The sequence below is a fragment of the Segatella baroniae DSM 16972 = JCM 13447 genome (assembly GCF_000426585.1).
GTDB classification, from domain to species: Bacteria; Bacteroidota; Bacteroidia; order Bacteroidales; family Bacteroidaceae; genus Prevotella; species Prevotella baroniae.
In genome coordinates this window covers 1-91,840 of record NZ_AUFQ01000013.1, presented here as the reverse complement: position 1 = coordinate 91,840, position 91,840 = coordinate 1, and the positions used below count along the sequence as shown (strand labels likewise).

The window sequence follows — 91,840 nt, the reverse complement described above, 5'->3', positions numbered from 1 at the left end:
TTTCTTCCATTTTGTAGGTCTTAATCGTTAACTTTGCCGGGAGGATTGACCGAAAAGCTGTATGTGCTAATGCTCTAAGTAGGCTTGAAGCCTGAAAATCTATCTGGCATTTGCAGCTTTGAGGGAGGGGGCTGTTGCCCTGCCAGGGTATCAAGGTACCATCAGGGATGTTAGTCTTCATCCTCCCTCGGTTAATCCTTACCTTCACACAACAAAGGTAACAAAAAATAACCTCGTTACAATACCCTGCAAAGTTAGAGCGGGGTAGCTCGCTTCGCTCGCACCCCTGCTCTAAAAAGGCCAACCGCCAAGGCGGCAGTGCACAGTGCGCCATGGCTATGCTCCTATGAACCGACCTGACACAGTTTACTTTACACTCTCGTCTTTTGACGCCATCAAAGCTGCCTTTTTGCAAGCCAATTGCTGCCCTTTCAGAAGCCAATCGCAGCCCTTTCAGAAGCCAATTGTGGCCCTTTGGCGAGCCGAAAGCATGGCTGTTGCAAACGGATTGCTTCCCCCTTGCTTGAATTAGAAGTTGGGATTGAAACTCTTCCGCCCCCCCTTGCGTCGGCGGGGGCTGTTCCCCTGTGGCCGCTCACGCTTGGATTCGGGCGCGACGGCAGTGCGCTTCCCACGTTTCTGCATGCCGAAGCCCTCCGTTCCCTGGTTGTACTTGCCGCTGGAATGGGTGCCGGAGAATGTCTTTCGCCGGGGAATGCCGCGGTAGAGGCGGTCGACCAGGTCGGCGCGGCCAATGCGACGGAGTTCCTTCTCTATGGAGTCGCGCTCTTCTGGCTTGTACCAGAAGAAGAACTGGCGCTGCTTCAACTTCTCGTTCGGCGTCTTGGCGGAGAAGATGGGTTCCAGCGTGTAAGGGTCGTAGCCCGTGTACCACATCTCCGTAGATATGGTTAGGGGAGTCGGGGTGAAGTCCTGGATTTGCTCCAGATGGAAGTTCAGGTCCTTGGTCTGGACAGCCAGGTCGGCCATGTCTTCCTCATGACAGCCGGGGTGGCTGCTGATGAAGTAGGGGATGAGCTGTTCTTTCAGGTTATACTGCACGTTGATTTTGTCAAACACACGCTTGAACTCGTGAAACAGACTGAAAGAGGGCTTGCGCATCAGCCTCAGCACATTGTCGCTGGTATGCTCGGGAGCCACCTTCAGTCGACCGCTGACATGATTGCAAATCAACTCTTTCGTGTATTCCCTGGCTGCCGCGTTCACATGCTCGTCCTTGCTCTTGTGCAGCAGGAGGTCGTAGCGGACGCCGCTGCCGATGAAACTCTTCTTGATTCCGGGCAGAGCGTCGACAGCCCGATAGATGTCGAGCAGCTTGCTGTGGTCGGTGTTCAGATTGGGACACACCCGCGGATTGACGCAGGAAGGCCGTTTGCACTTCTCGCAGATGGCGCGATTCCTGCCCCCCATGCCGTACATGTTGGCCGACGGGCCGCCCAAGTCGGAGAGATAGCCTTTGAAGTCGGGCATGTCGATGACCTGTCTGACTTCTTTCATGATACTCTCCTTGCTGCGGCACACCACAAATTTGCCCTGATGGGCCGATATGGTGCAGAAGGCACAGCCGCCAAAGCAGCCGCGATGGATGTTGACGGAGAACTTGATCATGTCGAATGCGGGGATGCGCTTGCCCTTGTACTTGGGATGGGGCTGTCGGGTGTAGGGCAAGTCGAAAGAGGCGTCAAGCTCTTCGACGGTCATCGTGGGGTATGGGGGATTGACAACGGCCCACTTGTTGCCTACCGCCTGCAGCAGTCTTTGTGCGTGAACCTTGTTCGACTCCTCCTCTATATGCCTGACGTTCTCTGCCTGTGACCTCTTGTCGGCGACGCATTCCTCGTGGCTGTGCAGCACGATGTCGTCGTCGGAAAAGCCGTTGGGGATTTCTTCTTCCTTGCACAAGAAGACGGTTTGGGGGACATCCCTGACCGTGCGGATGGATTCGCCGGTCGAAAGCCGCTCCGCCAACTCGACAATGCCCTTCTCTCCCATGCCGTAGATGATGAGGTCGGCCCCAGACTCGCACAAGATGCACTTCTTCAGTTTGTCCTGCCAATAGTCGTAGTGCGTCAGCCGCCGCATGGAAGCCTCAATCCCGCCGAGCACCACGGGCACGTCGGGAAACAACTGCTTTAAAATCTGCGTGTAGACAATCGATGGATAGTCGGGGCGAAGCCCATGGCGGGCGTCCGGGCTGTAGGCGTCGTCACTTCGTCTGCGGCGATTGGCCGTGTAATGATTCACCATGGAGTCCATGGCGCCGGGTGAAACGCCGAAGAAAAGGCGGGGACGCCCCAGCTTCTTGAAGTCGCGGTAGTCGCCATGCCAGTCGGGTTGCGGCACGATGGCCACCTTGTAGCCGTGGGCTTCGAGCACCCTGCCTATGACCGCGGCCCCGAAGGCGGGGTGGTCGATGTAGGCATCGCCTGAGAAGAGGATGACATCGAGTTGGTCCCAGCCCCGAAGGTCACATTCCTTTCGTGTTGTCGGCAGAAAGTCTGTGAGCATCATTCCGCCGCCTTGTCATCTCCTGTCTTCGTGCCTTTCCATTCGACAAAGAGACGAACCAGGTTGGTCAACCCGAAGGCTTTCATGTTTGAATTGTAAATGACGTCGAGACATAAGTCCAACAAGTCTCTCTGACTGGTTTCATCAGACTCAAGCAGCGACCTCACATTGAGCTTCAACTTGTCGAGAATGTTCTCGTCGACAATGCCATTGCTGTCGACTAAGTTGCGCAGCAACTGGTACTTTTCCAATGTTTCGAGATGTTCTTCCGACACTTCGATAAACCTTGTTCCTGTCTTGTTCGCTTGGATTTTATACATAATCTTGCTTTTTAAAACGATTTATATTATTGTTGGGTTGCATGATCGTCGCTTCGGGATGGCCTCAAGGCATAGTTGAGCAGCCCTTGCATGACCATCTTTCTCGCATGCCGTGAAGCTATCGTCTCAAAAGGAAAGCCCATGATGATGGCGGTATAGTCGCTTCCACGATATCCCACGGCGGCACTGGTGGAATCGTTGTACATCATGATGGCCTGTGGACGCGTTTCGCCGGCAGCCTGCAGCGTGTCCGGTGCGAGAACATCCACCGAAGTTGCTGCGTAATGGTCTTTGTTGAGCTGGCGATAGATGTCGAAATCCATGTTCAAGCCATGGATGATGGGGGCTTGTGTCATTTTGTTTCTACCCTCGTAGCGGACTTTCAAAAAGTTCTTGAGAAAGACTGTGTCGTCTCCTCCCTGCATGTCGGTCCCGATATAGGCCCCGCTGACGAGCAGCGCTTTTGACGGCTTGGCGAATGACTGCAAAGCCGCCTGCAAGAACTTGGGCAGAGCTTTGACTCGCTTCAGTGCGTAAGGCATGTCCCTTTGCAGACCCAGGATGAGGTCGAGAAGCGCATAGTGGTTGAAAGCAACCAGATGGTTCTCGACGGCTTCGAGGGTCGTGCTCTCTATATCGTAGTCTGTCAGTGCCGACATCGCTTCGGCATGCGTAGCGACATTGTCGAATTCATTGCCCATGATGAATTGGCCGTTGTTCCATTGGGCTGTCATTCCAAAGCTGACGCCCGGGTCTTCGTCCATGTCGAAGCGGTTGTCGCCGTTGCTTCTGACGACGGCTGGAGCCGAAAGCCGTGTGAAACCATCGACAATCAGAATCTTGCCTTTCGCTCCGGGATGGTGGATGGCCGACAGAACAGGAGTGGCAAAGCTTTCACCGCCGCGGTTGGCTGCCGTTATTTTGAAACTATACAAAACTCCCGGTTCGAGTTTGACGGTCAGTGATGGTTCTTCTACGTTGCGCCCATTGTCAAAGCCAAGTGCGCCCATTGATGTATAGACGTTGTAGGAGGTTGGTATGGCCGTAGGTTCCAGCTTGTCTATGTCGGGAGTCCACGAAAGACGGGCCTCGTCGCCGATGATTTCAACCCTGAAGTTCTTGGGTGCCAGTGGCTGGACGACACTCGGCCGGCCGTGGCTGTCGTTGATGAACCTTAAAATAGACTTGTAGATGGAACGCGCCATGGCAAAGCGGAAGTGCGGATCTTCGCCGAGAAGCATGTCGGCGAAGTTCTGGTGCGACATGGTCTCCAAGATGGCGGAAGGAACTTCCGGTGTCCGCGTCTCGGCATAGTTGCGATCCCACAGGTAGCGACGATTCCATTTGCCACAGATGGGAGGGAGGTCTCTGTCGAGCCCGTCCAACAGCCGTTTGGCAAAATGATAGGAAAGCTCGCGCGAAGTGCCGGGAGCCAAGACGCCGTCGTTGAACTCCGTCGTACAGATGGCGAGCGAACCAATGAGTCCGTTTGGCGTTTTGGCTATCCCAGCGTCGCTATGGATGGCCAAGGCAAGCTCTATGGGAACCTTAAGTCCTTCTGACGTAGGGTTGAAGCAGGAACCGCCAGCGAGCCAGTTTGTCATCAGCGGACGAGCGTTGATGTCATCCCCATAGTCGTCGAGCCCGTTCTTGCTGCTGTATATTTTATACGGCGCACCTGCCCACTGGGCGTAATATCTGGCTCCTTCGATGGCTCTGGGAAGACCGCTGATGGCTCCGCTTCGCTGAATGTTGCCCATGCCGCCGCCAAATCTGACTGCATCGGCCGTGACAAAGCCCTTCTGTCTGGACGAATTTGTAAGCATAACGCTGTTGGCGGGTGAACATCCTGCCTTGAATCTGAATGTGCCCAAGTAGACCCAAGTGCCGCCGCCCATCTTCTGGTTGACCTTGAAAGTGGTCTTCCGGCCTTCGTGAGTGACGATGTATTCTGCGTCCGAGACGCTTTTGGGAAGGCTTTGGTAGCTCACATAGACCGCATAATTGCCATCTGTTTGGAATTGTGGCTGATAGGTGATGGTGGATGGATATTTGCTTCTGGATGTTTTCAGAAGCCTTGCCGTGCCTTGTGTAAAAGGGTTCTCGCCATCAATATAGACTCCGGGATGAAAAGCAAATCCCTTTTTGTCGGTCGTATGCCAAGTTCCGGATGACGCGTTTTCCGTATATACGCCCCGGGTGAGTGACGAAGTCATGCTTGGCGTGTTGTCGTTGTCGACGATGTATTCATCTTCCTGCCAGTCTCTTTCTCTTGGCGAGAATACTACACAGCCGCTGTTCTCAAGCATCGGGATGAGATAGGGGACGACGATGGTTTGCGTAAAAAGGTCTTCCGTCGTACCAAACAGGAAAGGACGTTGAAACTTCCAGAACCCTTTTGTCTGGTCGAAGTAGCGTCCATGGCTTGCCCACAAACTGACGTGCCTGTTCTGAAGCCCGTTCGTTATCCTGAAAGGGCAGTCCTGTCGCTGCACCCAAGGAGTGCCGTCAAATTCCACTTCGTTGAAAATCGTAGAGGAATCGGCCGGAAGTACATAACCGTCAACCAGATATTCGATGGGAACACCTGCGCAAGAGATTCTTATTTGATATTTGGGATGTGTGGAATGGAAGTATTTATGCCAATATTTGGAAAGCTTTCTAATATCCTTGTAGGTTATGTCGTTGTTGGCATAGCGGCCTTCTATGTCGACATTGATTATTTTCTGTTTGTCATGAATCGAATATTTTGCTTTTGGAACTTGGGCCGTCAGTGCAGAAAAGCTGGTGAATGCCCCCAACAAGCAGAGTCTGAACCTCCATGGAAGGATATTACTCATAAACAAAATTCTCGGGAATCTTTCCTTTAAAGTCCTTGAAATATTCTTTGATTTCTTTCATTTGTGAATCTACGTCACCATTGGGAATAATGACCTTGGTCGCCTTTATCTTCTTTGCCTGATAGTCGACGCCGAAGAGCAATATCGGTAAATTGGCTTTCAAAGCAATGAAATAAAAGCCCTTTTTCCAATCTACGGTAGGCTTTCGGGTTCCCTCCGGGGTGATGCAAAGGCCAAAACGTTCACTGCTGGTCGCGATTTCGGCCATTCTGTCCGTAAGACTTGTGTGTCTGGAACGCTCCACCGGAATGCCTCCGAGCCGTCTGAACAGAAGGCCGAATGGATAAACGAACCATTCTTTTTTCATGAGGAAATTACTACGAATGCCTTCGGCTTTGGAAAAAAGTTGGCCGATGATGAAATCCCAGTTGCTGGTATGGGGGGCTAAACATATAATATACTTGGAAGGGTACGTTATGCTGACCTCTTTAGTCCAGCCCATCCACCGATATAAGACGATTGAACAAAACTTCCTAATCATTCCAATGCGGCGATTTGATCAATGATTTCGTCAACCTGACCATTGAATCCTAAAATCAACTCTTTATAAAATGTTTTAGCCGGCATACCCGGCTCGGGATGGGAAACGCGCTTGATGAAATCATTGTTGATAACCATGATGGATGTTAGAATGGCATCCGCATTGTCATCGCTTTTCTTCTGATTGTACAGGGACGCCGCCACGCATTCTGCGAACAGCTCACTGCAGATGTAATTGATCTGATGTTTTAAAGTCCTTTTGCTTGCCATAATTTGCAGATTATTTAATAAGAATGGAATATTAACATGCCAAAGATATAGAAAAAAAAGGAATGTGCAAGGGTTCGCATCAAAAAACTGTTTGGCTTTTAGCAATTCTTGAGCGTTTCTTTTCATTATATCAATTAATTCATTTAATTTTGCACTGGTAAAAAGAGCATTGTCAGAAGAATTTTGTTACAACTAAATACAATTGATAAATGAAGGAAATTAGTGCATTGCAGAAAGAAAGAGCTGCTTACCAACCCAAGTTGCCGAAGGCGCTTATGGGTGCTGTCAAGGTGAAGGAAGGTGAACCCACCCAGAGTGTTGCCAACCAGCAGGAAATCAAAGAATTGTTCCCGAATACATACGGCATGCCTTTGGTGGAGTTTGTTTCCGGCGACAAGGCGAACGAAGCTGAGATGAATGTGGGCGTCATCCTGTCCGGTGGTCAGGCTCCCGGCGGTCACAATGTCATCAGTGGACTCTTCGATGCAGTGAAGAAGCTCAATCCGAACAACCGACTCTTTGGATTCCTGATGGGCCCCGGCGGTCTCGTTGACCATAACTATGTAGAGATCACCTCTGACTTCATCGACCAGTATCGCAACACCGGCGGGTTCGACATGATTGGTTCGGGCCGTACAAAGCTGGAGAAGGAAGAGCAGTTCGAAAAAGGACTCGTCATTCTGCGCGAACTGAACATCAAGGCTGTGGTCATCATTGGTGGAGACGACTCGAATACGAATGCCTGCGTCTTGGCTGAATATTATGCCGCCAAGAATTATGGAGTTCAGGTTATCGGTTGTCCCAAGACCATTGACGGCGACTTGAAGAACGACCAGATCGAGACTTCTTTCGGCTTTGACACCGCTTGCAAGACCTATGCAGAGTTGATTGGCAATATCGAGCGTGACTGCAACTCCGCCCGCAAGTATTGGCATTTCATCAAGTTGATGGGGCGTTCGGCTTCTCATATCGCATTGGAATGCGCCCTTCAGACACAGCCCAATGTTTGTTTGATTTCCGAAGAAATCGAGAAGAACGACATGACTTTGAATCAAGTGGTTGAAGACATAGCCAAAGTTGTGGCTTGTCGTGCGGCCCAAGGTGACAACTTCGGTGTGGTGCTGATACCCGAAGGTCTCATCGAGTTCATCCCTGCCATTGGCCGTTTGATCCAAGAGTTGAATGACTTGCTCGCTTCACATGGCGCAGATTACAAGGATCTCGACAAAGATGCACAGCGGCAATACATCCTCTCACACCTTTCCAAAGAAAACGCCGCAACGTTTGAAACACTTCCCGAGGGTGTCGCCCGCCAGTTGAGCCTTGACCGCGACCCACACGGAAACGTTCAGGTTTCATTGATTGAGACCGAAAAGCTGTTGAGCGACATGGTGGACGCCCTGCTTGCAAAGTGGGCAAAGGAGGGAAAATATAACGGCGCATTTGCCGCACAGCACCATTTCTTCGGCTATGAGGGACGCTGTGCCGCCCCCTCGAACTTCGACGCAGACTATTGCTACGCATTGGGAACCAGCGCCGCCCAGCTGATTGCCGCCGGCAAAACCGGCTATATGGCCATCGTCAAGAACACGACAGCCGGTACTGACGAGTGGAAAGCAGGCGGTGTGCCCATCACGATGATGATGAACATGGAGAAGCGCAACGGAGAGATGAAGCCGGTGATCCGCAAGGCCCTCGTAGAACTTGACGGCAAACCGTACAAAACGTTTGTTTCGCATCGCGATGAATGGGCAAAGAATACATGCTACGTATACCCCGGCCCCATTCAATACTGGGGACCGTCTGACGTTTGCGACCAAACGACCAAGACGCTCCAGCTGGAACAGACCAAGTAAACACCGCTATAATTCAAAGAATGCAGACCCGCTGCCCGGCTGGGTCTGTATTCTTTCTTTGTTTTATGACAACAGCCAACCCCAAGACCCACAGAAAACGCTCGGTTCGCAAGAAGAGAAAACGCTCTTTTCTGAAGTCTACGCATCACAAACTGGCGTGGTTTCTTGGAGGATTCGGTGTGGTGGTCTTGTATGTCTGGGTGTTCTATCACTTTTTTGTCAGCCCGACCGGCTTTCGTTGGCGCGCCTTGTATGGAGACCCGAAGTATCCGGATGGATTTGAAATCCATGGAATAGACATATCCCATTACCAGGGTGACATCGAATGGGACAAGCTTCAGCATGCCATGATAGAAGGTTGTCCGTTGCGCTTCATCATCATCAAGTCCACCGAAGGGGCCTCGCGGATCGACGAAAACTTCTATGACAATTTCGAAAATGCCCGCAATTACGGCTATATCCGAGGCGCATACCACTTTTGGAGCATTCATTCCTCCGCCCGAGACCAGGCCTATTTCTTCCTTAAAAAAGTACATTTGAAGGAGGGCGATTTGCCGCCGGTACTGGACATTGAGCATAAACCGGCCGATGTGTCGGTCGAAGATTTCCAAACGGATGTCCTCACGTGGCTTCACATCGTAGAGGACAGATATCATGTGAAGCCCATCATCTATACCTATTACAAGTTCAAGCAGCAATATCTGTCCAAGCCTGTCTTCGACGACTATCCTTATTGGATAGCCCACTACTATGTTGACAAAGTGGAATACAAGGGGCCATGGAAGTTTTGGCAGCATACCGACGCAGGACAATTGCCGGGCATAAAGGGATATATAGACTTCAACATCTACAACGGCTCGTTCTATGATTTAAAAAAGCTGACAATTGGAAAATGATCAGTCATCTCTTATCTTGAAAAAGCAACCCTTTCATAAACTGAAAGCAGCCCTTTCATAAGCCGAAAGCAGCTCTTTCATGAGCTGAAAGCAGCCCTTTGAGCAGCTGTAAGTTATGCTTTCGCGCAGTCCAAGCACAACGGTGGCGTCTACAGGCTCCTTTCCAGTGAATTTGCCAGCCAAAGAATGCCGTGCGCAAATGGCAGATTGCATTTGGCCCTCGCACGAGAAAGGACGCAGCTTGTTGGGTAAATCAATTTTGCAGGTCGGCGACAATCAATTCATCTCCAACAAATTGTCATGCAATGGAAATTTTATAATTTTGCAAACAAGAGGCAAAAATGTCCGAATCCATCGGCGCTCCTCTCGTAAAACAAGCAAAACACGAAACAATGAAAACTCGTCTTGCCCTGTTTTTCTTTCTTCTATGGACCCCGGCACTTGTCGGTGGCGCATGGGCGCAGCCCTTTTCGTTACAACTCCGCCCACAGCATTCCTTCCATCGGAGTGTCCCCCATGGCAACTACAGTGGAATCACCTATCTGGGGCGTGATTCATACGCCGTCGTCGACGACAAGTCACCCACCGACGGCTTTTACATGTTCACCATCACACTCGACTCTCTGACGGGCGAGATACGACAAGTGAGGCGCAACGGGTTTCGTTCCTCTTCCTTGCCCAACCGCGACGGCGAGGGAATAGCCTATCATGCGCCGACAGGACGGATTCTGATGTGCGGCGAAGCAGACAACGAAATACTGGTCTATGACACACTCGGACATTTCTGCGGCGAGCGTTTGCCACAGGCAGACGTCCATGGGCGCCTGTCCGCCAACGAGGGATTGGAGTCTCTTTCATGCTCGCCGGACGGCCATACGATTTTTACAGCCAACGAGTGCGCCCCATGTTTCATCACGACCTACAGCGCAGATTTTTCTTTAAAGGATGTCTACAAGTTCGACATGGATAAGCCATTGGCAAACAGCCGATTGATTGGTGTGAGTGAAATTTGTGGTTTAAGTGATTCCACCTGCTTGCTTTTGCAACGTGAAATCGTGATTCCCCACCTTAAGATTGGGTCGTCCGCACATTGCAAAATCTATCATGTTACGCTTTTAAAAGAAGGAGAACGCACCGGAACCACATCCAAAAGACTTCTTGCTTCCTGGACGACGCGTCTCAATCTGACCAATCGGTCGTTTGCCAATTATGAAGGTATGTGCCTGGGCCCAAGGCTGACGGGAAACAAGCAGATTGTGATTCTCGTTTCAGACTCACAGGCTGGCTACAAAGGAATGTTGAAAGATTATTTCAAATCTATTGTCTTTGAAGAATGAGGCAGGCCCAGTTTTCTTGATTGAAGCGTCGAATTTCGCGCAATCCAAGCGTTTGCGCCTTTTCCAGAAGCATGGGGATGTCCTCCTGATAGAACCCACTGGCGACGAGATGGGCCTTGCCGCCCATTGCGTCGACATAGCAAGGCATGTCAGCCAACAGGATGTTTCGATTGATGTTGGCGACGACAACCCCGAAAAGACCGCTGATATGGCTGATTACGCTGGCGTCGCCATGCAGCACGCTCATATTGTCGACACCATTGAGCTGCGCGTTGTGCCGGGCATTGTTGACGCTCCATTCGTCGATGTCGAAGCCCACGACCCGCTCCGCGCCCAACTTCGAGGCTGCCAAGCCCAAGATACCGGTGCCACAGCCGCAGTCCAATACGCTTTGATGATTCAGATCGATGGCTGACAAGGCCCTGACCATCATTTGTGTTGTATGATGCGTGCCGGTGCCAAAAGCCTGGACGGCGTCGATACCGATGACGATGCAGCCCGCCGGTTGGTCTATTATGCCATGCTTGGCGTCAAAGACAATGATTTTGTCGTCGATGTTGATAGGTTCGAAGCCCTGCCGCTCCCACTCCTGGTTCCAGTTTTGGTCTTCCACAGCTTCTTTTTGATAAGCTATCTTGACATCGGCTATCGGGAAGTCGGTCAGCAGTTGGTTCAATGCTTCTTCATCGACCAAAGGCTGTTGGGCGAACCCTACAAAACCGTTTTCTGAGTCTTCAAAGGATTCGAAGCCACATTCGGCGGACATGTCTGCCAGCAAATCTTTGGCAGGTTGAAGCTTTTCGGCACTGCAATCGAATAAAAAACGGAAGCTGAAATATTTCATTTGGTGTCTTGTTAATTAAGTTTGCAAATTTATAAAAAATAGGGATAATCCTATACAAGATTAGGGAAAATCCCTATATTTGCAATGACTTTGGATTTATTTTTGCATCAAAGACCAGCAATTAAGTAAAGGAGATGGAATTATGAGAAAAGTGTTTTTATTCTTTATCCTGCTTGGAGTCGTGCCATTGAATTTAGCGGCACAGGATGACGATGTCTACTTCATCCCTAAAAAAAATGCTGCAACGGCAAACTCCAGCAGCCACGATACGAGAAACCGGCCGACTTATTATGCCGGCAGCAACCGAGATGTTGACGAATACAACAGGCGTGGGAACCACTGGAGCCATTACCAGAAAATCGGTACAGACCGGCAGGGCAACGACATCATCGAGTTCAAGAAGGGGAGCGGCATTTATCCCGACTCCATGTATATAGATACGACCTTCGTGGGTAGGTATACGGATACGATTCTGGATGGAGACGACGACTTCAGCTATGCCGACCGCATGAGGATGTGGGACGGATTCTACGACCCCTGGTATTACTCCTATCGCCTGCGCAGCCCTTATTATTGGAACAGGTTCTATGGATATGGCTGGAACGCCTGGTATGGTTGGCCTTACGCCTACCGCTGGCCGGGCTATTACGGCTGGTATGACCCATGGTATTATCCCGGCTGGTACGGTTGGGGCTATCCCTATTACGGAGGTTACTGGGCCGGCTATTGGGGTGGCGGCTATTGGCCATACCACCACATTGCGGTATCCCGCCATGACGGCCCTGCCGGATGGCGCAGCTACAGCTTTGGCAATCGTGCAGACGACCGGCAGCGTGGAGGCAGGCGCTCGTTCTCGCCCCGTTCGGATAACAGCATGTTCCGGTCACGCGACTATACAAGGGACAGTGGCGTGAACTCAAACGTCTTCAGAGGCAGAAACGGTTCGTTCACAGGCAGAAACGAAAGCCCGACAAGAAGCTACACGCCGACGCCCTCGTTCCCGTCGGGAGGTGGTTTCGGGTCGAGTGGCGGCAGTTTCGGCGGCGGAAATGCCGGTGGAGCACGCAGCGGAGGCAGCTTCGGGGGTGGCGGCGGACGCTTTGGCCACCGCTAAGCGGCTTGTCAATCATCAATCATATTATAGAAGGGAAACGAATTTATGAGAAAACTATTGATATTCTTGGGAGCTTGCGGCTTTGCTGCAACTCCCGCTTGGGCCCAGGAAACGTATCAGGACACCAAGATGGTCGACAACGACCTGAACGGCACCGCCCGCTATGTGGGCATGGGTGGCGCCATGGAGGCCTTGGGGGCCGACATTTCCACAATGGGAACCAACCCGGCGGGCATCGGCCTGTTTCGAAAATCACAGTTGTCATTGTCCGGAGGCTTGATGACGCAGCAGGACGCAAGCAACAAACGGTCTGCCTACGGGTCTGACATCAGTATTGACGGCAACAAGACGAATGCCAGTTTTGACCAGATTGGCTTGGTGTGGGCACGTAGGACGGGGATGAACTCCTGGCTCAACTTGGGTTTCAATTACCACAAGAGCCGCAATTTCGACCAGCTGCTCACGGCGGCAAACCAATTGTCATACGCTTCTCAGAACAAACAGACTGTCAGAAAATACCAGTATGGCACGAGTCTGAACAACAAGGACATGGCCAGCTATATGTGGAATGCCGTGGATGCAGGCTATAGCAAGCTGCTGCAATATCGCAATGTCGATGAGGAAGGGAAGCCTGTTGACCAGTATGCCTACATGAATGCGACCGACTACCTCTTTGCGCAATACCAGAAGGGGTATATCGGAGAGTATGACTTCAATATCAGCGGCAACATTCAGAACAGAATCTACTTGGGACTGACGCTGGGCATTCACGATGTGCACTATCATTCGAACAGCATTTATGGTGAGAACTTGGCCAACAAGGGCATTGCCGGCTCCGGAGAGCAGCTTTCCATAAAAGGTACAGGCTATGACATCAAACTTGGAGCCATCTTCCGCCCCTTCGAACTTTCGCCTTTCCGCATTGGCGTCTATGTCAACACACCTACATGGTATGACCTGACCCTGAAGGGATGGGCGATGGCGAGTTTGAATGGTCTGAAGGATACGGACGAAAAGAACGGCCCCAACAATGGATCGGTTGAGAATTACGCATCGTTGGACTACAAGCTCTACACGCCTTGGAAGTTCGGCGTAAGTCTGGGTCATACGGTGGGAAACTATCTGGCCCTCGGCGCCACCTATGAATACGCCGATTACAGCACGATGGACAATCGTGTCATTGACGGAGGCTATTACGACTACAATCCATATACCGGATATGACTATTATGAGTCAAGTTCCTCGGACAAAGCCATGAACGCCCATACCAAGGAAACCTTGAAGGGAGTCTCCACCCTGAAGCTCGGCGGCGAGTTCAAGGCAACTCCCGAGATTGCGGTAAGACTGGGGTACAACTTCGTGTCACCGATGTTTGACAAGAATGGTTACAGAGACGGCTCGATACTCTCACAAGGTTCGGCCAACGCAACGTCAACCGATTACACCAATTGGAAAGCCACGCACAGGATTACGGCGGGCTTGGGATTCACTTTCAGCAAGTTCTTTGCGGACGTGGCCTATCAGTATAGCGCAACGAACGGCGACTTCTATCCGTTCATGCCCTACTATGACAATCCAAGCAGTTCCCAACCATCTGTAGAGGACAATCTTCCGACGATGTCGAAAGTCAGTTACAAGCGCCATCAACTTCTTCTTACATTGGGCTATAAGTTCTGACTTAGGTTGCCTCTTGGCAATGGACATGTGTGCTCCAATGGTTGCGACAACGCTTCCATTGGAGCTTCTTTTTTGATGATAAAGAACACGGAGATTGTCTGCGGCTTTTCACCATGTTCAAAATGAAGTTTGAAAGGGGAGACTGCATTTAATATGATTTTATTTTGCGCAGTATTGATAAAATATTAATTTTGCAAGGAATTACGTAAACATAAGAACCGCAATGAATCTAAAAGTGCGTTTAGCCATCATGAATTTCTTGGAGTTTGCAGCCTGGGGCGCTTACTTGACATCGATGGGAACTTATTTGGTGAATATTGGAATGGCTTCACAAATAGGTTGGTTTTATGCCGTTCAAGGAGTAGTTTCTATTTTCATGCCTGCTTTGGCTGGTATTGTGGCCGACCGCTGGATTCCGGCGCAGCGCATGTTGGGCATTTGCCATCTTTTGGCCGGTCTCTTCATGTTCTCCGCAGCCTATGCGGGCTATACGGATAATGCGAATTACATTTTCCCGTTGTATTCCCTGAGTGTAGCGTTCTATATGCCGACGCTGGCTCTGACAAATTCTGTGGCCTACTACGGACTGACAAAGGCCGGCATGGACACGGTGAAGGATTTTCCGCCCATCCGTGTTTTTGGCACCATCGGTTTCATCTGCATGATGTGGTTTGTCGATTTGATGGGATTCCAACCCAATCAGAATCAATTTGTCGTTTCGGGAGCGGTCAGCATGCTGCTGTTTTTATATACATTCTCGCTTCCGCATTGTCCAATCAGCAAGAGCAACGGAAAGAAAAGTCTGGTCGATGCCTTTGGTCTTAGGGCCTTCGCGCTGTTTAAGCAGAAAAAGATGGCCATCTTCTTCATCTTCTCGATGCTATTGGGGGTGAGCCTGCAAATCACGAATGGATTTGCCAATCCGTTCATCACGTCATTCAAGAGCATACCGGAGTATGCCGACACGTTCGGTGTGCAGCATGCCAACATCTTGATTTCATTGTCTCAGATCAGTGAGACCTGCTGCATCTTGTTGATACCGTTCTTCATGAAACGATTTGGTATCAAGAATGTCATGCTGATAGCCATGTTCGCGTGGGTGTTGCGTTTCGGACTTTTCGGCGCAGGAAATCCCGGACCGGGCGTATGGATGTTTGTCTTGTCCATGCTGGTCTATGGCGTGGCCTTCGACTTTTTCAATATCTCCGGGTCACTCTTTGTCGACCAATCTACCGACTCTTCGTTGCGGTCCAGCGCGCAGGGATTGTTCATGTTGATGACCAATGGCATTGGCGCAACCGTAGGAACGCTGTCGGCCCAGGCCATCGTCAACGACCGCACCATCAATGGAGTGACGGATTGGCAGGCTTGTTGGTTTATCTTCGCAGGTTACGCCCTAATCGTTTGCTTGAGCTTTGGCGTCATGTTCCGTCCTAAGAAAAACATGAATGAAAATAAAGTTGCATTATAAATCCATCTCCGAAGTTGTCGGCGTCGATGATGTCGGACTGATAACGTTGCTCGACGAGTACGAGCATCGTCAATTGAATATCGTCTGCGACAAGTTTGTCGTCGATCAGATTCAGTTGCGCGACATGGGACAAGACCTTGACAGCCACATGCTGCTGCCCGAGGCCCTGCTGGCGTTGTTGCATCCGACGGAGGAAGGCAAGGCATTTGAGATTTTCATTTCATCGGTCCACAAGGGAGAATATGTAGCAGAGTTGCGCATGGAGAATGACGGCCATGCCGTTAAATTGCGTGCGCCGGACGCCGTGCTCCTCTCCATCATCACACATCAACCCATTCTGATAGACGAACGCTTGATGAATTTTCAAAGCGTCCCTTATCAGCAGCACTCCAAGTCAATGGCTTTACCCATCAACACGCTGAGCTCCAAGATGATTAGGAAGTCGCTGGAAAAGGCCATCGAAGAAGAGAATTATGAGTTGGCGTCGCAGTTGCGTGACGAACTTAATTCGCGAAAGGATGAAAGAAGTTAGGTATTTTTATGTGCCTGACGCTGCTGCGGGCATGGAACTGCCTGCCGACGAGGCTATGCACGCCGCGAAAGTTTTGCGTCTGCATGCCGGCGACACAATATTTCTGATTGACGGCAAAGGATGTTTCTACCGAGCCGAGTTGGATATGGTATCCAACAAGCATTGTTTTTATCATCTTGTAGAAACACTTCCACAGCGCAAAAGCTGGCAGGGGCACATCCATCTGGGCATTGCGCCAACCAAGAACATTGACAGAATAGAATGGATGTCCGAGAAGGCGACAGAGATAGGATTCGACAACTTGTCATTCGTGCGTTGCGCCTATTCGGAACGCACGGTCATTCGGCGTGACCGTATAGAAAAGGTGGTGGTGGCAGCAGTGAAGCAGAGCCGCAAACCCTATGTGCCAGAGGTCGGCGAGCTTGTTTCTTTCGATGATTTTATCCATCATCCCCTATCGGGACACAAGTTCATCGCCCACTGCTACGACGAACTACCCAAGACGGAATTATACAAGGAGCTGGACGCATTGTCACCGGATGATGACGTGACAGTCCTTGTGGGGCCGGAAGGCGATTTCTCCATCGACGAGGTAAAGGCGGCCATGGCCTGTGGTTTCAGACCTATATCTTTGGGACAAAGTCGATTGCGGACAGAGACGGCAGGTTTGGCGGCGGTCATGATGTGTAATCTTAAAAAGCAATTCGTATGAGAAGAAGCAATCTCTGCCTGTTCATGAAAGGCTGTTTGACGGCAATGGCAGCCATGCTGGTTTTGGTCTCCTGCCATGATTCCGATTATTTGAATGCAATTCCATCTGAAAGTACTGCTTTGATGTCGATTGACATTTCAAAACTTGACACGAAACAGGCTGCGGCTTTCATGCAGCTTCTTCCCGAACAGGATGTTGCAAAGAGCGGGGTGGACTTTTCAAGGAAACTTTATCTGTTTGAATCGCCCGACGGAAACCTTGGGCTCTGCTGTAAGGTGAAGAACTCAGGCGAAATCGCCGCGTTCCTCGGAAGTATGAAATCGACAGTCGTGTCGCCAATGGAGGAGTACCGAGGCGCACACTTTGCCGTCATTAAAGACACATGGGTCGTTGGTTTCAACGACCGAAGTTTCCTTTTGATGGGCCCCGTTTCGGTCGAGGGGCAGAAAGTGTTGCGACAGCAGATGGCCAAGTATCTCGATCAGGATGAAGAACAAAGCATCGCCGGCAGTCGCATCTTGGCCAAGTTGGACAGTATCGACAGTCCGGTGGCGCTTGTCGCCCAAGCCCAGGCTTTGCCCGACAAGTTGACAGCTCCATTCACTTTGGGGGCTCCGAAGTCTGCCGACGCTTCGCAGGTCATCATTGCTGCAAAAATGAATGCCGTCGACAAGGTGCTGATGATAGAAGGGGAGACGTTTTCGTTTAACAAGTACATCAACAACGCATTGCAAAAAGCTTACAATGAGTACCTTCCAATCACAGATAAGTTTATTGCCAATGCTTCAGCTCCTCATTTCTTCTCTATATTCATGAATGTGGATGGAAGCAAGTTCATCAATCATCTACATGACAGCAACATGCTGATGGGACTACTTGCGGGTATCAACACGGCCATCGACATGGACAATATCATCAGGAGTTTTAAAGGCGATATGGTGATGGCGATACCGAGCTACACCGACAATCAATTGCAATTGGCCATGGCCGCCCAACTGGGCAGTCATCAATGGCTTCAGGATGTGGCCTATTGGAAAAAGTCGTGTCCGCCCGGTGGCAAGATTCTGGATTGGCAGAAGAATGCCTATTATTATAAAGGTGGTGACACTTCCTACTATTTTGGTGTCACTCCCTCCAATCTATTCTATAGCGGCAGCAGCGCCACTTTGGCCCAATCGACGTTGAACAAGGCGGAGACGCCCTTGTCACCGACGGTTGCGGAGCAGGTCAAAGGAAAAAAAGTGGCTATGGTTGTCAACTTGAACGCCATCGAGAACGACAAGGCTCAACTGGCAAGAGACTTTCTGAAACCTGTTTTCGGAGACTTGTCCACGATTGTATATACATTAAAGTAATGGATCGAATCACATTCAACACCGTCGTTCCACAAGTATTTTCTGCACAGACAGCACCTTTGGAGTCTGACGTATGGAATAAGGAGGCGGTGTTTCAAAAAGGTAAACTTTATTTGTTGGAGGCAGACAGCGGAAAAGGAAAGAGTTCCTTCTGCAGCTATATCCTCGGCTATCGACATGACTATATCGGACAGATACTGTTCGACGCACAGCCCATAAATGAGTTGAAGATTCGTGATTGGACAGACATTCGCAAACAACATCTAAGCCTGTTGTTTCAAGAACTCAGGCTCTTTCCCGAGTTGACGGCATTTGAGAATGTCCAGATAAAAAACCGATTGACGGGATTCAAGCCGCGGATGGCTATTGTCGCGTGGTTTGAGCAGTTGGGGATAGCAGACAAATTGGATGTTCCTATCAGATTCATGTCCTTCGGGCAGCAGCAACGTGTGGCAATGATGAGGGCGCTCGTCCAACCTTTCGACTTCATTGTAGTGGACGAGCCCATCAGTCACCTGGATGACAACAACGCACGCGTCATGGGTGACATTCTCATGAAAGAAGCACACGAGCAGGGTGCGGGTGTCATCGCCACCAGCATAGGAAAGCACATGGATTTGCCGTATGACAAGATTTTAAAGCTATAATCGACGCGAGATGAGTATTGTTTGGAAACTATTGCGACAGCATATCAGCATGCCCCAGCTTGGCGGATTCATCTTTGCCAATCTGTTCGGCATGCTCATCGTTCTTTTGGGCTATCAGTTTTATTTGGATGTTGTACCCGTTTTCACGGCCGAAGACAGTTTCATGAGACAGGGCTACCTGATCGTCAGCAAAAAAGTAGGCACAGCCGGTACGATTTCGGGTAGGGCAAATACATTCAACCATACAGAAATAGACGAACTGCAAAACCAGAAGTTTGTCGCCAAGTTGGGCGTGTTCACAAGTACAGGCTACAAGGTGCAGGCTGCCATGAGCGTCAACGGCGTGAACATCGCCAACACGGAGCTTTTCTTTGAAAGTGTTCCCGACGACTTCGTCGAGGTGGACAAAAGCCGGTGGCACTACAAAGCGGGCGACAAAGTCGTCCCCATCATCTTGCCCAGGACTTATCTGACGATGTATAATTTCGGCTTTGCACAAAGCCACAGCCTGCCCAAGCTCAGTGAGGGACTGGTTGGAATGATAGATTTTCGCCTGTTCATTCAAGGGAACCATCATGAGGCGAACTTCCAAGGCAAGGTCATCGGCTTCTCAAGCAGATTGTCCTCCATCCTCGTGCCACAGTCATTCATGGATTGGAGCAACGACTATTTCTCTCCCGGGCAGAATCAGGAACCAACACGCCTAATTGTCGAGGTGGGCAACCCTTCCGACATGGGCGTCTCAAAATACTTCGACAAGAAAGGCTATGAGTTGGAAGACGACAAGCTGAACTCGGAGAAGTCCATCTATTTTCTCAAACTAATCGTGTCGATGGTGATGGCGGTGGGGCTGACCATCTCTGTCTTGAGTTTCTACATTCTCATGTTGAGCATCTATCTCTTGGTGCAAAAAAACTCCGAAAAGCTTGAGAACCTCCTGCTTATCGGCTACAGTCCTGGTGCCGTGGCCCGGCCCTATCAACTGCTGACGCTGGCGCTCAACACCGTGGTACTGACAGTTGCATTGGCGGTCTTAGCCCTTGCACGGAGTTATTATATGGATATCATCCAAACGCTCCAGCCCGATGTAAACGACACATCCATGTTGCCGAGCTTTGCGATGGGGCTTGCCTTGCTGCTGCTTGTCACAACCTTGAATGTCATCGTTGTTCGGCGGAAAATACTTAAAATATGGTTTAGAAAAGACTAATTTTCACTGCTTTGTAGTTCTCTTTTGTGAAATTTTACTTAATTTTGCATCTGTATCATATTAACTGGGTTTATCCCCTCAATTTATTCATTAAATTTCAGTTAAAGTTTATGCAAAACAAATTGCATTTTTTAATGGCAATCATGCTCTTCTTTGCTACCAGCATGATGGCCCAAGTCACAACTTCAGGCATCAATGGCAAGGTGCTTGCCGGCGGTGAAGATGTCATTGGGGCAACAGTTACTGCCGTCCATGTGCCTTCCGGTACGACTTACAACAGTGTTACCAACACGAGTGGACGTTTCAACATCCAAGGTATGCGCGTAGGTGGCCCCTACACCGTAACGATTTCCTACATCGGCTATAAGAATGATGTCCGTTCAAACATCTCCTTGAACTTGGGTGAGAATACGGTTATCAATGCCGACCTCAAAGAAGACGCTCAGGTTTTGGGCGAAGTTGTCGTGTCGGGTGTTGCCGGCAAAAGTGGAATGGGCGCTGCTTCCAGCTTCAATCAGAAACAGATAGACAACACGCCTACCATCAACCGCAGTGTCTATGATGTGGCAAAGCTCTCTCCACTGGTCAACGCCTCCAAGATTGGAGGACTTTCCATCGCTGGGTCGAACAACCGTTACAACTCTTTCCAGATTGACGGTATGGTTTCCAACGATGTATTCGGTCTGTCCAGCGGCGGCACAAACGGTGCCCAGACCGGCGCGAATCCCATCTCCATGGATGCCATCGAGCAGATTCAGGTCGTAGCTTCTCCGTTTGACGTTCGTCAAGGTGGCTTCACCGGTGGTGGTATCAACGCCATTACCAAATCGGGTACCAACACGTTCCGTGCATCTGCCTACACCTATTATACAGATGAGAACATGTATGGCACCTGGAGCCAGATGCTTGACAAGAAGCAGAAGCTCGACGACCAGTCTACCAAGACGCATGGTGCTTCTTTGGGTGGTGCCTTTGTAAAAGACAAGGTTTTCTTCTTTACGAATTTCGAATATAAGAAAAGCACTTACCCTTCGTCATATTTCCCCGGCTACAAGTCGGATTACATCACTGACAGCCAGGCACAGGAGGTGATGGACATCTACAAAAAGTACACCGGCGTACAGGAAAGCAAGGCTCGCCGCTCGCTCGACACCCGCTCCATTTCCGCTTTGGCCCGCTTGGACTGGAACATCGACGACAACAACAAGTTCACCTTCCGCTATCAGCTGAACGACTCTTACAAGGATATCTACGCCGCAGGTGCGACTAAGTATTATTTCGCCAACAGCGGCTATCGCATGAACAACCGCACCAACTCTTTCGTTGCCGAATTGAACTCTCGCTTGAATGACGCGCTCTACAACGAAGTCCGTGTCGGCGCCACCTACGTGCGCGACAATCGTGGTGTAGCCTATGGTGCTCCAACCATTGAAATCAAAGGCTTTGGTGAAAAGAATGGACAAAGTGCTTATATTGGTACAGAATTTTATTCTGGTGCCAACACGTTGGACCAGGATATCTATACCATTGAGGACAATTTGACCTGGTCAACGGGCAATCACAGCATTACTTTCGGTACGCACAACGAGTTCTATCGCATGCAAAACTTGTTCATTCAGGGAAATAATGGTGCTTACTATTATGAGTCTTTGGATGATTTCAAGAACGACAAGGCCTCGAAGTTTGTTTACAATTATTCCGACGTGGCTTTGACAGGCTCGACCAAGTGGGCCGGTATTGTGGAAGCAGCCCAGCTTGGTTTCTACGTGCAGGACAAATGGGACGTCAATACAAACTTGAACCTTACTTACGGCTTGCGTCTGGATATGCCGATGACCATGAGTCATCCGACAGCCAACCCAGAGTTCAATGCCAGCGAATACGCAAAGAATTTTGGCGTAAAAGTTGGTGAACTCCCTTCCACCAAGCTCATGTTTTCTCCCCGTTTCGGCTTCCGCTGGTACATGGATGACAGCCACAAGAACTTGATTCGTGGTGGTGTCGGTCTCTTCACAGGCCGCGTTCCCTTCGTCTGGTTGTCCAATGCTTGGAACAGGACAGGCATGGAAATGAAGGGCACGACGATTGAAAAGAAGAATGTACCTTCTTTGAGCAAGTATGGTGTAGACGCTTATGCCGCAGCGATGTCTGCCGCGGGGAAAGCCTCCAAGCCCGAAATCAACACCATTGGCAAGAACTTCAAGTATCCGCAGGTGTTCCGTGCCAACCTGGCTTGGGAAACCACATTGCCCGGCGACGTAAAGATGACATTGGAAGGTTTGTATTCCAAGACTTTGAACAATGTATGGTTTGAGAACCTCGCCATTAAGGACAACGGCAAGCGCGTATATGCAGTGAGTGAAGACGTACCTGCATCCGAAACAACCTATTTCGACACGAAGGCCGGTGACTATTATGCGATAGTGAACTTGAAGAATACGAACAAGGGGTACAGCTATAGCGTCAGTGGCAAGTTGGAGAAGAGCTTTGCCTGGGGACTTGACTTGATGGCAAGCTACACGTTCGGACATTCATACGGTGTGGTTGACGGCACATCTTCTATCGCTTATTCCAACTGGAAGTACAACTATTGTGTAAACCCGAACAACAAGAACGAACTCTCCAAGACGATGTTCGACGTTCCTCATCGCGTCCTCGCGGTGGCTTCCTATTCATCTCCCAAGTATGCGAACGGCCGCTTCTCAACCAACGTTTCCGTAACTTACAATGGTTCGTCCGGCCAACGCTACAGCTTCACGATGAATGAAAAGGTAGATTTGAATGGTGACACACAGAAGGGAAACACGCTGTTGTATATCCCTACAGAGGCGGAACTCCAGAAGATGAACTTTGTCGATACAAAGGTTAATGGCAAGGTTACCATCACGGCGGAAGAGCATAGGCAAGCCTTTGGCAACTGGATTGCCAACAACAGGTACACCAAGAACAATCGTGGCAAATATTCAAAGCGCAATCAGGCTGCAGCTCCTTGGGAGAACCGCTTCGACGTACACTTCGCACAGAGCTTCTATTACCTGAAGGAGCGTGGCAGCAAAGTGGAATTGACAGTGGACATCCTGAACTTTGCGAACATGCTGAACCATGATTGGGGTACGAACTATGCACTTGCCTATAATGAAACCATCTTGAAAGTGGAAAAGCTCACAAACAACAACGGCAAGTACACTCCTTCTTATACATTCCTCGGCTACTCGCCAAACAAGAGCGACATCTACAGTCGTTGGCAAATGCAAGTTGGTCTGCGGGTGACGTTCTAAACTCCACATTCCATTTGACATGAATCGAGTAGGAGGGAAATGACCTGGGGTCGTTTTCCTCCTACTTTCATTTTCCGACCTCTCACACCATCGCACTTGCGATTCCGCATACAGCGGTCCCCTTGCACTTAACGTAAAAAGGCCAAGGCCTTCGGCCTAGCTCTCCACCACCCAAGCTTGGGCAGGGCAGCTCGCTGCGCTCGCACCCCTGCTCTAAAAAGACCAACCGCCAAGGCGGTAGTGCGCAGTGCACCATGGCTATGCTCCTATGAACCGCCTGACACTGTTTACTTTACACTCTCCAAAGATGAAGAAAAACCTTGTGTATCAGTGTCTGACTGATGAAATGTATATGGCTCCAGATGGATTGATGAAATACCGAATACAGGAAGTGGAATTTACAAAGGAAGTCGGTCAAATTGGCCGATTGGGAATAAAAGAACTGGCAAGACACGAAACAAGGGCTTGGATTGAACGCAATCCAAGCCCTTGTCGTTGTTTGACCGGCATGTGACTCCTATGATTGTCTTGTGCCCAAAATGGCAGGCTGGGCGTCAATCCAACAATGTAGAGGAACGAACGCGCGAGAGCGTCTCCGGGGTCATCTGCAAATAACTTGCGATGTAGACCAAGGGTGCCCTGAGCACGACTTGAGGCATGAGCTTGCACATCTTCCTATATCGGTCTTGCGCGGTTTCAAATCGAACCAAGTCGGCATGCACCTGTGAAAGGATCAGGCTCTCTTCAAGAATCTTTCTATATAGAATCTGTATGTTGACATTGTGGAGCGCCACGCTTTCCAGACGCTTCTTGGGGAGTGCGTAGACAATCGAAGGTTCGATGGCCTCAACCTGAAGTTTCGTAGGCTCCTCTTTGAAAAGGCTTTCGATACACATGAAGATTGTATGGTTTTCGCCCAAATGCTCGGTCACCTCTTTGCCATTCTTGAAATAGAATTGGCGAATCAACCCCTTGTCAACATAATAGATACTGTCACAGATTTCACCTTCTTTGAGTATCGGCTGGTTCTTGTTGAACTTTATCGGAACGAGAATACTCTCCAACAAGTCAAGTTCCTCGTGTGTCATCGTGCTATACTTCCTGGCCAGTTCCCGGGCAATATCTCTTGTTGTATTTGCTGGTTCTTTCATCACTCCTTTTCTTTTGGATTTTTATAATCGCGTTATAAACAAATAGGCTTCTATGGCGGTTGTCTGTCAATCTAATTTCAGCACAGCCAGGAATGCTTTCTGCGGAACCTGCACGTTGCCGACTTGCTTCATCCGCTTTTTCCCTTGCTTCTGTTTCTCCAAGAGCTTCCTCTTTCTGCTCACGTCGCCGCCATAGCATTTGGCCGTCACATCCTTTCGAACCTGCTTCACGGTTTCCCTTGCAACGATCTTGGCGCCTATCGCCGCCTGAATGGCAATGTCAAACTGTTGACGTGGAATCAGTTCTTTGAGCTTCTCGCACATCCGCCTGCCGAATGCGACGGCATTGCTCTCATGCGTCAGGGTGGATAGTGCGTCCACAGGTTCGCCGTTCAGCAGGATGTCGAGCTTGGCAAGCTTGGATGGGCGGAATGAGTCGATGTGGTAATCGAAGGACGCATAGCCCTTGGAAATGCTCTTCAACTTGTCGTAGAAGTCGATGACGATTTCGCCGAGGGGTATCATGAAATGCAGTTCTATCCTGTTGCCGCTGACATACTCCTGGTTGATGAGCTCGCCACGCTTGTCCAGGCAAAGCTTCATGATGGGGCCGATGAAGGCGCTTGACGTGATGATGGACGCTCTGATATAAGGTTCCTCGATATGGTCGATCATCGTTTGTTCGGGCAATCCGGAAGGGTTGTGCACCTCCTTCGCGTTGCCTTGCTTGTCATATACCATGTATGAGACATTGGGAACAGTCGTGATCACATCCATGTTGAACTCACGGTCAAGGCGTTCTTGGATGATTTCCATGTGCAGAAGACCCAGGAAACCGCATCGGAATCCGAAGCCCAGAGCCACAGAACTTTCCGGACTGAAAGTGAGGGAGGCGTCATTCAGTTGCAGTTTCTCAAGTGAAGCCCTCAGACTTTCATAGTCGTTGGGGTCGATGGGGTAGACGCCGGCAAAGACCATCGGCTTCACTTCCATAAATCCTTCTATCGCCTTGCTGCATGGATTCGCCACCGATGTGACCGTGTCGCCGACTTTTACTTCGGTTGCCGTCTTGATTCCGCTGATGATGTAACCGACTTCGCCCGCTTGCAACTCGTTTTTAGGAACCATGTCCATCTTCAACACGCCGACTTCATCGGCTACATAGTCCATGCCCGTGTTGAAGAACTTGACCTTTTCGCCCTTCTTGATGACACCATTCACAACCTTGCAAAGTACGATGATGCCTCTGAAACTATTGAAGATGGAGTCGAAGATGAGAGCCTGGGCCGGCTTTTCAACGGTGCCGGTGGGATGGGGGATGCGTGCAACGACAGCTTCCAAAATCTCTTCGACCCCCTCGCCGGTTTTTCCGGAAGCACGGATGATGTCTTGTCGGTCGCAGCCAATCAAATCGACGATTTCATCTTCCACCTCGTCGGGCATGGCGTTGGGCATGTCGATTTTGTTGATGACCGGTATGATTTCCAAATCATGGTCAATGGCCATGTAGAGGTTGGAAATCGTCTGGGCTTGAACGCCCTGGGTGGCGTCGACAACCAAGAGCGCGCCTTCACAAGCCGCGATACTGCGTGAGACTTCATACGAAAAGTCTACGTGTCCCGGAGTGTCGATGAGGTTCAGAATATATGTCTCCCCATTGCGGGCCTTATATTCCATTTGGATGGCGTGGCTCTTTATGGTTATTCCTCGCTCACGTTCAAGTTCCATATTGTCCAGCATCTGCCCCTCGGTTATTTGAATCGTTTTGGTGTATTCCAACAACCTGTCGGCCAGCGTAGACTTCCCATGGTCGATATGGGCAATGATACAGAAGTTTCTTATATGATTCATCAATTGTATGCTTTGAATTGCAAAGTTACTGAATTTAATTGATTTGTTCTCTGCTGCAAATGATAAAATTCTTTTAAACCTTGCCAGTTTCTTAAATAAATAATAACTTTGCTTTCAAATGATTATGAAAATGAACAAATACTTTAATTTGGCAATTTCGTGCTTGCTGTTCATCGCTTGTGGGCATGAGAGTTTGGAAGACAGGGCAAGTCGTGAGGCGGCAGAGTTCACAAAGAAATACTGTCCAACGCCCGTCTCCAACTATACACGGACTGACAGTGTGGCATTTAACAAGGCGACTCGAACTTATACTTACTATTGTTCCTTCTCCGACAAGTTTGACGACCAACGCATCATCAATCAGAACTACACAAAAATCAAGGATGGGCTCGCGAAAGGAATCGGCGACAATACAAATCTAAAGGTATATAAAGACGCGGGGTTCAATTTCCAATATATCTGTCATTCGACAAAGAACCCCAAAATGGTGTTGTTCAAAATGATTTATACGCAAAAGGACTATAAATGACAGGCAGGGGCGATTCGTCGAAACGAATCGCCCCTGCCTGTCATAGCATGAAGATTTCTAAAAAAACAACATGCTTATTTCGTATACAAGAATCGCTTAATGCTCTTCTTGGGTGTCTTTTCAAACTCTTCTTCGTGTATTCTTATGGCACTCAACTTGCAATATGCCGGCAACACCGCATTGAGGTCTTGCTTGTTTTGCTCCATCACTTTATCCAAATCATCCTGGTTCAAGCCCATGACCTTGGCTTCATCAAAGTCGGGGAAGACGAGTCCGACGAGTTTGTCGCCTTCTTGTATGACGACACTTTCAACGACCATCGGCATGGAATTCAGCTGATCCTCGATTTCTTCAGGATAAATATTCTGTCCATTGGCACCCAAGAGCATGTTCTTGGAGCGGCCTTTGATGAATACATTGCCGTCCTCATCCATCATACCCAGGTCTCCTGTGTGGTACCAGCCCTCGCTGTCAATTGTTTCACGAGTCGCTTCTTCGTTCTTGTAGTAGCCTAACATCACGTTGATTCCCCTTGCCAGAATTTCGCCGGGTACATTCTTCGGGTCAGGACTGTCGATTTTCACTTCCATGTGTATGACAGCCTTGCCGCAGCTTCCTGGGACAAAGTCTTTGTAATCCGCATAACAGATGATAGGGGCGCATTCCGTGGCCCCATAGCCAACCGTATATTTGAATTTCATGCTGTGCAGGAATTTCTCCACTTCCTGGTTGAACGCGGCCCCGCCGATGATGACTTCATAGAACTCATCGCCAAACGCATGCGTGACTTGCTCGCAAATCTTCTCGCGCACCTTCTTATTGACAACAGGCATGTTGAGCAAAATCTTCATCTTGTTGTTCTGTATCTTCGGGAAGACCTTTTTCTTGATGATCTTTTCTATCACCAACGGCACGGCGATGATTACCTTTGGCTTGACTTCCGCAAACGCCTGAGCTATGATGGCAGGGCTGGGGATACGCGTCAAATAGAAGATGTGGCAACCTTTCAGAAACTCGAAAATGAACTCGAAGGCCATGCCGTACATGTGGGCCATGGGCAGAATGCTGATTACACGGTCACCTCTCTGAATCTGTTTGCCCAATACATGTTGCGCAAAGTCGGCATTGCCCCATACCGCCCGATAGGGTATCATCACACCTTTGGAGAATCCGGTCGTACCACTCGTATAATTGATGAGTGCCAAATCCTCCGGCGATTGCTCTATATAGTAGTTTACATGCTCTTTGCGGAAATACTTGGGATATTTCTGCCCGAAGATTGCATTCAGATGTTCGCGGGCATAAGTGAGTTTGTCCGTTCTGGAAACCACCAACGAATAGTCCGGTATATAAATGATACCTTCAAGCCCAAGCATTTTCGTGGGGTCAATCTGCGTAGCCACGACATCCCCTACAAACAGCAATTTGGCCCCACTATGATTGACTATGTTGTGAATCTGGTCTGCGGTAAACTCATGCAGAATGGGCACGGCGACAGCACCATACGTCAATGTGGCCAGGAAAGCAACGGCCCAGCTGGCACTATTCCTACCGCAAAGCGCGATTTTATCACCTTTGACAACCCCACTGTTCTCAAACATGATGTGGAGTTTCTCGATTTTGCGTGCTACGTCATGGTATTGAAGAGTTGCACCCTTGAAGTCTGTTAATGCGTCAAGTTCCCAATTGTCGATGATGGTCTTTTGTATTAACTCATTAAAACTAGGCACATTTTCCATAATTAATGAATTTAAATGATGATGTTGTTTTATGTATGTCTTTGATGATGACTAATTAGTTCTTCACTTGATAAAGATACCGCTTAATGCTTTTCTTCGGCGTCCTTTCAAATTCTGTCTCATGGATTCTGATTGCCGACAGCCTGGCAAAATGGGGGAGCATGGCGTTGAGGTCGTTGCGGTTATGCTCCATGATTCCCATGACATCCGCTTCGTCAAACTCCAGCGATTTGATTTCCTCATAATCCGGATAAACCAAACCTATGAGCTTGTCGCCATCTTGAATGATCAGGCTCTCGCTTACCAGCGTCATGGAGTTCAACTTGTCCTCAATTTCTTCAGGATATATATTCTGCCCATTGGCTCCAAGGAGCATATTCTTGATTCTGCCGCGTATGAACACATGTCCGTCAGCACTCATTTTGCCCAAGTCGCCCGTATGGAACCATCCGTTATCGTCCAAAACAGCCTTTGTTGCCTCGTCGTTTTTATAATAGCCGATCATGACATTGGTGCCACGGGTGACGATTTCGCCCGCCTTACTCTGTGGGTCGTCACTCAAGATCTTCACTTCCATATTGGCCACGGGAGTACCACAACTGCCCGGCACGAAATCAGTCCAATCCGTAAACGTAATCAATGGAGCGGTCTCCGTTGTGCCATACCCCACCGTGATGGGAAATCCGATACTCGACAAGAAGGCTTCCACCTCCCTGTTAAGGCCGGCTCCTCCCACGATAATCTCATAGATTTTTCCGCCAAACTCGGCTTTCACTATCTCGACAAGGCGTTCTTTTATCTTCTTGTTGAGCACGGGAATATTCAGCAGGAACTTGACCTTGTTCGTTTCCAACAGTGGGAAAATCTTTTTTCTGATGATCTTCTCGACAATCAAGGGAACGGACACCAACAGGGCGGGCTTTACTTCGGCACAAGCCTCGGCTATAAACGAAGGACTCGGGAGCCGTGTCAAGAAATAAATGTGGTTGCCAAAACAAAACTCGAAGAGAAATTCGACAAGAAGTCCATACATGTGTGCCATGGGGAGGATGGAAAGGGCATTCCGATTGTTCTTGTCCAGCTTTGTGCCGATGGCTTCCATTACATAATCGACATTGCTGACAAGCGTCCTGTAAGGAAGCATCACGCCTTTGGAGAACCCGGTCGTTCCACTGGTATAGTTGATCATTGCCAGATCCTCGCTGCCATCCCTATAATATGCAACATGCTTTGGTCTGAAATACTTGGGATATTTCTGACCGAAAATAGCGTTCAGATGTTCCCTTGCATATGTCAGCCTGTCACTTCTTGACTCTATTAGTGAAAAGTCGGGAATATAGACAATGCCTTCAAGTCCGGGCATTTCTTCCGCTTTAATCGCCGGAGCTGCAAAATCACCGACAAACAGCAATTTCGATTCTGAGTGATTTACGATGTGATAAACCTGTTCGGGAGTGAACTCGTGCTGGATGGGAACGACCACGGCACCATAAGTAACGGTTGCCAGAAAAGCTACCGCCCAATGAGAACTGTTGCGTCCGTACAACGCGATTCTATCACCTTTCTCTATTCCTCCATGTTCAAACAGAATATGCAGCTTTTCAATCTTGCGGGCTACGTCATGATATTGTAGCGTGATACCTTGATAGTCGGTAAGGGCGTCTTTGTCCCAATTACTTAAAATGCTTTGTTCAATATATGAGTTGAAACTGGCTATTGATTTCATTGCACAATCTTTCGTTTTCTGTGCAAAGGTAACATGTTCCTTGCGCAAAGCCAAAAGTTTTGTGCAGAAAATGGCAATTAACTCAGAATAAACTTAATCTATATTGCAAAATTATCCGCTTTGTAACGGCTATTGTCCTATTTTGCCGTACTATTCATACCGCATGCTCTTGGAAGGGTGAATATGAGATATGAGAAAACTTGGAGCAATCAGTACAAAGACACTGATTAACAGGGTGGCAAGATTCAGCAATATCAATAGTGGAACGTTGATTTCTATAGGCACTACGTTCACGTAATAAATGGAAGGGTCGAGCTTTATCAGACCAAAGACTTTCTGCACGAGAACCAGCCCCAGACCGACGACGTTGCCGATGAGCAGTCCCCGACTTATGATAAAGAAAGCAAACCACAAAAACGTATGTCTGATGATTCCGTTGCGGGCACCCAGTGCCTTCAAGACGCCTATCATCGCGACGCGCTCTAATATAATAATGAGAAGACCTGATATCATCGTCACGCCGGCTACGGCAAGCATGAGGGCCAGAATAATCCATACATTCAAGTCGAGAAGGTCAAGCCAAGAGAATATCTGCGGATTGATTTCTTGGATGGTTTTCGAGCTATAGGTCTCTCCATATCCATCTAAAGTCCGGTTTATGTTTTTGATGATGTAGTCTTCCGACAGGTCTATCTGGTTGAAATCCTTTACCGTCAGTTCCGCTCCGCTGGCCTGGTCGTCTTCCCACCCGTTGAGTTTCACTACCGAATGTAAGTCAGTGAAGCAAATGGCTTGGTCATATTGTGCCAGATTCGTTTCATAGATGCCGGCTATCGTGAAGCGTCTCGTCTTTACACCGGCATTCATGTCGATGAAATAGGCAAATATCCTGTCACCAACTTTCAGCTTCAACTTGTCGGCCATAATCTTTGAAACCAGCAGTTGGTTGCTGCTTTTGTTCCCGGAGAATTTCGGTATATAGCCCGATTTCAGGTTTTGATGGATGAAAGTGGTGTCGTATTCCTCGGCAATACCTTTGAACATGACGCCGAGAAAATCTAAATTTGTTTTTAAAATCCCCTGCTTCATGGCAAATCGTTGGACATGTCTTACGCCGGGAACTTTCCGCAAGACACTCAACATCGAGTCGCCCATTTGTATGGGGTATGACTCCGACGTCTGCAAAGTCATGAAGTCAGCTACTTGTATCTGGCTTCCAAATCCAATCACCTTGTTGCGGACGGAATGCTTGAATCCCAATACGACGCAAACCGACACCATCATTACCGCCAGTCCTATGGCAACGCCGGCTGTGGCGATGCGGATGGCAGGGCGGGAAACCTTCTTCTTGTCGTCGCTCTGTTCCTTGAATAGTCTCTTGGCTAAAAACAGCGGGAAATTCATAAACCTTTCTTCAATCTTCGTCTACTCTGCCGGGATAAGTCTCAAGTGCTTTTTTCAAAACAACCAAAGCACGTTCCAGGTCTTCTTTCTTCAGTACGTAGGCTATACGCACCTGGTTGCGGCCTGCCCCGGGAGTCGTGTAGAAGCCGGAAGCCGGTGCCATCATTACGGTCTCGCCTTCGTAATTAAAGTCTTTCAGACACCATCTGCAAAATTTCTCTGCATCATCCACCGGCAGTTTTGCCACCGTATAGAATGCGCCCATGGGAATGGGAGAATAGACACCATGTATTCTGTTCAGGCCATCAATCAGGCACTTGCGCCGTTCCACATATTCGTCATAAACGTCGCGATAATACTCTTCTGGCGCGTCGAGCGAAGCTTCAGCCACAATCTGTCCGATAAGCGGTGGGGAAAGGCGGGCCTGACAGAATTTCATGACGGCCTTTCTGATTTGCTCATTCTTCGTGATGAGTGCTCCGATTCGTATTCCACATTCGGAATAACGCTTCGAAACCGAGTCGATCAGCACGACATTCTGTTCGATTCCTTCCAGATGGCAAGCCGAGATATAAGGGCTTCCCGTATAGATATACTCTCTGTATACTTCGTCAGAGAACAGATAAAGGTCATACTTCTTTACCAAGTCCTTAATCTGGTTCATCTCTCGGCGGGTATACAGATAACCTGTGGGGTTGTTCGGGTTGCATATCATGATGGCTCGTGTATGGTCATTGATCAGTTCTTCAAACTTTTCAACCTTTGGAAGCGAAAAACCTTCGTCAATTGTTGTGGCGATGGTCTTGATTTTGGCACCTGCGCTGATTGCAAAGGCCATGTAGTTGGCATAAGCCGGTTCGGGAACGATGATCTCATCGCCCGGGTTCAGGCAGCTCATGAAGGCGAAGAGCACAGCCTCACTGCCCCCTGACGTGATGATAATATCGTCGGCTGTGACATGAATATCATATTTCTTGTAATAGTCAACAAGTTTTTCCCGATAGCTCAGATATCCCTGGCTCGGTGAATATTCCAACACGGTACGGTCGATATGCTTCAAAGCGTCAAGCCCACATTGTGGAGTAGGGAGGTCGGGTTGACCGATATTCAAATGATATACTTTCATTCCCCGCTTCTTGGCGTCGGCTGCCAATGGGGCCAACTTCCTGATAGGAGACTCAGGCATCTCTATACCGCGTACTGAAATTTCAGGCATTTTAAATGTAATCTTGATTTTTCCGTGCAAAATTAATAAAAAACATAGGATTAAGAGCAGAAAAGCATAAGTTTAACGCAGCCTTTGCATATAAGACGCCATTCTTCAGCATACTCATTCTTAAACACGTCCCGAAAACAACCTGTATAAACGCAAAAGAGGAATTCATACTATGAAATCCTCTCCTCTTAGGGATGACAATTCTGCTGAATCCCAATGTGATTCAGCAGGGATTCGAACCCTGGACCCACAGCTTAGAAGGCTGTTGCTCTAATCCAACTGAGCTACTGAACCAATATATTTTATAAACGTTCTTATTTTGCGACTGCAAAAGTAGTCGTTTTTTTGATAACCACCAAATATTGCCAGTCTTTTCTTATGCTTTTGATATCCTCTAATGTCTCGTAGAGTCAACCAGCAAGTGCAAAAATTAGCTCATCTTCTCGTAAAAGCATTGTTTAGGTGTATCAAAATTCAATTTTTGTCTCGGTCTTGCATTAATTTTCTTCTGTATCTTCATAATTCTTTTATCAGTATAATCATCAAAATTAGCATTTTTAGAAATATACTGTCTGATAAGTTTATTGGCATTTTCTATAGCCCCCTTTTGCCATGAAGAATATGGATCTGCAAAATATACTCTAACCCCTAATGCCTTTGTTATCTCTTGATGTGCAGCAAACTCTGGCCCATTATCCGTGGTAATGGTATGCACATGTTTCTTATATGGCAACAATATTCTACAAACTTGTTTTGCAACAAATTTTGCTTTCTTCCCATGTGGCAGTTTAGCCATAAAGAGCCTATTGGTAGAACGTTCCGTAATCGTAAGGATTGCATGATGATATGAGTCGATGATAAGATCCATTTCGAAGTCTCCAAAACGGCTTCCATCGGCTTGCTTCGGTCTAAGATGTATACCGGTTCTGTTGGCTATAGGCATATACCTTCTTTTTTCAATACACCTGAAATTTGTCTTGGAGACCATTGCTGCTGAACGATAAGTTCTTTAATGCGCCAAACCAAGATATCTGATATTGCACCATTGCGTTTAGTGCGCTCACGCCGCTGCATTGCCTTCTCATGTGCAGCGTGCCAACGGTACTTACCGGATTAATCTTAGGGAGACAGCGGTCTCCTTTTTTCTTTTTGTATTGCTGATTGTGCTCTTTGGAGGCTTCACGCCTCCAGCCGCAAGGCAAACCTCTGTGGTGTTTTTATGGTATTATACCTTTTAACACACCATAGATTTTTGCACTTCGGTTTTGAATCTTCAATGTTTCAGTTGCAGCCTATTGCATGGTTCTGGTGAAAAAAGACATGCCCCATGGAATTTCATTCCGCATGGGGCATGTCCTGTTTGACAAGGTGTAAATCAGTCCACAGCCTTATAGCCCTTGGTGCTGTTGTGTTGCAGCAAATCTTTCAGGCTTTGCTCGTGTCCTCCATTCTGCATGAAGTGTTCTTCCATTTCTTTTTCACCTTCAGCCTCGGCTTCGGAGTGTTCAAAATGAATGGTTTTGTTTTTTAGTTCCGCAATGGCCCAACCAACGATGGCCATTGCAACAAAAAGGATGAATCCTATCAATGCTGTGTTCATAAATCTATTGTGATGTTGTTTTGGTGCCAATGGGAAACAGGAGTCTCCCTTTGGCTTGCAAAATTACGAATTTCCGATGAATAAATCTTGTAAGAAGGAAAAAATATAGGTTATTTTTTTGTAATATCGAAATTAGTCCTATCTTTGTAAAAGTAGGGTTGTTGTCCGCCTAAAGTATTACGTTGAGGCTTTAGCGAGGATTCCCTTCCGAGTTGCAGGGGCATATTCAACCCTTTCAGCTGTAAAATGATTTCCAACCTATTATAAAAGGAGAATCACCATGAAGGAAAAGTGTCATAAGATAACGGATGAGAATTTCGATGAACTGTATGAAGACAGCATTGAAATTGAGCAAATAGATAAGTTTGTATGTGACGAGATAAGCCGACAAATCCATCGGTATATCAAAGGAATGTCAGGTTCAAAAGCCATCATGCTGAAGTTTGAGGAGCAACTTTCCAAACTTTCGTTGCCAGAACGCGAGCATGCACTGGCCCGCTACATCGACTTGAACCGCAAGGCCTTGAGCGGGATGGACTGGAAAATCATCATGACTCGGGCCTCGGCCAACTATTGTGACACCTATTCCTATTGGTTGAAACTCATCAACAATCGACGGAAAATCATCAAATACCTCCACCGTATGAAACAGAAATACATCCGGTTTCACACGGTTTATGAAGAGAATGGAAAGTTCGGCATTAAAGACCACGAGGGCAACGTCCTGGTTCATGCGCTCTATGACTTCCTGCGCACCCCCTATGTGTATGTGGACGACCTTTGCACCATGCCGATCATGGCGGAAAAGAATGGGAGGATGGGATTGATCTTGCCCGACGGAAAGGATACCATCATCGCCGATTTTATCTATGATGACATCCAGTTGCGTGACCAGCCGCCTTATTTTGAAGCGTTTCTCAATGGCAAAGCAACGCTCATCGACCGTTATGGCGGAAAGAAACAAGGCGTCTAAGTTGCTTTTAAGATAAACTTTTCCACGACATGGGCGACTCCATCCTCCTCGTTTGAACAGGTGATGTAGTCGCTCTTTTCTTGTATGTCGCGGGGTGCGTTGGCCGTGGCCACTCCCAAGCCCGCAAATTCCATCATGCTTTGGTCGTTGTAGCCGTCGCCGCAGGACAAAGGCTCGGGCGCGAGTGTCCGTTCAAAAACATGACACGCCCGTCGGTACAGTCGGGACTGTGTGCCATCCAAGATATGCTTTCGCATCATCGCGTTTTATTCATGGCTTTTAGGTATTGCCTGCTTTCAAGGGAAGGGCTACCTTTGCAACCACAGATAATTACTCTGGAATTTTAATTTATCAATATCAAGAAAGTATGACGAATAGAATAACATGGATCAAACGTGGCGGTATGCTATTGCTGCTGTTGTGCATTTTTACAGTTGTCCGGGCGGAATCGCCAAGCAAAAGAACCGGAGCCAGCGTCTCCGGAGTAATCAAGGAAAAAAATACGGGTGAGCCTTTGGCGCATGTCAGCGTAAAGATTCTGGGCACCATGCTGGTCAACGTGACCGACGTGGAAGGCCGCTATCATTTGGAGAATCTCCCCGAAGGCAAGCAGACGATAGAGGTGAGACTGGCCGGATTCCGTGCGGCGCGCCAGTCGATAGACGTGGTGCCCAACGTTGGGAGCAATCTTGACTTCCTACTGACGGAAGACGAAATCTCGCTGGACGAGGTTGTCGTGTCGTCCAATCGAAGCCTTTCGTTGCGCCGCAACGCCCCCACGCTCGTCAATGTTCTCGACACCCGCATGTTTGACATCACACAATCGATGTGCCTGGCCCAAGGGCTCAATTTCCAACCCGGCGTGAGGACGGAGGACAATTGTGCCAACTGCGGGTTCTCACAGGTACGCATCAACGGGCTCGACGGGCATTATTCACAGATACTCATCGACTCGCGACCAGTGTTCACGGCTCTGCAAGGCGTCTATGGGCTGGAGCAGATTCCGGCCAACATGGTGGAGCGCGTGGAGGTGGCACGCGGTGGCGGCTCGGCCCTGTTCGGCTCGTCAGCCATCGGCGGCACCATCAACATCATCACCAAAGAGCCCACCGGCAATTGGGCCGAACTGTCACACACGCTGATGGGCATGGAAGGCGGAAAGTCTTTTGACAACATCACGACGCTCAACGCGTCCATCGTGTCGAAAAACAATCGGGCGGGCTTCTCCGTCTATGCCGGCAGCCGCCACCGCGACGGCTACGACCGCGACCGCGACGGTTTTACGGATTTGCCCAAGTTGGCCAACAAGACCGTCGGCCTCAACTCGTTCCTGCGCCTGGACAACTATTCCAAGCTGACGTTGCAATACCATGCGCTGAACGAGTTCAGACGAGGCGGCAACCATCTTGACCTGCCCGCACACGAGGCGAACATCGCCGAACAGCTCCAGCACGAAATCCATGGCGGAAACCTGGGCTACGACCTCTTTACGCCCGACGGACAGAACCACCTGTCGGCGTATGCCTCTTTCCAGAGCGTGTCGCGCAACAGCTATTACGGCGGCACCGGTGACGGTTCGGCGGAGAGCAAGGCCGAGGCGCTGAAGGCTTACAGCAAGACGCGCGACCTGAATGTCTTGGGCGGCATGCAGCTTGTGCACTCCTTTGAACGTCTGGCCTTCATGCCGGCCGACTTCACGCTGGGGGCGGAGTATAGCTACGATGGATTGAAAGACCACGCGCTCGGCTACGATGTCGTCACACGGCAGCACGTGCGCGTGGGCAGCCTTTTCTTCCAGAATGAATGGAAGGACAAGCGGTGGAGCCTGCTGCTGGGTGGCCGCGTGGACAAGCACAACCTGATCGGCCACTTCATTTTCAGCCCGCGCGCCAACCTGCGTTTCAACCCAGTGGAAGAGGTCAACCTCCGCCTGACATACGCCGGTGGCTTCCGTGCGCCGCAGGCGTTCGACGAAGACCTGCACACCACGCTGGCGGGCGGGGAGCGCCTGAAGACACGCCTGGCCTCGGGGCTGAAAGAAGAGCGGTCGAACAGCATCAGCCTGTCGGCCGACATGTATCATGCGTTCGGCAAGGTTCAGGCCAATCTGCTCGTCGAGGGCTTCTTCACCCACCTCGACCATGTGTTCGCACAGCGTAAATTGGAAGAGAAAGACGCATTCGGCATTGGCATTCTCGAGCGTTACAACGCCAACGCGGCAACGGTCTTGGGCCTGAACGTGGAGGGAAAGGCGGCTTTTTCGCGCCAATTCCAATTGCAGGGCGGCATAACCTGGCAGCAAAGTCGCTACAAGGAGGCGGTGGAATGGGACGAGGAGGCCCCGAAAGAGCGGAAAATGATGCGCACCCCCAACCTTTATGGCTACTTCACGGCAAGCGTGGAACCTCTGAAAAGATTCACGGTAGGCCTGACCGGCAACTACACGGGCAGCATGCTCGTGGGCCATGCCGCCGGTTCGGGCGTGGCGAAGCCCGTGGCCGTCGACACACCCGCGTTCATGACGTTGAACCTGAAACTCTCCTACGACTTCAAGGCTGTCGACGGAGTGAAGGCGCAGTTGAATGGTGGCGTGCAGAACCTCACGAACGCCTATCAAAAGGATATAGACAAAGGATGGGACAGAGACGCGTCCTACATCTACGGCCCGTCGCAGCCACGCACTTATTACGTGGGGTTGAAGGTCAGCTATTGAGGCTTTTCAGGCGAATATGGCCCATCCGCACCGATTCGTTCTCTTCAGCCGCGACGAATTGCCTTTCGTGTGATTGAATGGTCAAAGACTGTCTTCGTTTTTCCGTCCCGCCATTTGTTTTGGCGTTTCCCCGGCTGCGGAAAGTCCGCCGCCGTTTGTTTTGGCGTTTCCCGAACCTCGGAATTTAACACACGTTATGTTTTGACGATTTCCGAACCTCGGGACTTAACTTTCGTTATGTTTTGACGATTTCCGAATCTCGGGACTTAACTTTCGTTATGTTTTGACGTTTTCCGCGCTGCGGTTTTTCAATTTTGCGAATGGCGTGAGCCGTAGGGGCGTGAAGAATCATGCTGCGCCTTGGCGTTGGGCTTCTGCCTTGGCGCGGGATTTCTCCACCGTCGTTTTCTTGAATGGGAATCATCGATTTTATAAGCCATACGCACAAAAGAAGGAACGCCCGGGCCGACTTTGCCCGGGCGTTCCCCTTTCTTGATTTGCCAAATGCCCGATGCGGCTGCACGCAGGCTATTCCGTGTAGAAGCGGATGACGCGTTCGAGCTGCCGGCGGCATACGGGGCAGAACTCCGGATTCTCATTGGTGCGCATGCGGCAGTCCTGGAACGCACGGTAAACGCCCTTCAGGCTGTAGCCCGCGCCTTCGTAGACGCCGGCCTTCTCCATGTGTTTGGGATTCAACGGCGTGGGAATCTTCGTGCGCTTGTCGAGCATGTCCTTCCATTTGCTGTCGAAATCCTTCAGCGTCGTGATGTTGGCTTCCCACGGTTCGATGTCCTTGGGATACATGGGGATGGCCTCCGCTTCGTAGGCATACTCGTCGGCAAGGCCCGCAAAGCTGTGCCCGAACTCGTGAACGACCACGGGTTTGGTCTTCGGGTGATGGGCTGCCGTGAGGTTGTAGGAGTTCAGAATGCCGCCACCGCCGTAGGTTGCCGTGTTCACCAGTACGATGATGTGCTCGTAGGGAACGCCGGCCAGCCATTCATGAAGGTCTTTCAGGTGGAGCGTCGTGAGGTAGCGGTCGCTGTAGAACGTGTCGAAATGGGAGTGGAGGGCCGTGTTTTTCCAAATGCCCGCACGCGGCTCGCTCGTTCCGCTGTCGATGGAAGGGGCTTTGACGGCCACGATCTGGAACCGGTCGCGCAAGCTCTTGAAAGGCTCGTGGGCGAACATGGCCTCCATGGCTTCCTTCGCATCTTTCATGAAGAGCGGCATTTCGGAGGGCTGATAGCCTTCGGCGATGTAGGCGATGCGGATGCAGCGGGCGGTGTCGGCCGGCATTTGCAGCGTCTCGTAGGGCGTCACGTTCTTGTAGCCGGTGTGGCGGATGAGGATGTCGGCGGGGTCGACGGCATGTGTCAGTCGGGCGGTGACTTTCCGACGGTTGTCATACAGTTCCACGGTTACGTCAGCCTTCTGGCGCGGCATGGGTGCCAGGAAAACGTTTTCGAACGACTTTCGGGTGGTCTGCGCTTCAGGATAGGAGAGCCATTCCTGGAAGAGTGTCGAGAAAGAGTTGCGATAGATGACGGTTCCCGTGGCATGGTCTTTCATGATGATTTGGCCGTAGCCCTCCATGGGAACCTCGGCCAGCCGGCTGCGCTTGCCCCACCAGCGGGGCTCCACGCAGAGTTCGTCGACCGAAATCTCCTGTCGGCGGGCGTCACCGGCAAAGATGTAGTCGATGCGGAGGGTCTTGTCGACAAAGTACTTGTCGAAGTCTTGGGCCACGCTGTCCGTCGCGAAGAGCGCAAGGAACAGCAAAAGATGGAAAAAACGATTCTTCATATGATATCAATGATGTTGTTGGGTTTGTCATTCAGTGCTTTGAGCAGTTGCGCTTGGAACGGGAACAGCCAGTTGCGCTCGTGCCGCCGCTGCCCGTCAAAGGCCATCAGGTCGAGGTCGATGACCACTTTCCCGTCCCGCTTGTCGGCCGGCGTGCGGCCCAAACGGCTTTCCATATCTTTCAAGAGACGACTGACTTCAGCCTCGTCCAGCGTCGTCGAGGCCCGAAGCAAGCCGTTGAGGAAGGGATCGGAACGAAGGCCGACAGGCTCGGTTGTGACAAACGGGCTCCATTCGCAGTCATGGAAAAGGCGGGTGAGCAGCGCTCCGGCCCGACGGACGTTCTCGGTCGGCTGGAAGTTGCTCCCTATTCCTATGATGATCCCATGTGTCATTCGTTTGATTCTAATTTTCTGTAAAATTACTTTAGATTCCATATTCATGTCGTATTCATGCCGTTTATTTGTTATAATTTAACGCCTTTGGCCCTTCCAAGCAGCCTTTCCGCCGGTCTTCCCACCTTTTGGCCAGTCCCCGCTTTGAGTTTAATATAATTTAAAAAAGCGGCATGTCGCATTTTGTTTATTGATATTTTCGTTATATTTGTGTTTGTAAAATCGTAATATTCACTTTTGAAAAGCCAAAGGTTGACAAAACATAAGTTCATTGATGACAAGTTGTGAATGGTATTTGCGGGGCAACGAGTTCCGCAAGCAGCAAAATTGGCAGGCAGCCCTCAATTGTTATATGGAGGCGATTGCACTCGACCCGGAAAGTCCGGCTGTGGAGGCGAAGCAAATGCTCGACAACATTCTTGCGTTTTATTGCAAGGACATGTATAACCCTTGATGTTTGCAACAGATAAATTCATGAAATCATACTAAATACAAAGACTATGGGTAAAATAAAAGGTGCCATCGTGGTGAACACGGACCGATGCAAAGGCTGCGGTCTGTGCGCTGTCGCATGTCCGCAAGACGTCATTGTGATGGCAGATAAGAAAGTCAATGTGCATGGGTATCCCTATGTGGAGCCTGGAAGCAATGTCGACCGCTGTGTCGGTTGCAGCGCGTGCGCGATCGTCTGCCCCGACGGTTGCATTACGGTGTATCGTAAACGAATGGAAGATCAAGTCTAAGAATATGGAAAAGCAAGAAGTTACATTGATGAAGGGCAACGAGGCCATTGCCCATGCGGCGGTTCGCTGCGGCGTGGATGGCTTTTTTGGTTACCCGATCACTCCCCAGACGGAAATCATAGAGACCCTGTCGCTGCTGAAACCCTGGGAGACGACCGGCATGGTGGTCGTCCAGGCGGAGAGCGAAGTGGCCTCCATCAATATGGTTTATGGCGCAGCCGGAGCCGGCAAGCGCGTCTTTACAACCTCGTCAAGCCCCGGTGTGGCCCTGATGCAGGAGGGAATATCTTATATGGCCGGTGCGGAAGTGCCCGGAGTCATCGTGAATGTGCAGCGTGGCGGCCCCGGACTGGGCACCATCCAGCCTTCGCAGAGCGATTATTTCCAGGCCACGCGCGGCGGAGGCAATGGCGACTACAACGTCATCGTGCTGGCTCCGTCGTCCGTACAGGAAATGGCCGATTTCATGGACTTGGCCTTTACGCTGGCCTTCAGGTATCGCAACCCGGCCATGATTCTGTCGGATGGCGTCATCGGACAGATGATGGAGAAGGTGGTGTTGCCACCGATGAAGCCTCGCCGCACGGAAGAAGAAATCAAAAAGGAATGCCCCTGGGCCACGATGGGCCGCTTCGGGGGCAGGCAGCCCAATGTCATCACGTCGCTTGAATTGAAGTCTGAGGTGATGGAACTGCGCAATATTGCCTTGCAGGACAAATACCGGCAGATTGAAGAGGCTGAGGTGCGGTTTGAAACACAGCAGTTGGACGACGCCGAATATATGATTGTGGCTTTCGGCAGTGCGGCCCGTATTGCCGAAAAAGGCATGAAGTCGGCTCGCAAGCGGGGCATGAAAGTGGGACTTTTCCGCCCGATTACGCTGTGGCCGTTCCCCAAAAAGCAAATTGCGGAGCTGGCTAAAGGCAAGAAGGGCATTCTGGTTGTCGAGATCAATGCCGGCCAGATGGTGCAGGACGTGCGTCTGGCCATCAACGGGAAGTTGCCGGTAGAGCATTTTGGACGGTTGGGTGGCATCGTGCCGGACCCGGAAGAAATCGTAACGGCATTGGAAACTAAACTTGTAAAGGAATAAGGCTATGGATCAGAACAATATTATCTCACCGGAGAACCTCGTGTATGCGAAGCCGGAATTGATGAATGACACGCCGATGCACTATTGCGCGGGCTGTTCCCATGGCGTGGTGCACAAACTCGTGGCCGAGGTCGTGAGCGACATGGGGCTGGAGGAGAAAACCGTCGGCGTATGTCCGGTAGGCTGTGCGGTGTTCGCCTACCGCTATCTGGACATCGACTGGCAGGAAGCCGCCCATGGGCGTGCGCCCGCAGTGGCTACGGCCATCAAGCGCGTGTGGCCCGACCGCCTCGTCTTCACCTATCAGGGTGACGGCGACTTGGCATGTATCGGAACGGCAGAGACCATCCACGCGTTGAACAGAGGTGAGAACATGACCATCATTTTCATCAACAACGCCATCTACGGAATGACCGGTGGACAGATGGCGCCTACCACTTTGTTGGGCCAGAAGACAAGCACTTGTCCTTACGGACGCGATCCGGAACTGCACGGATACCCACTCAAGATGACGGAAATAGCCGCCCAGCTGGATGGAACATGCTATGTGACGCGGCAAAGCGTCGACACGGTGGCGTCTGTCCGTGCGGCGAAGAAGGCCATCCGAAAGGCTTTCGAGTCTTCGATGGCAGGCAAAGGCTCCAGCCTCGTCGAGATAGTCAGCACCTGTTCGAGCGGTTGGAAGCTCACACCGGTCAAGGCCAACGAGTGGTTGAGGGAGCACATGCTGGCATACTATCCGAAAGGTGATTTGAAAGATACTACCAATCTATAAAAACAAGAGTATGAAACAGGAAATCATTATAGCCGGCTTTGGCGGGCAAGGCGTACTTTCCATGGGTAAGATTCTGGCCTATTCCGGACTGATGGAAGACAAGGAAGTGACGTGGATGCCAGCTTACGGCCCCGAACAGCGTGGCGGAACGGCCAACGTGACGGTCATCGTGAGCGACGAACGCATATCTTCACCCATCTTGAGCAAGTACGACATCGCCATCGTTTTGAACCAACCGTCGCTTGACAAGTTTGAACCCAAGCTCAAACCGGGCGGCATTCTCATCTATGACGGCTATGGAATCATGAACCCACCGACCCGCAATGACATTACGGTTTATCGGATAGACGCCATGGACAAGGCTGCGGAAATGAAAAACGCCAAGGTCTTCAACATGATTGTATTGGGCGGATTGCTCCAGGTTTGCCCCCTCGTCACGCCGCAGGCGTTGGAGAAGGCGCTCTACAAAACGTTGCCGGAGCGTCATCATCAGTTGATTCCTCTGAACATGGAAGCTGTCGATGAGGGTAGAAAGATAATTCAAAAACAATGAATGTAGAGAACTTAAAGGAAACCATCAAGTCACAAGATGGACTGTCAAACACGCTCGGGATGGAGTTCATCTCCACGCCCGAGCCTGACACTTTGCAGGCGACGATGAAGGTGGACAACCGCAACAAGCAGGTCTTCGGCTTCCTGAGCGGTGGCGCTTCCCTGGCGTTGGCCGAGAATCTGGCAGGCGTGGGCTCGATGGCGTTGTGTCCGGGCAAGATCAGCGTGGGCATAAATGTCAACGGCACGCACGTGAAAGCCGTCAGTTACGGCTCCACCGTCACGGCGTATGGCCGGCTGTTGCACAAGGGAAGGACGCTCCACACTTGGCATATAGATATCAAGGACGAGACCGGTGATTTGATTTCGACTGTGCAAGTCACGAATTACGTGCTTTCTCCCAGGGCAAAATAGGGGAGAAAGTTTTGAAAAACAATAGCATAAACAGTAAAAATAAGAAGCAAAAGATAAATGATGGATAACTATGCGGTCTATCGTTTACCCCATCAAAAGCATTATACGCTGCTGTCGCAGACCGACGGCGACCTGCAACGGGTTGATTCCGTTGCCGATTTAAATGGTTGCCGCGGCTTTGTGATGGCCCCTTTCATGCAGACGGAAGAATGTCCGATTGTCGTCATCCGCCCCGATGTCATGGAAGAAGTGGCACTGCCTGCCGCTGCAAGCCCACATTGCCACGCGGAACCCGTCGGTTCGGACAATCTGAACAGCTATCGGAATGACTTCCTGTTGTTCCACGAAGCGTTGGCTGCGGGCAGGTTCAAGAAGCTCGTTTTGGCCCGACGCTGCGATTTCCGCCATGCCGAAACCGACCCCATGGCGCTTTTCGTGCAAGCTTGCAGCCTTTATCCACGCCTGTTCATCGCCCTTGTCTCGACGCCGCTTACCGGCACTTGGCTCTTTGCTACGCCCGAAATCCTTTTGGAAGGCGAAGGAAATGTGTGGCGCACGATGGCTTTGGCAGGCACCATGAAGTTGGAAGTGCAGGATTTGAAGGGCGAGGGTGAATCGAGCCGATGGTCTCCCAAGAACATTCAAGAGCAGCGATATGTCGCCAATTACATTACAGGCTGCCTGCAAAAGTTTGCTTCCGACTTTACGGAAGAGGGACCTTCCACCGTCAGGGCTGCCGACCTGGTGCATCTCCGCAGTGACTTTACGTTTCAACTGAAGGATGAAAACCATCTGGGAGCTATGCTGGAAGCCCTTCATCCCACACCGGCCGTGTGTGGACTGCCCAAGAAAGAAGCGCGCGATTTCATACTGCTTCACGAGCATTCGCCCCGCAAATACTACAGCGGCTTCATGGGGCCGCTGTTTCCCGGTGGGCAAACGCATCTCTATGTGAGCCTCCGTTGCATGCAGCTGACAGACCAAATGTTTCATTTGTATGCCGGTGGAGGGATTCTGAAAGACAGTGATGTGGACAGCGAATGGATGGAAACGGAAGCTAAACTCCAAACGATGAGAAATGTATTCAAATAGTTTTACATCGCAAAAGCGTTTTTCCAACAAGGAGAATGTCAACATTCTCACGTCTTTGCTCATGGCTCATGGCGTGAAGCATGCCGTGGTCTGTCCCGGCAGCAGGAACGCGCCTGTCGTGCACAACCTCAAGGAATGCGGCGACATCGCCTGCCATCCCGTGACCGACGAGCGGTCGGCGGGCTTTTACGCGCTGGGCATGAGCCTGGCCACGGGTGAGCCGGTGGCCGTTTGTGTCACGTCGGGCACGGCCTTGCTCAATGTCGCTCCGGCCGTTGCCGAGGCCTTTTATCAGCATGTGCCGCTCGTCGTCATCTCCGCCGACCGTCCGCCGGCATGGATAGAGCAGCTCGACGGGCAGACGCTTCCGCAGCCCGACGCGTTCGGGCGTTTCGTTCACAAATGCGTATCCTTGCCCGAGCCCGTGGACAAAGAGCAGCGGTGGCATTGCAATCGGCTGGTGAACGAGGCGCTCTTGGCCTGCAAGTGGTACGGCGGCGGCCCCGTTCATATCAATGTTCCCATAGCAGAGCCGTTGTACGCGTTCAACCAGCGGTTTCTAAAAGCTGAACGATTGATAGACCAAATGGGGCCAATTGGCTGGCAATCAGGGGCTTTTTGCAAGCTGAAAGAGCTGCTGTTGCAGGCTGAAAGGCCCTTGATTGTTTTGGGACAGACGAAGCGTTGCGAAGTGGAACCTGGCTTTTCCAATCGCCTTGCCGCCGCGAACATCCCCGTTTGGGTGGAAATGATGGGCGACGAGGGTGCCAATCCCCACGTTGACGAACTGGTTTGTCTCGCCGAAAGGGAAATCTCCGCCCATCCGGAACGCCTGTCCGACTATCTGCCCGACTTCATCCTGTATGCCGGCGGCAACCTGGTCAGCAAACGGTTGAAGCACTTCCTGCGTCAGGCAGAGCAGGCCGACGTGTGGGAAGTGACTGCCGATGGCGGCGTGCATGACACCTTCATGAACGTCAAGCATGTCATCCAGAGTACGACACAGGAGCTTTGCGCCAATCTTTACGTAGAAGCCAGTCCCATACACGAAGCTTATTTCAGGCGTTGGGAGCTGTTGTCGCAGCGCGTTTCACGCCATTTGCAATCGTTCGTGCCTCGTTATTCTGAGTTGTTGGCGGTCAAATTGTTCAACGAACGGATGCAAAGCGATGGGACATGGCCTTGCGCAGTCCATTATGCCAACAGCATGTCGGTGCGCATGGGCATGGTTTACAGTCGGCATTATTTCCATTGCAACCGTGGCGTGAACGGCATAGAAGGTTCCTTGTCCACTGCGGCAGGCCACTCGCTGGTCACCGACGAGCGCGTCCATGTCGTCATTGGCGACCTCAGTTTCTTCTATGACCAGAACGCGTTGTGGAACGATTCGCTTCGAAGAAACCTGCGAATCCTGTTGCTCAACAATGGTTGTGGCGGCATATTCGGCAAGTTTGAGGGACTGAAAGACAGTCCGGCACGCGCGGAACTCGTCATGGCTGCCCACCGGACGACGGCGGAAGGCCTTTGCCGAGCTTATGGAATAGATTATCATAGGGCGGCCGATGCGGCTTCGCTGGCCGACTTGATGGGCGTGCTTACGGACCCGTCGGCCCGCCGTCCTGTGCTACTCGAAGTCTTCACCGACCCCGATGAAGACATGAACACGTATCAAGAATATTTTAATACATTATCATAATGACAACAAGAACATGGAAACCGATCGAAGGTTTCGACTTTAAAGAGATTCTGTTTGAGGAATATAACCACATTGCAAAGATAACCATCAATCGTCCCCGCTACCGCAATGCCTTCACGCCGCTCACCACTTGGGAGATGAGCCAGGCCTTCAGCTATTGCCGCGAAAGCCAAAATGTGCGCGTGGTGATACTCACCGGGGCCGGCGACAAGGCCTTCTGTTCCGGTGGCGACATGCACGTGAAGGGACGTGGGGGCTATGTGGGCACGGATGGAGTGCCCCGGCTGAACGTGCTCGACGTGCAAATGCAGATTCGCCGCCTGCCCAAACCGGTGATAGCCATGGTCAATGGCTATGCCATCGGGGGCGGCCATGTGCTCCATGTGATGTGCGACCTGACCATCGCGTCCGACAATGCCATCTTCGGGCAGACCGGTCCGAAGGTCGGAAGCTTCGACGCGGGTTTCGGCGCCAGCTATCTGGCACGGATGGTAGGGCAGAAGAAGGCGCGCGAAATATGGTTTCTGTGCAGGCAATACACAGCCGTGGAGGCCGAACGCATGGGAATGGTCAACAAGGTGGTGTCTTTCGACCAGCTTGAAGACACCTGTGTGGAGTGGGCCGAGACCATGGTGGAGCGTAGTCCGCTGGCTTTGCGCATGATCAAGGCGGGCCTGAATGCCGAACTCGACGGGCAGGCGGGCATACAGGAACTGGCCGGCGACGCGACCATGCTCTACTATACCATGGATGAAGCGCAGGAAGGAGGAAAGGCTTTCCTGGAAAAACGCAAGCCCGATTTCGACAAATACCCTCAATTCCCCTAACTTTCCCAAGGCTGTTTTGAAGAAAACGATGCGCTGTTCGATTCAGATTTCCGACCGTTTGCTGCATTTCAAGCAACCGGCAGGTACGTCCCGAGGTGTCTATACCACCCGTCACAGCTACTTTCTGACGCTGACTTCCGCCGACAGTCCCGGCATAGCGGGTGTCGGCGAGTGCGCGCCATTGCCCGATTTGAGTTGCGATGCCATTCCCGAATACGGTCGAATCCTTGAACAGGTGTGTCGGTTGGTGGAGCAGATGGGGCAAATCCCTTACGACATGCTGCGTCCTTATCCCAGCATACTCTTCGGCTTGGAGACCGCCTTCGCGCAGCTTCGGGCCGGCGGCTCCCCCGCGTTCTTCGATACGCCGTTCAGTCGCGGCGAAGAAGGCATACCCATCAACGGGCTTGTGTGGATGGGAAGCTATAAAGAGATGTGCGAACGGCTTGAAACCAAGCTGCAAGCCGGTTTCCATTGTGTCAAGTTGAAAATCGGAGCCATCGACTTTGAGCGCGAACTCGACCTGATTCGTCACATCCGCGATAACTTTACAAGAGAACAGGTAGAGCTTCGTGTCGACGCGAACGGGGGCTTTACGCCCGACAACGCCCTGCAACGTCTGGAGGCCTTGGCCCGCTATGACATCCATTCCATCGAACAACCCATTCGCCAACATCAGTGGGCGGACATGGCCCGGCTGTGCAAGGACAGCCCGTTGCCCATCGCCTTGGACGAAGAACTGATTGGCGTGAACGTGAAAAGCATGAAGGAGGCGTTGCTCGAAACGATTCAACCGCAATACATTGTGCTGAAACCGAGTCTGCATGGGGGAATGTTCGGCTCGTCGGAATGGATTGAATTGGCTCGCCGGCATGGCATTGGCAGCTGGATAACGTCTGCTTTGGAGAGCAACGTGGGGCTGAATGCCATCGCCCAATATTGCGCGAAGACGTATGGCCCTTGCATAACCATGCCGCAAGGACTGGGCACTGGCCAACTCTTTGTGGACAACGAACCCGTTGTCCGCTTTCCGGCGGCGACGCCGTTTGACTGTCTGCACATTCGGAAAGACGAACTTTGGTTTCAATAAAATGGGCAAATGAGTCGGTTGGAAGAGTTTTTAAACGAGTGGAACGCCGCGTCGCCGTTTGTCTCGGTGCATACTTCGGGCTCTACGGGAAAGCCGAAGCCCATGCTCGTTGCAAAGCAGTCCATGCTTCATTCGGCCCGCGTCACCTGCGATTTTCTGGGATTGCGGCCTCATGACACGGCTTTGCTGTGCATGAATTTGAAGTATATCGGTGCCAAGATGATGGTCGTCAGAAGCATTGAAAGGCAATTGCAACTTTTTTCCGTAGCACCAACGGGACACCCTTTGTCCGATTCGGCGCTTGCCAAAGTCTTTTCCGTGACTTTCAAAGCAGCCCCCTTCGGCTCGCCTGTGCCCGTTCCTGTATGCCCTGAAACCTTTCCCGCGTCTTTTTCATTGGTCGCCATGGTGCCGTTGCAGGTCTACAATACGTTGCAAGTGCCCGAGGAAGCGGCGCGTTTGCGGCAGACGAAGCACCTGATTATCGGCGGTGGCGCAGTCGACGACCAGTTGGCACAGGCCCTGAAATACTTCCCCAATGCAGTTTGGAGCACCTACGGCATGACCGAGACCTTGAGCCATATCGCCTTGCGAAGGCTCAACGGGCCGGCCGCAAGCGACTGGTATGAGCCTTTCGATGGTGTTCGGATCGCTTGCAATGGGGACGGTTGTTTGGTCATCGACGCTCCGCTGGTTCACGACGGCATGTTGGAAACAAACGACCGGGTGGAAATCAAGACCGTGAAAACGGCCGACGGTCGTCGCAAGAGACTGTTTCGGGTGTTGGGAAGGAAAGATAACGTCATCGTCTCGGGCGGCGTGAAGATTCAGATAGAAGAGGTGGAGCAGTTCCTCCGGCCCTTCCTTTCCCGCCCGTTCGCCATCGGTAAGAAGCCGGACGAGAAGTTTGGCGAAGCCATGGTGCTCGTTACCGAAGCGACAGACTTGGCCGAAGTGGCGGAAATCTGCACGAACGCGTTGCCCAAGTATTGGGTGCCGCGTCGTTACTTGCACATCAACGAAATTCCCCTCACGCAAACCGGTAAAGTCGCAAGAGGGGAAGTTGCTCGTTTTATCATGCAACAGAATCCATAATCAATGGGCTTTGATTCTGTTGGAAGTCTTCTTTATTTGATTCCTCGTTCGTTCAATGCTTTCGCATACTTGGCCGCATTGTCCAAATGTTCCGCATAAGTGCGGGCGAAATTGTGCGTCCCGCTGAAATTCTCCTTGGCACACATGTAGAGATAGCTGTGGTGTACGTGATTGAGCACGGCGTCTATGCCCGCAACCGACGGAATGCGAATCGGGCCGGGAGGCAGTCCCGCGTTCTTATAAGTGTTGTAAGGGCTGTCGATGAAAAGCAGATTGTGGTAGATGCGCTTCAGTTCAAACCGCTTCCAGGCAAACTTGATGGTCGGATCGGCCTGCAAAGGCATGCCGTCAGGGTACTCGGCATTGCGCAACATGAGCCGGTTGTAGTACATGCCCGCTATCATCGGCTTCTCCCCGTTGTTGGCGGTCTCTTCATCGACGATACTGGCCAAGGTCATCACTTGATTGTGCGACAGCTTCATTTCCTCAGCCTTGTGTGTACGGTCGAAGTTCCAGAATTTTTTGTTTTCCTTTTGCATCCGTTCCATGAACTTGTCGAGCGACACATTCCAATACATGTCATACGTGTTGGGGATGAAGAGGCAGAGGATGGTTGTGGTGTCGTAGCCCCATTGCTTGCAGTAGGTCTCGTCTTTCAGCGCCTTTGCGATGGCCGCGCTGTCCAGCATTAGCTTCTTTGAAAGCTCGTTGGCCAGCTTTTCCGGTGTCCTTACACTCGGAATGGTAAGGTCTATCGAGGCCTGCATTCCGTTCTTCAGATGTCGGAACAGGCTGAAAGCGCCGTCGCCAGGTTTCAGCGAATAGCGTCCGGTGTGGATGTTGCTTTTGTAAGTGCAGTGTCTCACCAACGTGCGATAGCCGATGAATCCGTGGTCGTTCGATACCGCTTTCACCTTATTATATACAGAGTCGATGTTGTCGTCAGCGTCGATATAAAGATATTGGGTCTTTCCTGTGGCGTTCATCGAAGAGAAGAAATAATAATAGACCAAAGCCACAGCCACAAAAATGCAACCGATGGTCGCATAAAGGTATTTGTTTTTGGTTTGTTTATCCATATAACCTTTTTGAAAACGGCTGCAAAGTTACCATTAATTATTGTGAGAACAAAATATATTTTGTACTTTTGCCTCAAACATCAGTAGGCATGATAAGTAGATACGGTACTTATATTTTTGATTTGGATGGTACTTTACTAGATTCTCTCACCGACCTTTATCTCAGTTGCAATTACGCGTTGAAAGCTTTCGGCATGCCCGAACGCACGTTGGACGAGGTGAGATGTTTTGTGGGCAACGGCGTCAGGAAGCTGATGGAGCGGGCCGTTCCCGGAGGCGCGGGCCATCCGCAGTTCGACGAAACCTACGCTTTGTTTCGCCAACATTACATGCAGCACAATCTCGACCACACCTGTCCGTATCCCGGTATCTTGGATATGCTCCGGCAGTTGAAGGCCAACGGTTGCGGAATGGCCATCGTCAGCAACAAGTTTTATGCCGCCACACAAGAGTTGGCACGTCACTTTTTCGACGGATTGATAGAGGTTGCGATAGGTGAGCGTGAGGATATCCGGAAGAAACCGGCCCCTGATACGGTCATTGAAGCCATGCGGCAGTTGGGTGTCGGACGTGAGGAATGCGTCTATGTGGGCGACAGTGACGTCGACATCGATACAGCCAAGAACAGCGGCATGCCTTGTATCAGCGTCTTATGGGGCTTCCGCGATAAGGCCTTCCTGCTGTCACACGGAGCCACAGACCTTGTCGCGTCGCCTGCCGAAATCACGAACGTGTTTTAAAACGACCTCCCTTCCTCTTTTATTCATACCTGATGGCTTCTATCGGGTCGAGCATAGCCGCCTTCTTGGCTGGATACCACCCGAAGAAGACGCCTGTAAACGTGCAGACCGCAAAACTCATGACGATACTCCACGGCTGAATGGCAATGGGCCAGTGGGCCAGCAGGTTCACGCCGTATGATGCGCCAACTCCCAGCAGCACACCAATGACGCCGCCGGTGACGCTCAACATGATGGCTTCGATGAGGAATTGATTCAGGATGTCAATGCCACGTGCGCCCACACTCATGCGGAGACCAATCTCGCGTGTGCGTTCCGTCACGCTGACATACATGATGTTCATAATGCCGATACCGCCGACTATCAGCGAAATGCCCGCAACGCAGCCCAGCAGTATCGTCAGCATGTCGGTGGTGGAGTTCATCATGCTCGACAACTCTTCCTGGCTGCGGATGTTGAAGTCGTCCTTGTCGGCTTCCGTTGTGTCGGTCGCGTCCTTCAACTTGTGGTTTCTGCGCAGAATGGACGATATCTGTTCGGTCGCCTTGTCCGTGACACCCTCGACAACGGCCGAGCAAGTGATGCCTCCCAGATAGGTCTGGGCCAGGATTCGCTTCATGACGGTGGTGTAGGGAGCCAGCACAAGGTCGTCCTGGTCCATGCCCATGGAATTGTAACCTTTCTTTTTCAAGACCCCGACCACACGGAAGGGAATGCTGTTGAAGCGCACCACCCTGCCGATAGGGTCGCTGCCGTCGGGAAACAGATAGCCCACGACCGTCTGTCCCAGTACGCACACCTTGGCACTCGACTTGATATCGTTGTCGGTGAACATCTCGCCGTCCGACACGCTAAGCTGTCTGATTTCCAAATAGTCGCCATTTACGCCATAGATGGACGACTGCGTGTTGTTGTTGCCATAGATCCATTGGCCGCTGCTGGTGACAGTTGGACTGATGGCCTTGATGTAATTGCATTCTTCTTTGATGGCCGTATAGTCAGCCATCTTCAGCGTTTGCATGGCCGAAGGGTCCTGGCGCACACCGCCACGCATGTCGGCTCCCGGACTGATCATGATCATGTTGGAACCCATCTCGGCGATGTTGGCCTGAATGCTCTTCTTCGAGCCTTGACCGATGGCCAGCATGGTGATGACGGAAGCCACGCCGATGATGATACCCAATGCCGTGAGAAACGACCGCATCTTGTTGGCCGCGATGGCCCGCAAGGCTATCTTGAATAGATTGCTGTAATTCATCTTGTTTCTTTCTTTGGATTCGGAATGTAAAATGTGGATGACTACCGCCTGCGGAGCCGCTATTCGTCGGCATTGGCCGGCAGGGCGGCAAGCCCTTCGGCCGCGCTCATGACGTCGTGGTTGTACTCGTCGCTGATGACACGACCGTCGCGCAGCTGGATGTTGCGGCTGGAGTAGCGGGCAATGTCGGGGTTGTGGGTGACGAAGATGATTGTTCGTCCCTCGGCATGCAACTTTTGGAAGAGTACCAGAATCTCGAATGAGGTGCGGGTGTCGAGATTTCCCGTCGCCTCGTCGGCCAGAATGACGGCCGGATTGTTGACCAGAGCGCGGGCAATGGCCACCCGTTGCATCTGACCACCCGACATCTGGTTGCTCTTGTGATAGAGGCGTTCGCCCAGACCGACGGCTTTCAGGGCTTCGACGGCCCGCTCGTTGCGTTCCCGGGCACTGACGTCGGGATTGTACATCAGCGGCAATTCCACATTTTCCACGCTGGTTGTCTTGGGCAAGAGATTGTAGTTCTGGAAGATGAAGCCTATCTTGCGGTTGCGCAGCGTGGCCCTCTGCGCCTTGCTCATCGTCCTGACAGAAACGCCGTCGAGATAGTATTCGCCGCTGGAAGGGGTGTCGAGACACCCCAACTGGTTGAGGAGGGTGGACTTGCCGGAGCCTGATTTGCCCATGATCGTTACAAATTCACCTTCACGAATGGTGAACGAGACGCCGCGGAGCGCATGCACGGTCTCGTCGCCGACCCTGAAATCGCGCTTCACATTCTGAAGTTCGATGACCACCTTCCTATTGTTGTCTGTTATTTGTTCAGTCATACTGATATGGTTTTGAGGACTTTGCCAGGCCAAAACAGCTCGGGCATGGCTCGTTGAACGGAAAATCGTGTGGGATGGTGGTCACTTCCTCTTTCGGGGGCCGGGCGCAAACGGGCTCGACTCTTGCGAAGCGGCAGCTTCCTCCTGGTTGCTGACAACTTTCAGCTCCGTAATGACGCGCTTGCCTTCGCCGATTCCACCCAGAATCTGCGTATGCGTGCCGTCGGTTTCGCCGATGTTGACAGGAACGGCCTTGACCGCATTGCCTTCTTCCACCCACACTTTATTCTTGCCGTTGCAGTCGACAATCTTCTTGTTGCCGACGGTTTCCTTGGTCGGTGTGAAGCGGAGCGCCTTGTTGGTGACGCTGACGACACCCTGACGCTCGGCCGTATAGATGGTGACGTTGGCCGTCAGGCCGGGTTTCAGCTTCAAGTCGGCGTTGGGGGCACTGATGACCACTTCGTAGGTGACCACGTTGTTGGTGGTCGTGGCTTGCTGGCGCACCTGTTTTACCGTACCTTCAAACGTGTCGTTGGGATAGGCGTCCACGGCGAAGGTCACCCTTTCTCCCTGTCGAACATCGCCGATGTCAGCCTCGTCGACATCGGCCACAACCTGCATGTTGGTCAGATCCTGGGCTATCGTGAAGAGTTCGGGCGTGCTGAAGCTGGCCGCCACGGTCTGACCTTCCTCCACCGACTTTGAAAGTACGACCCCGTCGATGGGCGAAGTGATGGTGGCATAGCCGAGGTTGGTCTGCGCCTTGCGCACATTCTCTCGTGCCGTGGCCACCTGTTCCTTGGACTGCTGGTAGGCGAGGCGGGCACTTTCGTAGTCGTCCGCGCTCACGAGCCCCTTCTTGTAGAGCGTGGCGTAGCGATTGAAGTTGGCCTGTTGATAGGTCAGGTTGCTCTGGGCATTGCTCATGTTGGCCTTTGCCGTGTTCAGTTCACTGGTCAGGTTGGTCTTGTCGAGTTCGGCAATGACCTGCCCCTTCTTCACAACGCTGTTATAATCGACATACAGCTTGCTCACAATACCGCTCACCTGGGTACCGACTGTGACGCTCGTGACCGGCTCGATGCTGCCCGTGGCCGTGATGCTGTTCTGGATATTGGCTTTGGAAACCTTCTCCATGACGAAACTCACCTCCTCTTTCTTCTTGCCATCCGTCAGCAGAAAGGCACTGATAGCTAAGAGGATGAGCGCGATGACGCCAATCCAAATCTTGTTTATCCGTTTCATATCTCTCTTGTTTTGTTCCTTTAAATAGTCTCTTGTTGAATGATAGTCGGTCCATCATGAAGCCGATGGAGTCTCAGTTGTAGTTCTTGTCTTTTCAAAAGCAGCCCTTTGAGCTTGCAAGAGCGGCCTTTTCGTCGTGTAAAAGCTACCCTTTTGCATTGTAAAAGCAGCCCTCTTACAAGCTGAAAAGGCAGCTTTCATATTTCATCGGAATGCCATTTCCCATTTCACACTCCACATTTCTCATTTCATCGGGGTGCCATTCCGGTAGAAACTCAACATGCCGAGATTCAGAATGGTAAGGTATTTGCTTTGCAATTCATTCTGACGGGCCTTCAACAGGTTGTCCTTGCCCGTGCGGAGCTCGACGATGTTCTTCAACCCGAGCCTGAATTGCTCGCTCAAAAGGTCGTAACTGGTCTGCGCGCTCTCCGTGCTGACCTTGGCTGCCTTGAACTGATTCTGGTTGGTGACGGCCTGAAGCCAGTAGTTTTCGATGGTGGAGTAGAGGGTGGTTTGCTCGTTCTTCAAGTCGAGCATGCTGCTTTCTCGTTGCAACAGAGCCTTGTTCACGGCCGTCCGCTTCGTCCGATTGTCGAAAATGGGCACCCTCACGCTGATGCCTGCACCGACCGAGACGTTGTTCTTGAGCTGCTTCGACCAGTCCAGGCTGTTCATGGACGTGGTGTTGGTCGACACTCCGGCGTTCGCACTGATGGTGGGCATGCCCTGTGCCTTGGCTATCTTGAGCTGCATGTCGCTCTGTTCGATCATGTTCCGGTAGCCTTTCAGCTCGGGACGATAGTCCAATGCGGCCGTGTAGACGCTGTTCAAGGTCGGTATTTCCTGCATGGCCATGTCGTCGGAAGCCTCGGGGGTCGTGACGTTGAAGTCCTCGTCGTCCGTTATTTGCAGCAGTTGCTTCAATTGACGCTTGTAGTTCTTGGTCGCACTTTCGGCCGAGACGACGTTGTACTCGTCCTGGGCGCGCTGCGCGGTCAGCTGGGCAAGGTCGGCTTTGCTCATTTTTCCAATCTTCACCATCTCCTTTCCGCGCGCTTCGTTCTGCGTGCTGCTCTCCAGACTCTCCTTGTTCACCTTGACGGCTTCGGTCGAATAGAGGATTTGAACGTAGAGTTGGGCGATCTGTTCCTGGATGTTGTTGGCCGTCGTGGCTGAGTCCAGACCAGCCTTTTCCTCAATCAGCTTGTTCAACTTCACCGTATTGTGATTGCGGTTGCCGTTCCACAAAGTCCAATTGCCGCTCAAACCATAGGTTCCATTGTAGTAGAATTTATCCACAGAGCTTCGGGAATAGCCGTCACCGCTGATTCCCGACTCTATCCAAGGGGTGTAAGTGAAGTTCTGACTGGTGGAAAAACTCAAGTCAGGGAGCAGGGCCGCCTTGGCTTGCAGGACGTCTTCGTTGGCGCTTTGCCGCTGGATGCGCTGTTTCTGTAGTGAGATGTTGTTTTGCAAGGCATAGTTGATGCAGTCTTGCAGCGACCAGTTGCGGGCCGAACTTTCCATCGTGGGTGTCAGAAAGGCAAGACCCAGTAAAAATGTAGCTAATGACTTTCTCATAAATATTTGTTTATTTCCGTTTGACGCGAATGTCTCTTCAATGTTGATACATCTTCTTCAAAGTTCATCTTTTTGATGATGGATTGGTGCAAAAAGTCTATCAGGCCATCTGTTTCTTAACACTAATTCGTAAACGGAACGGCAATATTAACATTCTGTCACTCGAATGCCATGCAACCGACAAGCGAAGCTGCGTCGGAGGACAGCTTTCCGCCCGCCCAAACCAAAGGAATATGGATTGCCCCTGCATATCTGCGGGGAACCAAGCGAAGGGTTGCCTGTTGATTTTAATGATTTTATCTTTCAAAAGATAATGAAGTATGATTATTTTTGTATCTTTGCACAAAAAGACAAGGGTATACCGTATGAAACAAACCAAGATAGTTGCCTCGATCAGCGACCGCAGGTGTGACCAGGATTTTATCCGCAAATTGTTCTTTGCGGGCATGAACGTAGTCAGAATCAACACCGCTCATGCCACACCTGATGGTATCAGGCAGATTGTGGAGAACGTGCGGGCCGTATCTCCACACATCGGTATCATGATAGATACGAAGGGACCGGAGGTGAGAACGACGGGAGTGGCCGCGCCTATACATTATTCTATAGGTGACGTCGTGAAGGTTTTCGGCCGCCCGGAGATGGAAACCTCGCACGACATCATCAATGTTTCTTATGTAGACATTTGCAAGGACGTGAAAGTGGGTGACCATCTGCTTTTCGACGATGGCGAGCTGGACATGGAAGTGATGGAGAACGAAGGCCCCATGCTGATTGTCAAAGTGAAGAACGACGGCACATTGGGAGCGCGAAAAAGCGTGAATGTTCCCGGAGAACACATTGACCTTCCTACACTTACGGAAAAAGACAAGATGAATATCTTGCTCGCAGTGGAGCTGAACATAGACTTCATCGCCCATTCGTTTGTGAGAAACGCCGCTGACGTGAAAGCTGTCCAAGATATGTTGGACGCAAATGGAAGTGACATCAAGATCATTTCAAAGATTGAGAACCAGGAAGGAGTGGACAATATAGACGAAATCATCGATGCCTGCTATGGTATCATGATTGCGCGTGGTGATTTGGGCATAGAAGTGCCCATAGAGACCATTCCCGGCATTCAGCGTCAGATAATCCGCAAATGCGTGTTGAAGAAGCGCCCGGTCATCGTGGCAACGCAAATGCTTCACACGATGATCAACAACCCCCGACCTACCCGTGCAGAGGTGACCGATATTGCCAATGCCATCTACTATCGCACCGACGCGTTGATGTTGAGTGGGGAGACAGCCAGTGGAAAGTATCCGCTGGAAGCCGTCCAGACCATGGCGCGGATAGCCGAAGAAGCCGAGAAGGACAAGGCTCGGGAGAACGACATCGCCATCCCGATGGCTCCGAACTGCGACCAGAGAGAGTTCCTGGCACACGCCGCCATCGAAGCCACACAGAAGATGGGAGTCGCAGGTATCATCACGGACAGCGAGACAGGACAGACCGCCCGCAACCTGGCCGCGTTCCGCGGACCGGTTCCTGTGCTGGCAATCTGCTATAAAGAGAAGACGCAACGCTGGTTGAACCTCAGCTATGGCGTGATTCCGATTTACCAGAAGGAGCATGTGTCTTCACAATATATGTTTTTCGCGGCACTGCGTATGCTGCGACAGAAGGGCTATATAGAATTGTCGGACAAGATTGCGTATTTGAGCGGCAGCCTTGGAGAAGGCGGTGGCACTACATTCCTGGAAATTAACAAAGTGAAAGAGGTGTTTGAACGCCGCTATCAATTCCACTTGCCTGATGAGAGAGTAAGGAAATAAGATATTAAGCTACAATTATGGTAAAGATAAAGACAATAGGTATCCTCACTTCGGGCGGGGACGCACCTGGAATGAACGCCGCCATCAGAGCCGTGACCCGTGCGGGGATTTACAATGGCTTTCACATAAAGGCCATATATCGTGGCTATGACGGCTTGATCAACAATGAAATCAAATCCTTTACGACGGAAAACGTCAGTGGAATCATCGGCACCGGTGGTACGATGTTGAAGACGGCGCGCAGCAAGGACTTCATGACAGCAGAGGGACAGCAGAAGGCTTTTGAGAACATTCAGAAGCAAGAAATAGACGCCTTGGTCGTAATTGGCGGCAACGGGTCGCTGACCGGAGCCATGGAGTTCGCCCGCGAATACGACATTTGCTGCATCGGATTGCCGGGAACGATTGACAACGACCTCTATGGAACAGACAACACAATAGGCTACGACACGACGATGAACACCATCGTGGAATGTGTAGACCGCATACGGGACACGGCACAGAGCCACGAGCGTATTTTCTTTGTCGAAGTGATGGGGCGAGACGCGGGCTTTCTTGCCCAAAACTCAGCCATCGCGTCGGGCGCGGAGGCCGCGATCATACCTGAAGACAGCACGGATGTGGACCAGTTGGCCCAATTTATGGAGCGTGGCATTCGTAAAAGCAAGAAGAGCTGTATCGTGATTGTCAGCGAGAGTCCTAAGTGTGGCGCCCTATATTATGCCGACCGCGTCAAGAAAGAGTTTCCAGAATACGATGTGCGTGTGTCCATCTTGGGGCATTTGCAGCGCGGAGGCCGTCCGACGGCCCGCGACCGCATCCTGGCCAGTCGTACAGGCGTAGGCGCGATTGAAGCAATTCTACAAGGACAGCGCAACATCATGGTTGGTGTGAGAAACAACGAGGTGGTCTATGTGCCGCTGAGCGAGGCGATTCGCAGCGACAAACCTTTTGACAGAAAGCTGATAAAGGTGCTTAACGAGTTGAGTATATAATATTAAAAGGTATTAAAGTTGTTGATAAATTGTCTAAAGTCCCTAATTGTTTTGTGGGATTCGTCATTTATTTCTACTTTTGTTATCTCATTATTTCTGAATGTTAACATTTAAATTAACAGCTTATGTCGCAAATTATAGGGCACATCTCTCAGATTATCGGTCCGGTAATTGACGTTTATTTCAATACGGAGGGGCAAGATGCGGAGAAGGTGTTGCCGAAAATTTATGAAGCTTTAAAAGTAAAAAGACCTGATGGCAGCGAACTTGTCATCGAGGTGCAACAGCATATAGGTGAAGATACGGTCCGGTGTGTGGCCATGGACAACACGGACGGTTTGCAAAGAGGACTGGAAGTGATGACTACCGGCAGTCCCATCACCATGCCTGCCGGTGAGCAAATCAAGGGTCGCATGATGAATGTCATCGGCAAACCTATCGACGGAATGGAAGAACTGAACATGAAAGGCTCGTATCCCATCCATCGCGAAGCACCTTCGTTCGACCAACTCTCCACGCATAAAGAGATGTTGGCGACCGGCATCAAGGTCATAGACCTGCTGGAACCTTATATGAAGGGTGGAAAAATCGGCCTCTTTGGCGGTGCGGGAGTGGGAAAGACCGTACTGATCATGGAGTTGATCAACAACATCGCCAAGGGACACAACGGCTATTCCGTCTTTGCCGGTGTAGGAGAACGTACTCGTGAAGGTAACGACTTGCTGCGCGACATGCTGGAGAGCGGAGTCATCAAGTATGGTGACGCTTTCAGAAAGGCTATGGAAGAAGGCAAGTGGGACCTGTCGCTCGTGGACAAGAAGGAATTGGCGGAAAGCCAAGCCACTTTGGTATATGGCCAGATGAACGAACCGCCCGGAGCACGTGCTTCGGTAGCGTTGTCGGGACTGACGGTTGCAGAGGAATTCCGTGACCATGGAGGCAAGGACGGCGAGTCGGCTGACATCATGTTCTTCATTGACAACATCTTCCGTTTCACGCAGGCAGGCTCTGAAGTGTCCGCTTTGCTGGGTCGAATGCCGTCGGCTGTAGGATATCAGCCGACATTGGCCAGCGAAATGGGTACGATGCAGGAGCGTATCACTTCGACAAAAAACGGTTCCATCACTTCCGTCCAAGCTGTATATGTGCCGGCGGATGACTTGACCGACCCTGCACCGGCGACAACATTCTCGCATCTGGATGCTACAACGGAGCTTTCGCGCAAGATAGCCGAGCTGGGCATCTATCCGGCTGTAGACCCGCTGGGCAGCACTTCCCGCATCTTGGACCCGCTCATCGTAGGCAAGGCCCACTATGACTGCGCACAACGTGTGAAGCAATTGCTGCAGCGTTACAACGAACTTCAGGACATCATAGCCATCTTGGGTATGGACGAACTTTCCGATGAAGACAAGCTGACCGTGAATCGCGCGCGCCGTGTGCAGCGTTTCCTTTCGCAGCCATTCACCGTGGCAGAACAGTTCACGGGACTGAAAGGCGTGATGGTGCCCATTGAAGACACCATCAAGGGGTTCAACGCAATCCTCGACGGTGAAGTGGACGACCTGCCCGAACAGGCCTTCATCAACGTGGGAACGATTGAAGACGCCAAGGAAAAGGCCAAGAAACTGCTTGCAGCTGCCAGCGCTTAAGCGTTCATGTATTTCATGTGAGCAAATAAACTTTTAAACAGACGCTATGATGCAGTTGAAAATCGTGTCTCCGGAGAAGATTCTCTTTGTGGGAGAAGTTGGCAGCGTGGTGGTTCCCGGCTCCATCGGCATGTTTGAAATATTGGAAAACCATGCACCAATCATTTCTTCTTTGGAGAAGGGCGTAGTGACTTACAAGCCGGCCGGCACCGAAGCAACCAGCTTGGAGATTCAAGGCGGCTTTGTCGAGGTGCAAAAGAATGAAGTTCGCTTGTGCGTGGAATTGTAGAAAGAACACGAAAGGAAAATGACAGGGTTGAAATCGGCAAGTAGAAAGTATGTTCGGCAAACGCTAAAGATTGTCTTCGGCTTGTTTCTTCTGGAATTGCTTGTTTGTCAACTCCTCGATGTTGGACTGCTGTTGACTCCCATCATGGTCAGTATGTTTTTCGCATTGGCCGTGGACATTGCCGACGCGTGCGTATGGCCGAAGATAGAAGGCAAAGCCGACGAGACAAAGGCAACTTTCTTCATGGCCGTTTCCGGCTTCAGATTCTTGCTGGCCTTGCTGTTGCTGTTCGTCTATTACTTGGTTTCAGACCGTGATGGCATGGTCGCATTCCTGTTGTCATTCGCCCCGTTTTATCTGGCAGTCTTGTTGCATCATTCCCTTTTCTTTTCCCGCTTGCGAAATACCGCTGGACATCTTGACAAATGAAATTATAATAAGATGAAACAATTAAAATATCTACTCCTTTTGGCTGCCTTGACATTCCTGCCATTGCAAACAATGGCTGCACATCATGGTGCGGAAGGGGGAGAAATGAATATTTCCGAGATAGTGCTGAGCCACCTTTCCGACGACTACGAGTGGCACATTGCCACTTATGAGGGGAAGACGCTCAGCATTCCGCTACCCATCATCGTGCGAAGCTCCGCCACGGGAACCTGGAGTTTCTGCACGCCCGAGACGCTGCCCGGCAACTTCTACTTCGACGCCACGCATCATGGCAAGATCTACGAGAAGCTGCCGGACGGGAGTTCGACCCGTCCGCTTGACCTGAGCATAACCAAGACCGTCGCCCAAATTTGGATTGTGGTCTTTGTGTTGTTGGGGATATTCGGCTATTGTGCCAGATGGTACAAGGGCAAGGACGAGAAGAGCGAGGCTCCCCGCGGCTTCGTCGGCGCCATGGAGATGATCGTGATGACGATCAACGACGACGTCGTGAAATCTTCCATAGGCGAGAAGCACTACAAACGCTTCGCCCCCTACCTGCTGACGGTCTTCTTCTTCATCCTCACCGCCAACCTCATTGGTCTCATCCCTATATTCCCTGGCGGTGCGAATGTGACGGGAAACATCAATATAACCCTGTTCCTGGCCGTATGTTCCATGCTTGCGATAAACCTGTTTGGCAATAAGGAATACTGGAAAGATATATTTTGGCCACATGTGCCCGTTCTCTTGAAATTTCCTCTTCCACTTATGCCCCTCATCGAATTGTTCGGTGTGTTCACAAAACCGTTCGCGCTGATGATTCGTCTCTTTGCCAACATGATGGCGGGGCACGCGGTTATCTTGAGCTTCACCTGTGTCATCTTCCTGGGGTGGTCTATGGGTGTGGGGTTCGGCTTGGGGCTCAACGCCTTTAGCATCATCATGCTCTTGTTCATGAACTGCTTGGAGCTGTTGGTCGCTTTTGTTCAGGCCTACGTGTTTACGCTGTTGAGCGCCGTGTTCATCGGCCTGGCCCATCAGGAACATGAAGCATAGGGAGAGGACACTGGCCGTCTGAAATGCGGGAAGCCCGCCGTTGTGTTGCAATCGTGGGCTTTTGACGATGCAGAAAGCCAGCTTTTACCTTTCAACCGTGGGCCTTTTGCGATGCAGAAAGCCAGCTTTCGGGTTGCGACGGAGGGCTTCTGACTTGAATGTAGATGCACGGTTTGCCTTTGGATGGCTATCGGATAGAAACAATAAAAATATTAACAACAAATAAAACGTAAAATTATGATCATTTCAACTTTATTGGCAGCTACAGGTCTGGCTCAGCTGGGCAGTAGTCTTGGTGCAGGTATTGCAACAATTGGTGCAGGTTTGGGTATTGGCAAGATTGGCAGCAGCGCCATGGACGCCATCGCCCGTCAGCCCGAAGCTTCGGGCAAGATCATGACCAACATGATTTTGACCTCCGCTTTCATCGAGGGTTGCGCCTTGTTCGCCATCGCCGCCTGCGCATTTATCATTAAATAAAAATAGAATATTGGTCGAATGGAGAATTTGCCATCGATATTGACGCCTGACGTCGGACTCCTTTTCTGGATGCTCGCCGCGTTTCTGGTGGTCTTTTTCTGTCTGGCTCGCTTCGGCTTCCCCGTCATCATCAAAATGGTTGATGAGAGAAAGCAATACATAGACGGAAGCTTGAGCAAGGCACATGAGGCCTCGGAGCGGTTGGCACACATCAAGCAGGAAGGCGAAGCTCTCTTGCAGGAAGCGAGAGAGCGGCAGGCTGAAATAATGAAAGAGGCGGCTGCCACTCGTGAAGCCATTGTAGGGCGGGCACAGGAAAAGGCACATGAAGAAAGTGCCCGAATCATTTCAGAAGCCAAGAAGCAAATTGAAATGGAGAAGCAAAGCGCCATACGGGAAATCCGTGCCCAGGTGGCCGAACTCAGTGTTCAGATAGCCGAGAAAGTCCTTTCTGAGCAATTGTCAAGCGACAAGGCTCAGATGGCATTGATAGACCGACTGCTGGATGACGTTTCGCAAACGCAAGTGAAAGATAAATAAGTGTAGCTTATGGATTTAGGTGTAATATCAGTTCGATATGCCCGCGCCTTGCTGAAAGCCGCTTTGGCAGACAGGCAGGAAGACGAACTTTACAGAGACATGCAGAAGTTGTCGCAGAGTTTCCTTGAGGTGCCTGAACTGAGATTTACGATTGACAATCCCATGCTCGTGAAAGACAAGAAGCAGGCACTCCTGGAGACGGCCTGTGGGCCCGACGCAAGTCTGCTTGCAAAAAGGTTCATCGCCCTTGTCTTGAAGGAGGATAGGGGGAATGCCTTGCAATTCATGGCTGCATCGTATATAACTCTTTACAGGAAGCATAAGAACATCACCCGCGGTAAACTTATTACAGCCACATCCGTCAGCCTGGAGATGAAAAACAGGATGAAACGGCTTGTGGAGAATAAGACAAACGGTTCTGTCGAATTCAACACGGAAGTTGACAAAGACATCATCGGAGGATTCATCCTTGAATACGATACCTACCGCATGGACGCCACTGTCAAGAGCAAACTTCGCAGGATTGCGGCAGAACTGAAGAAATAATTAATTGTTCATAGAATATCAATAACAAGATGTCAGATAAAATAAAACCAAGCGAGGTGTCTGAGGTGCTTCTCAAAGAACTCCGCAACATCAACAGCGGCGAACAGTTTGATGAGGTCGGCACGGTGCTCACCGTAGCAGATGGCGTGGCCCGCGTCTATGGTCTCCGCAATGTTGAAGCAAGCGAGTTGCTCGAATTTGAGAACGGCACGATGGCCATCGTGATGAACTTGGAGGAAGATAATATTGGTTGTGTGCTCTTGGGGCCGACAGCTGGCATTAAGGAAGGACAGACGGTCAAGCGCACGCATCGCATCGCCTCCATACGGGTGAACGACAACTTCCTGGGACGTGTCGTCAACCCATTGGGACAGGCCATAGACGGTCTGGGCGACATCGACCTGACGGACTCTTTCGAAATGCCGTTGGACCGTAAGGCACCAGGTGTAATCTATCGCCAACCGGTGAAGGAACCGCTGCAGACAGGCCTGAAGGCCGTGGACTCCATGATACCCATAGGACGCGGCCAGCGTGAACTCATCATCGGCGACCGACAGACGGGAAAGACGGCGATAGCCGTTGACACCATCATCAACCAAAAGAGCTTCTTCAAGGCCGGCAAGCCCGTATATTGCATCTATGTAGCGATAGGGCAGAAGGCTTCCACGGTTGCCGCTCTTGTCCAGACCTTGAAAGAGCACGGGGCCCTGCCTTACTCCATCATCGTGAGTGCCACGGCAGCCGATCCGGCAGCCATGCAGTATTATGCGCCTTTTGCCGGCGCGGCCATCGGCGAATATTTCCGTGACCGCGGACACAGCGCCCTCGTCGTCTACGATGACTTGTCAAAGCAGGCGGTTGCCTATCGTGAAGTGTCGCTGATTCTTCGCCGCCCTTCCGGCCGCGAAGCCTATCCGGGCGACGTGTTCTATCTCCACTCTCGTCTGCTGGAGCGTGCGGCACGCATCAACAACCAACAGGAAATCGCAGAGCAGATGAACGATTTGCCGTCGTGTATGAAAGGGCATGTCCGTGGCGGTGGTTCGCTGACAGCCTTGCCCATCATCGAAACGCAGGCCGGCGACGTCTCCGCGTACATCCCTACGAACGTAATCTCCATCACCGATGGTCAGATTTATTTGGAAACCAATTTGTTCAACCAAGGATTCCGGCCGGCCATCAACGTAGGTATCTCCGTGTCGCGTGTGGGTGGCTCCGCCCAAATCAAGAGTATGAAGAAGGTGGCCGGCACCTTGAAGTTGGACATGGCCCAATATCGCGAGTTGGAAGCGTTCTCCAAATTCTCAAGCGACATGGACGCCGTGACGGCAATGACGCTGGATCGAGGCAGGAAGAACAACCAGTTGCTCATACAGCCTCAGTACAGTCCAATGCCTGTCGGTGAACAGATAGCCATTCTTTATTGCGGTGTTCACGGATTGATGCACGATGTCCCCGTGGAGAGTGTACGCGATTGCCAAAGTCAGTTCCTCGACGCCATGCGCTCGTCACATGCCGATGTGATTGACAGCTTGGCCGATGGGCAGTTGACAGACGAGGCTGTGAAAGCGATTGAGGCCACGATGGCCAACATCGCAGGACAGTACAAGAATAATCAATAAACGTGATAGAGAATGCCGTCATTAAAGGAAATCAAGACGCGTATAGCTTCTGTAAACAACACCCGTAAGATAACGAGCGCCATGAAAATGGTGGCTTCCAGTAAACTGCATCATGCGCAAACAGCCATACAGAACATGTTGCCCTATGAGAATCTGCTGGAGCATATCTTGAAGTCTTTCCTCGTGACAGTGCCTGAAATCCAGAATGAATTTGAGGAGATGCGGAAGGTGAAGCGCGTGGCGCTTGTCGTTTTCACCAGCAATAGTTCATTGTGTGGTGGTTTCAACAACAATGTACTGAAGTTGTTGCAGAATGCCATTGATGAGTATACGGCTGCAGGTGTTGAGGACATCGTTGTCTATCCCATAGGGCGCAAGGGCGAGGAATATGCCGGCAAGCGAGGATTGCGTGTCGCAGGGAGTTTCTTGGCATTGGCCGACAAGCCCAATGCCGGTGACTGCGCATCGATTTCTCAAGAGTTGAGAGACAAGTTTGTCGCTGGTGAAGTGGATCGGGTGGAATTGATCTATCACCACTTCAAGTCGGCAGGCAATCAAATCTTGACGCGCAAGACATTCCTTCCCATCGACCTTGCCACGGAAAATATCGGACGTGAAAACGACAGAGACCTCTCAAGCAATGTGGCGACGGCCAAGGCTCAGGAATACCTGCGCAAACGTCGGACAGACGAGGGCAAACAGGCATCGGCTTCCGCCCATGCCATCAATGACAACTTCATCGTTGAACCCGATTTGGACGCGGTCTTGAGTTCCTTGATACCTAAAGAATTGAATCTGCAAGTGTTCACAGCCTTGCTTGACAGCAACGCCAGCGAGCATGCCGCCCGTATGGTCGCCATGCAAACGGCTACGGACAATGCCGACGAGTTGCTGCGCGTGCTGAATCTGCAATATAACAAGAGTCGCCAGCAAGCGATTACAAACGAACTGCTTGACATTGTCGGTGGAAGTGTGAACAATTGATTGCCACAATCTTTCTAATAATAATAAGGTGAACCCTATGCGGTTCGCCTTTTTTTGAACAATTCGAAAAGTTTTACTACCTTTGCAAAATGATAAGATTCAATGGTTTAATACAAAATTCTAATAATATCGACAATGGGAATATTCGGATTGTTCAATAAGAAAAAGAAAGAGACATTAGACCAGGGGTTGGAGAAAACCAAGCAGAGTGTTTTCGACAAGCTGTCTCGTGCTATTGCGGGAAAGTCGAAGGTTGATGATGACGTGTTGGATAATCTTGAAGAAGTTCTGATTACCAGCGATGTCGGAGTTGATACGACTTTGAAGGTGATAGAGCGGATAGAAGCCCGTGTCGCCAAGGACAAGTATGTGTCTACTTCGGAGCTCAACGACATCTTGAGGGAGGAAATCGCAGCTTTGCTGGCAGAAAACAATTCGGAAGACAATGACAACTGGGATTTGCCCAACACCGGTGAACCTTATGTGATCTTGGTCGTGGGCGTGAACGGTGTAGGCAAGACAACGACTATCGGAAAGCTGGCACACCAGTTTAAGCAAGCAGGCAAACAAGTGTATCTGGGCGCCGCCGACACCTTCCGGGCTGCTGCCGTCGAGCAAATAAGCATTTGGGGCGAACGGGTGGGAGTCCCTGTCGTGAAGCAGCAGATGGGTGCCGACCCCGCTTCTGTAGCGTTCGACACCCTGCAAAGCGCCAAGGCAAACCATGCGGATGTCGTTTTGATTGACACAGCAGGAAGATTGCACAACAAGGTAGGCCTGATGAACGAACTGAAAAAGATCAAGGATGTGATGAAGAAGGTTGTTCCGTCGGCACCGAATGAAGTTCTTTTGGTGCTGGATGGAAGTACCGGGCAGAACGCTTTTGAACAAGCCAAGCAATTTTCGGCAGTGACGAATATCACTAGTCTTGCCATAACCAAGCTGGACGGTACGGCCAAAGGAGGAGTGGTCATAGGCATCAGCGACCAGCTTAAAGTTCCCGTGAAGTATATCGGTCTTGGAGAGAAAATGGAGGATTTGCAATTGTTCAACAGAAAGGAGTTTGTTGATTCTTTGTTTAAATAGATAAGAGACTGATGAAAAAGAATCAGATAGACATTATTACCATGGGGTGCTCGAAGAATCTTGTTGACAGCGAACTCCTCATGAAGCAGTTTGAAGCCAACGGGTATCATTGTACACATGATAGCAAAAAGCTACAAGGCGAGATTGTCGTTGTGAACACTTGCGGCTTTATAGAATCGGCGAAGGAAGAGAGTATCAATACCATTCTTGAGTTTGTGAATGCCAAGAACGAAGGCAAAATAAACAAACTCTTTGTAATGGGCTGCCTCTCACAGCGATATAAGGAAGACTTGGAAAAAGAAATCCCCGAAGTGGATAGATTCTATGGAAAGTTTAATTACAAGCAGCTGCTGAATGATTTGGGCAAGGCTGACATCCCTTCATGCAATGGTGTTCGCCATTTGACGACCCCACGCCACTACGCCTATCTCAAAATAGCCGAAGGCTGTGACCGGCATTGTGCCTATTGTGCGATTCCGCTTATTACAGGCAAGCATGTGTCCAGACCCAAACAAGAGATTCTGGACGAAGTGAAGAGAATGGTCGCCGCAGGTGTAAAGGAGTTTCAAGTGATAGCACAGGAGCTGACTTATTACGGCGTAGACATTGATGGCAAGCGGCATATAGCTGATTTGATTCGCGACATAGCGGATATTCCGGGCGTCAAGTGGATCAGACTGCATTATGCCTATCCCAATCAATTTCCCTTGGAACTTCTCGATGTCATGAATGAAAAGTCCAATGTCTGCAGGTATTTGGACATCGCATTGCAACATATTTCCGACTCGGTATTGAAGGCCATGCACCGGCATGTCACAAAGAAAGAGACCATAGACTTGATCAAGCAAATCAGAGCCCGTGTCCCCGGCATTCATCTGCGCACAACGATGTTGGTCGGCTTTCCGGGAGAAACGGAGGATGATTTCAACGAGCTTGTCGAATTTGTAAAGTGGGCACGTTTCGAGCGTCTCGGAGCATTTGTCTATTCCGAGGAAGAAGGCACTTTTGGAGCCAAAAACTATGAGGATGACGTACCAGCGGAGGTGAAGCAACGACGCTTGGATGAGTTGATGGCGGTGCAGCAGGAAATCAGCGCGGAAGTAGAAGCGGAAAAGATAGGGGAAACCATGCCGGTGATTATAGATAGAAAGGAAGGCGAATATTACATAGGTCGCACGGAATTTTGCTCGCCGGAAGTAGACCCTGAAGTCTTGATTCCCACCGACAAGAAAGTGTTGAGAGTGGGTAATTTTTATTCTGTCAAGATATTGCAGGCTGAAGAGTTTGATCTTTATGGTGAAGTCGTATAGGAAACACAATGAATAATAAGGAATATATTTCAGAGTTGGCACAGCGGAGTGGATATACTCAAGCCGACACGCAAAATCTTGTTGCCATCTTGGTCGAAAGTATGATGTCCGCTTTCGATGCTGGTGATGACGTTTCCATTGCCGGCTTTGGAACTTTTGAAGTCAGGAAACGTCTGGAGCGGGTGGTCAACAATCCAGCTACCGGCTTGAAAATGCTGGTTCCCCCAAAATTGGTTCTTAATTTTAAGCCGAACGCTTCCGTCAAGGAACGTCTAAAGAACGGGAGGGGAGTGGAATGATTAAAATATCCGATTTAGCTCGTGACCTGGCCGCTCGGCAAGGTCTTTCACAGGAAGAGGCTGACAGGTTTGTGGAGTTGATGTTCAAAGTGCTTCATGAAGGCCTGGTGAACGACCGCCAAGTCAAGGTGAAAGGCTTGGGCACCTTCAAACTAACAAGAATCAGTGCGCGCGAAAGTGTAGATGTAAATACCGGAGAGCGGATTACGATAGATGGGCGTGACAAGATTTCCTTTAATCCAGATGCTTCTCTGCGTGACTTTGTCAATCGCCCATTTGCCCAGTTTGAGACTGTTACAATCAATGAAGGGGTGAATGTGGATCGGCTCGTTGACATCTATAGCACGAACGAAGAACAGGTTGGCAATCAGGAACCCGAAGAGCAGGAAGTGGAAAAGAAACCGGCACCAGAGCCAGAGTCAGAACCAGTGCCCAAGCCAGAACCTGTCTTGATGGATGAAGATGTTGTATCCCCAGCCTCCTCGGCGGATGACGCTGAAGTACATGAAGTCGTTGACGACCGGAAAGAGGAAGGGGATGGCGCCGAGGAGTGCGAAGAAGATGTCAAAATCGAACCCATATCCGATCGGCAAGATTGTTTGGGACAAGAGGGAAAAGAGGAAGAAGGCGAGACTGTTTTATCTTATGAAACTTCTGCTGCCGGCATGCAAGCGGTTGGTACAGACCTGAATGCCAACCACTCCCTTAGGCGGATGGTTATATTGTTGTCCGTAGCCTGCATGTTTTTGTTTTTGATTTCTGCCGGCGGCTTTTATTATACCTGGGTGCAGATAAACCTCAGAAATGTGGTCATTGACTCCTTGCTGCGAAGCGCAAGACAAGTACCGGCAACATCCGTTTCGTTGCAGAAAAAAGGAAATGCCATTTCTCCGGTGAACAAACCGGTCGATTCTCTGCCGTCATCAACCCAAGCGAAGCGTGAAGCGACGCATCGGAATGCCCGTGAAAAGTATGAAACCGATATAAAGCCGCAAGCACCTGCTTCGGACAAGGAATCGTCATTTTCCGGCAATGCCGCCAGCAAGAACAGTTCCGACGCAGACATGGACTACAAGTTGCTGAACAGTCAAGATGTCAGAGTTAGAACAGGTGCTTATAGAATCATCGGTGTAAAGACCGTTGTTAGGCTGAGACCCGGACAAACGATACAAACAATAAGTAGGTCGCATTTGGGACCGGATATGGAGTGCTATGTCGAAGTGCTTAACGGCCGCAAGACTGTGTCTCCGGGAGATTATTTGAAAATCCCAGCATTGAAATTGAAAAGGGCGCGTGAGCGCAAAGCGTTGTAAGCAGTCGAAAAGCTGCTTGAGCGTTCTTGTTATTTGTAGTTTGAAAATTTGTAAATTATAAAAATAAGAACTACTTTTGCAAACAAATAAAGTTTAGAACATTGACTCATGAAAAAAATAGTACGTTCTATATTCGTGTTATTGCTTATCGCATTGGTTACCAGCTGCTCCAGCAGTAAGCAAGTTCCTTATTTCCAAAACATCGACCAAATCAGTCTGGAATCCTCCAAGGGGCTTTATGACGCAAAGATCATGCCTAAGGATATGTTGACAATTACAGTCATTACAACCGATCCCAAGGTTGCGGCACCTTTCAATCTATCTGTTCAAAATACAATCAGCAGTCTGGGACAGTTGAGTACGGGTGCCGGTTCTCTTCAAGGCTATCTTGTCGACAATGATGGGAACATCAATTTTCCAGTAATAGGAAAGCTGCATGTGCTTGGGCTGACAAAGACCCAATGCCAAGATTTGATTAGGAAAAAGGTCGCCCCCTATCTGGCGGAATCAGAGAATCCAGTCGTCACTGTCACCATGGCAAGTTATCGGGTAACAATAACCGGGGAAGTGAACAAGCCGGGGGTTGTTCCCGTCTCAACAGAAAAAATGAGTATCGTGGAAGCTTTGGCGCAGGCAGGTGACCTGACGATATACGGCAAGCGCAATAACATTATGTTGATAAGGGAAAATGCCGATGGACAAAAAGAGGCGCATCGGTTGAATCTCAACGATGCTAATTTAATCAATTCACCTTATTATTATTTGCAACAAAACGACATCATCTATGTTGAACCCAATAGGGTGCGCGCTCAAAATTCAGCTATAGGAAGCTCGACAACGATTTGGTTCTCATTTGTAGGAATTGTGACCAGCGTCGCTTCTTTATTGGTTAACATTTTACGGAATTGATGAAAGAGGAAAGAAGAATGAATGCGCACGGCTATTTCATTCTTCTTTTTTTATGACAGAATTACTTTTGCAATGGGATCTGCGCTGAAGGCAATTTACCGGTAAGGCTATTTTGAACAAGTGGAATTTATGGAATCCTTGAAACATGAGTGTGGGGTGGCGATGATCAGACTCCTTAAACCACTCGAATACTATCAGAAGAAATATGGAACATGGATGTGGGCTTTCAACAAGCTCTATCTCATGATGGAAAAACAACACAATCGTGGTCAGGAAGGGGCTGGCATGGCATGTGTCAAGCTGAATACCGAGCCTGGAAATGAGTATATGTTTCGTGAGCGGGCAGAAGGTTCAAACGCAATTACTCAAATCTTCGGGAAGGTACATGGCACATTCAATGCGATTCCGTCAGAATTGTTGAACGATGTATCCTATGCAAAGAAAAATCTTCCTTTTGCCGGCGAAATGTATATGGGACATCTCCGTTATTCAACGACGGGAAAGAGCGGGCTGTCTTACGTGCATCCCTTCTTGAGGAGAAACAACTGGCGGGCTAAGAATCTCTGCCTTTGTGGAAATTTCAACATGACCAATATTGATGAAATTTTCCAACGTCTGACAAAGCAAGGACAATGCCCCCGGATTTATAGTGACAGCTATATCATGCTGGAGCTGATGGGCCACAGGCTTGATAGAGAGGTGGAGCGCAATTTTGTGGAAGCCCAGAAGCAAGGACTTCAAGACCAGGACATTACAAGATATATCGAAGACCATGTAGATTCTGCAAACGTACTGAGGTCTTCTATGGATGGCTTTGATGGCGGCTACGTCGTATGTGGTCTTACCGGTTCCGGAGAACTTTTTGCCATGCGTGACCCCTGGGGTATCCGTCCGGCCTTCTACTATCAGAATGAAGAGTTTGTGGCGGTAGCAAGTGAACGCCCCGTATTGCAGACAACCTTTGATTTGGAATGTTCAGACATCACTGAACTTCAACCAGGCTGTGCGCTCCGTGTCACTCGCCAAGGTGCCTGCTCCATCGACAGGATATTTGAAACCAAGGGCAATCATGCCTGTTCCTTTGAACGCATTTATTTCTCTCGCGGGAGTGATTCGGACATCTATCGTGAACGGAAAAAGTTGGGCGAACTCCTGACCGACCCCATATTGAAAGCCGTAGATCATGATATAGCCCACACGGTCTTTTCCTTCATTCCCAACACGGCCGAAGTTGCATTCTATGGTTTGTTGCAAGGATTCAACCACTGGATGAACGAGCAGAAGATAGCAAAGTTGGCTTCATTGGAGCATAAACCTTCGCGCGAGGAATTGGAAAATATCATCCATGATTATGTCAGAAGTGAGAAGGTGGCCATCAAGGATATCAAATTACGTACCTTTATAGCAGAGGGAAACTCCAGAAACGACCTTGCTTCCCATGTCTACGACATCACCTATGATAGTTTGGAATCCAATAAAGATAATTTAGTAGTTATAGACGACAGTATCGTAAGGGGCACGACACTCAAGAAAAGCATTCTTCGCATTTTGGATCGCCTGCATCCTCGGAAAATAGTAATCGTGTCGAGCGCACCACAGATCCGTTATCCGGATTATTATGGAATAGACATGCCACGCTTGGAGGAATTCTGTGCGTTCCGTGCGACGATGGAATTGCTCAAGGAGCGCAACATGCTGGATTACGTTCATGGGGTGTACAAGGAGTGCAAGGAAGAACTTCTAAAACCTAAGCACGACCGGCATAACATTGTGCGTAAGATTTACAAACCGTTTACGGTGGATGAAATCAATCGCAAAATAATAGAGATATTACGTCCGCAGGACATGGGGACGCCCGTAGAAATTGTTTATCAGTCCATTGACGGACTCCATCAGGCAATCCCGCAACATCGTGGCGACTGGTATTTTACAGGACATTATCCCACCCCTGGTGGAACGACACTTTGCCTTCAGGCATTCATTCAATTTATTGACAATTCAACCCATATATAATGAAAAACGTAACTTTAGTCTTGGAAGATGGAACTCTGTTTCATGGTAAGTCGTTCGGCTATGAACAGCCTGTTGCAGGAGAGGTTGTCTTCAACACGGCCATGATGGGCTATCCTGAAAGTTTGACAGACCCTTCTTACGCAGGTCAGTTGATGACGCTCACCTATCCCCTGGTCGGCAATTACGGGGTACCTCCCTTTACAGTTGAACCAAATGGGCTGCCCACCTACATGGAAAGCGACCGTATCTATGCTTCTGCCATCATTGTTTCCGATTATAGTGAGCAATACTCTCATTGGAATGCCTCGGAAAGCCTTGCTTCATGGCTGAAGCGCGAAAAGGTTCCGGGCATTACAGGCATTGATACCCGCCAATTGACCAAAGTATTGCGTGAACACGGGGTGATGATGGGCAAGATTCTCTTTGATGACATGCCTGAAATCATTCCCGAAGCAGATTATGAAGGTGTCAATTTTGTGGACAAAGTTTCTTGCAAGGAGATAGTCAGATATAATGAAGGCTGTGGGGCTAAAGTCGTTCTCGTCGACTGTGGCGTCAAAGCCAACATCATTCGAGAATTGATTCAACGTAATGTGGAGGTCATCAGGGTGCCTTGGAACTATGACTATACATCCATGGAATTTGACGGTTTGTTTTTGGCCAACGGCCCCGGTGATCCGAACATGTGCCAAGCCGCAGTCGACATTCTCCGCAAGCAGATGAACCTCAGCCGCAAGCCCATTTGTGGTATCTGCATGGGCAATCAGCTGCTGGCAAAAGCGGGTGGTGCCAACATTTACAAACTCAAGTATGGACACCGCTCTCACAATCAGCCAGTCCGAATGGTTGGCACAGACCAATGCTTCATCACAAGCCAGAATCATGGCTATGCCGTTGACGCTTCTACTTTGGGTAGCGGCTGGGAAGAACTTTTCGTGAATATGAACGATGGTTCTAACGAGGGGATTCGCCACAAGGACAATCCATGGTTTTCCAGTCAGTTCCATCCGGAGGCCTGCTCCGGCCCTGTCGACACGGAATTCATCTTCGACAATTTTGTATCGACACTTCGTCAATAGTCTCAGTTTCTCCCAATCTTACAATTCAAATTATGAAAGATAATACAATAAATAAAGTCTTGATTCTCGGATCAGGCGCATTGAAAATAGGTGAGGCCGGAGAATTTGACTATTCCGGTTCACAAGCACTGAAAGCTCTCCGAGAAGAAGGGGTGAAAACCGTGCTGATCAACCCCAACATTGCAACCGTTCAGACGTCGGAGGAGGTTGCCGACCAGATTTATTTCCTACCGGTGCAGCCCTACTTTGTCGAGCGGGTCATCCAGAAAGAGAAACCCGACGGCATTCTTCTGAGCTTTGGTGGACAGACGGCCTTGAACTGTGGTGTGGCACTTTACCGTTCGGGCATTCTTGAAAAGTATGGTGTCAAAGTGCTTGGTACACCTGTTCAGGCAATCATCGACACGGAAGACCGTGAACTCTTTGTCGAGAAACTTGATGAAATCGACGTGAAGACCATCAAGAGCCAGGCTTGCGAAACGATGGAGGAGACAAGGTCTGCCGCTGCGGAGTTGGGCTATCCGGTCATCATTCGTGCCGCCTATGCTCTTGGAGGACTGGGCAGTGGCTTTGCCGACAACGAAGAAGAACTGGACCGGCTTGCCGAGAAAGCGTTCTCTTTCTCGCCGCAGGTACTTGTCGAAAAGAGTTTGAAGGGATGGAAGGAAATTGAATACGAAGTTGTTCGCGACCGATATGACAATTGCATTACGGTGTGCAATATGGAGAATTTCGACCCGCTCGGCATTCATACGGGCGAGTCTATCGTGATTGCGCCTTCCCAGACTTTGTCCAACAGCGAGTATCACAAGCTCCGTGCCTTGGCCATCAAAATTATCCGCCACATTGGCATTGTGGGCGAATGCAACGTGCAGTATGCTTTCGACCCCGCAAGCGAAGACTACCGCGTGATAGAGGTGAATGCCCGCTTGAGCCGCTCTTCGGCCCTTGCATCCAAGGCTACGGGCTATCCTTTGGCCTTTGTCGCGGCCAAGTTGGGTATGGGCTACGGCCTTTTCGAGTTGAAGAACTCTGTCACAAAGACGACGAGTGCTTTCTTCGAACCTGCATTGGACTATGTCGTTTGCAAGATACCACGTTGGGACTTGTCAAAATTCCACGGCGTGGACAAGGAACTTGGCTCGAGCATGAAGTCGGTAGGGGAGGTGATGGCCGTCGGCCGCAACTTTGAAGAAGCCATCCAGAAAGGCCTCCGCATGATAGGGCAGGGCATGCACGGCTTCGTCGAGAACAAGGAATTGGAAATCAGCGACATCGACGCCGCGCTCCGTGAGCCTACCGACAAGCGCATCTTTGTCATATCAAAGGCCATGCACCGTGGCTATACTGTAGACCAGATTCATGAACTGACCAAGATAGATCGCTGGTTCCTTTACAAACTGCAACATATCATCGACATTGACGAACGGTTGAAAAAGCGCAACATCAACACGCTTGACAAAGATATCCTGCGCGAGGCCAAGGTCTATGGCTTTACGGATTTCCAGATTGCGCGTGCCGTCAAGCTGGAGGACGAACTGCATAACATGCACAAGGCAATGCTCGTGGTTCGTCAACTGCGCAAAGGCTTCGGGATATTGCCGGTTGTCAAGCAGATTGATACTTTGGCGGCGGAATATCCTGCCCAGACGAATTACCTTTATGTGACTTATGCGGGAGAGGCGCACGACGTTTCGTTCAGCAATGCTACGTCGGCTATAGGCCCCAAGGTACCTTCGGTCATCGTCTTGGGCTCCGGTGCCTATCGCATCGGCTCTTCCGTAGAGTTCGACTGGTGCGGCGTCCAGGCTTTGAATACCATCCGCAAGCAGGGGCTGCGCTCCATCATGATCAATTACAATCCCGAGACGGTATCCACCGACTATGACATGTGTGACCGTCTCTACTTTGACGAACTGACTTTCGAACGGGTCATGGATATTGTCGAATTGGAAAATCCGTATGGTGTCATCGTTTCCACCGGCGGGCAGATTCCCAACAACTTGGCGGTCAAGCTGGATGAACAGCATGTGCCCATTCTCGGAACAAAGGCTTCAGACATCGACAATGCCGAAGACCGGGCCAAGTTCTCTGCCATGTTGACGGAGCATGGCGTCAACCAACCGGAATGGAGCGCGTTGACCAGCATGGATGACATACAAGACTTTATCAAAAAAGTTGGTTTTCCCGTGCTCGTTCGCCCTTCATACGTTCTTTCAGGCGCGGCTATGAACATTTGTTCCAACGAGGAGGAACTGGAGAAGTTCCTCCTTCTGGCCGCCAATGTCAGCGAAGACCATCCGGTGGTAGTTTCCAAGTTCATCGAGAACGCGAAGGAAATAGAGATGGATGCCGTTGCGCGTGATGGTGAAATCATGGCCTACGCCATCAGTGAGCATATCGAGTTCGCCGGTGTGCACTCGGGAGACGCGACGATACAATTCCCACCGCAAAAACTCTATGTTGAGACGGTTCGTCGTATCAAGCGTATCAGCCGCGAAATCGCGAAGGCCCTGCACATCAACGGCCCGTTCAACATTCAGTTCATGGCGCGCGAAAACGAGATTCTTGTGATTGAGTGCAATCTGCGCGCTTCTCGCTCGTTCCCGTTCGTGAGCAAGGTTCTTAAGCTTAACCTCATCGAATTGGCTACGAAGATTATGCTGGGTATTCCTGTGGAGAAGCCCAACAAGAACCTGTTCGACCTCGACTACGTGGGTATCAAGGCCAGCCAGTTCTCGTTCAATCGCTTGCAGAAAGCCGACCCTGTATTGGGTGTCGACATGAGTTCTACGGGCGAAGTCGGCTGCTTGGGCGACGACACGAATGCAGCGTTGTTGAAGAGCATGCTGAGCGTGGGCCATCGCATTCCCAAGCATACGGTGCTCCTCTCCACCGGTGGAGCCAAGCAGAAAGCCGAAATGCTTGATGCGGCGCGTCGGTTGGTCAATAGCGGTTATGAGTTGTATGCAACCGGTGGCACCAGCAAGTATCTGACAGAAAATGGCATAGCCAATACACTTGTCTATTGGCCTTCGGATGAAGGGAAGACGCCGCAGGCTTTGGACTTATTGCACGAGAAGAAGATTGACATGGTGGTCAATATTCCGAAAAACCTGACCGTACATGAGCTTACGAATGGTTATAAGATTCGTCGGGCAGCCATCGACTTGAATGTTCCCCTCATCACAAACAGCCGTCTGGCGAGTGCTTTCATCTACGCTTTCTGTACGACGAAGTTGGATGAGATGGACATTAAGGCCTGGGGAGAATATTAAAAAACCTAAGACCCACCCCGGCCCTCCCAAAGGGAGGGTGTACTCACTTGAGAAATAGTCAGCATTGTCAGCCGTATCGTTAGTTAGTACACCCTCCCTTTGGGAGGGCCGGGGTGGGTCTTTTGTGTAGTTGTTTATCAGTGCGTGGCTTTCCACCACGCCGTGTTTTCCTTTTGCGTATAAACCGTACTGTTTCGCGTAGGGTCGCTGATGGTGATTCCGCTGAACGTATTTACTTTAAACGTGTTACGAGGATAAACGCTGTCGCCCTTTCTGTTCGTGTTGTAGTACGTCGTATAGATGTAGGTGGTTGTTTTTTTGTGGACAACCAAATCTCTCAATGCAGTTTGGAAGTTTGACAGCAGCGGTTGCTGTACGCCAAGCTGATCTACATACGACGCCAGGTCGAAGAAGACATGATTGTCGTAGCCATCCAAGAATTGAACATTGTCGAGTTTGCCCACGTCGAATTGATAAGACCGGTTAATCGCTTTCATTGCTTGTGCCATCTTTTCGATGTAAGTGCCGCATCGAATGGCCGACAACGCTCCGTATGGCATGTCGGAAGATTGATAATGGTTGTAAAATCCTTCCACCCATTTCTCATAGTCGGGTTCCCCAAGCATATATTGGAAGATGGAGCCATAAGGCATTCCGTCCCCCATCACTTCACTTGTAGACGCCACGAACCAATCCGCCACGTCCTTCAGTTCATAGGCTGTCTCCACATTGGCCATATAGCAGTCGTCGAAGCAGATATAGGTCATCTTCTTGATGGCGGAATGGGCGATGGCATAACTCAAATCGCTTACGTCGTACTGCATCTCTTGTCCGATTCCTCCAAAAGCACGGCTTGCAGCACGTGGCATTGTCGAGTCGCTGCCTCGCGGCGTCCAGCCGCTGCCGTGGCAACCTGCCAATAAAGCATAGCTCGCCGTGTGGCTATAAGCGTTTATCTGATTCAACAGCCTCAGCAAATTCTCCTTTGAAACGGAGTGAAATCCCGCATCCGCATTCAAAGTGTCAAACTCGCATGCCTGTTTGGTCGTGTTGTAGCGTATTCTGAAGATGACGCTTTGGCTTTGAGAATTGGCCTTGTACACGATGATATCGGTTTTGTTCGTTCCCTTCTGCTTGTCGACAGCCTCCTTCATGGACGCGATGTTCTGATTGAAAAAATCAGTCAGCGCCCCTCCGGCAGATGACGTTGAACCTGTCCATGGCATATAGACGAAGAGCGTTCGGTTGGGAACCTCATATTCGTCTTCCGGGAGTTTGTCTTTATGGCAACTGACAAGCGAACAAGCCATAAGGAGCGATAAGCAATAGGGCAGAAACTTCTTCATACGGGATTGGTCAAAGTACGTGATTGATAAAAAAGACCAAACCGGCAATATCCGTCTATTGCCAGTTTGGTCTGATAAGGTCATAAGAACTACTTCTTTTTGAGTTCTTCAATCGTCTGCTTGAGCGTTGCGATTTTCTCTTCCGAGTCGCTTTGCTTCTTGCGTTCCAGTGCGACGACAGCTTCCGGCGCGTGTGCCACAAACTTTTCGTTCGCCAGTTTCTTCTTGATTCCAGCCAGGAAGCCTTCCAGGTGTTTCAGCTCTTTCTCGGCCTTTTCCAGTTCAGCCTCGACGTCAATCAAGTCTCCTACAGGGACGGCGAACTCGCCTGTGCCCACCATGAAGCTGCTGGCGTCGGTCGTCTTTTCGCTGATGATGGAGATGTTGCTCAGGTTGGCCATCTTCATGATGACAGGGTTGAACAGTGCAAAATGGTTTTCACCGAGTGCCTGCAGTTCAAGCGTCTCCTTGGGAGCGATGTTCTTCTGGTTGCGGACGGCACGGACGCCGGCTACAATCTGCTTGACCGATTCGAATTGCTCGGTCAATTTTCGTTCTTCTGCTGTCGGCGCGGCAACGATTAAAGTCGCCTTCATGATACTTTCACCATCCTTTCGGTCGTAGATGTGCTGCCACAACTCTTCGGTGATGAACGGCATGAACGGGTGAAGCATCTTGAGCAAAGCGTCGAAGAAGCGGAGCGTGGCCTGGTAGGTGGCCTCGTCGATGGGTTGGGGCTGGCCGTCGACATAGGCAGGCTTCACCATCTCCAGATACCAGCTTGAGAACTCGTCCCAGAACAGTTTGTAAACGGTCATCAACGCTTCTGAAATGCGGTAGTCCTTGAACTGCTTCTGCATTTCGTCGTTCACCTCTTTCAGTTTGGCTTCAAACCATTCTACAGCCAGTTTGCTGGCAACGGGCTGCTCCATCTTGGCCGTATTCCAACCTTGTACGAGCCTGAAAGCGTTCCAAATCTTGTTGTTGAAGTTGCGGCCCTGCTCGCAGAGAGCCTCGTCGAACAGGATGTCGTTGCCGGCAGGGGCCGCCAACATCATGCCCATGCGCACGCCGTCGGCTCCGTATTTCTCAATCAGCGCGATGGGGTCGGGGGAGTTGCCCAGCGACTTGCTCATCTTGCGTCCCAGCTTGTCACGCACGATACCCGTAAAGTAGACATGCTTGAACGGCATGGCATGCTTGTATTCATAACCGGCCATAATCATGCGGGCCACCCAGAAGAAGATGATGTCAGGCCCCGTCACCAAATCTGCGGTGGGATAGTAGTAGTTTATCTCTTCATTGTCGGGATGGTTAATGCCGTCGAATAGCGAAATCGGCCACAGCCACGACGAGAACCACGTGTCGAGGGCGTCTTCGTCCTGTGTCAGGTCGTCCAAAGCCAAAGTGGCGTTCTTCTGTTGTGCCATTTTCAGAGCCTCTTCGGCCGTTTCCGCTACTACAACTTCTTTCTTGCCGTCAGTTGTTGTGAAGTAATAAGCGGGAATACGATGGCCCCACCACAACTGGCGACTGATACACCAGTCCTTGATATTCTCCAACCAGTGACGATACGTATTCTTGTATTTCTTGGGATAGAACTCGATGTCGTCGTCCATGACCGGATTGAGGGCGATGTCGGCGAAGTGCTGCATCTTCAGGAACCATTGCGTGGAGAGTTTCGGTTCGATAGGCACGTTGGTGCGCTCCGAGAATCCCACCTTGTTGTCGTAGTCTTCCACTTTCTCCATCAAGCCGGCAGCCTGCAAGTCCTTGGCAATCTGCCTGCGCACCACCATGCGGTCCTGACCCACATAGAGACCGGCAGCTTCAGAGAGCGTGCCGTTGTCGTTGAAGATGTCGATGGTCTCCAGCCCGTGCTTCAGTCCGAGCGCATGGTCGTTGATGTCATGTGCCGGAGTCACTTTCAGACAGCCCGTACCGAACTGAATGTCCACGTAGGAGTCTTCTATGACCGGAACAACGCGGTCGACGAGTGGCACGATGACATGAAGCCCTTTCAGCCAGGTGTTCTTCACGTCTTCGGGATTGATGCACATGGCCGAGTCGCCCATGATGGTTTCCGGACGCGTCGTGGCTACGACGGCATAATAGCCATTGGCGTCGCGGTGCATCACGTTGCCCTCATCCTTGCGTTCCACCTTGGGCTGGTCTTCCTGAGCCACATAGTATTTCAAGTAGTAGAGTTTGGAGTGTTCGTCCTTGTAGACCACTTCCTCGTCGGAAAGGGCGGTCTGTGCCTGCGGATCCCAGTTCACCATTCTCACGCCACGATAGATATAGCCCTTGTTGTAGAGGTCCACAAACACCTTGATGACGCTCTTAGAGCGGATTTCATCCATCGTGAACCCCGTGCGATCCCAGTCGCACGAGCAGCCCAGCCTGCGCAATTGCTTCAGAATGATGCCGCCATGCTCGCGTGTCCAGTCCCAGGCATGCTCCAGAAACTGTTCCCGTGTGAGGTCCGTTTTCTTGACGCCCTCCTGCGCCAGCTTGTTCACGACCTTGGCTTCAGTGGCTATCGAAGCATGATCCGTACCCGGCACCCAGCACGCGTTCTTGCCTTCCATGCGGGCCTTCCTTACGAGAATGTCCTGAATCGTATTGTTGAGCATGTGTCCCATGTGGAGCACACCTGTCACATTGGGCGGTGGAATCACCACCGTATAAGGCTCCCTGCCGTCGGGCTTGCTGCTGAAAAGCTTGTTGTCGAGCCAGTATTGATACCATTTGGATTCCACCGATTGCGGATCATACTTACTTGCTAGTTCCATATTGTCGTTTGAATTTGTTTATTCTTCTTTAAAAACGATGCAAAAGTACGAACTTTTAGCGTAAAATGGTTATCTTTGCATCAATAATTGATGTCATTGGCCGTGTTTTAATGGCCTCAATTAATGTAGTTTCATTAAACCGTATTGCTGTGCATACTAAAGAAGAAAAGCTCATGGCCTTCAGCCGGTTGCTTGACGTTCAAGACCGTCTAAGGCAAGAGTGTCCTTGGGATCGCAAACAGACGATGGAGTCGTTGCGGCCTTATACTGTTGAAGAAGTATTTGAACTATGTGACGCGTTGTTCTCTCACGACATGAAGGAAACCATGAAGGAGTTGGGCGACGTGATGGAGCATGTCGTGTTCTATGCGCTGATTGGTAGCGAGACAGGCGACTTCGACATTGCCGATGTCTGCAACCAACAGGCCGACAAACTCATGTTCCGCCATCCGTTCATCAATTGGAAAAAGGACGGCGATTGGTCGGTCAGCAACCCGGAAATGCACATCAATGACAATGGACAGGTGGTCTACAGGGCGGACGAAACCATATCCGAAGACCGTCCGGAAACGGCCGGCGAGGTGGAAATGACGTGGGAGCAGGTGAAGCAGAAGGAGAAGGGGGGCAACGAAACCGTGTTGAGCGGAGTGCCCCGGTCGCTGCCGTCGCTGATCAAGGCTTACCGCATTCAGGACAAGGCCCGCAACGTGGGCTTCGACTGGCGCCATCCCGACGACGTATGGGACAAGGTGCGTGAGGAGTTGGGCGAGTTGGAAGCGGAACTGAAGAAGCACGATGAGCGGAACGCAACCGAAGAGTTGGGCGATTTCCTGTTCAGTGTCATCAACGCCGCACGCCTTTACAAGTTGAATCCGGACAATGCCTTGGAGTCGGCCAACCAGAAGTTCATCCGCCGTTTCGAGTATATAGAGAAAGCTTTGAAGGATAACTGCAAGTCATTCAGCGACACATCGTTGGAGGATATGGACAGATTGTGGAACGAAGCAAAACTTTTAGAACGATAATATATGAATAATGGAATGAAACAAGCACTGCAAGGCAGCATGATTCTGTTGTCGATTGTCATGGGAGCCTGCAACCATCAGAAGACCGCCAAGCCTGAACTGACGATTGATTCCTTGTCTTCAGAATGGGGCAAGGACTCTACGGCTTATGGAATATGTGGCGAAGGAACGGCCATGCACACGTTGGAATTGGTGAAGGATGACGGCGATACGGTCAGCTACTTCATCGAAGACCGCGAAAGTGGTGAGCCCGTTGTGAAGGGCGGACTGCTCACGGGCGACCGGATGGCGGTTGTCGGGCACCTGTCAGAGGGCGAACTCGTGGCCGACCAGGTGATTAATCTGACGGCATTGCAAGGCCGCTGGACAAGCATTGACAAGAATTTTGAAATCCAGGAAGGCGGTGTCGTGGCCTCAAGCGTGAAGGCCGAGTCCAATCCATGGACTTCATGGAAGATATTCAATGGTCAGCTGCTGCTGAACAAGGACACCTTCCGCATCAACAGCCTGGGGGCGGACTCCCTGTATCTGGAGAACGCCGCGGGAATCTTCACCTATAAGCGTCAGCAGTAACTTGGAACCATTCCGCATCCACATATTGGGCTGTGGCAGCGCGCTGCCCACACCACGCCATTTCGCCTCGTCGCAAGTCGTGGAAATACGAGGCAAGATGTTCATGATAGACTGTGGCGAGGGCACGCAAGTGCAGTTGCGCCACGCCCACATCAGCTTCACCAAAATCAGGGCGGTCTTCATCTCCCATCTTCACGGCGACCATTGCTTCGGCTTGATAGGCATGATTTCGACCTTCGGCATGCTGGGGCGCACGAACGACCTGCACGTTTACGCGCCGCAGGCCTTGCAGCCGCTGCTCGACGCGCAGCTGGAGCTGTTCTGTACGGGGCTGGGCTTCAAGGTGGTATTCCACGAAGTGGACACCACCCGCCAGGCGGTCATCTACGAAGACCGCAGTCTCACCGTCGAATCGCTGCCCTTGGACCATCGCATCGCATGCTCAGGCTTCCTTTTCAAGGAAAAGGAGACGGCGCGACACATCCTCCGCGACATGATTGATTGTTATGAAATACCCGTCTCGCAAATCAACAACATCAAGTTGGGAGCCGATTGGGTGACGCCCGACGGTGAGGTCATCCCTAACGAACGGCTCACTTCACCGGGCACACCGGGGCGTAGTTACGCCTATTGCAGCGACACACGCTACTTGCCCAAGCTGGCAGAACGCATTCAGGGCGTAGATTTGCTCTATCACGAGAGCACTTATACAGACGAGATGGCCGATCGGGCCAAGCTCTATTATCACAGTACGGCACGCCAGGCTGCCACCATCGCCGCAAAGGCGCAAGCCGGCAAGCTGCTGCTGGGTCATTACAGCGCACGCTACGAGGATGAAAATGTATTCCTGCAAGAGGCAAAGGCCATTTTCCCAAATTCATGGCTGTCAAAAGAAAGAATGGTCGTAGACGTGTAAGCACCCTCTTTCACCACAAGAAAAATACATTCCCTTTTGCGAAGGCCGTACAGACAGAAGGCCGGAAGCAAGTCGCAACCGACTTGTTTCCGGCCTTTCGGTTGCATGCGCAGCACACCATGCCTATATACAACGAAAGTGGCCTTGCTGACGTCAATTCCAATGTAAGTCATAACTATAACGATTTAATGTATAATGCAACATCCCAGACATCGTGGAACCATCATTGCAAATGCGGGGTCAAAGCCCAATGAACTGTCCGGTTTCGGATGTAAAGGTGTGGGGGCGGAACATGTCTTACCGTCTTGTGACGAATCAGAAAGCGGCCTTGATCCAAACCTTGATGTTGTTAACGAGTGTAAAAGTAATTATTTAATTTGAATATACAACGGCCGTGACCGTCTGGTCGCTGCCTGCGCCTGCGCGGAACAGAAGCTACAATACGGGTATCAGGCCTTACGAGAGGTGCTTGAACTGGGAGAAGACGCGGATTTCCTTCCTGATGAGGACGGGAGGATACAGCCTGACATGACATCCCCGATACCACTGACCCACAAGAATATACGTGGACGTGACTATTACAGAAAAGACAAACAGGAACAATAAAGCTAAAATTATGGAAATAAATAATAAGACAGCTCCCGTAACGGGACAACAGGACCAGAACACCATATCACTGGATTTGATGGGCCGCATGAAATTGCACGGTATGGCGGAGGCTTTCAGGGAAAGCCTTGCCGGCACCACGCCACAGTCCATGACCGCGGATACCTTCCTTTCCATGCTCCTTGCACGTGAATGGGATTACCGTGCCCAGGCTGCCATAGTGCGGCTTACCAGGAATGCGGCATTCCGATACAAGGCCTATCTCGAACAGATTGACTATGCCACAAACCGGGGCCTTGAGCGCAATCAGATGGAACGCCTCGCCACCCTTGACTTTGTACATAAGGGGCAGAACCTCTTCATTACCGGCTCTTCAGGTACGGGGAAAAGCTATCTGGCATGTGCCCTTGGCCACGAGGCATGTAAAAGGGGATTCCGTACTTTCCATGCCAATGCACCCAAACTACTTGGCGCACTGAAGGTTGCCAAAGTCAAAGGTACACTTGAAACTGAGCTCAGGAAGATTGAGCGTTGCCAGCTGCTCATCCTTGACGACCTGTTCATTGTACCTCTTGATGCCAAGGAACGTCCCATCCTGCTCGAAATTATTGAGGACAGGCATGAAAGGAAATCCACTATCATAACCTCGCAGTACCCATCGTCCAACTGGTATGACATGATTGGTGATCCGACAATAGCCGACGCCATCCTTGACCGAATCATTCATACGGCGCATACCATAGAATTATATGGCGAAAGCATGCGTAAGTTGAGGGCCAGGAAAAGCCAGAGTATCTAAAAGGGTAAAATAAAATTGACCCCTGCACCAGGACTTTACAAGGGGCAATAATATTGTGACCAACAGGAGCAAATCCTGTTTGGCCAAAGGGGGCAAAGCAGAGTGGCCTTTCCAGGAATGTCTTCATGTTCCATTTCATCCTCCTTTTTCTCACAATGGTTGTAATTTTATCCTGTAGGTCAACTATTAGTTTACTTTCAGGAAAATAATTCAACCGTTAGGCTGTAATCACCAAAGTCTTTTGTACCTTTGCAGTTGGTTTTAATGACAGCAAGTAAACTATGAGTGTACTAAAAGGAAAAAAAATAAACCAAATGCTTCAATCTGGGCAAAAGAACGGGTTGCTGTTTGCCCCATGGCTTATAGAGCAAGGCTATTCCAAGCAATTGCTGAACAGATATCGTTCTTCCGGTTGGTTATCCTCTTTATGTAAAGGTGTCATGTATCGTACGGGCGATAGGCTGTCCGCTTTTGGTGCTTTGCAGTCTTTCAACGAACAGGTAGGAAAGAGTTTGCGTGTTGCGGCGCATTCTGCTTTGGAACTTTGGGGTTTCAATCATTATGTACCTATGGGCAAGCCTTTGTTAATGATATCAACGGCAAGTGATAAAATGCCACAATGGATGAAGCATGACGTTTTCGACCGTGAATTTAAGTTCTTCAAGACAGAAGTATTTGTCCGTGCACAGATAACAACTTTAACATACTTGGACTGGAGGCTGCTTATATCCTCCCCGGAGCAGGCTTTTATGGAATGTCTGTTGCTTACACCGCGACAATATGATTATATGGATTTATTTTATATCATGGAGCAGCTGACCACTCTGCGTCCGAATGTTGTCCAATCGTTATTGGAAACCACAAAACATTACAAAATGAAGAGGCTGTTTCTATATATGGCTGAAAAAGCGGGGCATTATTGGTATAAAGACTTAGACCTTACAAAAATAGATTTGGGGACACATAAACTCCAACTCGTCAAATCCGGTATATATATCAGCAAGTATAAGATGATTGTCCCAAAAGAATTAAACGATTATGAATGATCAACAATATAAAAAACAGGTGGCATTGTTACTACGCATTATGCCCTTGGTTTACAAGATAACGGATTTTGCAGTCCATGGAGGCACAGCTATTAACCTGTTCCACCAAAATATGCCACGTTACTCGGTTGATATTGACCTTACCTATATTCCGATAGAGTCACGCACGGCGAGTTTGGAAAAGATAAATCAACATCTCGGAGAGCTGAAAACAAGTATAGAACGTGCCATTCCCGGAATACATGTGATACATAAATCCAAAGTGTGGAAATTGCAATGCACGTATGATGGCGCCACGGTGAAAATAGAGGTAAATGGTACAAAACGGGGCATACTTGGAGAGGTTGAAATTATGGAACTCTGCCCGAAAGCGAAGGAAGAGTTCCAAGCCAACTGTAAGGCACACATAGTTCCTTATTCTCAATTGTATGGAGGAAAAATTACAGCTGCCCTCAGCCGCCAGCACCCACGTGACATGTTTGACTGCAAATACATGAAAGACCAAACGTTTGAAGATGTAAAAGACGGGCTCATCTTATGCCTATTGGGAAGCGACAAGCCTATCGTGGAATCTCTGTCTCCTAATAACATAAACCAAGAGGAGGCACTTGAAAACCAATTCAAGGGAATGTCAGATATTCCATTTACCTATACAGACTATGAGCAGGCTCGTGAATCCATTATTAAAAAGGTAAATGACAGCCTTACAAATTCAGACAAGGAATTCCTCGTTTCCTTTGAGGATGGAATACCACTGTGGGAGAAATGTTGCGCAGGGGATTTAAGCCAATATCCATCTGTACAATGGAAATTACTGAATATAGACAAACTCAAGAAACAAGCTCCCGTAGTGAAATAAACTCGCAATTACATTCATGGGACGAAAACGACCGCAAAGCCTATATGTCTGCAATAAGCGAAGCCCTGTCCCCATATCTAACCTCAATAACTGGAGAATAAATGAAACAATATAGCTTTATAGATGTGTGCCAACAAGAGTTAAATGGCATAGAAATACCTCTTATCCAGCGAGATTATGCCCAAGGACGCAAACAAGAAGCAAAAAAGCGTGGTAGATTCCTGCAAGCTTTGCATGAGGCTGTAAAAGGAAAAGGGATAAGTCTAGATTTCATTTATGGAAGTCTTACAAAGGATAAGAAGCTTATTCCTTTGGATGGTCAGCAACGGCTTACCACTCTGTTTCTATTACATTGGTATGCAGCCAAGCGCGATGGCATAGCAAAAGAGGAATGGGAGTGTTTGGGTAAGTTTACATATTCAACTCGTATCAGCGCACGGCGCTTTTGCGAACATTTGCAAGAGTTTACTCCAGTCTTTGAAAGTAAAGACCCTATTTCAGCACAGATGCATAACGAGGCGTGGTACTCGTTATCTTGGGATAACGATTCTACTGTGATATCTATGCTTCAAATGTTGGATGATATTGCGCTTACTTTCCATGATATAGATAACCTATGGGAGGAAATATGCAAGAATAAGAAGATTACTTTCTGTTTTAGAACCCTTGAGGATATGGGGGTTACTGATGATATTTATATCAAGATGAATTCACGCGGGAAGCCTCTTACAGATTTTGAACATTTCAAGGCAGAGCTGACAAATTCGATAAAACGGGAAGATTTCAGCCTGAAAATAGACAAAGACTGGATTAATATGCTATGGCCTTACCGAGGAGATAACAATATTATTGACGAAGAGCTTCTTGCTTATTTTCATTTTGTTACAGACATTATATGTATCAAAAAGGGTACCGATATTATTGGGGCAGATCAAGATTTTGATATTGGTAATAGTTATTTTGAAATGATATCGGTTTACAAAGATGAAGATAACCAGAATATCAATTTATTGGAAAGATACTTTGATTGTTGGTGTGAAATTGGGGATATTGATGAGTATTTCAGCTGTTACCTTGCAAATTCCAAATATGAAGAGTCTAAAGTAAAAGTTTACGATTGGAATACCAACTTGTTTAAGGACTGTTGCGAAAATTATCGGGGAGTAGGACGAAGAGGAAGCTCTTTTACTATAAATAAAATAATAATGCTATATGCTTTTATTATCAGGAACACTGAAGGTAAACATATTGATGATAATATATTTCGTCGCAGGCTTCGGATTCTACGCAACCTTGTGTGGAACTCAATTTACGAATTGAGAACAGATCGTATACAAAAACTCTTGGAAGAAACCGAACAGATTATCCTAGAGGGACAAATTTCAGTCAGCAAGGAAGACAGAGGATTCAATCGACAGCAGAAGGAAGAGGAACTCTACAAGCTAACTTGGTGTGAAACTCATTCTGCGTATGTTGATAGTCTGTTCCATTTAGAAGACCATCATCTTCTTTACGGATGTACTGCTATAGCAGATTTGGGAAAGCCAGACATGATAGAAAAACTTCGTACTTTTCTTAATATCGAATTACAAACCATCAGTAGGGCATTGCTTACTTATGGAGATTATGGTCAAACCATTAACAATTACAAGCAAATAGGCAATGGGGCAGAAGACGTTTGGAAACAGCTGCTACATCCTTCTAACCAGAGAGGCGGATTCGAAAATACACGGCGTGTGCTTGCGGAAATGTTAGACAATAGCCCTGCAGTCACGGAAGAAGAGCTGAATGAAAGAATAGACGCTTATCTAAAAGCAACAGAAACTCCTAAAGATTGGAGATATTACTTCGTAAAATATCCTTGCATACTGTCAAAACCAACCAACGGAAAGTACGACTGGAAAAACAGCTATGAGTTAAATATAATGAGTGCCAATACCTATCGTGGGCGTTATTGGGATGCAATTTCCCTTGCAATATACAATAAATATGGAGAAATAGAGAATTTATTTTTGGATAATTGGGGAAATCCTCTAATGTTACCATCAGGAAATAAACTTGTTAATAAGCAAGGGTATTTTATAGTACTAAATAAAGAAGGAGAAACTTTGCATGAAGAAAAGATACCTCAAACTGCTGGAGTAGACGCTAAGGATAGAGTAAATATGGCATTGTCGCTGATTAAGAATTATTAAATAGACGAAGATGGAAGAAAATAACAAGTGGGTCATTGCAGCAGCCAAAGTAGCACAGCGACTACATAAGGATCAAAAAGATAAGGCTGGTGTAGACTACTTTAGTGGACACTTGTCTTACGTTGCCTCCTTGGGAAAAACATGGCAGGAAAAGGTTGTTGGATATCTTCATGATGCAAATGAAGATACACCTAATAGTATTGACTCCATTCTAATGATGCTTGAAGAAGAATCAAAAGACACCTTGCTTGCTCCAGAAAGAGATAAAATTTCTAAAGCATTACTTCTACTCAATCACCATACAGCCAAAAACAGAGAAGAATATATCAAGTGCATAAGTAGAGATCCGTTAGCAAAAGCCGTTAAAATAAACGATTTAACTCACAACATGGATGTTCGGCGTTTACCACATATTTCACCCAAAGATATTGAGCGATTTGAAAGATATAGGAAAGAGTATGCTATTCTTACTAAAGACTTCACAAGAAATATTGTACACCAAGTGAAGGGTAACTATAAGAAAAGCTTATCCGTTTGACAAGAGCGAGCTAATCATACAAAATATTCCAAACACTAAGCATTAATATTTATTTGTACGTCATACCCGATAAGTTATGAGGTTGATATTCATTGTATCAAAAATTTTGGGTGCAATAAAGGGTGTAAATCACGTAACTCATTGATTTACACCCTTGTTTGCGGAGAGAGAGGGATTCGAACCCCCGGTACCTCTCGGTACGACGGTTTTCAAGACCGTTGTAATCGACCACTCTACCATCTCTCCATGGCTTTCGGTCAGTAATTCTTCTTTTCTTGAAAGCGTGTGCAAAGGTAAAGGATAATGTCTGAAAAACCAAACTTTTGAGTGATTATTTTCTACATAAGTTAAGTTTCAGTTGCAGCGTAGAGTCAACCTGCAAGTGCAAAATTAGCTAATCTTCTCGTAAAAGCATTGTTTAGGTGTATCAAAATTCAATTTTTGTCGGTCTGAGAGTGCAAAGTAAACTGTGTCAGACAACAATAAGAAATATTTTTATACAGTTTATTTTTTATGGACAACAAAGAAATTGATTACAAGAAAGCTGCGGAACAGCTTCGTAACTGAGAAGCATTATTTGGTAAGGACGGTGCTTTGGCACCCATGTTGGAACGCATTTTGAATGCTGCCCTTGAAGGTGAGATGGAAGCCCATCTCTCTTGATGAACGCTCAAAAGGCAACCGCCGTAATGGCAAGATGCCTAAGCAAGTGCAGACACGCTATGGTGAGGTCACAGTAGAAACGCCTCGTGACCGTGACGGTTCCTTTGAGCCTCAGACCGTCAAAAAGCG

General features: G+C 49.9%; 77 protein-coding genes, 2 tRNA genes and 3 pseudogenes. 56 read left to right on the top strand and 26 right to left on the bottom strand.

Annotated features, from left to right (window positions below; translation table 11 throughout):
* Positions 1-528: 528 nt before the first annotated feature.
* From K334_RS0109285 to K334_RS0109265, 5 genes are read right to left on the bottom strand one after another with little or no spacing between them, the layout of a single operon-like run.
* A complete protein-coding gene (locus K334_RS0109285; RefSeq protein WP_025880999.1) occupies positions 529-2,532 on the bottom strand; it encodes a YgiQ family radical SAM protein in 2,004 nt (667 codons plus the stop codon).
* Entirely contained in the window at positions 2,529-2,849 is a 321-nt protein-coding gene (locus tag K334_RS0109280) for a DUF8442 family protein (protein ID WP_025881000.1), read from the bottom strand. The genes K334_RS0109285 and K334_RS0109280 overlap by 4 nt, the downstream gene beginning before the upstream one ends.
* 26 nt (positions 2,850-2,875) lie before the next feature.
* Positions 2,876-5,689, bottom strand: coding sequence for a golvesin C-terminal-like domain-containing protein (locus K334_RS13830; RefSeq protein WP_081658070.1), 2,814 nt, complete (start codon positions 5,687-5,689; stop codon positions 2,876-2,878).
* Complete coding sequence (locus K334_RS0109270; RefSeq protein ID WP_025881002.1) at positions 5,682-6,230, bottom strand: 1-acyl-sn-glycerol-3-phosphate acyltransferase; 549 nt, start codon at positions 6,228-6,230, stop codon at positions 5,682-5,684. Before K334_RS0109270 ends, K334_RS13830 begins: the two co-directional genes overlap by 8 nt.
* Complete coding sequence (locus K334_RS0109265) at positions 6,227-6,499, bottom strand: hypothetical protein (RefSeq protein ID WP_025881003.1); 273 nt, start codon at positions 6,497-6,499, stop codon at positions 6,227-6,229. Before K334_RS0109265 ends, K334_RS0109270 begins: the two co-directional genes overlap by 4 nt.
* Before the next feature lie 209 nt (positions 6,500-6,708).
* On the opposite strand from K334_RS0109265, the gene K334_RS0109260 reads away from it, so the two are divergent.
* The 3 genes from K334_RS0109260 to K334_RS13825 all read left to right on the top strand — a co-directional run bounded on the left by K334_RS0109260 (position 6,709) and on the right by K334_RS13825 (position 10,588).
* On the top strand, positions 6,709-8,355 hold the full coding sequence (locus K334_RS0109260; protein ID WP_025881004.1) for a diphosphate--fructose-6-phosphate 1-phosphotransferase: 1,647 nt from the start codon (positions 6,709-6,711) through the stop codon (positions 8,353-8,355).
* Positions 8,356-8,420: 65 nt separating this feature from the next.
* Positions 8,421-9,251, top strand: coding sequence for a glycoside hydrolase family 25 protein (locus K334_RS0109255; protein ID WP_025881005.1), 831 nt, complete (start codon positions 8,421-8,423; stop codon positions 9,249-9,251).
* A 392-nt stretch (positions 9,252-9,643) separates the two neighbouring features.
* Positions 9,644-10,588, top strand: coding sequence for an esterase-like activity of phytase family protein (locus K334_RS13825; protein WP_161625382.1), 945 nt, complete (start codon positions 9,644-9,646; stop codon positions 10,586-10,588).
* Here K334_RS13825 and prmA read toward each other — a convergent pair.
* Positions 10,569-11,432 carry a 50S ribosomal protein L11 methyltransferase gene (gene prmA, locus K334_RS0109245; RefSeq protein ID WP_025881008.1) on the bottom strand — a complete coding sequence of 288 codons (864 nt, stop codon included), beginning with the start codon at positions 11,430-11,432 and terminating at the stop codon, positions 10,569-10,571. The two genes, K334_RS13825 and prmA, sit on opposite strands and share 20 nt — an antisense overlap.
* Before the next feature lie 142 nt (positions 11,433-11,574).
* On the opposite strand from prmA, the gene K334_RS0109240 reads away from it, so the two are divergent.
* The 10 genes from K334_RS0109240 to K334_RS14835 all read left to right on the top strand — a co-directional run bounded on the left by K334_RS0109240 (position 11,575) and on the right by K334_RS14835 (position 23,942).
* On the top strand, positions 11,575-12,546 hold the full coding sequence (locus K334_RS0109240; RefSeq protein ID WP_021589732.1) for a hypothetical protein: 972 nt from the start codon (positions 11,575-11,577) through the stop codon (positions 12,544-12,546).
* 45 nt (positions 12,547-12,591) lie between these two features.
* Complete coding sequence (locus K334_RS0109235) at positions 12,592-14,223, top strand: OmpP1/FadL family transporter (RefSeq protein WP_027444859.1); 1,632 nt, start codon at positions 12,592-12,594, stop codon at positions 14,221-14,223.
* Between the two features lie 223 nt (positions 14,224-14,446).
* Positions 14,447-15,694, top strand: coding sequence for a nucleoside permease (locus K334_RS0109230; protein WP_025881009.1), 1,248 nt, complete (start codon positions 14,447-14,449; stop codon positions 15,692-15,694).
* Complete coding sequence (locus tag K334_RS0109225) at positions 15,672-16,226, top strand: bifunctional nuclease family protein (protein WP_025881010.1); 555 nt, start codon at positions 15,672-15,674, stop codon at positions 16,224-16,226. Before K334_RS0109230 ends, K334_RS0109225 begins: the two co-directional genes overlap by 23 nt.
* The gene (locus tag K334_RS0109220) at positions 16,213-16,938 is read left to right on the top strand and encodes a 16S rRNA (uracil(1498)-N(3))-methyltransferase (protein ID WP_027444858.1); all 726 of its coding nucleotides are present in this window, start codon (positions 16,213-16,215) and stop codon (positions 16,936-16,938) included. The genes K334_RS0109225 and K334_RS0109220 overlap by 14 nt, the downstream gene beginning before the upstream one ends.
* Complete coding sequence (locus K334_RS0109215; protein WP_051218717.1) at positions 16,935-18,293, top strand: DUF4836 family protein; 1,359 nt, start codon at positions 16,935-16,937, stop codon at positions 18,291-18,293. The genes K334_RS0109220 and K334_RS0109215 overlap by 4 nt, the downstream gene beginning before the upstream one ends.
* Positions 18,293-18,940, top strand: coding sequence for an ATP-binding cassette domain-containing protein (locus K334_RS0109210; RefSeq protein ID WP_025881012.1), 648 nt, complete (start codon positions 18,293-18,295; stop codon positions 18,938-18,940). Before K334_RS0109215 ends, K334_RS0109210 begins: the two co-directional genes overlap by 1 nt.
* Positions 18,941-18,950: 10 nt before the next feature.
* Positions 18,951-20,150, top strand: coding sequence for a transporter (locus K334_RS0109205; protein ID WP_025881013.1), 1,200 nt, complete (start codon positions 18,951-18,953; stop codon positions 20,148-20,150).
* A gap of 110 nt (positions 20,151-20,260) precedes the next feature.
* Positions 20,261-23,428, top strand: coding sequence for a TonB-dependent receptor (locus K334_RS0109200; protein ID WP_021589797.1), 3,168 nt, complete (start codon positions 20,261-20,263; stop codon positions 23,426-23,428).
* A 307-nt stretch (positions 23,429-23,735) separates the two neighbouring features.
* Positions 23,736-23,942 (top strand): hypothetical protein, encoded by a 207-nt coding sequence (locus K334_RS14835; RefSeq protein WP_021589488.1) that lies wholly within the window; start codon positions 23,736-23,738, stop codon positions 23,940-23,942.
* Between the two features lie 40 nt (positions 23,943-23,982).
* On the opposite strand, the gene K334_RS0109190 is transcribed toward K334_RS14835, so the two are convergent.
* Positions 23,983-24,579: a Crp/Fnr family transcriptional regulator gene (locus K334_RS0109190; RefSeq protein ID WP_021589485.1), complete on the bottom strand. Its 597-nt coding sequence runs from the start codon at positions 24,577-24,579 to the stop codon at positions 23,983-23,985.
* 66 nt (positions 24,580-24,645) lie between these two features.
* The gene (gene lepA / locus K334_RS0109185; RefSeq protein WP_027444856.1) at positions 24,646-26,430 is read right to left on the bottom strand and encodes a translation elongation factor 4; all 1,785 of its coding nucleotides are present in this window, start codon (positions 26,428-26,430) and stop codon (positions 24,646-24,648) included.
* Positions 26,431-26,560: 130 nt separating this feature from the next.
* On the opposite strand from lepA, the gene K334_RS0109180 reads away from it, so the two are divergent.
* The gene (locus tag K334_RS0109180; protein ID WP_025881016.1) at positions 26,561-26,959 is read left to right on the top strand and encodes a DUF8479 domain-containing protein; all 399 of its coding nucleotides are present in this window, start codon (positions 26,561-26,563) and stop codon (positions 26,957-26,959) included.
* 74 nt (positions 26,960-27,033) lie between these two features.
* Here the strand turns inward: K334_RS0109180 and K334_RS0109175 are convergent, their stop codons facing one another.
* From K334_RS0109175 to K334_RS0109145, 7 genes and pseudogenes are all read right to left on the bottom strand, one after another.
* On the bottom strand, positions 27,034-28,698 hold the full coding sequence (locus K334_RS0109175; RefSeq protein WP_027444855.1) for an AMP-binding protein: 1,665 nt from the start codon (positions 28,696-28,698) through the stop codon (positions 27,034-27,036).
* 55 nt (positions 28,699-28,753) lie between these two features.
* Positions 28,754-30,424 (bottom strand): AMP-binding protein, encoded by a 1,671-nt coding sequence (locus K334_RS0109170; protein ID WP_027444854.1) that lies wholly within the window; start codon positions 30,422-30,424, stop codon positions 28,754-28,756.
* Between the two features lie 150 nt (positions 30,425-30,574).
* Positions 30,575-31,828 carry an ABC transporter permease gene (locus K334_RS0109165; protein ID WP_025881017.1) on the bottom strand — a complete coding sequence of 418 codons (1,254 nt, stop codon included), beginning with the start codon at positions 31,826-31,828 and terminating at the stop codon, positions 30,575-30,577.
* Between the two features lie 10 nt (positions 31,829-31,838).
* Positions 31,839-33,044, bottom strand: coding sequence for a pyridoxal phosphate-dependent aminotransferase (locus K334_RS0109160; protein WP_025881019.1), 1,206 nt, complete (start codon positions 33,042-33,044; stop codon positions 31,839-31,841).
* A gap of 219 nt (positions 33,045-33,263) precedes the next feature.
* Positions 33,264-33,338: transfer RNA gene (locus tag K334_RS0109155), tRNA-Arg, on the bottom strand.
* Between the two features lie 136 nt (positions 33,339-33,474).
* Positions 33,475-34,157: pseudogene (locus tag K334_RS15460) on the bottom strand (IS30 family transposase); the annotation flags it as partial.
* Between the two features lie 262 nt (positions 34,158-34,419).
* Positions 34,420-34,644, bottom strand: coding sequence for a hypothetical protein (locus K334_RS0109145; RefSeq protein ID WP_021589778.1), 225 nt, complete (start codon positions 34,642-34,644; stop codon positions 34,420-34,422).
* Positions 34,645-34,924: 280 nt separating this feature from the next.
* Here K334_RS0109145 and K334_RS0109135 point away from each other — a divergent pair, with 280 nt between their 5' ends.
* Positions 34,925-35,617, top strand: a complete 693-nt coding sequence (locus tag K334_RS0109135) for a hypothetical protein (protein WP_021589767.1) — start codon at positions 34,925-34,927, stop codon at positions 35,615-35,617.
* Here the strand turns inward: K334_RS0109135 and K334_RS14500 are convergent.
* A pseudogene (locus K334_RS14500) lies at positions 35,614-35,793 on the bottom strand (HAD family hydrolase); the annotation flags it as partial. The gene K334_RS0109135 and the pseudogene K334_RS14500 overlap by 4 nt on opposite strands.
* A gap of 191 nt (positions 35,794-35,984) precedes the next feature.
* Here K334_RS14500 and K334_RS0109125 point away from each other — a divergent pair.
* A complete protein-coding gene (locus tag K334_RS0109125; RefSeq protein ID WP_036890231.1) occupies positions 35,985-38,330 on the top strand; it encodes a TonB-dependent receptor in 2,346 nt (781 codons plus the stop codon).
* Positions 38,331-38,858: 528 nt separating this feature from the next.
* Here the strand turns inward: K334_RS0109125 and K334_RS0109120 are convergent.
* Together K334_RS0109120 and K334_RS0109115 are read right to left on the bottom strand one after the other, a co-directional pair.
* On the bottom strand, positions 38,859-40,139 hold the full coding sequence (locus K334_RS0109120) for a M64 family metallopeptidase (RefSeq protein WP_025881021.1): 1,281 nt from the start codon (positions 40,137-40,139) through the stop codon (positions 38,859-38,861).
* Positions 40,136-40,534 (bottom strand): 2-amino-4-hydroxy-6-hydroxymethyldihydropteridine diphosphokinase, encoded by a 399-nt coding sequence (locus tag K334_RS0109115; protein ID WP_025881023.1) that lies wholly within the window; start codon positions 40,532-40,534, stop codon positions 40,136-40,138. Before K334_RS0109115 ends, K334_RS0109120 begins: the two co-directional genes overlap by 4 nt.
* Positions 40,535-40,808: 274 nt before the next feature.
* Between K334_RS0109115 and K334_RS0109105 the strand changes: the two genes are divergently transcribed.
* Genes K334_RS0109105 through K334_RS0109060 form a run of 11 tightly spaced genes read left to right on the top strand, consistent with a single transcriptional unit; the run spans position 40,809 to position 49,911 of the window.
* Positions 40,809-40,988, top strand: a complete 180-nt coding sequence (locus K334_RS0109105) for a tetratricopeptide repeat protein (protein ID WP_021589808.1) — start codon at positions 40,809-40,811, stop codon at positions 40,986-40,988.
* Positions 40,989-41,034: 46 nt separating this feature from the next.
* Complete coding sequence (locus K334_RS14495) at positions 41,035-41,277, top strand: 4Fe-4S binding protein (protein ID WP_081658067.1); 243 nt, start codon at positions 41,035-41,037, stop codon at positions 41,275-41,277.
* A 4-nt stretch (positions 41,278-41,281) separates the two neighbouring features.
* The gene (locus tag K334_RS0109100) at positions 41,282-42,370 is read left to right on the top strand and encodes a 3-methyl-2-oxobutanoate dehydrogenase subunit VorB (RefSeq protein WP_025881028.1); all 1,089 of its coding nucleotides are present in this window, start codon (positions 41,282-41,284) and stop codon (positions 42,368-42,370) included.
* A gap of 4 nt (positions 42,371-42,374) precedes the next feature.
* On the top strand, positions 42,375-43,145 hold the full coding sequence (locus tag K334_RS0109095; protein WP_025881030.1) for a thiamine pyrophosphate-dependent enzyme: 771 nt from the start codon (positions 42,375-42,377) through the stop codon (positions 43,143-43,145).
* Positions 43,146-43,155: 10 nt separating this feature from the next.
* Positions 43,156-43,698 (top strand): 2-oxoacid:ferredoxin oxidoreductase subunit gamma family protein, encoded by a 543-nt coding sequence (locus tag K334_RS0109090; RefSeq protein WP_021589730.1) that lies wholly within the window; start codon positions 43,156-43,158, stop codon positions 43,696-43,698.
* Positions 43,695-44,111: a PaaI family thioesterase gene (locus K334_RS0109085; RefSeq protein ID WP_021589729.1), complete on the top strand. Its 417-nt coding sequence runs from the start codon at positions 43,695-43,697 to the stop codon at positions 44,109-44,111. The genes K334_RS0109090 and K334_RS0109085 overlap by 4 nt, the downstream gene beginning before the upstream one ends.
* A 57-nt stretch (positions 44,112-44,168) precedes the next feature.
* Positions 44,169-45,203 (top strand): isochorismate synthase, encoded by a 1,035-nt coding sequence (locus K334_RS0109080; RefSeq protein WP_306302566.1) that lies wholly within the window; start codon positions 44,169-44,171, stop codon positions 45,201-45,203.
* The gene (gene menD, locus K334_RS0109075) at positions 45,190-46,899 is read left to right on the top strand and encodes a 2-succinyl-5-enolpyruvyl-6-hydroxy-3-cyclohexene-1-carboxylic-acid synthase (RefSeq protein WP_025881034.1); all 1,710 of its coding nucleotides are present in this window, start codon (positions 45,190-45,192) and stop codon (positions 46,897-46,899) included. Before K334_RS0109080 ends, menD begins: the two co-directional genes overlap by 14 nt.
* Entirely contained in the window at positions 46,899-47,726 is an 828-nt protein-coding gene (gene menB, locus K334_RS0109070) for a 1,4-dihydroxy-2-naphthoyl-CoA synthase (RefSeq protein WP_025881037.1), read from the top strand. Before menD ends, menB begins: the two co-directional genes overlap by 1 nt.
* Before the next feature lie 28 nt (positions 47,727-47,754).
* Positions 47,755-48,816: an o-succinylbenzoate synthase gene (locus K334_RS0109065; RefSeq protein ID WP_025881039.1), complete on the top strand. Its 1,062-nt coding sequence runs from the start codon at positions 47,755-47,757 to the stop codon at positions 48,814-48,816.
* A gap of 9 nt (positions 48,817-48,825) precedes the next feature.
* Positions 48,826-49,911 (top strand): AMP-binding protein, encoded by a 1,086-nt coding sequence (locus K334_RS0109060; protein WP_027444852.1) that lies wholly within the window; start codon positions 48,826-48,828, stop codon positions 49,909-49,911.
* Positions 49,912-49,943: 32 nt separating this feature from the next.
* Here K334_RS0109060 and mltG read toward each other — a convergent pair whose 3' ends face one another.
* Positions 49,944-50,990 (bottom strand): endolytic transglycosylase MltG, encoded by a 1,047-nt coding sequence (gene mltG, locus K334_RS0109055; protein ID WP_027444851.1) that lies wholly within the window; start codon positions 50,988-50,990, stop codon positions 49,944-49,946.
* 89 nt (positions 50,991-51,079) lie between these two features.
* Here mltG and K334_RS0109050 point away from each other — a divergent pair, with 89 nt between their 5' ends.
* Complete coding sequence (locus tag K334_RS0109050; RefSeq protein WP_036890228.1) at positions 51,080-51,730, top strand: HAD family hydrolase; 651 nt, start codon at positions 51,080-51,082, stop codon at positions 51,728-51,730.
* Between the two features lie 19 nt (positions 51,731-51,749).
* Here the strand turns inward: K334_RS0109050 and K334_RS0109045 are convergent, their stop codons facing one another.
* The 4 genes from K334_RS0109045 to K334_RS0109030 all read right to left on the bottom strand — a co-directional run bounded on the left by K334_RS0109045 (position 51,750) and on the right by K334_RS0109030 (position 56,650).
* Complete coding sequence (locus K334_RS0109045; protein WP_025881045.1) at positions 51,750-52,988, bottom strand: ABC transporter permease; 1,239 nt, start codon at positions 52,986-52,988, stop codon at positions 51,750-51,752.
* Positions 52,989-53,047: 59 nt separating this feature from the next.
* On the bottom strand, positions 53,048-53,818 hold the full coding sequence (locus K334_RS0109040; protein ID WP_025881047.1) for an ABC transporter ATP-binding protein: 771 nt from the start codon (positions 53,816-53,818) through the stop codon (positions 53,048-53,050).
* Between the two features lie 81 nt (positions 53,819-53,899).
* Positions 53,900-55,066 (bottom strand): efflux RND transporter periplasmic adaptor subunit, encoded by a 1,167-nt coding sequence (locus K334_RS0109035; RefSeq protein ID WP_027444850.1) that lies wholly within the window; start codon positions 55,064-55,066, stop codon positions 53,900-53,902.
* 243 nt (positions 55,067-55,309) lie between these two features.
* On the bottom strand, positions 55,310-56,650 hold the full coding sequence (locus tag K334_RS0109030) for a TolC family protein (protein ID WP_021589807.1): 1,341 nt from the start codon (positions 56,648-56,650) through the stop codon (positions 55,310-55,312).
* Between the two features lie 365 nt (positions 56,651-57,015).
* On the opposite strand from K334_RS0109030, the gene pyk reads away from it, so the two are divergent.
* From pyk to carB, 19 genes are all read left to right on the top strand, one after another.
* Positions 57,016-58,467, top strand: a complete 1,452-nt coding sequence (pyk, locus tag K334_RS0109020; protein ID WP_021589791.1) for a pyruvate kinase — start codon at positions 57,016-57,018, stop codon at positions 58,465-58,467.
* A 17-nt stretch (positions 58,468-58,484) separates the two neighbouring features.
* A complete protein-coding gene (pfkA, locus tag K334_RS0109015; protein ID WP_027444848.1) occupies positions 58,485-59,462 on the top strand; it encodes a 6-phosphofructokinase in 978 nt (325 codons plus the stop codon).
* Positions 59,463-59,587: 125 nt separating this feature from the next.
* Positions 59,588-61,114, top strand: coding sequence for a F0F1 ATP synthase subunit beta (atpD, locus tag K334_RS0109010; protein ID WP_025881051.1), 1,527 nt, complete (start codon positions 59,588-59,590; stop codon positions 61,112-61,114).
* Positions 61,115-61,160: 46 nt separating this feature from the next.
* The gene (gene atpC, locus K334_RS0109005) at positions 61,161-61,403 is read left to right on the top strand and encodes an ATP synthase F1 subunit epsilon (protein ID WP_025881053.1); all 243 of its coding nucleotides are present in this window, start codon (positions 61,161-61,163) and stop codon (positions 61,401-61,403) included.
* An 18-nt stretch (positions 61,404-61,421) separates the two neighbouring features.
* Positions 61,422-61,832, top strand: coding sequence for a hypothetical protein (locus tag K334_RS0109000; RefSeq protein ID WP_025881054.1), 411 nt, complete (start codon positions 61,422-61,424; stop codon positions 61,830-61,832).
* A gap of 12 nt (positions 61,833-61,844) precedes the next feature.
* A complete protein-coding gene (gene atpB / locus K334_RS0108995) occupies positions 61,845-62,891 on the top strand; it encodes a F0F1 ATP synthase subunit A (RefSeq protein ID WP_025881056.1) in 1,047 nt (348 codons plus the stop codon).
* A 237-nt stretch (positions 62,892-63,128) separates the two neighbouring features.
* Positions 63,129-63,371, top strand: a complete 243-nt coding sequence (locus K334_RS0108990) for an ATP synthase F0 subunit C (protein ID WP_021589796.1) — start codon at positions 63,129-63,131, stop codon at positions 63,369-63,371.
* 18 nt (positions 63,372-63,389) lie between these two features.
* The gene (gene atpF / locus K334_RS0108985; protein ID WP_021589742.1) at positions 63,390-63,911 is read left to right on the top strand and encodes a F0F1 ATP synthase subunit B; all 522 of its coding nucleotides are present in this window, start codon (positions 63,390-63,392) and stop codon (positions 63,909-63,911) included.
* A 9-nt stretch (positions 63,912-63,920) separates the two neighbouring features.
* Positions 63,921-64,457: a F0F1 ATP synthase subunit delta gene (locus K334_RS0108980; protein WP_021589774.1), complete on the top strand. Its 537-nt coding sequence runs from the start codon at positions 63,921-63,923 to the stop codon at positions 64,455-64,457.
* A 29-nt stretch (positions 64,458-64,486) separates the two neighbouring features.
* On the top strand, positions 64,487-66,079 hold the full coding sequence (gene atpA / locus K334_RS0108975; protein WP_027444847.1) for a F0F1 ATP synthase subunit alpha: 1,593 nt from the start codon (positions 64,487-64,489) through the stop codon (positions 66,077-66,079).
* A 12-nt stretch (positions 66,080-66,091) separates the two neighbouring features.
* On the top strand, positions 66,092-67,063 hold the full coding sequence (locus K334_RS0108970) for a F0F1 ATP synthase subunit gamma (RefSeq protein WP_025881057.1): 972 nt from the start codon (positions 66,092-66,094) through the stop codon (positions 67,061-67,063).
* A 135-nt stretch (positions 67,064-67,198) separates the two neighbouring features.
* On the top strand, positions 67,199-68,149 hold the full coding sequence (gene ftsY / locus K334_RS0108965; protein WP_021589785.1) for a signal recognition particle-docking protein FtsY: 951 nt from the start codon (positions 67,199-67,201) through the stop codon (positions 68,147-68,149).
* An 11-nt stretch (positions 68,150-68,160) separates the two neighbouring features.
* Positions 68,161-69,459, top strand: coding sequence for a 30S ribosomal protein S12 methylthiotransferase RimO (gene rimO / locus K334_RS0108960; protein WP_025881058.1), 1,299 nt, complete (start codon positions 68,161-68,163; stop codon positions 69,457-69,459).
* 8 nt (positions 69,460-69,467) lie between these two features.
* Positions 69,468-69,758: an HU family DNA-binding protein gene (locus K334_RS0108955; RefSeq protein WP_021589772.1), complete on the top strand. Its 291-nt coding sequence runs from the start codon at positions 69,468-69,470 to the stop codon at positions 69,756-69,758.
* Positions 69,755-71,071 (top strand): HU family DNA-binding protein, encoded by a 1,317-nt coding sequence (locus tag K334_RS0108950; protein WP_027444846.1) that lies wholly within the window; start codon positions 69,755-69,757, stop codon positions 71,069-71,071. Before K334_RS0108955 ends, K334_RS0108950 begins: the two co-directional genes overlap by 4 nt.
* A gap of 108 nt (positions 71,072-71,179) precedes the next feature.
* Positions 71,180-71,980: a polysaccharide biosynthesis/export family protein gene (locus K334_RS0108945; protein WP_021589789.1), complete on the top strand. Its 801-nt coding sequence runs from the start codon at positions 71,180-71,182 to the stop codon at positions 71,978-71,980.
* 129 nt (positions 71,981-72,109) lie between these two features.
* Positions 72,110-73,993 carry an amidophosphoribosyltransferase gene (locus K334_RS0108940; RefSeq protein WP_027444845.1) on the top strand — a complete coding sequence of 628 codons (1,884 nt, stop codon included), beginning with the start codon at positions 72,110-72,112 and terminating at the stop codon, positions 73,991-73,993.
* Positions 73,993-75,072, top strand: a complete 1,080-nt coding sequence (gene carA / locus K334_RS0108935) for a glutamine-hydrolyzing carbamoyl-phosphate synthase small subunit (protein ID WP_025881062.1) — start codon at positions 73,993-73,995, stop codon at positions 75,070-75,072. The genes K334_RS0108940 and carA overlap by 1 nt, the downstream gene beginning before the upstream one ends.
* Before the next feature lie 32 nt (positions 75,073-75,104).
* Positions 75,105-78,350, top strand: a complete 3,246-nt coding sequence (gene carB / locus K334_RS0108930; RefSeq protein WP_027444844.1) for a carbamoyl-phosphate synthase (glutamine-hydrolyzing) large subunit — start codon at positions 75,105-75,107, stop codon at positions 78,348-78,350.
* A gap of 137 nt (positions 78,351-78,487) precedes the next feature.
* Here the strand turns inward: carB and K334_RS0108925 are convergent, their stop codons facing one another.
* Together K334_RS0108925 and K334_RS0108920 are read right to left on the bottom strand one after the other, a co-directional pair.
* On the bottom strand, positions 78,488-79,696 hold the full coding sequence (locus K334_RS0108925; RefSeq protein WP_025881064.1) for a clostripain-related cysteine peptidase: 1,209 nt from the start codon (positions 79,694-79,696) through the stop codon (positions 78,488-78,490).
* Positions 79,697-79,785: 89 nt separating this feature from the next.
* Entirely contained in the window at positions 79,786-82,491 is a 2,706-nt protein-coding gene (locus K334_RS0108920; RefSeq protein ID WP_027444843.1) for a valine--tRNA ligase, read from the bottom strand.
* A 110-nt stretch (positions 82,492-82,601) separates the two neighbouring features.
* On the opposite strand from K334_RS0108920, the gene mazG reads away from it, so the two are divergent.
* The 8 genes from mazG (at position 82,602) to K334_RS13810 (ending at position 91,048) form a co-directional block, all read left to right on the top strand.
* The gene (mazG, locus tag K334_RS0108915) at positions 82,602-83,516 is read left to right on the top strand and encodes a nucleoside triphosphate pyrophosphohydrolase (protein ID WP_081658066.1); all 915 of its coding nucleotides are present in this window, start codon (positions 82,602-82,604) and stop codon (positions 83,514-83,516) included.
* A 15-nt stretch (positions 83,517-83,531) separates the two neighbouring features.
* Positions 83,532-84,089, top strand: coding sequence for a lipocalin family protein (locus K334_RS0108910; RefSeq protein ID WP_025881068.1), 558 nt, complete (start codon positions 83,532-83,534; stop codon positions 84,087-84,089).
* Position 84,090: 1 nt separating this feature from the next.
* Complete coding sequence (locus K334_RS0108905; RefSeq protein ID WP_021589738.1) at positions 84,091-85,005, top strand: ribonuclease Z; 915 nt, start codon at positions 84,091-84,093, stop codon at positions 85,003-85,005.
* A gap of 616 nt (positions 85,006-85,621) precedes the next feature.
* On the top strand, positions 85,622-86,410 hold the full coding sequence (istB, locus tag K334_RS0108900; protein WP_027444842.1) for an IS21-like element helper ATPase IstB: 789 nt from the start codon (positions 85,622-85,624) through the stop codon (positions 86,408-86,410).
* A 281-nt stretch (positions 86,411-86,691) separates the two neighbouring features.
* Complete coding sequence (locus K334_RS0108895) at positions 86,692-87,456, top strand: type IV toxin-antitoxin system AbiEi family antitoxin domain-containing protein (RefSeq protein ID WP_025882371.1); 765 nt, start codon at positions 86,692-86,694, stop codon at positions 87,454-87,456.
* On the top strand, positions 87,449-88,315 hold the full coding sequence (locus K334_RS13815; RefSeq protein ID WP_025882373.1) for a nucleotidyl transferase AbiEii/AbiGii toxin family protein: 867 nt from the start codon (positions 87,449-87,451) through the stop codon (positions 88,313-88,315). The genes K334_RS0108895 and K334_RS13815 overlap by 8 nt, the downstream gene beginning before the upstream one ends.
* Before the next feature lie 101 nt (positions 88,316-88,416).
* Positions 88,417-90,510, top strand: a complete 2,094-nt coding sequence (locus K334_RS0108885; RefSeq protein ID WP_025882377.1) for a DUF262 domain-containing protein — start codon at positions 88,417-88,419, stop codon at positions 90,508-90,510.
* Positions 90,511-90,520: 10 nt separating this feature from the next.
* Positions 90,521-91,048, top strand: a complete 528-nt coding sequence (locus tag K334_RS13810) for a phosphohydrolase (RefSeq protein ID WP_025882378.1) — start codon at positions 90,521-90,523, stop codon at positions 91,046-91,048.
* 161 nt (positions 91,049-91,209) lie between these two features.
* On the opposite strand, the gene K334_RS0108875 is transcribed toward K334_RS13810, so the two are convergent.
* A tRNA-Ser gene (locus K334_RS0108875) sits at positions 91,210-91,294 on the bottom strand.
* Positions 91,295-91,561: 267 nt separating this feature from the next.
* Between K334_RS0108875 and K334_RS14485 the strand changes: the two are divergent.
* Positions 91,562-91,840 (top strand): annotated as a pseudogene (locus tag K334_RS14485) (transposase); the annotation flags it as partial.

Bases quoted from the DNA above. Each gene is read 5' to 3' on its own strand.
- K334_RS0109285 (WP_025880999.1), bottom strand. From the start codon at position 2,532: ATGATGCTCACAGACTTTCTGCCGACAACACGAAAGGAATGTGACCTT.
- K334_RS0109280 (WP_025881000.1), bottom strand. From the start codon at position 2,849: ATGTATAAAATCCAAGCGAACAAGACAGGAACAAGGTTTATCGAAGTG.
- K334_RS13830 (WP_081658070.1), bottom strand. From the start codon at position 5,689: ATGAGTAATATCCTTCCATGGAGGTTCAGACTCTGCTTGTTGGGGGCA.
- K334_RS0109270 (WP_025881002.1), bottom strand. From the start codon at position 6,230: ATGATTAGGAAGTTTTGTTCAATCGTCTTATATCGGTGGATGGGCTGG.
- K334_RS0109265 (WP_025881003.1), bottom strand. From the start codon at position 6,499: ATGGCAAGCAAAAGGACTTTAAAACATCAGATCAATTACATCTGCAGT.
- K334_RS0109260 (WP_025881004.1), top strand. From the start codon at position 6,709: ATGAAGGAAATTAGTGCATTGCAGAAAGAAAGAGCTGCTTACCAACCC.
- K334_RS0109255 (WP_025881005.1), top strand. From the start codon at position 8,421: ATGACAACAGCCAACCCCAAGACCCACAGAAAACGCTCGGTTCGCAAG.
- K334_RS13825 (WP_161625382.1), top strand. From the start codon at position 9,644: ATGAAAACTCGTCTTGCCCTGTTTTTCTTTCTTCTATGGACCCCGGCA.
- prmA (WP_025881008.1), bottom strand. From the start codon at position 11,432: ATGAAATATTTCAGCTTCCGTTTTTTATTCGATTGCAGTGCCGAAAAG.
- K334_RS0109240 (WP_021589732.1), top strand. From the start codon at position 11,575: ATGAGAAAAGTGTTTTTATTCTTTATCCTGCTTGGAGTCGTGCCATTG.
- K334_RS0109235 (WP_027444859.1), top strand. From the start codon at position 12,592: ATGAGAAAACTATTGATATTCTTGGGAGCTTGCGGCTTTGCTGCAACT.
- K334_RS0109230 (WP_025881009.1), top strand. From the start codon at position 14,447: ATGAATCTAAAAGTGCGTTTAGCCATCATGAATTTCTTGGAGTTTGCA.
- K334_RS0109225 (WP_025881010.1), top strand. From the start codon at position 15,672: ATGAAAATAAAGTTGCATTATAAATCCATCTCCGAAGTTGTCGGCGTC.
- K334_RS0109220 (WP_027444858.1), top strand. From the start codon at position 16,213: ATGAAAGAAGTTAGGTATTTTTATGTGCCTGACGCTGCTGCGGGCATG.
- K334_RS0109215 (WP_051218717.1), top strand. From the start codon at position 16,935: ATGAGAAGAAGCAATCTCTGCCTGTTCATGAAAGGCTGTTTGACGGCA.
- K334_RS0109210 (WP_025881012.1), top strand. From the start codon at position 18,293: ATGGATCGAATCACATTCAACACCGTCGTTCCACAAGTATTTTCTGCA.
- K334_RS0109205 (WP_025881013.1), top strand. From the start codon at position 18,951: ATGAGTATTGTTTGGAAACTATTGCGACAGCATATCAGCATGCCCCAG.
- K334_RS0109200 (WP_021589797.1), top strand. From the start codon at position 20,261: ATGCAAAACAAATTGCATTTTTTAATGGCAATCATGCTCTTCTTTGCT.
- K334_RS14835 (WP_021589488.1), top strand. From the start codon at position 23,736: ATGAAGAAAAACCTTGTGTATCAGTGTCTGACTGATGAAATGTATATG.
- K334_RS0109190 (WP_021589485.1), bottom strand. From the start codon at position 24,579: ATGAAAGAACCAGCAAATACAACAAGAGATATTGCCCGGGAACTGGCC.
- lepA (WP_027444856.1), bottom strand. From the start codon at position 26,430: ATGAATCATATAAGAAACTTCTGTATCATTGCCCATATCGACCATGGG.
- K334_RS0109180 (WP_025881016.1), top strand. From the start codon at position 26,561: ATGAACAAATACTTTAATTTGGCAATTTCGTGCTTGCTGTTCATCGCT.
- K334_RS0109175 (WP_027444855.1), bottom strand. From the start codon at position 28,698: ATGGAAAATGTGCCTAGTTTTAATGAGTTAATACAAAAGACCATCATC.
- K334_RS0109170 (WP_027444854.1), bottom strand. From the start codon at position 30,424: ATGAAATCAATAGCCAGTTTCAACTCATATATTGAACAAAGCATTTTA.
- K334_RS0109165 (WP_025881017.1), bottom strand. From the start codon at position 31,828: ATGAATTTCCCGCTGTTTTTAGCCAAGAGACTATTCAAGGAACAGAGC.
- K334_RS0109160 (WP_025881019.1), bottom strand. From the start codon at position 33,044: ATGCCTGAAATTTCAGTACGCGGTATAGAGATGCCTGAGTCTCCTATC.
- K334_RS0109145 (WP_021589778.1), bottom strand. From the start codon at position 34,644: ATGAACACAGCATTGATAGGATTCATCCTTTTTGTTGCAATGGCCATC.
- K334_RS0109135 (WP_021589767.1), top strand. From the start codon at position 34,925: ATGAAGGAAAAGTGTCATAAGATAACGGATGAGAATTTCGATGAACTG.
- K334_RS0109125 (WP_036890231.1), top strand. From the start codon at position 35,985: ATGACGAATAGAATAACATGGATCAAACGTGGCGGTATGCTATTGCTG.
- K334_RS0109120 (WP_025881021.1), bottom strand. From the start codon at position 40,139: ATGAAGAATCGTTTTTTCCATCTTTTGCTGTTCCTTGCGCTCTTCGCG.
- K334_RS0109115 (WP_025881023.1), bottom strand. From the start codon at position 40,534: ATGACACATGGGATCATCATAGGAATAGGGAGCAACTTCCAGCCGACC.
- K334_RS0109105 (WP_021589808.1), top strand. From the start codon at position 40,809: ATGACAAGTTGTGAATGGTATTTGCGGGGCAACGAGTTCCGCAAGCAG.
- K334_RS14495 (WP_081658067.1), top strand. From the start codon at position 41,035: ATGGGTAAAATAAAAGGTGCCATCGTGGTGAACACGGACCGATGCAAA.
- K334_RS0109100 (WP_025881028.1), top strand. From the start codon at position 41,282: ATGGAAAAGCAAGAAGTTACATTGATGAAGGGCAACGAGGCCATTGCC.
- K334_RS0109095 (WP_025881030.1), top strand. From the start codon at position 42,375: ATGGATCAGAACAATATTATCTCACCGGAGAACCTCGTGTATGCGAAG.
- K334_RS0109090 (WP_021589730.1), top strand. From the start codon at position 43,156: ATGAAACAGGAAATCATTATAGCCGGCTTTGGCGGGCAAGGCGTACTT.
- K334_RS0109085 (WP_021589729.1), top strand. From the start codon at position 43,695: ATGAATGTAGAGAACTTAAAGGAAACCATCAAGTCACAAGATGGACTG.
- K334_RS0109080 (WP_306302566.1), top strand. From the start codon at position 44,169: ATGATGGATAACTATGCGGTCTATCGTTTACCCCATCAAAAGCATTAT.
- menD (WP_025881034.1), top strand. From the start codon at position 45,190: ATGTATTCAAATAGTTTTACATCGCAAAAGCGTTTTTCCAACAAGGAG.
- menB (WP_025881037.1), top strand. From the start codon at position 46,899: ATGACAACAAGAACATGGAAACCGATCGAAGGTTTCGACTTTAAAGAG.
- K334_RS0109065 (WP_025881039.1), top strand. From the start codon at position 47,755: ATGCGCTGTTCGATTCAGATTTCCGACCGTTTGCTGCATTTCAAGCAA.
- K334_RS0109060 (WP_027444852.1), top strand. From the start codon at position 48,826: ATGAGTCGGTTGGAAGAGTTTTTAAACGAGTGGAACGCCGCGTCGCCG.
- mltG (WP_027444851.1), bottom strand. From the start codon at position 50,990: ATGGATAAACAAACCAAAAACAAATACCTTTATGCGACCATCGGTTGC.
- K334_RS0109050 (WP_036890228.1), top strand. From the start codon at position 51,080: ATGATAAGTAGATACGGTACTTATATTTTTGATTTGGATGGTACTTTA.
- K334_RS0109045 (WP_025881045.1), bottom strand. From the start codon at position 52,988: ATGAATTACAGCAATCTATTCAAGATAGCCTTGCGGGCCATCGCGGCC.
- K334_RS0109040 (WP_025881047.1), bottom strand. From the start codon at position 53,818: ATGACTGAACAAATAACAGACAACAATAGGAAGGTGGTCATCGAACTT.
- K334_RS0109035 (WP_027444850.1), bottom strand. From the start codon at position 55,066: ATGAAACGGATAAACAAGATTTGGATTGGCGTCATCGCGCTCATCCTC.
- K334_RS0109030 (WP_021589807.1), bottom strand. From the start codon at position 56,650: ATGAGAAAGTCATTAGCTACATTTTTACTGGGTCTTGCCTTTCTGACA.
- pyk (WP_021589791.1), top strand. From the start codon at position 57,016: ATGAAACAAACCAAGATAGTTGCCTCGATCAGCGACCGCAGGTGTGAC.
- pfkA (WP_027444848.1), top strand. From the start codon at position 58,485: ATGGTAAAGATAAAGACAATAGGTATCCTCACTTCGGGCGGGGACGCA.
- atpD (WP_025881051.1), top strand. From the start codon at position 59,588: ATGTCGCAAATTATAGGGCACATCTCTCAGATTATCGGTCCGGTAATT.
- atpC (WP_025881053.1), top strand. From the start codon at position 61,161: ATGATGCAGTTGAAAATCGTGTCTCCGGAGAAGATTCTCTTTGTGGGA.
- K334_RS0109000 (WP_025881054.1), top strand. From the start codon at position 61,422: ATGACAGGGTTGAAATCGGCAAGTAGAAAGTATGTTCGGCAAACGCTA.
- atpB (WP_025881056.1), top strand. From the start codon at position 61,845: ATGAAACAATTAAAATATCTACTCCTTTTGGCTGCCTTGACATTCCTG.
- K334_RS0108990 (WP_021589796.1), top strand. From the start codon at position 63,129: ATGATCATTTCAACTTTATTGGCAGCTACAGGTCTGGCTCAGCTGGGC.
- atpF (WP_021589742.1), top strand. From the start codon at position 63,390: ATGGAGAATTTGCCATCGATATTGACGCCTGACGTCGGACTCCTTTTC.
- K334_RS0108980 (WP_021589774.1), top strand. From the start codon at position 63,921: ATGGATTTAGGTGTAATATCAGTTCGATATGCCCGCGCCTTGCTGAAA.
- atpA (WP_027444847.1), top strand. From the start codon at position 64,487: ATGTCAGATAAAATAAAACCAAGCGAGGTGTCTGAGGTGCTTCTCAAA.
- K334_RS0108970 (WP_025881057.1), top strand. From the start codon at position 66,092: ATGCCGTCATTAAAGGAAATCAAGACGCGTATAGCTTCTGTAAACAAC.
- ftsY (WP_021589785.1), top strand. From the start codon at position 67,199: ATGGGAATATTCGGATTGTTCAATAAGAAAAAGAAAGAGACATTAGAC.
- rimO (WP_025881058.1), top strand. From the start codon at position 68,161: ATGAAAAAGAATCAGATAGACATTATTACCATGGGGTGCTCGAAGAAT.
- K334_RS0108955 (WP_021589772.1), top strand. From the start codon at position 69,468: ATGAATAATAAGGAATATATTTCAGAGTTGGCACAGCGGAGTGGATAT.
- K334_RS0108950 (WP_027444846.1), top strand. From the start codon at position 69,755: ATGATTAAAATATCCGATTTAGCTCGTGACCTGGCCGCTCGGCAAGGT.
- K334_RS0108945 (WP_021589789.1), top strand. From the start codon at position 71,180: ATGAAAAAAATAGTACGTTCTATATTCGTGTTATTGCTTATCGCATTG.
- K334_RS0108940 (WP_027444845.1), top strand. From the start codon at position 72,110: ATGGAATCCTTGAAACATGAGTGTGGGGTGGCGATGATCAGACTCCTT.
- carA (WP_025881062.1), top strand. From the start codon at position 73,993: ATGAAAAACGTAACTTTAGTCTTGGAAGATGGAACTCTGTTTCATGGT.
- carB (WP_027444844.1), top strand. From the start codon at position 75,105: ATGAAAGATAATACAATAAATAAAGTCTTGATTCTCGGATCAGGCGCA.
- K334_RS0108925 (WP_025881064.1), bottom strand. From the start codon at position 79,696: ATGAAGAAGTTTCTGCCCTATTGCTTATCGCTCCTTATGGCTTGTTCG.
- K334_RS0108920 (WP_027444843.1), bottom strand. From the start codon at position 82,491: ATGGAACTAGCAAGTAAGTATGATCCGCAATCGGTGGAATCCAAATGG.
- mazG (WP_081658066.1), top strand. From the start codon at position 82,602: ATGGCCTCAATTAATGTAGTTTCATTAAACCGTATTGCTGTGCATACT.
- K334_RS0108910 (WP_025881068.1), top strand. From the start codon at position 83,532: ATGAAACAAGCACTGCAAGGCAGCATGATTCTGTTGTCGATTGTCATG.
- istB (WP_027444842.1), top strand. From the start codon at position 85,622: ATGGAAATAAATAATAAGACAGCTCCCGTAACGGGACAACAGGACCAG.
- K334_RS0108895 (WP_025882371.1), top strand. From the start codon at position 86,692: ATGAGTGTACTAAAAGGAAAAAAAATAAACCAAATGCTTCAATCTGGG.
- K334_RS13815 (WP_025882373.1), top strand. From the start codon at position 87,449: ATGAATGATCAACAATATAAAAAACAGGTGGCATTGTTACTACGCATT.
- K334_RS0108885 (WP_025882377.1), top strand. From the start codon at position 88,417: ATGAAACAATATAGCTTTATAGATGTGTGCCAACAAGAGTTAAATGGC.
- K334_RS13810 (WP_025882378.1), top strand. From the start codon at position 90,521: ATGGAAGAAAATAACAAGTGGGTCATTGCAGCAGCCAAAGTAGCACAG.